Source organism: Lapidilactobacillus dextrinicus DSM 20335 (genome assembly GCF_001436095.1).
GTDB lineage: Bacteria > Bacillota > Bacilli > Lactobacillales > Lactobacillaceae > Lapidilactobacillus > Lapidilactobacillus dextrinicus.
In genome coordinates this window covers 1-99,505 of the sequence record NZ_AYYK01000002.1, presented here as the reverse complement: position 1 = coordinate 99,505, position 99,505 = coordinate 1, and the positions used below count along the sequence as shown (strand labels likewise).

At 38.0% G+C, this 99,505-nt stretch carries 102 protein-coding genes, 1 tRNA gene and 3 other annotated features; of the genes, 17 read left to right on the top strand and 86 right to left on the bottom strand.

The annotated features are described in order from the left end of the window. Nucleotides 1-78: 78 nt before the first annotated feature. The 10 genes from FC84_RS01910 to FC84_RS01870 all read right to left on the bottom strand — a co-directional run bounded on the left by FC84_RS01910 (nt 79) and on the right by FC84_RS01870 (nt 5,892). Nucleotides 79-1,140, bottom strand: a complete 1,062-nt coding sequence (locus FC84_RS01910) for an FUSC family protein (RefSeq protein ID WP_057754542.1) — start codon at nt 1,138-1,140, stop codon at nt 79-81. Nucleotides 1,141-1,348: 208 nt separating this feature from the next. Then, nucleotides 1,349-1,717, bottom strand: a complete 369-nt coding sequence (gene rplL, locus FC84_RS01905; RefSeq protein WP_057754539.1) for a 50S ribosomal protein L7/L12 — start codon at nt 1,715-1,717, stop codon at nt 1,349-1,351. A 48-nt stretch (nt 1,718-1,765) separates the two neighbouring features. Beyond that, the gene (gene rplJ / locus FC84_RS01900) at nt 1,766-2,269 is read right to left on the bottom strand and encodes a 50S ribosomal protein L10 (protein ID WP_057754536.1); all 504 of its coding nucleotides are present in this window, start codon (nt 2,267-2,269) and stop codon (nt 1,766-1,768) included. 38 nt (nt 2,270-2,307) lie between these two features. Beyond that, nucleotides 2,308-2,428 (bottom strand) — a sequence feature (ribosomal protein L10 leader region). Between the two features lie 47 nt (nt 2,429-2,475). Further along, nucleotides 2,476-3,165, bottom strand: a complete 690-nt coding sequence (rplA, locus tag FC84_RS01895; RefSeq protein WP_057754533.1) for a 50S ribosomal protein L1 — start codon at nt 3,163-3,165, stop codon at nt 2,476-2,478. 96 nt (nt 3,166-3,261) lie between these two features. Beyond that, nucleotides 3,262-3,687 carry a 50S ribosomal protein L11 gene (gene rplK / locus FC84_RS01890; protein WP_057754530.1) on the bottom strand — a complete coding sequence of 142 codons (426 nt, stop codon included), beginning with the start codon at nt 3,685-3,687 and terminating at the stop codon, nt 3,262-3,264. 117 nt (nt 3,688-3,804) lie between these two features. Then, nucleotides 3,805-4,353 carry a transcription termination/antitermination protein NusG gene (nusG, locus tag FC84_RS01885; RefSeq protein ID WP_057754528.1) on the bottom strand — a complete coding sequence of 183 codons (549 nt, stop codon included), beginning with the start codon at nt 4,351-4,353 and terminating at the stop codon, nt 3,805-3,807. Between the two features lie 106 nt (nt 4,354-4,459). After that, nucleotides 4,460-4,645, bottom strand: a complete 186-nt coding sequence (gene secE, locus FC84_RS01880) for a preprotein translocase subunit SecE (protein WP_057754525.1) — start codon at nt 4,643-4,645, stop codon at nt 4,460-4,462. Nucleotides 4,646-4,671: 26 nt separating this feature from the next. Beyond that, nucleotides 4,672-4,821, bottom strand: a complete 150-nt coding sequence (rpmG, locus tag FC84_RS08820; protein ID WP_083479494.1) for a 50S ribosomal protein L33 — start codon at nt 4,819-4,821, stop codon at nt 4,672-4,674. Nucleotides 4,822-4,898: 77 nt separating this feature from the next. Beyond that, nucleotides 4,899-5,177: a GIY-YIG nuclease family protein gene (locus FC84_RS01875; RefSeq protein WP_057754523.1), complete on the bottom strand. Its 279-nt coding sequence runs from the start codon at nt 5,175-5,177 to the stop codon at nt 4,899-4,901. Beyond that, nucleotides 5,158-5,892, bottom strand: coding sequence for a tRNA1(Val) (adenine(37)-N6)-methyltransferase (locus FC84_RS01870; RefSeq protein WP_057754520.1), 735 nt, complete (start codon nt 5,890-5,892; stop codon nt 5,158-5,160). Before FC84_RS01870 ends, FC84_RS01875 begins: the two co-directional genes overlap by 20 nt. 111 nt (nt 5,893-6,003) lie before the next feature. On the opposite strand from FC84_RS01870, the gene FC84_RS01865 reads away from it, so the two are divergent. Then, complete coding sequence (locus FC84_RS01865) at nt 6,004-6,660, top strand: lysophospholipid acyltransferase family protein (RefSeq protein WP_057754517.1); 657 nt, start codon at nt 6,004-6,006, stop codon at nt 6,658-6,660. A 151-nt stretch (nt 6,661-6,811) separates the two neighbouring features. Here the strand turns inward: FC84_RS01865 and FC84_RS01860 are convergent, their stop codons facing one another. Together FC84_RS01860 and FC84_RS01855 are read right to left on the bottom strand one after the other, a co-directional pair. After that, entirely contained in the window at nt 6,812-7,045 is a 234-nt protein-coding gene (locus FC84_RS01860; RefSeq protein WP_057754555.1) for a YneF family protein, read from the bottom strand. Nucleotides 7,046-7,193: 148 nt separating this feature from the next. After that, nucleotides 7,194-7,442: a DUF896 domain-containing protein gene (locus FC84_RS01855; protein ID WP_057754514.1), complete on the bottom strand. Its 249-nt coding sequence runs from the start codon at nt 7,440-7,442 to the stop codon at nt 7,194-7,196. A 113-nt stretch (nt 7,443-7,555) separates the two neighbouring features. On the opposite strand from FC84_RS01855, the gene lexA reads away from it, so the two are divergent. Further along, nucleotides 7,556-8,176, top strand: coding sequence for a transcriptional repressor LexA (lexA, locus tag FC84_RS01850; protein WP_057754512.1), 621 nt, complete (start codon nt 7,556-7,558; stop codon nt 8,174-8,176). Between the two features lie 67 nt (nt 8,177-8,243). Here lexA and FC84_RS01845 read toward each other — a convergent pair whose 3' ends face one another. The 18 genes from FC84_RS01845 to FC84_RS01760 all read right to left on the bottom strand — a co-directional run bounded on the left by FC84_RS01845 (nt 8,244) and on the right by FC84_RS01760 (nt 27,581). Further along, on the bottom strand, nt 8,244-9,269 hold the full coding sequence (locus FC84_RS01845; protein ID WP_057754509.1) for a M48 family metallopeptidase: 1,026 nt from the start codon (nt 9,267-9,269) through the stop codon (nt 8,244-8,246). Between the two features lie 44 nt (nt 9,270-9,313). Beyond that, nucleotides 9,314-9,910 carry a LemA family protein gene (locus FC84_RS01840; protein ID WP_057754508.1) on the bottom strand — a complete coding sequence of 199 codons (597 nt, stop codon included), beginning with the start codon at nt 9,908-9,910 and terminating at the stop codon, nt 9,314-9,316. A gap of 121 nt (nt 9,911-10,031) precedes the next feature. Then, nucleotides 10,032-10,955, bottom strand: a complete 924-nt coding sequence (locus tag FC84_RS01835) for an alpha/beta hydrolase (RefSeq protein WP_404804621.1) — start codon at nt 10,953-10,955, stop codon at nt 10,032-10,034. 184 nt (nt 10,956-11,139) lie between these two features. Continuing rightward, nucleotides 11,140-11,487, bottom strand: coding sequence for a 50S ribosomal protein L19 (gene rplS, locus FC84_RS01830; RefSeq protein WP_057754502.1), 348 nt, complete (start codon nt 11,485-11,487; stop codon nt 11,140-11,142). Between the two features lie 96 nt (nt 11,488-11,583). After that, nucleotides 11,584-12,333, bottom strand: coding sequence for a tRNA (guanosine(37)-N1)-methyltransferase TrmD (trmD, locus tag FC84_RS01825; protein ID WP_057754499.1), 750 nt, complete (start codon nt 12,331-12,333; stop codon nt 11,584-11,586). Further along, entirely contained in the window at nt 12,334-12,849 is a 516-nt protein-coding gene (rimM, locus tag FC84_RS01820; protein WP_057754497.1) for a ribosome maturation factor RimM, read from the bottom strand. It lies immediately after the preceding gene. A 74-nt stretch (nt 12,850-12,923) separates the two neighbouring features. Then, nucleotides 12,924-13,172 carry a KH domain-containing protein gene (locus FC84_RS01815; RefSeq protein WP_057754494.1) on the bottom strand — a complete coding sequence of 83 codons (249 nt, stop codon included), beginning with the start codon at nt 13,170-13,172 and terminating at the stop codon, nt 12,924-12,926. Nucleotides 13,173-13,179: 7 nt separating this feature from the next. Next, on the bottom strand, nt 13,180-13,455 hold the full coding sequence (gene rpsP / locus FC84_RS01810; protein WP_057754492.1) for a 30S ribosomal protein S16: 276 nt from the start codon (nt 13,453-13,455) through the stop codon (nt 13,180-13,182). A gap of 499 nt (nt 13,456-13,954) precedes the next feature. Next, nucleotides 13,955-15,391 carry a signal recognition particle protein gene (gene ffh, locus FC84_RS01805; protein ID WP_057754488.1) on the bottom strand — a complete coding sequence of 479 codons (1,437 nt, stop codon included), beginning with the start codon at nt 15,389-15,391 and terminating at the stop codon, nt 13,955-13,957. A 13-nt stretch (nt 15,392-15,404) separates the two neighbouring features. Then, a complete protein-coding gene (locus FC84_RS01800) occupies nt 15,405-15,749 on the bottom strand; it encodes a putative DNA-binding protein (protein ID WP_057754486.1) in 345 nt (114 codons plus the stop codon). Between the two features lie 21 nt (nt 15,750-15,770). Further along, the gene (gene ftsY / locus FC84_RS01795) at nt 15,771-17,363 is read right to left on the bottom strand and encodes a signal recognition particle-docking protein FtsY (protein ID WP_057754481.1); all 1,593 of its coding nucleotides are present in this window, start codon (nt 17,361-17,363) and stop codon (nt 15,771-15,773) included. 19 nt (nt 17,364-17,382) lie between these two features. Continuing rightward, nucleotides 17,383-20,958, bottom strand: a complete 3,576-nt coding sequence (smc, locus tag FC84_RS01790; RefSeq protein WP_057754478.1) for a chromosome segregation protein SMC — start codon at nt 20,956-20,958, stop codon at nt 17,383-17,385. A gap of 18 nt (nt 20,959-20,976) precedes the next feature. After that, a complete protein-coding gene (gene rnc, locus FC84_RS01785; protein ID WP_057754475.1) occupies nt 20,977-21,696 on the bottom strand; it encodes a ribonuclease III in 720 nt (239 codons plus the stop codon). A gap of 314 nt (nt 21,697-22,010) precedes the next feature. Next, nucleotides 22,011-22,256 carry an acyl carrier protein gene (gene acpP, locus FC84_RS01780; RefSeq protein WP_057754472.1) on the bottom strand — a complete coding sequence of 82 codons (246 nt, stop codon included), beginning with the start codon at nt 22,254-22,256 and terminating at the stop codon, nt 22,011-22,013. 74 nt (nt 22,257-22,330) lie between these two features. Beyond that, nucleotides 22,331-23,332, bottom strand: a complete 1,002-nt coding sequence (gene plsX, locus FC84_RS01775) for a phosphate acyltransferase PlsX (RefSeq protein ID WP_057754468.1) — start codon at nt 23,330-23,332, stop codon at nt 22,331-22,333. 30 nt (nt 23,333-23,362) lie between these two features. Further along, a complete protein-coding gene (gene recG / locus FC84_RS01770; RefSeq protein WP_057754465.1) occupies nt 23,363-25,399 on the bottom strand; it encodes an ATP-dependent DNA helicase RecG in 2,037 nt (678 codons plus the stop codon). Between the two features lie 105 nt (nt 25,400-25,504). Beyond that, a complete protein-coding gene (locus FC84_RS01765; protein ID WP_057754462.1) occupies nt 25,505-27,172 on the bottom strand; it encodes a DAK2 domain-containing protein in 1,668 nt (555 codons plus the stop codon). Between the two features lie 40 nt (nt 27,173-27,212). Continuing rightward, complete coding sequence (locus FC84_RS01760; RefSeq protein WP_057754459.1) at nt 27,213-27,581, bottom strand: Asp23/Gls24 family envelope stress response protein; 369 nt, start codon at nt 27,579-27,581, stop codon at nt 27,213-27,215. 211 nt (nt 27,582-27,792) lie between these two features. On the opposite strand from FC84_RS01760, the gene rpmB reads away from it, so the two are divergent. Next, nucleotides 27,793-27,978 carry a 50S ribosomal protein L28 gene (rpmB, locus tag FC84_RS01755; protein WP_057754453.1) on the top strand — a complete coding sequence of 62 codons (186 nt, stop codon included), beginning with the start codon at nt 27,793-27,795 and terminating at the stop codon, nt 27,976-27,978. A 138-nt stretch (nt 27,979-28,116) separates the two neighbouring features. Here the strand turns inward: rpmB and FC84_RS01750 are convergent, their stop codons facing one another. From FC84_RS01750 to gmk, 10 genes are all read right to left on the bottom strand, one after another. Then, complete coding sequence (locus FC84_RS01750) at nt 28,117-28,773, bottom strand: thiamine diphosphokinase (RefSeq protein WP_057754447.1); 657 nt, start codon at nt 28,771-28,773, stop codon at nt 28,117-28,119. Nucleotides 28,774-28,805: 32 nt separating this feature from the next. Beyond that, entirely contained in the window at nt 28,806-29,678 is an 873-nt protein-coding gene (rsgA, locus tag FC84_RS01745; RefSeq protein WP_057754444.1) for a ribosome small subunit-dependent GTPase A, read from the bottom strand. An 8-nt stretch (nt 29,679-29,686) separates the two neighbouring features. After that, a complete protein-coding gene (gene pknB, locus FC84_RS01740; RefSeq protein ID WP_057754441.1) occupies nt 29,687-31,921 on the bottom strand; it encodes a Stk1 family PASTA domain-containing Ser/Thr kinase in 2,235 nt (744 codons plus the stop codon). Then, nucleotides 31,918-32,676 (bottom strand): Stp1/IreP family PP2C-type Ser/Thr phosphatase, encoded by a 759-nt coding sequence (locus tag FC84_RS01735; RefSeq protein ID WP_057754438.1) that lies wholly within the window; start codon nt 32,674-32,676, stop codon nt 31,918-31,920. The genes pknB and FC84_RS01735 overlap by 4 nt, the downstream gene beginning before the upstream one ends. A 13-nt stretch (nt 32,677-32,689) precedes the next feature. Next, a complete protein-coding gene (gene rsmB / locus FC84_RS01730; RefSeq protein WP_151425849.1) occupies nt 32,690-34,033 on the bottom strand; it encodes a 16S rRNA (cytosine(967)-C(5))-methyltransferase RsmB in 1,344 nt (447 codons plus the stop codon). Then, complete coding sequence (gene fmt, locus FC84_RS01725) at nt 34,023-34,979, bottom strand: methionyl-tRNA formyltransferase (RefSeq protein WP_057754436.1); 957 nt, start codon at nt 34,977-34,979, stop codon at nt 34,023-34,025. The genes rsmB and fmt overlap by 11 nt, the downstream gene beginning before the upstream one ends. Before the next feature lie 73 nt (nt 34,980-35,052). Beyond that, complete coding sequence (gene priA, locus FC84_RS01720) at nt 35,053-37,464, bottom strand: primosomal protein N' (protein ID WP_057754433.1); 2,412 nt, start codon at nt 37,462-37,464, stop codon at nt 35,053-35,055. A 23-nt stretch (nt 37,465-37,487) separates the two neighbouring features. After that, nucleotides 37,488-38,693 carry a bifunctional phosphopantothenoylcysteine decarboxylase/phosphopantothenate--cysteine ligase CoaBC gene (gene coaBC, locus FC84_RS01715; protein ID WP_057754430.1) on the bottom strand — a complete coding sequence of 402 codons (1,206 nt, stop codon included), beginning with the start codon at nt 38,691-38,693 and terminating at the stop codon, nt 37,488-37,490. Nucleotides 38,694-38,756: 63 nt separating this feature from the next. Further along, nucleotides 38,757-39,065 carry a DNA-directed RNA polymerase subunit omega gene (gene rpoZ, locus FC84_RS01710; RefSeq protein ID WP_057754428.1) on the bottom strand — a complete coding sequence of 103 codons (309 nt, stop codon included), beginning with the start codon at nt 39,063-39,065 and terminating at the stop codon, nt 38,757-38,759. 1 nt (nt 39,066) lies between these two features. After that, complete coding sequence (gmk, locus tag FC84_RS01705) at nt 39,067-39,681, bottom strand: guanylate kinase (protein ID WP_057754426.1); 615 nt, start codon at nt 39,679-39,681, stop codon at nt 39,067-39,069. A 219-nt stretch (nt 39,682-39,900) separates the two neighbouring features. On the opposite strand from gmk, the gene FC84_RS01700 reads away from it, so the two are divergent. Then, nucleotides 39,901-40,230: a hypothetical protein gene (locus tag FC84_RS01700; protein ID WP_057754422.1), complete on the top strand. Its 330-nt coding sequence runs from the start codon at nt 39,901-39,903 to the stop codon at nt 40,228-40,230. A 150-nt stretch (nt 40,231-40,380) separates the two neighbouring features. Here FC84_RS01700 and recN read toward each other — a convergent pair whose 3' ends face one another. From recN to FC84_RS01625, 15 genes are all read right to left on the bottom strand, one after another. Further along, nucleotides 40,381-42,069 carry a DNA repair protein RecN gene (gene recN / locus FC84_RS01695; protein ID WP_057754417.1) on the bottom strand — a complete coding sequence of 563 codons (1,689 nt, stop codon included), beginning with the start codon at nt 42,067-42,069 and terminating at the stop codon, nt 40,381-40,383. 17 nt (nt 42,070-42,086) lie between these two features. Then, nucleotides 42,087-42,545 (bottom strand): arginine repressor, encoded by a 459-nt coding sequence (locus FC84_RS01690; RefSeq protein WP_057754415.1) that lies wholly within the window; start codon nt 42,543-42,545, stop codon nt 42,087-42,089. A gap of 17 nt (nt 42,546-42,562) precedes the next feature. After that, a complete protein-coding gene (locus tag FC84_RS01685; RefSeq protein ID WP_057754412.1) occupies nt 42,563-43,384 on the bottom strand; it encodes a TlyA family RNA methyltransferase in 822 nt (273 codons plus the stop codon). Continuing rightward, on the bottom strand, nt 43,381-44,292 hold the full coding sequence (locus tag FC84_RS01680; protein ID WP_057754409.1) for a polyprenyl synthetase family protein: 912 nt from the start codon (nt 44,290-44,292) through the stop codon (nt 43,381-43,383). The genes FC84_RS01685 and FC84_RS01680 overlap by 4 nt, the downstream gene beginning before the upstream one ends. Before the next feature lie 8 nt (nt 44,293-44,300). Next, complete coding sequence (locus FC84_RS01675) at nt 44,301-44,540, bottom strand: exodeoxyribonuclease VII small subunit (RefSeq protein ID WP_057754407.1); 240 nt, start codon at nt 44,538-44,540, stop codon at nt 44,301-44,303. A 2-nt stretch (nt 44,541-44,542) separates the two neighbouring features. Then, the gene (gene xseA / locus FC84_RS01670) at nt 44,543-45,886 is read right to left on the bottom strand and encodes an exodeoxyribonuclease VII large subunit (RefSeq protein WP_057754403.1); all 1,344 of its coding nucleotides are present in this window, start codon (nt 45,884-45,886) and stop codon (nt 44,543-44,545) included. A 5-nt stretch (nt 45,887-45,891) separates the two neighbouring features. Next, complete coding sequence (locus FC84_RS01665; protein WP_057754401.1) at nt 45,892-46,734, bottom strand: bifunctional 5,10-methylenetetrahydrofolate dehydrogenase/5,10-methenyltetrahydrofolate cyclohydrolase; 843 nt, start codon at nt 46,732-46,734, stop codon at nt 45,892-45,894. 113 nt (nt 46,735-46,847) lie between these two features. Beyond that, nucleotides 46,848-47,297, bottom strand: a complete 450-nt coding sequence (nusB, locus tag FC84_RS01660; protein ID WP_057754398.1) for a transcription antitermination factor NusB — start codon at nt 47,295-47,297, stop codon at nt 46,848-46,850. Between the two features lie 3 nt (nt 47,298-47,300). Next, on the bottom strand, nt 47,301-47,753 hold the full coding sequence (locus tag FC84_RS01655) for an Asp23/Gls24 family envelope stress response protein (protein WP_057754395.1): 453 nt from the start codon (nt 47,751-47,753) through the stop codon (nt 47,301-47,303). 11 nt (nt 47,754-47,764) lie between these two features. Beyond that, nucleotides 47,765-48,328: an elongation factor P gene (gene efp / locus FC84_RS01650; RefSeq protein WP_057754393.1), complete on the bottom strand. Its 564-nt coding sequence runs from the start codon at nt 48,326-48,328 to the stop codon at nt 47,765-47,767. Between the two features lie 189 nt (nt 48,329-48,517). Next, a complete protein-coding gene (locus FC84_RS01645) occupies nt 48,518-49,585 on the bottom strand; it encodes a M24 family metallopeptidase (RefSeq protein ID WP_057754389.1) in 1,068 nt (355 codons plus the stop codon). A 68-nt stretch (nt 49,586-49,653) separates the two neighbouring features. Continuing rightward, nucleotides 49,654-49,944: a 50S ribosomal protein L27 gene (gene rpmA / locus FC84_RS01640; RefSeq protein ID WP_057754386.1), complete on the bottom strand. Its 291-nt coding sequence runs from the start codon at nt 49,942-49,944 to the stop codon at nt 49,654-49,656. 23 nt (nt 49,945-49,967) lie between these two features. Further along, a complete protein-coding gene (rplU, locus tag FC84_RS01635) occupies nt 49,968-50,279 on the bottom strand; it encodes a 50S ribosomal protein L21 (RefSeq protein WP_057754383.1) in 312 nt (103 codons plus the stop codon). Nucleotides 50,280-50,292: 13 nt separating this feature from the next. Continuing rightward, nucleotides 50,293-50,364: a sequence feature (ribosomal protein L21 leader region), on the bottom strand. Between the two features lie 127 nt (nt 50,365-50,491). After that, complete coding sequence (locus tag FC84_RS01630; protein ID WP_057754381.1) at nt 50,492-51,229, bottom strand: DUF554 domain-containing protein; 738 nt, start codon at nt 51,227-51,229, stop codon at nt 50,492-50,494. Nucleotides 51,230-51,448: 219 nt separating this feature from the next. Beyond that, nucleotides 51,449-51,522 (bottom strand) — tRNA-Arg (locus FC84_RS01625). 63 nt (nt 51,523-51,585) lie between these two features. Here FC84_RS01625 and FC84_RS01620 point away from each other — a divergent pair. After that, nucleotides 51,586-54,000, top strand: coding sequence for a Xaa-Pro dipeptidyl-peptidase (locus FC84_RS01620; protein ID WP_057754378.1), 2,415 nt, complete (start codon nt 51,586-51,588; stop codon nt 53,998-54,000). Between the two features lie 181 nt (nt 54,001-54,181). On the opposite strand, the gene glnA is transcribed toward FC84_RS01620, so the two are convergent. The 3 genes from glnA to miaA all read right to left on the bottom strand — a co-directional run bounded on the left by glnA (nt 54,182) and on the right by miaA (nt 56,935). Beyond that, nucleotides 54,182-55,519 carry a type I glutamate--ammonia ligase gene (gene glnA, locus FC84_RS01615; protein ID WP_057754375.1) on the bottom strand — a complete coding sequence of 446 codons (1,338 nt, stop codon included), beginning with the start codon at nt 55,517-55,519 and terminating at the stop codon, nt 54,182-54,184. A gap of 12 nt (nt 55,520-55,531) precedes the next feature. Further along, the gene (locus FC84_RS01610; protein WP_057754372.1) at nt 55,532-55,897 is read right to left on the bottom strand and encodes a MerR family transcriptional regulator; all 366 of its coding nucleotides are present in this window, start codon (nt 55,895-55,897) and stop codon (nt 55,532-55,534) included. A gap of 108 nt (nt 55,898-56,005) precedes the next feature. After that, nucleotides 56,006-56,935 (bottom strand): tRNA (adenosine(37)-N6)-dimethylallyltransferase MiaA, encoded by a 930-nt coding sequence (gene miaA / locus FC84_RS01605; protein ID WP_057754368.1) that lies wholly within the window; start codon nt 56,933-56,935, stop codon nt 56,006-56,008. 152 nt (nt 56,936-57,087) lie between these two features. On the opposite strand from miaA, the gene FC84_RS01600 reads away from it, so the two are divergent. Next, nucleotides 57,088-57,267, top strand: coding sequence for a DUF3042 family protein (locus FC84_RS01600; RefSeq protein WP_057754365.1), 180 nt, complete (start codon nt 57,088-57,090; stop codon nt 57,265-57,267). A gap of 93 nt (nt 57,268-57,360) precedes the next feature. On the opposite strand, the gene FC84_RS01595 is transcribed toward FC84_RS01600, so the two are convergent. The 7 genes from FC84_RS01595 to FC84_RS01565 form a co-directional block, all read right to left on the bottom strand. Next, complete coding sequence (locus FC84_RS01595) at nt 57,361-57,792, bottom strand: rhodanese-like domain-containing protein (protein ID WP_057754362.1); 432 nt, start codon at nt 57,790-57,792, stop codon at nt 57,361-57,363. A 12-nt stretch (nt 57,793-57,804) separates the two neighbouring features. Next, nucleotides 57,805-58,776: an ROK family glucokinase gene (locus FC84_RS01590; protein WP_057754359.1), complete on the bottom strand. Its 972-nt coding sequence runs from the start codon at nt 58,774-58,776 to the stop codon at nt 57,805-57,807. 5 nt (nt 58,777-58,781) lie between these two features. Continuing rightward, nucleotides 58,782-59,024 (bottom strand): YqgQ family protein, encoded by a 243-nt coding sequence (locus FC84_RS01585; RefSeq protein WP_057754354.1) that lies wholly within the window; start codon nt 59,022-59,024, stop codon nt 58,782-58,784. 2 nt (nt 59,025-59,026) lie between these two features. Next, nucleotides 59,027-59,707 (bottom strand): rhomboid family intramembrane serine protease, encoded by a 681-nt coding sequence (locus FC84_RS01580; RefSeq protein WP_225733055.1) that lies wholly within the window; start codon nt 59,705-59,707, stop codon nt 59,027-59,029. A gap of 8 nt (nt 59,708-59,715) precedes the next feature. Continuing rightward, a complete protein-coding gene (locus FC84_RS01575) occupies nt 59,716-60,270 on the bottom strand; it encodes a 5-formyltetrahydrofolate cyclo-ligase (RefSeq protein WP_057754351.1) in 555 nt (184 codons plus the stop codon). Between the two features lie 97 nt (nt 60,271-60,367). Continuing rightward, nucleotides 60,368-60,517 (bottom strand): 50S ribosomal protein L33, encoded by a 150-nt coding sequence (gene rpmG, locus FC84_RS01570; protein ID WP_057754348.1) that lies wholly within the window; start codon nt 60,515-60,517, stop codon nt 60,368-60,370. A gap of 122 nt (nt 60,518-60,639) precedes the next feature. Then, complete coding sequence (locus FC84_RS01565; RefSeq protein WP_057754345.1) at nt 60,640-62,742, bottom strand: peptidoglycan D,D-transpeptidase FtsI family protein; 2,103 nt, start codon at nt 62,740-62,742, stop codon at nt 60,640-60,642. 110 nt (nt 62,743-62,852) lie between these two features. Here FC84_RS01565 and FC84_RS01560 point away from each other — a divergent pair, with 110 nt between their 5' ends. Next, nucleotides 62,853-65,531: a YfhO family protein gene (locus FC84_RS01560; RefSeq protein ID WP_057754341.1), complete on the top strand. Its 2,679-nt coding sequence runs from the start codon at nt 62,853-62,855 to the stop codon at nt 65,529-65,531. Between the two features lie 204 nt (nt 65,532-65,735). On the opposite strand, the gene FC84_RS01555 is transcribed toward FC84_RS01560, so the two are convergent. The 11 genes from FC84_RS01555 to FC84_RS01505 form a co-directional block, all read right to left on the bottom strand. Further along, entirely contained in the window at nt 65,736-66,368 is a 633-nt protein-coding gene (locus FC84_RS01555; RefSeq protein WP_057754338.1) for a response regulator transcription factor, read from the bottom strand. Then, on the bottom strand, nt 66,361-67,434 hold the full coding sequence (locus FC84_RS01550; RefSeq protein WP_057754335.1) for a sensor histidine kinase: 1,074 nt from the start codon (nt 67,432-67,434) through the stop codon (nt 66,361-66,363). Before FC84_RS01550 ends, FC84_RS01555 begins: the two co-directional genes overlap by 8 nt. After that, complete coding sequence (liaF, locus tag FC84_RS01545; protein WP_057754333.1) at nt 67,431-68,174, bottom strand: cell wall-active antibiotics response protein LiaF; 744 nt, start codon at nt 68,172-68,174, stop codon at nt 67,431-67,433. The genes FC84_RS01550 and liaF overlap by 4 nt, the downstream gene beginning before the upstream one ends. 167 nt (nt 68,175-68,341) lie before the next feature. Next, nucleotides 68,342-68,815, bottom strand: a complete 474-nt coding sequence (greA, locus tag FC84_RS01540) for a transcription elongation factor GreA (RefSeq protein ID WP_057754330.1) — start codon at nt 68,813-68,815, stop codon at nt 68,342-68,344. Between the two features lie 133 nt (nt 68,816-68,948). Next, nucleotides 68,949-69,575, bottom strand: coding sequence for a uridine kinase (udk, locus tag FC84_RS01535; RefSeq protein ID WP_057754327.1), 627 nt, complete (start codon nt 69,573-69,575; stop codon nt 68,949-68,951). A 159-nt stretch (nt 69,576-69,734) separates the two neighbouring features. Next, nucleotides 69,735-70,886: an endolytic transglycosylase MltG gene (mltG, locus tag FC84_RS01530; RefSeq protein WP_057754324.1), complete on the bottom strand. Its 1,152-nt coding sequence runs from the start codon at nt 70,884-70,886 to the stop codon at nt 69,735-69,737. A gap of 128 nt (nt 70,887-71,014) precedes the next feature. After that, a complete protein-coding gene (pheT, locus tag FC84_RS01525; RefSeq protein ID WP_057754321.1) occupies nt 71,015-73,429 on the bottom strand; it encodes a phenylalanine--tRNA ligase subunit beta in 2,415 nt (804 codons plus the stop codon). Between the two features lie 2 nt (nt 73,430-73,431). Continuing rightward, the gene (gene pheS / locus FC84_RS01520; protein ID WP_057754318.1) at nt 73,432-74,481 is read right to left on the bottom strand and encodes a phenylalanine--tRNA ligase subunit alpha; all 1,050 of its coding nucleotides are present in this window, start codon (nt 74,479-74,481) and stop codon (nt 73,432-73,434) included. Nucleotides 74,482-74,538: 57 nt separating this feature from the next. Next, nucleotides 74,539-74,759: a binding site (T-box leader), on the bottom strand. Between the two features lie 60 nt (nt 74,760-74,819). Further along, nucleotides 74,820-75,176 carry a winged helix-turn-helix transcriptional regulator gene (locus FC84_RS01515; RefSeq protein ID WP_057754315.1) on the bottom strand — a complete coding sequence of 119 codons (357 nt, stop codon included), beginning with the start codon at nt 75,174-75,176 and terminating at the stop codon, nt 74,820-74,822. 31 nt (nt 75,177-75,207) lie between these two features. Beyond that, nucleotides 75,208-75,708, bottom strand: coding sequence for an HD domain-containing protein (locus tag FC84_RS01510; RefSeq protein ID WP_057754312.1), 501 nt, complete (start codon nt 75,706-75,708; stop codon nt 75,208-75,210). Between the two features lie 93 nt (nt 75,709-75,801). Beyond that, nucleotides 75,802-76,596 carry a TrmH family RNA methyltransferase gene (locus FC84_RS01505; RefSeq protein ID WP_057754309.1) on the bottom strand — a complete coding sequence of 265 codons (795 nt, stop codon included), beginning with the start codon at nt 76,594-76,596 and terminating at the stop codon, nt 75,802-75,804. Nucleotides 76,597-76,750: 154 nt separating this feature from the next. Between FC84_RS01505 and FC84_RS01500 the strand changes: the two genes are divergently transcribed. Together FC84_RS01500 and yidC are read left to right on the top strand one after the other, a co-directional pair. Next, nucleotides 76,751-77,026, top strand: coding sequence for an acylphosphatase (locus FC84_RS01500; protein ID WP_057754306.1), 276 nt, complete (start codon nt 76,751-76,753; stop codon nt 77,024-77,026). A 119-nt stretch (nt 77,027-77,145) separates the two neighbouring features. Beyond that, nucleotides 77,146-78,096, top strand: coding sequence for a membrane protein insertase YidC (gene yidC / locus FC84_RS01495; protein ID WP_057754303.1), 951 nt, complete (start codon nt 77,146-77,148; stop codon nt 78,094-78,096). Between the two features lie 62 nt (nt 78,097-78,158). Here the strand turns inward: yidC and FC84_RS01490 are convergent, their stop codons facing one another. From FC84_RS01490 to FC84_RS01480, 3 genes are all read right to left on the bottom strand, one after another. Continuing rightward, nucleotides 78,159-79,676 (bottom strand): HAMP domain-containing sensor histidine kinase, encoded by a 1,518-nt coding sequence (locus FC84_RS01490; RefSeq protein ID WP_057754300.1) that lies wholly within the window; start codon nt 79,674-79,676, stop codon nt 78,159-78,161. 9 nt (nt 79,677-79,685) lie between these two features. Further along, nucleotides 79,686-80,390 (bottom strand): response regulator transcription factor, encoded by a 705-nt coding sequence (locus FC84_RS01485; RefSeq protein WP_057754297.1) that lies wholly within the window; start codon nt 80,388-80,390, stop codon nt 79,686-79,688. Between the two features lie 170 nt (nt 80,391-80,560). After that, entirely contained in the window at nt 80,561-81,034 is a 474-nt protein-coding gene (locus FC84_RS01480) for a flavodoxin (RefSeq protein ID WP_057754294.1), read from the bottom strand. Between the two features lie 215 nt (nt 81,035-81,249). Here FC84_RS01480 and FC84_RS01475 point away from each other — a divergent pair, with 215 nt between their 5' ends. Further along, nucleotides 81,250-82,179, top strand: a complete 930-nt coding sequence (locus FC84_RS01475; protein ID WP_057754291.1) for an FAD:protein FMN transferase — start codon at nt 81,250-81,252, stop codon at nt 82,177-82,179. A 48-nt stretch (nt 82,180-82,227) separates the two neighbouring features. On the opposite strand, the gene FC84_RS01470 is transcribed toward FC84_RS01475, so the two are convergent. Next, the gene (locus FC84_RS01470; RefSeq protein ID WP_057754545.1) at nt 82,228-83,646 is read right to left on the bottom strand and encodes an APC family permease; all 1,419 of its coding nucleotides are present in this window, start codon (nt 83,644-83,646) and stop codon (nt 82,228-82,230) included. 415 nt (nt 83,647-84,061) lie between these two features. On the opposite strand from FC84_RS01470, the gene FC84_RS01465 reads away from it, so the two are divergent. Continuing rightward, a complete protein-coding gene (locus FC84_RS01465; protein ID WP_057754288.1) occupies nt 84,062-86,149 on the top strand; it encodes an Orn/Lys/Arg family decarboxylase in 2,088 nt (695 codons plus the stop codon). Nucleotides 86,150-86,196: 47 nt separating this feature from the next. On the opposite strand, the gene FC84_RS01460 is transcribed toward FC84_RS01465, so the two are convergent. From FC84_RS01460 to FC84_RS01450, 3 genes are all read right to left on the bottom strand, one after another. Then, on the bottom strand, nt 86,197-87,717 hold the full coding sequence (locus tag FC84_RS01460) for a YfcC family protein (protein ID WP_057754283.1): 1,521 nt from the start codon (nt 87,715-87,717) through the stop codon (nt 86,197-86,199). Nucleotides 87,718-87,909: 192 nt separating this feature from the next. Then, nucleotides 87,910-89,169, bottom strand: coding sequence for a methionine gamma-lyase family protein (locus tag FC84_RS01455; protein ID WP_057754280.1), 1,260 nt, complete (start codon nt 89,167-89,169; stop codon nt 87,910-87,912). A gap of 129 nt (nt 89,170-89,298) precedes the next feature. Next, entirely contained in the window at nt 89,299-89,880 is a 582-nt protein-coding gene (locus tag FC84_RS01450; RefSeq protein ID WP_057754277.1) for a hypothetical protein, read from the bottom strand. A 197-nt stretch (nt 89,881-90,077) separates the two neighbouring features. Here FC84_RS01450 and FC84_RS01445 point away from each other — a divergent pair, with 197 nt between their 5' ends. Next, entirely contained in the window at nt 90,078-91,343 is a 1,266-nt protein-coding gene (locus tag FC84_RS01445) for an MBL fold metallo-hydrolase (protein ID WP_057754274.1), read from the top strand. Nucleotides 91,344-91,409: 66 nt separating this feature from the next. On the opposite strand, the gene FC84_RS01440 is transcribed toward FC84_RS01445, so the two are convergent. The 3 genes from FC84_RS01440 to rfbB all read right to left on the bottom strand — a co-directional run bounded on the left by FC84_RS01440 (nt 91,410) and on the right by rfbB (nt 94,983). After that, entirely contained in the window at nt 91,410-92,909 is a 1,500-nt protein-coding gene (locus FC84_RS01440) for a glycosyltransferase family 39 protein (RefSeq protein WP_057754271.1), read from the bottom strand. Between the two features lie 13 nt (nt 92,910-92,922). Next, nucleotides 92,923-93,873 carry a glycosyltransferase family 2 protein gene (locus FC84_RS01435; protein ID WP_057754268.1) on the bottom strand — a complete coding sequence of 317 codons (951 nt, stop codon included), beginning with the start codon at nt 93,871-93,873 and terminating at the stop codon, nt 92,923-92,925. Between the two features lie 78 nt (nt 93,874-93,951). Further along, on the bottom strand, nt 93,952-94,983 hold the full coding sequence (gene rfbB / locus FC84_RS01430; RefSeq protein WP_057754265.1) for a dTDP-glucose 4,6-dehydratase: 1,032 nt from the start codon (nt 94,981-94,983) through the stop codon (nt 93,952-93,954). A gap of 131 nt (nt 94,984-95,114) precedes the next feature. On the opposite strand from rfbB, the gene FC84_RS01425 reads away from it, so the two are divergent. From FC84_RS01425 to FC84_RS09175, 5 genes are all read left to right on the top strand, one after another. Beyond that, entirely contained in the window at nt 95,115-96,050 is a 936-nt protein-coding gene (locus FC84_RS01425; protein WP_057754263.1) for an NAD-dependent epimerase/dehydratase family protein, read from the top strand. Between the two features lie 11 nt (nt 96,051-96,061). Continuing rightward, nucleotides 96,062-96,490 (top strand): GtrA family protein, encoded by a 429-nt coding sequence (locus FC84_RS01420; protein ID WP_057754261.1) that lies wholly within the window; start codon nt 96,062-96,064, stop codon nt 96,488-96,490. 4 nt (nt 96,491-96,494) lie between these two features. Then, nucleotides 96,495-98,027, top strand: a complete 1,533-nt coding sequence (locus FC84_RS01415) for a glycosyltransferase family 39 protein (protein WP_057754258.1) — start codon at nt 96,495-96,497, stop codon at nt 98,025-98,027. Between the two features lie 666 nt (nt 98,028-98,693). Further along, nucleotides 98,694-98,816 (top strand): hypothetical protein, encoded by a 123-nt coding sequence (locus FC84_RS09115; protein WP_263970759.1) that lies wholly within the window; start codon nt 98,694-98,696, stop codon nt 98,814-98,816. Between the two features lie 441 nt (nt 98,817-99,257). Next, nucleotides 99,258-99,371, top strand: a complete 114-nt coding sequence (locus FC84_RS09175; RefSeq protein WP_083479495.1) for an IS3 family transposase — start codon at nt 99,258-99,260, stop codon at nt 99,369-99,371. Nucleotides 99,372-99,505 lie beyond the last annotated feature (134 nt).

Below are 99,505 nucleotides of genomic sequence, written 5' to 3'. Positions count from 1 at the left end.
CTAATGTAGAAAGCTGCTTTTATTTATATGTTTCAAAAAATAGTTGCAGTTCCTTAATTAAAGACTCGCTTTTACTTTTTAAGATGCTTCTGTTTTAGAATTATTTTGAAAATAATGATGGATCAATTGAAATAACAGTGCAATTACTAAGCCACAAATTAGACCAATCAGATTATTACTAATTCGTAAGATTCCTGCTGGAACAACACCTAGTAGCAAATAAGCCGCAGATAATGCGCCAAAACAATTTAGAACACTGGCCCAAAAATAACTGCCAGTTAAGCCTAAACCTAAGCCAGCAATTGGTCCTAGTAAAAATATCAACTTACTTGGTAAAAAGTGTAAACAAAAAATAAAAATAGTGGAACCAATCACGACTCCCAAAATTCGAGTTAACCCACGATTAACGACTTGGTGTTCTTGAGGGAGCAAAATTGACATACACGCATACCCCATCCACATTACCCGAGGAACCCGCATTATTTGGCCAAGTGTTAAGGCAATCGTAATCCCAATTGCTAAACGTAACTGCCACCGATAAGTACGTTGCTTAAGCGAATAATTTTTCAAAATGTGATGAAATCGAATCGATTGGTTGGCTTGGTGATGTTTATGAATAAGTACCAACATACAAAAGACGGCTGCTAAACAAATCGCAAGTGTCCGGTTAATTAGCTCAACACCTGTGGTCACGCTATTGCTAGTGATTAAAATATAGCTAAACGCATAAACGCCACCGTTACCAAATTCCGGATACGTCGTCGTTAGCAGAAGAATCACAAACAAGCTGCTAAAGTTGACGACAAAGTATAACCAAATGGGCAAAGTCGTCAAAATAAAGCTATTAATTAAAAAAATACTAAAAACTGTCAACAGCGCTAGGACACTATCGATAATATGATAACCATAGTTGATAAACTTCAGACTCAAAAGGATACAAAAGCTGCCAACACCGACATAGCTATTTGATTGCCCAAATAAAGAACTAAAAAGTGAAATATAAATAATCGCAAATAACAGAATTAAAAAACTCCGTAACACTAAAGCAACAACTAATCTATGTTTTGCTTGGCCAGTTGCTTGGCGAATCATTTGTCGTAACTGAGTCGGATTATATTGCATTTGTTGATAAATTGTCATTTCATCATCCTTACGCTAAGAATTGCGTCGAGCAGTATATCAAACAACTATTTGTTCTGTCAAATTGTAGTACAAAAATGTACCACAATCGGTACCGTCTTTTGAACTGATCTAAACCAGCTCTAGCCGATTTGATAAACAAAAAGCCCCACCCAATCACATCTTACTGTGACTGAGTGGGGCTTAATTAATTCAACTAGCTATCTTATTATTTGTAAGATACAGTTGCGCCAACTTCTTCAAGTTTAGCTTTGATTTGGTCAGCCTCTTCAGGAGTTACGCCTTCTTTAACGATTGAAGGTGCTTTGTCAACTACGCCTTTAGCGTCTTTCAAGCCTAAGCCAGTGATTTCACGGACAGCCTTGATAACCTTAACTTTTTCTTGGCCAACATCAGTTAATTCAACGTTAACTTCTGTAGGAGCAGCATCAGCAGCAGCGCCAGCAGCACCAGCAGCAGCTACAGGAGCAGCAGCTGAAACGCCAAATTCTTCTTCAATTGCTTTAACTAAATCGTTTAATTCTAGGATTGTTGCATCTTTTAATTGATCAACAATTGCTTGTGTATCTAAAGCCATGTTATTTTCCTCCAAATAGAAAATTTAATTTTTTTGTTTGTTTATGCATTATGCAGCTGGTTCATCTTTAGAATCAGCAACAGCCTTAACAGCGTATGCGACGTTGCGAACAGGTGCTTGTAATACAGAAAGTAACATTGATAACAAACCTTCGCGACTTGGCAATGAAGCCAATTCGTTGATTGTTGCAAGATCTGCAACTTTGCCTTCAATGATACCACCCTTGATTTCCAAGGCATCGATGTCTTTTGCATACTTAGCCATAATACGGGCAGGTGCAACAACATCTTCATATGAAAATGCAATTGCAGTAGGACCAGTGAAAGTCTCGTCTAAGCCTTCATAGCCAGCTTTATCAGCAGCACGACGAAGATAAGTGTTCTTGATGACCTTCATCTCAACACCAGCTTCACGTAAGTCCTTACGTAATGCGGTTGCTTGTTCAACGTTTAAACCTAAGTAGTCAACGACGACTGCTGATTTAGCACGGTTGAATTTGTCAACGATTTCTTCAACGGCTTCTGCCTTCTTTGCAATAATTGCTTCGCTCATTTAATTTCACCTCCAGATACTAAATGTATTTTCTCACCATTACCAAATAAAAACCTCTGTGTCCAAAGACACAGAGGTTAACTTGACAGTTATCATCTGGCCTCGGCAGGATATTGAGACTTACGTCACCTGAGTCTTAGGTAGAAAATATTCTTAAATTAAGATAGCACTTAAAATTGATTGTGTCAAATTGACACGACAATTAATTAAAGTGTATTAGTATCAACAGGTAAACCAGGGCCAAATGTTGAAGTCAATGTAACACTCTTCATGTAGTTACCTTTAGCAGCTGCAGGACGAGCACGTAAAATAACTTCGTTAAATGCCTTGAAGTTTTCCAATAATTTAGCATCGTCAAAACTGATCTTGCCGATAGGTGCGTGGATTAAACCAGCTTTATCAACACGATAAGTTACTTGACCAGCTTTAACATCGTTAACAGCCTTTGTAACGTCCATCGTTACAGTACCTGTCTTAGGGTTAGGCATTAAGCCTTTAGGACCTAAGACACGACCTAAACGACCAACTTTAGCCATCATTGGTGGTGTTGCAACAGCAACATCAAAGTCCAACCAGCCATCTTGGATGCGTTGTACTAAGTCGTCTGAACCAACAACATCAGCGCCTGCTTCTTCGGCTGCTTTAGCTTGTGGGCCTTCAGCAAACACGATCACGCGTTGAGTTTTACCAGTACCGTTTGGTAAAACAACGGCACCACGGATTTGTTGGTCAGCTTGTTTAGGATCAACAGAAAGATTGTAAGCAACTTCAACAGTTGCATCAAACTTAGCATAGTCGATCTTCTTTAACAATGCGACTGCTTCATCAGCAGCGTATGTTTTATTCTTTTCAACTTGCTTTAATGCTTCAGTATATTTCTTGCCATGCTTTGACATTAATTTTCCTCCTTGCAAATGTGGTCAAATGGACGATATGATTTGTCCTCCCACTTGATTGAACAACTTTCGCTGTCTATCCGACTGTCAAGTAGCTTAGTCGACTACTTCAAAGCCCATGCTTCTTGCAGTACCTTCAACCATGCGCATTGCTGCTTCTACATCAGCGGCGTTTAGGTCTTGCATTTTGGTCTCAGCGATCTGACGAACTTGATCTTTAGTTACCTTAGCAACCTTCTTAGTGTTAGGTTCGCCTGAACCATGTTCTACACCGGCAGCCTTCTTCAAAAGAATTGCAGCTGGTGGTGTCTTTGTAATGAAGTCAAATGAACGATCTTCATATACAGTGATAACAACAGGAATAATCATACCTGCTTGATCAGCAGTCCGCGCATTAAAGTCTTTTGTAAAGCCCATAATATTAATACCGGCTTGACCTAATGCTGGACCTACTGGAGGAGCAGGTGTTGCTTTTCCTGCAGGGATTTGTAACTTAACAACGTTTGCTACTTTTTTTGCCACGAGACAAAACCTCCTTAGTCCGTGTTGTGGTTATGATGGAGATGTTAATTTCTCCTCCCACATGTATCAAAACATACTTGAATAATATAGCATACCTTGCCACAAACGGCAACTGCTTTATGCTAATTTATCAACTTGGTCAAAATCAAGTTCAGTACTTGTTTCACGGCCAAACATATCAATGTTAACTTTTAACTTCAATTTTTCTGGGTCAACTTCAGTAATCTTACCAGTCAAATTAGCAAAAGCACCTTCAACAATCTTAACAGTCTCACCGGCCTCAAAGTCAACATCACTATGACGTTTGCTCATACCTAAGCTGTGTAAGATTTGTTCAACTTCACTGTCTAATAAAGGTGCTGGTTTACTACCTGCACCGTGACTGCCGACAAAACCCGTTACGCCAGGTGTATTACGTACGATAAACCATGCTTGGTCAGTCATGACCATTTCAACTAACACATAGCCAGGGAAAGTTTTTTGCATTTCAGTTTTTTCTTTACCGTTTTTAATTTCGTGTTCTTCTTGTTCAGGCACAATCACACGGAAGATGTTATTTTCCATTCCCATTGATGTTGACCGTGATTCAAGGTTAGCTTTAACTTTATTTTCGTAACCAGAATATGTATGTAAAACATACCAGCTCTTTTTGATCGATTCGACCATGATAATCATCCTTTTTCCCAAAATAAAAAAACTTCGCACACAACGAAGTTTTTCCTCAATAGTTCTATTCTAACAGACTCTAAGAAATAATCAATCAATTAACGTCTTACTTGAGAATAAAACGTGTAATCACTTGATTCAAAGCGAAATCAGATAGCGCGAAGAATAAGGCAAACAAGATTGACGTTGAAACTACAATCCAACTATCATGCCGTGTTTGTTTCATTGTTGGCCATTCAACCAACTTCATTTCATGTCCAACACTACCGAAAAATTTAAAAAGTCGTTTCATGTTTGCTACTCCTCACTCAATCTAGATTAACGTGTTTCTTTATGCAAAGTATGTTTGCCACAATGTTTACAAAACTTGCGGACTTCAAGACGTTCGGTGCGTTGTGTGTTCTCTGCGATCATATAATTACGAGAACCACAGACTGTACATGCTAACGCTACTTTTTTTCCAGACATAACTTACCACCTTAATTAATATCAATATTGTATTATAAATGCCTTAATAAAGCAACTGCCGTCTGTCATCTCAAGCCTTAAACATCCACCTGATGAGCCTGCAAATAAGCTATTTTTGCTGCACGCGTTTTTTGTTTAAACTTTGCTTCAAAACTTAGAGCACTTGATTTATCGGTAAACTCTTGCTGGTAAATTAACTTAACCGGGCGACGGGTCTTCGTGTACTTGGCGCCTTTACCAGCATTGTGGGTAGCAACTCTTTTAGCAACGTTATTGGATGAACCTGTGTAAAGCGTGCCGTCTGCACATAACACCACATAGCAATAATACATTTCTTTAACTTCTTTCCGTTCCATAAAGAATTTTTTGAACTTCGGGGCGATATTGATTATCCGCTGTGTACACCGTTAATGGTGGTAAAATTCGCACACCATTAGGACGGCCATCTTTAATAGCATCGATCAAAACCATGTTGGCTTCACGGTCAGCTTTCGGATAAACAAAGCGCAATTGTTTCAAGGCAAAACGATTTTGCTGTAAGGCCACAATAATCTCGTCTAAGCGTTCTGGACGGTGGACCATATACAGATGCCCATTAGTCTTTAATAAACGGCTACTGGTGTTTAGAACTTGATTTAAAGTCGTTTTTAACTCATGACGAGCAATGGCATAATGAGGATTCGGATTTTTAACACTATCTGGCCGATCAGCAAAATATGGTGGGTTACAGGTCACCACGTCGGCAAAATCGGCGCCAATTTTTTGTGGTGCTTCTTTCAAATCTAGATTGTGAACGATAACTTGATCAGTCAACTGATTTAAGGCTACTGATCGTTGTGCCATATCCGCCAGTTTTGCTTGGATCTCAACTAAGTCAATCTGTTGTTGCGTATAGCGACTCAAAAATAGCCCCACTGCCCCATTGCCCGCACATAAATCAACTAATCGAGTCTTCTTAGTCACATGAGCAAAATCGGCTAGTAACACAGCATCTAATGAAAATGAAAAGACGGTATCACTTTGAATAATCTTTACGCCACCATTAAATAATTGATCCACTCGCTCGCTCATTTGCTCATCCCTTTGTTTGCTTTTAAAATAACGATAATAAATATTATTATACCAAATGAAATTTTTTTGATATAATCTTTTCGTTACGGATAATGAAAATAAGGTGAAAAAATGTTTTATAAAATCATTCGACCAATCGCGCGCTTTATCGTTTGGTTATTAAACGGGCGCACTAAAATTATCGATAAAGATAAGCTACCTGAAGGTTCCTATGTCTTAGTTGCCCCCCATCGTACTTGGTGGGAACCAATTATCTTTGCTCTAGCAGCTAGCCCGAAGGAATTCTCCTTCATGGCCAAAAAGGAACTGTTCAAAAATCCAATTCTTGGTTGGATTTTACGCCATGCGCATGCATTTCCAGTTGATCGCTTCAATCCTGGCCCTTCTGCCATTAAAACACCAGTCAGAACACTTAAAGAAGGTCAACTCTCCTTAATTATGTTTCCTTCTGGCACACGTTATTCTGCAGAGTTAAAAGGTGGCGCTGCTTTAATTGCTAAGTTGGCTAAAGTGCCTTTATTACCAGCTGTTTACCAAGGACCAACCACCTTTAAGGGTTTCTTGAAACATCAGAACGTCACAATTGGCTTTGGCGATCCCATTATGGTCGATCGAAGGCTTAAGCTCGATGAAGCTGGTGCTGACCAAGTTAACCAACAAATGGAAGCCGCTTGGCAAGCGATCGATCAAAAGATTGACCCTAATTTCAAGTATCAACCTGATCAAAAGAAACTGGACCAAGAAAAATCCGAAAACAAATTTAAATAATAGTTTAATAAATTAATTAAAAGGCCACTTAGAAAGATAAATCTTTCTAAGTGGCCTTTTAATTTGAATAACCGCTCACCTAATTAGTCAGTTACTACCAAACAATAAAAAAATACAGGCAAAAGCTCGCCTGTATAAAAACGTGTGTTCATTATTTTTTGCTGCTTTTAGCTTGTTGAGCCTTCATTGCAGTCATCATTTGATGCAACTTCTTCTCAGATGGTTTTTGCCCCATTTGGACCATCATTGTCCGCATCATATCTTCATTTACAGGTGGATTATCTTGTAGATATTTCTTCATATAAGCACGAGCGCCAAAGAATCCAGCGACTGCGCCACCAATAACACCAAGAATAATTAAGAATACAGCTAAGCCTACACTCATCATTACGACACAAACTCCTTAAAATAAATTCTGCTACTATTTTACCCATGAAACCGTTAAATATGCAAGCTAATCCGTTAATAATATGCAAATTGTCTCGTTTATCTTATTCAAAACAGCCCACTCACGACATGTGTTAACAACACGATTAGTCGTCGTCACGCAAACCTTTTTCTTTTTGAATTCGGCGAACTTTTTTAGGGGTAACTTCTTTACCCTCTTTGTCAAAAACTCGTAAGTTTTCGACTTGCGTACGGAAACCAGCCTTGAATTCCTTAAGATAAGCCTTACGTAAGTCAGCACGTTCAGCTTCCTCTTTTTCTGTTAATTCACCATTTTTTGCTTTAGCAGCAAGTTCGTTAATCCGTGCAATTAATTTTGGATCGATCTCTGACATTGTAACAACTCCTATAATTTTATTTGATTGATAAAATCGTTAAATACGAACATAAGTTTGATTTTTACTAATACTTATGATAAATTAATATTAACATATAATTGAGGTGTCATATGACTAAAACAGTTAGTTCTAAACAATTAGAAGTGCTCCAATATATTTATGATACAGTATCTGATCGCGGCTATCCACCTACGGTTCGGGAAATCGGTGCGGCGGTTAATTTGTCGTCCACTTCTACTGTTCATGGTCATTTATCTCGGCTTGAAAAAAAAGGACTTTTGGAGCGTGATCCTACTAAACCACGCGCAATTGAGGTGACGGCCGAGGGTTTAGAAGAATTAGGCATTAAGAAACAAGCTATTCCGGTTTTAGGTGTGGTAACTGCCGGTGAACCTATTTTAGCAGTTGAGGAAGCGACAGACTACTTCCCACTACCCCCTGAATTAAATGTTGATGATAACAACCTATTCATGCTGACTATTCGTGGTGAAAGTATGATTAATGCAGGTATTTTAAATGGAGATCAAGTGATTGTTCGACAACAACGTGATGCCAAAAATGGTGATATCGTCATTGCCATGACCGATCAAGATGAAGCAACTTGTAAACGATTCTTTAAAGAAGATGGTCACATTCGTTTACAACCTGAAAACGATACTATGGCACCAATTATTTTGCCTGATGTTACAATTTTAGGAAAAGTGGTTAGCTTATACCGTTCTCATATTTAATTAACACCTACAATCATCTAAAAAATCCTGAAGCAATTGGTTTTAACCAAATTGTTTCAGGATCTTTTTAGTTTAAATCGTATTCATCAGTACCGCCTTGTTCGCCGAGCACTAATTCTAAATTCTTGATGCGTTCATCTAGTGGTGGATGATCATCCATCATTCTTGCCCACCAAGAACGTTTCCCTTCTTTGCCAAAAAGCGGTTCAACTAACATAAGTTGTGACGTATTTGGCGATAAGACCTTTGCATTAGGTACTGGTCCTTCTAACTTTTTAAAAGCCTTAATTAAACCCATCGGATTACCAGTCAACTCAGCACCAGAAACATCAGCCAGTGCTTCACGTTTTCTGGAAACAAACTTTTCCAACAAATAACTTAAGGGAATACCTAAGACAATAATTAAGCCGCCAATTGCCATCATTGCAATCCCAATTAATTGCGTATAATTAGAATCTCGATCGCTATCACTACTACGCCGACCGCCAAAAGCATACATCATGCTTTGACCAACGCGCAATAAACCGTAGCCCAAAATTGTAATGAAACCAACTAAGGCAATCGATAAGGTACTGATTCGAATATCATAATTCTTAATATGGCTCATTTCATGGCCAATAACACCTTCTAATTCTTCCCGGTCCATCAGGTCGATTAGCCCTTGCGTTACCGCAACACTTGCCTTCTCTGGGCTCATGCCAGTGGCAAAAGCATTAGGTGAAGGATCAGGGACAATATAAACTTTAGGCATTGGTAACCCAGCTGCTAAACTCATTTCAGTTACAATGTTATAGACCTTTTTGTAATCTGGATTAGCTATATCTTCACCAATTTCTGCGCCTTTATTCATACGCAAAATATTTTGCCCATTTTGCCAATATTGAATTGCAATATAAAGCCCCAAAATCACTTCTAAAATTCCCAACCACAACAACGGCTGATAAGGATTATTAGAATCTTGAAAATTACCAAAAACCAATACTAAGATGACAAAAATAACATTAATCATCCCAAAAAAGGCAATAATTGCCCAAATCGAACGTTTTTTATTAGCTTGGACCTGTGCCTCAAGTGTATCTAAATGATTATGCATTGAACTAACTCACCTTCTGTCGTTTAGTATTTCTAAATCCCTTACTAAAACTTAACTTCGGGTGCTGTTTTTGTTGCTTCTTCAACTGGTAATTGTTCTTTCTTAGTAAAGTGGAACATGCCAGCAAAAATATTAGTTGGGAAAACTTCAACCTTATTGTTGTAATCACGAATCGTACGATTATAGTTAGTCCGTGAAGCAGCAACGCGATTTTCTGTACTGGTTAATTCTTCTTGAAGTTGACTGAAATTTTGTGAAGCTTTTAAATCAGGATAACTTTCAGAAACAGCAAATAAGTGACCCAAAACAGAACTAGCTTGAGCATCAGCTTGAGCACGAGCAGCAATGGTTTGATTCTCATCCCCCATGACACTAGCTTGCTTTTCCAAGTCAGCTAATGGATTAGCTTGGCCGTTAGCCACACCGCGAGCGGCGATGGCATCCATTAAAGTATCATGTTCATGCTTAGCATAACCTTTAACAGTATTAACCAAGTTAGGAATTAAATCAGCACGACGCTTTAATTGAACCCCGATCTGACTTTCAGCTTCTTCAGTTAAGTTACGCGCTTTAACTAAGCCATTGTATAGACCGGCAATTAATAGAACTAAGACTACGATAATAATAAGTGCAATAATCATTCTAAATTCCCTCTTTCTCTTAAGATAACTCTCATTTTACCATGTTATGACTGAATACACCTTATAAAAGCCGAATTGTTTAATCGTTTGCTTAAAAAATTTCTTATCATTAGCGTCGATTTTATAAGTCAACTGACTTCAAAAATTCAGTAACCGTTTGATAATAACCACTTTTATCAGTTGTAATGGCTTTGGCGTGAGCAGCACCCTTAACTAAAAAGAGTCGGTCTTTTGCATTATTGCCACGATGAGCGGCATATAATTGTTTCACCATTGCGGTAGGTACAAAGTCATCTTTGGTGCCATGAATGAATAATGTTGGTAAATGTGATTTCTTTAATGCTTGCAGCGCATCGGCTTGACCAAGAAAATAACCGGCCCGAGCTTTTGTTACTAGACTAGTCACAGGAATTGCAGCGACAGTTGGCACTTTAGGAAACATTTGATGTTGTTGGTAAGTTAACTCGGCCTTAGCCGTTGTGTAACCACAATCTTCAATAACCGCTTTAACTTGTTGCGGTAATTGCTCGCCAGAAGTCATCATGACAGTTGCCGCCCCCATACTGACGCCAAATAAAACAATTTCTGAATCGGCACCATTTTTCTGAAGCACTTGTTTAATCCAAAGTTGATAATCTTTTCTTTCTGGCCAACCATAGCCAACATAATTACCTTCACTTTGTCCATGACCACGAGCATCAGGTAAAAGGACGTTGTAACCTAATTTATAGAACAAACTAGCATATAAGCCCATATCTTGACGGCTACCCATATAGCCATGAGCGATAATAACTGTTTTCTTAGCATGATTATTAATATAATCAGCCTTCAACGCCAAATGATCTGTTGATTCTTGTGACCAAGTTTCTTTGTGGACTTTATTTTTAAACCAATTTAAATCTGAATAATTTGGATCTCTTGCTTTTAATGATTCAGCTTTAGCGATGAAAGATTTCGGACTATTACTAACTGCATAGTCATAGAAATAATTCCCCACTACTAATTCAATCGCTAACCCTGCAGCTACAACAATTCCTAATGTCACTAATAGTTTCTTCATTGCTTGGTTCCCCCCAATTAATCCTACCTGTTTTCACTGAACGGTAGTTGTTTAAATTGTAATTTAAAGCTATTCAAGTCACAACTACTTTGTCCTCAAAATTATTTTGAGCAAACAAAAAAGCATTGAACTTAATAAAGTCCAATACTTTTTTGCGTAACAAGTGATATTAACGTTGGCGTTCTTTGATACGAGCTGCCTTACCACGTAATGCACGTAAGTAGTACAACTTAGCACGACGAACACGACCGTGACGAGTTACTTCAAGTTTAGCAACACGTGGTGAGTGTAATGGGAATGTACGTTCCACACCAACACCATTACTGATCTTACGAACAGTATAAGTTTGGCTAATGCCAACACCACGGCGTTTGATAACAACACCTTCAAAAATCTGGATACGTTCGCGAGTACCTTCGACGATACGGGCATGAACTTTGACTGTGTCACCAGCACGGAAATCTGGAAGATCTGTGCGTAATTGTGACTTAGTAATTTCTGAAATCAATGGATTCATTTGTTTTCTCCCTTTCACAGATATTCATATGTTCCCTTATGTAAAACACAGCGGAATACCGTTGTTATGTGGTCACTACCACGAGTTCTTATTCTATCACAAGTCAGTAAAGTCTGACAAGTCATCACGTGCTTTCAATTGACGAACCAAGCGATTAATTTCAGGATCGTCAATCTCGGCTAATAAATCGGGCCGCTTTTGTAATGTTTTCCAAACGGCTGCTTTTAAACGCCACTGCGCAATTAATTGATGATTACCATTGGTTAACACTTCCGGTACCTTTTCACCATGATAATCAGCGGGACGCGTATACTGCGGATATTCTAATAAACCTTGTGCAAAAGAATCAGTCGCTGCTGATTCTTGACTGCCTAAAACACCTGGTATTTGACGAGCAATGGCATCAATCATGACCATTGCTGGTAATTCGCCACCTGTTAAGACATAATCACCTAAAGAAATCTGATCAGTCGCCATTGAGTAAACCCGCTGGTCAAAACCTTCATAATGACCACAAATAAAAGTTAGATGTTGACTTTGAGCCAATTCAACTGCATATTGATGATCAAATTTGCGGCCGGCTGGATCAAGAATAATAACGCGATCAGCTTGACCGTGTTCTGCATTAACATGAGCTAAAGCATCTGCAATTGGCTGAACTTGCAATAACATGCCGGCACCGCCACCATAAGGCGTGTCATCGACACTATGGTGTTTATTTTTAGTGAAGTCACGGAAATTGGTGACATCAATTTTAAGCAAGTCTTTTTCTTGGGCTTTGCCAATTAACGAATAATCCAACGCAGTAAACATTTCTGGAAATAAACTTAAAATATCAATCTGCATTTAATCATCCAATCCTTCGGGTACTTCGACATAAGCTTTTTTGGCAGGAACATCAATTTTTAAGACGACTGATTTTAAAAATGGCAATAATAAATCTTTTTGCCCTGGACGACCAATTATCCATACATCATTGGCACCAGGTGCTAAGATTTCTTTGACCTTGCCAATTTCCTGGCCACTATCTTGATCAATAATCGTCATGCCAACAATATCATGGTAGTAATACTCACCATCATCTAGATCATGCTGATCTTCTTCACTAACATATAATTTTTGTTTCAAAAATGGTTCTACTAAATTAATATCCTGATAATCAACGAATGACAGCAAATACATTCCCTTGTGTTGACGAACAGAACTAATTGTCAAAGGTAACCATTGTTGATTTTGCTTTAAAAAGAGTTGGGTACCCTTTTGAAAACGTTCCTTAGGAAAGTCCGTTGTTGCAAAAACTTTAACTTCACCTTTAAGTGCATGTGTGCTGACAATTGTGCCCACGTCATAATAATTAGCCATGTTCATCCTCACTTATGATTTAAAATAAAAGAAAAGGACCAGGGACAAATATCCCAGATCCTATTCTCCCATACTTATTTATCGACAATATTCAAGCGAATACGTTTACCATTGTCCAATCGAATGCCATAGATCAATGTTCGAATAGCTTGAGCAACACGCCCCTGCTTACCGATAACACGACCAATATCTTTACGATTAAGCGACAGATTATAAGTTGTAAAACGAGCATCCTCAACAGTATCAATCGTCAATTCATCGGGCATTGTAATCAAAGGCGATACGATTGCGCTGATCAATTCACTTACTTCTGCTGATTTCATCGTCTAATTACTTCTTTTCGAAACGTAATTCGTGATATTTCTTCATGATACCTTGTGAAGAAAGCAAGTTACGAACGGTGTCGGATGGTTGAGCACCTTTTTGTAACCAGTCTAAGATAACTTCTTCGTTTAATTTTAATTGTTCTGGGTTGCTGATTGGGTTGTAGTAACCAACTTCTTCGATGAAGCGGCCATCACGTGGTGAACGTGAGTCAGCAACAACGAGACGATAGAAAGGTTTACGTTTTGAGCCCATACGGCGCATACGGATTTTAACAGCCATGAATAAATTTCCTCCTAAAAATAACTAACATAAATAATATACCAGCATCATTGTTCAATGTAAAGACTTTTTTCTTTACAGGTGAAATAAAATGAATCTTGGGAATTTAACGTTTTTTCTTCGTGCCTTTGGGAAATACGCCGGTGGAACGCTGCGAGTTTGCTTTGAGTCAAATAAAAACCATTTGTCTCAAGCACAAACTTTCTTGTAAATGGTAAACCATTAACAAGAATTCCGCGGCTGACCGCGATTTCCCTTCGGCACTGACGAATGAGATTCAGAACAACTTAACAACAGTTTTTTACTTCTAAAAATTGGAAGTGATTTAATCACACCCTTGTCAGTGCTGGAGCAAAGTTGCCTTCAGTGGTGAAATTACTGTTAGCAATTTATTGCTTACAGTAAGACCTGTCTTAAAGACAATCTCCGATTGGCTTCAAGCAGCGTCCACCACGTTCCATGCGCAACCTTTGCGGAAACACGAAGGAACAAGCACAAATTAAGACTTAAAACGTTTAGCGTTTTTGAGACGTTTCTTCTTGTTCTTCTTTTGTTTACGCACCATAGAATTCATTGCCATCTTACCCATGCGGCCTTGAATACCACTACCAAACATGTTTTCCATGCCGTTGAAGTTGCCTTTAGACATCTTATTCATCATATCGCGAGATTGTTTGAATTGCTTAATCATACGGTTGACTTCTTGGACGCTACGACCAGAACCAGCCGCAATGCGCCGCCGCCGGCTTGGATTTAATAAATCTGGATCTTCACGTTCTTTAGGTGTCATTGAATAAACAATCGCTTTGATATGATCAATATCTTTAGGATCCATCTTAACGTTCTTCAAAGCGGGATTATTAGCCATCCCGGGGATCATCTTCATAATATCTTCAATTGGTCCCATGTTTTGAATTTGATCCATTTGCTCGACAAAATCGTTAAAATCAAAACTATTTTCTTTGATTTTACGCGCCATGTCTTCGGCTTGTTTCTCATCATAATCTTGTTGAGCTTTCTCAATCAAGGTCATCATGTCGCCCATGCCTAAAATCCGGTCGGCCATTCGATCTGGATAGAAGACATCAATTGCATCAAGCTTTTCACCTTGACCGACAAACTTAATTGGCTTACCTGTAACTGAACGGATTGATAGAGCCGCACCACCACGAGTGTCACCATCTAACTTCGTTAAAACAACGCCGGTAATATCTAAGCGTTCGTTAAAACCTTCGGCAACTTGAGTCGCAACTTGACCAGTCATGGCATCAACCACTAAGAGAATTTCATTTGGTTGGGCCAGTTCTTTAATGTTCGATAACTCTTGCATTAATTGTTCGTCAATTTCCAAACGACCGGCGGTATCAATGATGACATAATCATTCTTTTTAGCCGCTGCTTCTGCTAAACCTTGGCGCACAATGTCAACCGGGTCATGGTCGGTACCCATTTCAAAGACCGGCACACCGACTTGTTGACCAACAGTAACTAACTGATCAACGGCAGCAGGACGATAAATATCGGCAGCAATCATTAATGGTCGAGCTTTTTCGTCTTGGATTAATCGCTTAGCTAATTTACCAGCAGTCGTCGTTTTACCTGCACCTTGTAAACCAACCATCATGATAATCGTTGGAATGTGTTCAGATTTATTTAGTGGAACAGCTGCATCGCCCATGACATTAACCAATTCATCATGAACGATCTTGACGATTTGTTGAGCTGGAGTCAAGCTATCTAAAACTTCACTACCTACTGCTTTTTCGCGAACTGTCTTAACGAACTTCTTTACAACATCGAAATTAACGTCGGCTTCTAATAACGCCAGACGAATTTCGCGCATTGCATCGCGAACGTCGCTTTCAGTGACCTTTCCTTTTTTTCTTAAGCCATTAAATGCATTTTGGAGACGCTCTGTTAAACCTTCAAATGCCATCAGTTTACCTTCCTTACTGTGAATCAATCATTTTTTCGAATTTCTTAATCAATTGCTGCAATTCTGAATCTTCAGGATATTTTTGCGCTGCTAACTCACTTAATTGATTGACTAAAGTCAGTTCTTCTTGAAAATGAGCGATTAGCTGCAACTTCTCTTCATACTGAACCAGAATCTTTTCAGTTCGCTTAATATTATCATATACTGCTTGGCGACTCACCTCAAATTGTTCCGCAATCTCACCTAATGAATAATCTTCACCATAATAAAGATCTAAATAGGTGGCCTGCTTCTTCGTCAACAATTCGCCATAAAATTCATACAGCATATTGATTCGTTCATTGAGTTCAAACGACATTTTAGTCACCTCAACTTCAATTTAGTCTTCGATTAAATCTTTGAACAAACCGTAGACATATTTTTCAGCTTCAAAAATTTGTAAATCTTGCGCTTTTTCGCCTAAACCAACTAATTTAACTGGCAAATGTAATTCGTTTCGAATGGCAATAATAATACCGCCTTTAGAACTACCATCAAGTTTCGTCAAAATCAAACCTGTTACATCCGTAGTTTTACTGAATTGTTTAGCTTGATTCAAAGCATTTTGACCAGTTGAAGCATCTAACACTAATAGAACTTCTTGAGGTGCATCTGGTAATTCACGGACAATAATACGTTTAATTTTAGCTAACTCATTCATTAAGTTGACATTGTTTTGTAACCGACCAGCTGTATCAACCAGTAAAATATCGTATTGCTCTGCTTTAGCTTTTTTAACTGCATCAAAAACTACTGAAGCAGGGTCAGTGCCTGGCTTTGATGTCACCACGTCAACTTGCGCGCGTCGTGCCCACTCAGCTAATTGTTCAATGGCACCAGCTCTAAAAGTATCTCCAGCTGCCAATAACACTTTTTTGCCTTCATTATGATATTTAGTAGCTAACTTACCAATAGTTGTGGTTTTACCCGCGCCATTAACACCAACGAATAAGAAAATTGTTGGTTCATTAGGATTAGTGGTGAAATGTAAACTATTGTCTTCATTTTCACCAGCTTCACCATAAATATCGACCATCTTTTCGACAATCACTTGACCAATTTGTTTCTTTGTTTTGGCATTTTGTAACTTAACTTCATCACGTAATTGATTGCTAATTTCCATTGCCGTTTCAAAACCAACATCGGCTTCGATTAACATTTCTTCTAAATCTTCGAAGAAATCTTCATCAACTGATCGGAAGTTAGCCAAGAACTTGTTCAAACGTGCCGCAAAACCATGACGACTTTTTGCTAGGCCTTGATCATATTCTGTAATTGAATCTTGTGGTGTTTCCGGTGCTGCGGTTACATCTTCTTCATCAGTCGTATCTTCTGCAATTGAAGTTTCACTTGGAGTAACAGCGTCTGCTGGTGCTTCAAGTGTTTGCTCAGATTCATCGGATTTAGCTTCAGGTTCAATCTCAACAGATTCCTCAACTGGTTCAGCTGCAGCAGGTTTAGTATCTGTCGTTGGTTGAACGGTTGCTTCAGCCTCTTGCGTTGTTGTTTCTTCAGCTGATACTGTTTCAGTATTTGCTTCTAAATCGGACTGTGAATCAGTCGCTGCTGATTGTGAAGTTAGTGGTGATTGCTCCGCTTCTTCTGGTTGTTCATTTTCTTTTTCATCAGAATCTGCTGATGGAGCTTCTTCGGCTTGAGGTTCAACAGCTGATTCGACTGTCTCGTTTGTTTCTGTGGATGGCTCTACTACGTCTGGTTCAGCTGCAGCAGGTTCAGCCAGTGTTGTTTCTGCTGTACTTTCAGCAGCTGACTCAGTCGCTGCTTCGTTTGTATCTGTTTCTGGAGTAGCAGCCGATTCAGTTGTTTGTTCCTCTCCCTGAGGTTCTTCAGCGTTTTGTGTCGCTTGTTCTTTTGTCTCTTCTTCTTTTGGTTTAACCCCAAAAGCTTTCTTTACTCGATCAAAAAATCCCATTGACCTACCTCCTATATACTTAATCAGTCACCGTAAACTTATCTTGATCAACATCAGTTAATGAAACGCTAATGATCTTGGAGACGCCAGATTCTTGCATGGTGACCCCGTAGAGGCGATCAACTTGCATCATCGTTCCTTTACGGTGCGTAATGACGATAAACTGTGTATGTGCTTCATAATTCCGTAAATAATTCGCATAACGATCAACGTTAGCATCATCTAATGAAGCTTCAACCTCATCAAGAATACTAAATGGCGCTGGCTTAACTTTCAAAATAGCGAATAATAAAGTTATCGCGGTTAAAGCTCGTTCCCCACCAGATAAAAGACTTAAGTTTTGCAACTTTTTACCAGGTGGTTGAGCGTTAATCTCAATTCCTGTGGTCAACATCTGTTCAGGATTAGTTAATTCCAACTTAGCTTGGCCACCACCAAACATTTTAGGGAAAATTGCTGTAAAGGCAGAATTAACCGCATTAAATGTCTCTGAAAAACGTTGAGCCACTTCTTGGTCCATATCAGCCATTGTCTTAAGTAATTCTTGACGTGCCGTAATCAAATCATTTTGCTGCTTAGATAAGAACTGATAACGTTCATTAACTTCGTCAAATTCCGCAATGGCATCAAGATTAACATGACCAATATCTCGCAAAGCCAGCCGTACTAAATGCAAATCAGTATGCAATTCATCTAACGTGCGATGATCTTCTGGCAAATTCTGATAAGCTGCTTCAAAGCTAAGCTGATAATCTTCACTTAATGTCGTTAATCGTGAATTCATTTCTGATTTCAAACTATTCAACGCCACGGCAACGGCCTCTTGTTCTTTGGCTGTTTGTTTTTGTAACTCATATTGCCGTTGTGTCTGCGGTTCTAATTCAGCAATAGCAGCGACAACTGTTTGACGTTGTGTCTTTAAGCTCTCCAGTTGTTGCTGTAATTTTGCCAGTGAGCTGGTTAAGGTCGTTAATTGTTGTTGCACTGCCTCGACGTCAATTTGCGTCTTTTGCTGATCATCATTTAAAGCAACTAATGATTGTTCTAACTTCGTCTGTTCAAGTTTTAGCTTGCGGACAACTTGTTGTTGATCACGATATTGCGTAGTTTGACTTGTCAAAGAATTTTGAGCCACTGCCAATTTCGTTTTAAGATCATTAATTTGACCAGCTAAAACTTCCTTTTGCGCGGTGAAATTCTGTAATCGCGCTTGGGTAGCATCAATATCTGCTTTGATTGTGGAAATTTTAGTCGCTAAACCAGCTTTTTGATCAATCTTGGCTGTGACTTGTTGCTGCATTTCTTTTTGCTCAGATTCAATTCGAGCAGCCGTTAATTCAGCGACCTTAGTTTGGCGTTCTAATCGCGTTAATTCTTGCTGTTCTTGATTAAACGTTTGAGTCAAACCAGCATTTTGTTGCGTCATTTCTGCTAGTGCTGCCGCTTGTTTAACACGCTGACCACTAAGTGTTGCGGACTGTGTTTTAGCTGTTTTAATTTCGGCTTGTAAGTCATTTAAAAGTGTCTGCTGTTGTTTAAGTTGACTTTGTAAGTTGCTTAGTTCTTGCTGGCGATTCAGTAAACTACTACGCTGTTGCTTAGTTTTACCACCTGTCATAGCACCACCAGGCGTTAAAATATCGCCATCAAGTGTGACAATCCGAGTTTGGTAGTGAATTGCTTTAGCTAATTGAGTGGCCTCAGGTAAATGTTCAACGACCAAAATATTACCTAATAAATGTTCAACCACATTTTTAAGCTTGGTATCATACTTAATGAGCGCTGAAGCTACGCCGACAAACCCAGTTGCTTGTTGAGCCGTTTGTAAAACACAGCTATCCACATGATAAGCCCGAATTGTCGTTAACGGTAGAAACGTGGCGCGTCCTAATCGTTGTTGCTTCAAAAAATCAATTGCCTTTTCTGCACTAGCGGTATCTTCACAGACAACTTGTTGCAACTGCGAACCTAAAACTTGTTCAATAGCAAATTGTAATTGAGTTGGCACGTGCAAAAGATCAGCCACTGCGCCGATCAACCCATCAATTTTATTCTTAGGACTTAAAACCGCCCGAACACCTTGATAAAAACCACTGTGATCTTCAGTAACTTCTTTTAAACTCTGGTAACGGGCTTTTAATTGTTGAAATTGCTCAAGCTTTTGGTACCAAGCTTGTTGTTTGGTCGTTACTTGTTCTTGAACTGCGTGTAATTGCTGATCTAATTCTGTTAAAACCGTTTGTTGCGATGTTTCAGCTGCTTTGGCTGCTGTCATTTCAGCATTGGCCTGAACCACTAACTTTTGTTTAGCCTGAACTTTAGCTTGAACAGCAGTTAAATCTGCTTGCGCCCGTTCAAGTTGCTGGGCTAATTTTTTTAAATTATCTTCAGCAAAAACAATTTCGTTACGGTTAGTTGTTTGTGCTTGTAATTGCTCAATATAATCTGCCCGTAAATCGTTAATGCGCTTAGCTAAATCTTCTTCGTCTTCACCTTGCGATGCTTGCAGCTGATTTAATTGATCGAGCAATTCATTTTCTTGTTCGGTTGCTTGATCCAGCGCAATCTTTCGAGCAGCCAGTTTTTCTTGCTCAGCTGCCAGTGCGGTTTGATGCTCTGCTAATTGTTTTTCAATGCTTTGACTATTAAGTTGGTGATAATTTTCCCGTTCTTTGGAAAGTGAAATTTGACCATTCAACGTTTCTTGTTGCCGCGTTTGCGTCATCAATTCAGCTTGCGTCATTTCAGCTTCTTGATTAAGTGCTTCTGATTGATCTCGTTTTTGCGTTAATTGTTCACTGACTTGATTGGTTTGCTCATCAATTTTAGCCGAGATTGCTGTTAGTTCGGCTTGTCGTTTCAGCTTAACTTGTTGTTGCTCTTCTAAATCGGCTAACTCTAATGCTAAAATCTGCTGATTTAAACCATCAAACTTGGCCTTTTGTTGCTGATAATCTTTAGCTAAACTAGCTTGCTTGCGTAATGGTTCAACTCGACCAGCTAATTCTGAAACGATATCGGCAATCCGATTTAAATTTTCATTGGTGGTGGCAAGCTCATTTTCAGCTTGCTTTTTTTGTTGTTTATATTTAAAAACACCAGCCGCTTCTTCAATAATTGTGCGCCGATCTTCTGGTTTACTATTAAAAACCTGTTCAACTCGACCCTGAGAAATAATGGCAAAAGCCTCTTTGCCTAAACCAGAATCCACAAAAAGATCGGTGATGTCACGTAAACGACAATGATGATGATTAAAGAGAAACTCGCTACTACCATCACGATACAATCGTCTCGTAATTTCAACAGCTTTTTGCTCTGTTTTTAAGGTTTGATCAGAATTATCAAACGTTAAAGTTACTTCGGCTCGATTTAACGCTGATCTTAGTGCACTACCGGCAAAAATAATATCGGGCATGTGAGCACCACGCAGACTTTTAGCCGACTGTTCCCCCATGACCCACCGAATTGCTTCGGTAATATTACTTTTACCACTACCGTTGGGACCAACAATACCTGTGATTCCACTTGTAAATTCAATTGTTGTTTTATCTGCAAAGGACTTAAATCCATTAATTGTTAGTGACTTTAACGGCATGTGATTCCCTACTCATCATTAATTTGATTGTTTATTTCGATCTTCTTGTTGTAATTGATTTAAAGCAGTTTGAGCAGCATTTTTCTCAGCCGCTTTTTTATTTTTACCGATTCCGGTTGCTAATGGTTGATCATCAACTCGCAATTCAACAACAAAATCGCGTTCATGATCGATATCTTTAGTATCAACGACGAGATATTCAATCTTACGTTCACCATTACGTTGTAAATATTCTTGCAACCGAGTTTTATGATCCGTGTCATAAGAATATTCACCTGCATCAATCTTAGGAAAGAGGGCCTGTTTCAAAAAGGCCACCACTGCTGGCATACCCTGATCCAAATAAAGCGCACCATTAAATGCTTCGAACACGTCTTCTAATAAACCAGCTCGATTACGGGCGCCCATCTTTTCTTCACCAACGCCTAAGCGAATATAAGGCTGGAATCCTGAATCAATTGACAATTGGCAAAAACTAGACGACTTAACAATTGAAGCACGCATTCTGGTTAACTTACCTTCAGGTAAATGCTTATAGTTGGCAAATAAGTAATCTGAAACTGCTAATTCCAAAACCGCGTCACCTAAAAATTCCAGACGTTCATAATTACCATAACCTAACTCTCGATTCTCATTAGCAAACGATGCGTGGGTAAAGGCAGAATCTAATAACGATAAATCATGAAACTCAACACCATATTTAGAACGTAAATCACTGACAAATTCAGCAGCTACCATTAAAGCTCATCTCCATATTAATTAAACTTTTTATTATGACGAAAGATAGAGATGGATGGCTAAAAAAATAAAGTCGTCTCATAACCACGCTTTATTTTCTTAGGCATCAATTTCAATATCTTAAAATACGTACACAAAATACATTATACGCTAATTCACAACTAATCAAAACGAAAAATATAATTGCCCCTTGAACTAGCAAAAGCGTAAAGAAGTGTTAAATAACAGTTTTAGTTTCCCTTGTCTCCAATGAATAAATAAAGGTACAAAAAAAGTCGGAGCAACTTGGCCCCAACTTAATTAATTGTTTTTGATTAGGCTGCCTGATGTGCCATGACATAATCAACGGCATCGCCAACAGTGACGATTTTTTCAGCATCTTCATCTGGAATTTCGTCATCAAATGTATCTTCTAATTCCAAAACAAATTCAACTAAATCAATTGAATCTGCAGATAAATCATCTTTAATTTTTGTTTGTTTAGTAATTGCCTCTTTTTCAACATCAAAACGGTCTGCAATTAAACCCGTAATCTTATCAAAAGCTTCTGCTTCAGTCATTTAAAAAATCCTCCTCATTCAACATACAACGTGATTAATATTATCGCATCAATTTAAATATTCAGCAATTAAATTTACTTAATTGGATTTTCTTTCAAATAATCGATCACTTGATGAATGGTCTTTTTAGCAAGCATTTCTCGAATTTGACCGATAGTTGAAATAATAGCATCCTCATGCGAACCACCATGCGTTTTAATGACTGGCGCTTTAACACCTAGTAAAACAGCACCACCATTGCCTGATGTACTGAAACGATTCTTAATGTCGCCTAGTGCGGGTTTAATCATTGCTGCACCCAGCTTGACGCCGAGGCCATTGTTTAATAGTGCTTGTTTAATCTGTTTCAGTAACAAGCTAGACATACCCTCTGTTGCCTTAAGCACAGCATTACCAGTAAAACCATCGGAAACAATCACATCGGCTTGGTCTAATAACAAACTATTGGCTTCGATGTTGCCAACGAAATTAATGGCTTCATTAGCTTCTAAGCGTTGATAAACTTCTTTATGCAATGGGTCTCCCTTATCAAACTCAGTCCCATTATTAAGCAAAGCTACGCGAGGATTAGTAATGTTACGAATATCTCGAGCATAAATAGTCCCCATAATGGCCCATTGTTCTAAATAACTGGCCTTACTTTCAGCGTTAGCACCAGCATCTAACAAATTAACAACGTGACCGGGATTAACCGTTGGTAAGGTTGGCATTAAAGCTGGACGCTCGATTCCTTTAATACGACCAATCACAAAGATACCAGTTGCTAATAAAGCTCCAGTATTTCCTAATGAGAATAAAGCTTCTGCTTCACCATTTTTAACTGCTTGAGCAGCCATCACCATTGATGAGTCTTTCTTCTGGCGAACAGCCTTTACTGGTTCATCTTCATTTAAAATCACACTGTCAGATTGAATTAATTCAATCCGTGTCTCGTCTGTGATCAATGGTTTAACTTTTGCCAAGTCACCAAACAGCATGAATTCTAGGTCAGGCCATTGATCACGAGCAGCTTGAACACCTTTAACAACAACTTCTGGCGCGTGATCGCCGCCCATTGCATCTACAGCAATTTTCATTTAATCATTCCTTTAATCGTGCAAATTTTATTAATCAAACGTTTCTGTTGCCTGTAACTGGCGTAAATAATTTTTTAAACCTTGATTTTGTTCCTGTACTAATTGTGGATCTGCCAAGAATAATTCCCGTGCAACCTGGTGGGCCGCAACTAAAATATTATTGTCACTGACAGGATCGCCCATTTGAAAATCAGGCAATCCAGACTGCTTATCACCAAAAATATCACCTTGACCACGTAATTTCAAGTCTGCTTCTGCTAACTTAAAGCCATCATTGGTCTCCGTCATAATTTCCATTCGCTTAACAGCAACTTCGTTTTGCGGATCAGCGATTAAGAAGCAATAAGCCTGACGATCGCCTCGGCCTACCCGACCTCTTAATTGATGTAATGTGGCTAACCCAAAACGATCAGCATTATAGATAATCATAATATTAGCATTGGGCACATCCACGCCGACTTCCACCACAGTTGTTGCAACTAAAACTTGAATGTCATTACGATTAAAAGCCGCCATTTTCTCAGCCTTTTCTTCAGCTGTCATTTGCCCATGCAATAAAGCAACTTGATATTTGGGAGCAAAGTAATCAGCCAATTGTTCGGCTAAATCTTCAGCGTTTTTTAAGTTTACTGAGTCAGACTCGCTAATTAAAGGAGCAATTACAAAGGCTTGGTCGCCATGATCCATTTGGTTGCGAGTAATGGCTAAAGCTTGACTAGCTTGATTAATTTTCAACCAGCTGGTTTCAATGGGCCGGCGGCCAGCAGGCAACTCATCAATCGTGGAGATATCCATTTCTCCGTAGGTGGTAATCGCCAAAGTCCGTGGAATTGGCGTAGCCGTCATCGCCAAGATGTCTGGATTCAAGCCTTTTTCACGCAAAGCGCGACGTTGATTAACGCCAAAGCGGTGTTGCTCATCAATCACAATAAAACCCAATTTATGAAACGTGATTGCATCTTGAATCAGAGCATGAGTCCCAATAATAATGTTAGCGCGGCCAGTTTCAATTGCCATTAAAGCATTTTGACGTGGCTTACTCTTCATCGAGCCAGTTAATAAAGTCACACTAACTTTCATTGGTGCAAATAATTTAACCAGCTTTTGATAATGTTGTTCTGCCAGAATTTCAGTGGGCACCATTAGTGCGGCTTGATAACCAGCAGTGACGGCGGCAAACATGGCAATAGCAGCAACAATGGTTTTACCAGAACCAACATCACCTTGCAATAAACGATTCATATGGCGGGTTGATTTTAAATCTGCACAAATTTCATTGACGACCCGCTTTTGAGCAGTCGTTAAGGCAAACGGCAAAGTGGCAATAAATTCTTTTAAGGCTGGTAAGTCATAACTTAATTGCAAACCATCCTCAGCTTCAGAATTGTTAACTCGTAATTGTTGAATTTTAGCCTCAAATAAGAAAAATTCTCGAAAAATTGCTGTTCGTCTAGCAGCATTTGATTCAGTCAAGGTTTTGGGAAAATGCATTTGTTGGACTAAATCGTGATCAGTTAACAGCCGGAAATGCTGTCGAATGTCATCAGGTAAGACATTACCTAATAGCGCACCGTAATTTTTAAAGGCCGTTTGAATTAATTCGACTAATTTCTTTTGGCGGACTTGTTTATTAACCGAATAAATAGGGTCCAGTGCATTATCCGTGCTTTGACTAATAATCTTCATCCCAACAACACTTTTACGCTGTTCGTTCCATTTACCATAAATAGCCACTTCTTCTTCAAGCTTGAACTTATCTTTTAACCAAGCCTGGTTGAAGAACGTCACAATCACAACAACACCATCAATCAATAAGCGCACGCTTAGTCGGTTTTTGTGTGGACCAAAAAAACTAACAACGGCATTACTCACAACTTTACCTTTAAAAACTGCTTTTTCTTGATCAGCTAATTCAGCTAAAGGACGTGTCTGCAAATCCTCATAACGAAAAGGAAAGTAAAATAATAAATCATTCACGGTATTAATATCTAAAGTTGCTAGAGCTGCGACTGTTTTAGGGCCAACACCACTTAAAACGGCAACAGAATCTGTTAATGCCCTTGCCATGAATTCACCTCCTGACTAATTAAACTTAATTACATTAATGATAAAAGGACTGAGGCAAAGCGAAAAGTACACCGCTTTTGCCTCAGCCCTAATGATCATTAATAATTATTCAACAGCGATTAAATAAGGGTAAACAGGTTGATCGCCTTGATGAATTTCAACTTCGACTTCATCATCAATTGCTGTAATCGCATCAGCAATGGCTTGTGCTTCATCTTCACTACCAGTTTGACCAACTAGAATAGTGACAATTTCACTTTCTGCATCCAGCATCTTAGTCGCCATCATAATGACTGCTTGTAAACGATCAGCATCATCAACTAAAATCTTGCCATCGACAATCCCCATATAATGACCTTCATGAATTTCTAAGCCATCAATTTCAGTATCACGAATTGCTTGAGTGACTGAACCACTCTTAACCATTGTTAAGGCTTCCGTCATTTCAGCAACATTATCTTCAATACTTGCATCAGGATTAAATGACAATAAAGCAGTCATACCTTGAGAAATGGTCTTACTTGGTACAATACCAACTTCTTGTTCAACCACTTCTTGTGCCTGTTTAGCGGCTAATAAGATATTGCCATTATTAGGTAAAACAATCACTTTTTTCGCATTGGTTGTTTTAATAGCGTTGACAATGTCGGCAGTACTTGGATTCATGGTTTGACCACCGCTTAACACATAAGTAACGCCTAAGCTGCGAAACAAGTCAGCAATTCCTTCGCCAGAACCAATCGCCACAACGCCCCATTCTTGAGGACCTTTAACAGCTTGTGGTTCATCGTTTTCGATAATTGTTTCATGTTGAATCCGCATATTATCAATTTTAATTTTGGCTAATGTACCGAACTTGCGACCATAAGCAAATACTTGACCTGGATGTTCTGTATGAACATGGACTTTAACCACTTCATCATCAGCAACAACCAATAATGAATCACCAATCTCGTTTAAATAATTGCGGAAAACTTGATAATCAAATTTTTCAGTTGGTTGATCACCTTGGCCTAATTCCACCATGATTTCAGTACAATAACCATGCTTAATATCTGCAGTTGAGAGTTGGCTTTGAACAGATTGATGATGACTAGCATTAACCATCTCGTCCATTTCTTGCTCATCTGGCACATAAACATCCTTCTCAGACGTTTCACCTGTCAGCCCTTCCAAGAACCCTTCATAAATAAAAACTAAGCCTTGGCCACCAGAATCGACAACACCGACCTCTTTTAAAACAGGTAATAAATCCGGGGTACTTGCTAATGCTTTTTTAGATGCTTCAACTAAAGCTTGAACAACTTCAATGATGTCGTCACTTTCATTAGCTTTAAGTAAAGCGGCCTTAGCTGCTTCACGAGCAACGGTTAGAATCGTACCTTCAACAGGCTTCATGACAGCTTGATAAGCTGTCTTAACGCCGTCTGTAAAGGCTGTTGCTAAATCATTAGCATCAAGACTGGCCTTATTTTCGGTGCTTTTAGCAAAACCACGGAATAATTGGGAAGTGATAACACCAGAGTTACCACGAGCGCCCATTAATAAACCTTTAGCAAATTTTTTAGTTAATTCACCAACATGATCACTATTCGACTCATTAACAGCCTTCGCACCAGATTTAACCGTTAAATTCATGTTTGTACCGGTGTCACCATCTGGAACAGGGAAAACATTTAATTGATTAACGAATTCAGCGTTGCGGCCCAAACGATGAGCGGCAACTCTGATCATATCTTGAAATTGCTTACCTTGAATTTCTTTTAACTCCACGATTACTTATTCCTCCTGAGGACAATCTAGCTTAGTGCGTTTAGTCTAAATCACCAACGACTTTAACGCCTTGCACAAAAACATTAACTGAGTTTGCTGCCATCCCCAGCATTGTATCCAAATTATATTTCACTTTATCTTGAACATTACGACAAACCTCTGAGATTTTAGTGCCGTAAGCAATGATAATGTAAACATCAACAGCAACATCGCTGTCTTCTTGACGGACAACAACGCCACGAGAATAATGCTCACGTTTCAAAATTTCGTTTAAATTATCGCGAATTTGATTCTTGCTAGCCATGCCAACAATTCCGTAAATATCAGTTGCGGCTCCGCCAACAACTGTTGCGATGACATTATTTGCAATATCAATCTCGCCATATTTTGATTTAATTTTAACTGCCATAAGTGGCCTCCTAATTAGAAATCACTAACAAACAATATACACCTGAATGTATTTTAACATAGCAAAAAGACTTTTGAAAATAGAAGTTGGTTGATATAGCTAAACAAGCTTTTAACTGTCCTTAGTTAAGTTTTACTTGTAAAACCTTGCTATCTATGATAAATTAAGTCAGTGAGTTTTTTTAGAAAACATAACCAAAGGAGGTTCACACATGGCTAAAGATATTATTACAGGACGTCATACAAGTTTTGGCAATAAGCGTTCACACGCGCTTAACTCATCACGCCGTACTTGGAAGCCAAACCTTCAAAAGGTTCGTATTTTAGTTGACGGCAAGCCTAAGCGCGTTTGGGTTTCAGCTCGCGCTCTTAAATCAGGTAAAGTTACTCGCGTCTAATAAAAATAGAACAACTTTGAACAAAAAAACCGCTGACAATGATGTCGGTGGTTTTTTTTGATACTCAATTAAAAAACACTAACTCCGAATTTGGAGTTAGTGTTTTTTAGTTTAATACTCATAAGCTAATGTTAATTATTAATCGTGACTTAAAATAACTGCCACAATGCCAGCTGTAAAATTAAAACGTGCTGGTTGATCTTTTAAAAATTCATTACTTGACCAAGATACAGGATTATCCGCAGAAAAATCCGTCAATTCATACTTTACTTGGCGCAAAGTTAAATTTTTGACCGGTGTTAAGTTAGCAAAAGCTAAATACTGATAACCGGCTTGATAAGGAAGTTGATAATTACCTGATGGATAAAAAGTAATTTGATTAAAGCAATCAATTATCGTGACTTGTTGTAGCCAATCTTGAAAGCGTGGATCGGTCATCATAAACAAATTAACCAATTCATGATCAATTCGCCCACCAGTAGCACCAAAAATATTAACTTGAGTTGCTTTTAAATCGGCAAATGCCGTTAATGCCGCCATTTGTGAATCAGTAAAATCCTTTTCAGCTTGCGCGTAACGAATATCTTTAATCTGTTTTTCAATTTGCTGCCGCTCTGCTGCCACTAATGAATCATAATCTCCCACAGCAATGACCGGTATAATATCTTGATCTAATAAATAAACTGTCCCATGATCCACACCGATCCAAGTCTCATGACGATGTTGATTGATATCGTCATGAGGTATTAATGATGTTGGTCCACCAAGCATAATATTTACAACTTTTTCACTCAAAAAATCGTCCCTCAATATCTAAAAAATTCTAATTAAGACTTCCGATAAGTTGGCCGTAAATTACCCAATTCATCATGAAGTTGTACATAGTCAGCATAACGAAATTTTGCAATTGTACCCGTCTCAACTGCTGCCTTAACTGCACAATCAGGTTCACGTAAATGTTGACACCCACGAAAGCGACATTGTCCAGAAACATCCAAAAATTCGATAAAATAATGACCCAGATCTTCTGAATTAATTTGACTAAGATCAAGCGATGAAAAACCTGGCGTATCTGCAATCGCACCACCTACACCAATTGGATATAAAGTGACAGTCCGTGTCGTATGACGACCACGATTTAAGCTTTGCGAAATTTCTGCCGTGGCCAATTTAAGCTCTGGTAATAAATAATTTAATAAAGTGGACTTGCCAGCACCAGATTGGCCCATCACCATTAGCGTTTTACCAGCGGCTGCCTCTTTTATCCCTGAAAAGTCAGCAGTACCGTGACTATAAACCCGATAGCCTATTTCACCATATTGCTGCAATAGTGGCATTAATTGGGCTAACTGCTGCTCAGATAATAAATCTATTTTACTGACATAAATCAGTGCTTCCATGTTATTAGCAGCTAAATAAACCAAATAGCGATCTAATAGATTGGTTGAAAAATCCGGTTGAACAGCACTCATCACCACAATTGCAAGATCTAGATTAGCCATTGGTGGACGAACTAATACGTTTTGCCGTGGTTTGATAGCAAGAATATAGCCATCTTCAAATTCTACATGATCACCAACAACTGGTTTAATCTTCTGCTTACGAAAGTTTCCGCGAGCTCGCGTCCGCTCAACTTTCCCTTCAGCAGTTAGCACATCATAAAAGCCACTAATTGATTTAATAATTTTACCTGTCTGCATTTTTCACCCTAGTCTGCTGTGACGTCTTGATTAAGAATCTCTTCGCCATCACGCAAAATCTTGATTTTCGCCTTCTGATCAGCTTTCACCTTAAAATTAACGGTAATTTTCGTGTCGCTTGTAATCGACATCGTCTTATAAAGACTGCTGATATTATTGTCAGCATCACCAACATAAATCTCAATCTTATTTGCTTCTGGTGCTGATGAACTACTAGAACTTGATGAATCTGAACTCTCTTCACTGCTACTTGAAGAAGTTGTACTTGATTCTTCATAAGGAATTTCAATTTCCTTTGAAAAACTTGTTTCCTTATTCGGATCTTTACCTTGGGAAATCGTGACTGTTAAAGTTGAACCCGGCCGGACTTTGCTACCAGCAGCGGGACTTTGTTTCATAACTAGTCCCTTTTCAATATCGTCAGAATAATCTTTATCAATTGAAAGAATGAGATCTTTCGACTGAGCATAATCCTTCGCACTAGCTTCGGTGTATTTCTTAACTAAATCGACTAACGTAACATCCGCCTTACCTGAACTAACAGTCAAGGTAATCGTTGTTTCAGAAGGAACTACTTTATCATCTGCTTTAAGGTCTTGGCTAATGACGTTGCCACTTGGCACTGTATCAGAACTAGCATTTTGACGCTGAACGCTAAAGCCCTTGGCAGTAAGCTTTGCATAAGCTGTCTCATAGGTCTCACCAGTATAGTCGCCAACACTTATTTTAGGTAGTCCGCTACTAATAGTTAATGTGATTAATTTATTTTTAGGCACAACTTTTTTATTGGCTTTAATACTTTGTTTAATAATGTTACCAGCCGTTATGGTTTTAGATGACTTTTCCTTACGCTTAACGATAAATCCTTGTTTAGCTAAGGTAGCAGCCACCGTTTCATAACTCTGATCATGATAATTAGCAATTCGATAAGTTTTAGCGCCACGGCTTAAGACTAAGTCAACCTTAGTTCCATTTTTAACGGAACTTTTCTTAGTAGGCAAGCTCCGTACGACTAATCCTTTATCAACTTTATCGTTTGTTTCGTAGTCAATTTTACCTAGTTGTAAATCATTTTTAGTTAATACTGCCGTTGCTTCAGCCTTAGTCATACCAGCAGTATCAGGAATGTTGACATCACGATTAGACACCATTAAGGCTACAAAAGCCCCAACTAGCAAGACTAATGCTGCTATAATGCCGGCAATCAACGGCCACCGTCGTTTACGCGCACGCTTTGGTGTTTTAGCTGGACGTAAAACCTGATGTGGTTTGGACTTTTTAGCTGTTCTTTGAGCTACATGATTAGTCTCGACTGGTTTTGTCGCTTTATGGTTATCAACAAACGTTCCCGGCATTACTTTAGTAGCGCCTAAAACATCAGGATTGACCTTGCTCATAAATTTAGCTTCGTCAGCACGATTAGCATCTAGTGAAGTCTTTAAATCCGCTGCCATGGCTGCAGCAGATTGATAACGCTGCTTAGGATCCTTAGCTGTTGCTTTAAGAACAACGTTTTCCATTGCCTGAGGTATTTGTGCATCTGTGGCGCGTACTGACGGCATATCTTCATGGAAATGTTTTAATGCAATTGAAACAGCAGAATCGCCAGCAAATGGTACTTTACCAGTTAATAATTCAAATAAAATAATACCCAAAGCATAAATATCTGATCGCGGTGTTGGTAGACTACCCCGCGCTTGCTCTGGGGAAATGTAATGCACTGATCCTAATAATGAATTTGTTTGCGTAACTGACTTATCACTTAGTGCAACCGCAATCCCAAAGTCAGCAATTTTAGCTTGGCCATCTTTAGTCAGCAAGATATTTTGCGGTTTTAGATCACGATGAATTATCCCTTTGCTGTGTGCCAATTGCACAGCTGACAAAATTTGCATCATAATGGCAACAACTTTTGTCAACGGAAACGGATAATGTTGTTCAATATAGGACTTCAAATTACTGCCATCAATATATTCCATGACAATATATTGCACGCCATTATCTTCTCCTACATCATAAACACTCACGATATTAGGATGAGACAGTTCACAGGTTGCCTTGGCCTCGCGTTGAAATCTTCGAATAGTTGCCTGGTCATGTTGTAAATCTAAACGTAAAACTTTAACTGCAACACGTCGATGTAGGATTGTATCTTCTGCCAAGTAGACATTAGCCATCCCGCCTTCGCCAAGGGTATCAAGGATTTCGTAGCGACCAGAAACTAAGTAGCCGCGATCCATCATTGACGATTTACCTCCACATCAGCTGTTGCCGGCTGAACAAGTAAAACACTAATATTGTCTAACCCACCGTTAACATTAGCCTGAACGATTAGCCGTTGAGCCTTTTCATCCAGCGAAATATCTTCAGTAGTTAAGATTTTTTCGATTTCTTCATCAGAAACCATATTTGTTAGACCATCTGTACATAATAAAAACAGATCATCTTGTTGCCAAGTATCATTAGTTGAATCTGGTTGGACATCCTTAGAAATACCTAATGTCCGTGTAATCACATTTTTTTGAGGATGATTTTTAGCTTGTTCAGGGCTAATCTTGCCGTACTTGACCAATTCATTCACCAAAGAATGATCTTCAGTAATCTGTATTAACTTACCATCGCGCAACAAATAACCACGACTATCACCAATATTGGTGATTAAATAATGATTGTTAATCATCATAATCGCTACAAAAGTCGTGCCCATCCCAGTTAAGTCAGAAAACTTACTAGAAACATTGATTAAGCGTGAATTCTCACTTGTCAATTCAGTTAGTAACCAATCACGTAAATCAGGAATTGTGGCAAAATCTGTTTCTAAAAAATCATGACCAATTTGTGAAACAACCATCTCAGAAGCAACATCGCCACCAAGATGACCACCCATACCGTCAGCCACAATGCCAAATAATACGTCAGCTTTGTTTTTAAAAACTGAGACGTAATCTTGATTATTTTCTCGTCGTTTACCAATATCTGTTAAATATGCAATATTCATCTTATTCACCAACTTAGTTTATTCGTTTTAAACAAGCTATGAAAAAGCCATCCGTCTGATAATCATCTAACAATAGCTGAAACATTTCTTGATCGCCAGCCCAATTAATATCTTGAGCTGCTTTAACTTTGGTTAAGGTAAAATTCGTGTGATTATTTAAGAAGTTTTGAACCACTTCCTGGTTTTCAGCAGCTAAGATAGTGCAAGTACTATAAACCATCAAGCCACCAACTTTTAACTTAGCCGCTGCGGCTGCTAAAATATCACCCTGGATTTCAGGTAAGCGGGCAATATCTTGTTCCTGTTTAGCATAACGAATCTCGGGTTTGCGGCGCATGAGTCCTAAACCTGAACAAGGCGCATCAACTAAAATCCGATCAAACGTTTCATCTGCAAAAGTTTGATCAACTTTACGTGCATCTAAAGGCAATGTCGTTAGTCGATCGTCAACCCCTAAACGCTGTGCGTTATCTTCTACCAACTTCAATTTACGTTGGTGAATATCTAACGCCGTAATTGAGCCACCTTGTTCAGGGTCCAAATATGTGGCAATATGTGTTGTTTTACCACCAGGTGCTGAGCAAGCATCTAAGACTTGATGCTGAGGTTCAACTTGTAGACTAGGCGCCACCAACATAGAACTTTCATCTTGAATGGTTAATTCACCATTTTTAAAAGCAGTGGTTTGGGCAAAATTGCCGCCAGCAGCTGTTAGCCCCACTGGACTTACTTCACTCGGTTTAATATCTGTGAAAGTCGTGGCTAATTCGGCAAGCATTTCATCACGGTTTGTTTTTAACGTATTAACGCGTGCAGAAGCGCGGGGCGGCTGGTTAACAACCGCTAACATGTTTTTACAACGTTCAAATCCGTATTGTTCAACTAACCGTTGCGTTAACCACAATGGCACGCTACTGGTAATACTTAAACGTTCAACATCATTGGTAATTTGCTGATAATCTTGTTCCCCAGCGCGTTGAACATGGCGTAAAACAGCATTAACCAATTTAACATAGCGACCATGATCACGCGTTTTGGCAATTTCATTAGCTTCATTTAAAATGGCATGTGCTGGAACCTTGTCCAAGAAAAACAATTGGTATAACGACATCCGCAATAATATTTGTACCCAAATTGGTAAATTATCAGGTGTCTTAACAAAGGCCCGCCAATTATAATCTAAACGTAACTGCCACTGAATAGTACCATAAACTAAACGCGTCACTAAATGTTTATCAACATCAGATAGGCGCTCATGTTGTAAGAGATGATTCAAGCTTAAATTGGCATAGCGTTGTTGCTGTTCAATGCTTTCTAATAAATTAACGGCAAGATAACGTGGGGTTTTATTCTGCATCTTGAACCACCGTTTGGCCAGCAGATAATGTCTGTCCGGCGCCATTCATAAAAGCACTAATTGGCATTTTTTTCTTACCTGCGGGTTGTAATTCAGTAACCGCCCAAACTGAACCAGAACCGGCAGCCAGCCAGAGATGTTTCTTATCGGCTTTAACCACACTACCTGGATCAAGACTCGTTGATAAATCAACCGCATAGCTTGACCAAATTTTAATCCGTTCCCCATTTAACTTCAAATAAGCCACTGGATCAGGATCCAAGGCGCGTACTTTATTGGTCAACTGTTGTGCCGTTAAATACAAATCAAGTTGCTCTTCTTCAGGCGCAATATTAGGTGCAATGGTTACCTTTTCTTCATCTTGCGGAACTTTAATAATGGTGCCGTTAATAATCTTAGGTAACGTCTCTAATAGTAAATCACGACCAGCAAGACTTAACTTGGAAAATACATCAGCACTTGTATCAGTTGGTAAGATCGGTACTTTAACTTGACTAAACATATCGCCAGCATCCATTTTGGCAACCATTTCCATAATCGTAACACCAGTCTCAGTGTCGCCATTCATAATAGCACGTTGAATTGGCGCACCGCCGCGATATTGTGGTAACAGCGAGCCATGAACATTGACTGGCATAATCTTAGCAGCCGCTAATAATTTCTTCGGTAAGAATTGACCATAAGCTGCCGTTACAATTAAATCCGGTGCGAGATCAATTAACGTTTGCAGTTCATCACTCTTCGTTAATTTTTCTGGCTGATAAACTGGTAAATTTAAGCTTTGTGCAGCAGCTTTGACTGGTGATGGTGTCAGTATCTTCTTGCGGCCAATTGGTTTATCTGGCTGTGTTACGACTGCGAGAATTTCATAATCTGAACTGTTTGCCAATGCTTCTAAAATCGGCACTGAAAAGTCCGGTGTACCCATAAAAATAATTGATGTCATGCTGAACTCCTTAATCCTTCGTTGTTGTACTAATATCTTTCTTAATTTGCCCGGTTTTCATAAAAATCATACTTTACATAAATTGCATTGGTTCACGATCAACCCGCAATTGAAAACCTCGATTGGTCTTACTTTGCATCTTCATTATAAGGGTCTGCAAGGCTTTCAGCAATCTTGGTTCGGATTTATACTTAATAATTAACTGATAATAGTACTGATTATTAATTCTGGTAATCATCCGTGCTGTTGGTCCCAAAACAACGGCTGCTTCAGATAATTGGGGCTGTAACCAATTTTGAATTTGGTAAATCTTCTGAACGGCTTGATCTTCTTGGCGATGATTAACACTAATTAAAATCGTGTAATAGTACGGTGGATAGCCGCCCTGATGACGAATGCCCATCTCTTTTTGATAAAAGGCTTCATAATTCTGAGCCGAGGCTAATTGAATCGCATAATTTTCAGGATTATACGTTTGAATGAACACTTCACCTTGCTTATCTGCTCGCCCCGCTCGGCCACTCACTTGTGTTAGTAACTGGAACGTTCTCTCACTAGCTCTAAAATCAGGTAAACTCAGCGATGTATCAGCATTAATTACACCAACCAGTGTCACATCAGGAAAATCTAATCCTTTGGCGACCATTTGTGTCCCCAATAAAATATCAGCCTGATGCGCGCCAAATTGTTTAATAATGCGCTCATGACCACCTTTGCGTGCAGTCGTGTCAACGTCCATTCGTAAAATACGTGCAGTTGGTAATAATTCTTGAATTTCTTGCTCGACTTTTTGCGTTCCAGAGCCATAACTGCGAATATTCTGACTATGACATTGTGGACATGCACTTGGGATCGCTTCTTGATGACCACAATAATGACACTTCAATGAATTAGTATCGCGATGTAAGGTTAAGGAAATATCACAATTGGGACACTTAATCACATGACCGCAGTCACGACATAGAACAAAATTAGCATAACCTCGCCGGTTGAGTAATAGAACACTTTGTTCATGGCGTTCAAGGCGTAAATTAAGTTGATCAACCAACTGTTTAGATAAATCTGATTTACCAGCAATCTTATCGGCCTGGCGCATATCAATGACGTTGACTTGTGGCATTTGAATTGTATTAGGACGCTTCGTCAACCGTAGTAATTGATAGCGTCCCTTTTGAGCACGAGCACGCGATTCTAATGAGGGCGTGGCACTACCAAGAATAACTGGGCAATGGTAGGTTTCTGCACGTTTTAGCAGCACATCACGAGCGTGGTAGCGCGGCATATCTTCTTGTTTATAACTGCTTTCATGTTCCTCATCCAAAATCATAATACCAATCTTTTTTAATGGTGCAAAAGCCGCCGAACGTGCGCCGACAACAACCTGTGCTTCACCGCGTTCAATTCGCCGCCACTCATCATAGCGTTCCCCTACCGAAAGACCACTATGCAAAACCGCGACTTGTCCCGGAAAACGGCCTTGAACTCTTTCAACCATTTGCGGTGTTAACGAAATTTCCGGCACTAACATTAAAGCAGTTTGACCAGCAGCTAAGGCATGCTGCATCGCATCTAGATAAACTTCAGTCTTGCCACTACCTGTGACACCTTCCAGTAAAAAGGTTGTATGCTCTGCTTGATCCATGCTTTTAATGATAGTTGTGAAGGCTGCCTGTTGTTCCGAGGTTAACTTTTTCGGTGTTGTTGCGGTAACTTCGGTGAGCGGTTGCCGGTAGACCTCTTTTTCTTCAGCGGCTAGCCAACCTTTTTTAACGGCCTGGCTTAAAGTCGCTGCCTTTAACCCGGGAACTTTTACCAACCAAGTGGCTGAGTTACCAACAAATGGTGCTTGCGCAATTAAAAAATCTAGTAACAATAATTGCTGTTTAGCATTAGCCCGTACTGATTGTCGTAATCCTTGATATTGATCGGACGTTAAACTAGTCTTAAACACTTTTTCTTGTTTAATTTTTGTTTTTTGAGAAATCTGATAATCAATTGTTAATTGTCCTTTTTGTTCCAAACGTTTAATTTCAGCCAGCAGATCTGCTGCAATGTTGTCTGGAATTAGACCACTATCTTCCCGATCTAATAACGCTTGAAGCGGGTCATTTGCTGCTAATGGCGCCAGTAAATGAAAACGACGCTGATAATTAGCACGCAATGCACTAGGCAACATGGTTTGCAAACAACTAATTAAAAAAGAGAAAGTATCTTGAGCCAGCCATTTTGCTAAAGCCAACATTTCTTGATTTAAAACCGGGTCCAAATCTAAAATTCGCGCCACCGGCTTAAGTTGACCAGCAAAATCTGATTTATCAACGACACGCCAAATAAATCCCTGTCGTAAATGCCCAGAACGTCCGAAAGGGACCAAGACACGTACACCAGGAACTGCCAAGGCGGTTAAATTTTCAGGAACTTCATAATCAAAGGGACGATTTGTTTGCTGAGCAGGAATATCAATGATTACCTGTGCAACTGCCATATGAACCCTCCAAATAAATTAAACTACAATCGTTCACTAATTGCGGTCATAATGACCATTGCCATTTGTTCTTTAGACATCAAAGCGATTGGTTGAACTGTACCATCTTTAAAAATCATCTTACCAGCGTTTTGATCTGAGTCAAAACCACCTTCAGGTTGACCAACTTGATTAGCAATAATCAAGTCAAGGTGTTTATGTTGCAACTTCTTTTGAGCATTTACTTCTAAATCTTGTGTTTCCGCTGCAAAACCAGCCAAAAACTGGCCTTGCTTCTTCTTGCCTAAGGTTGCCAGAATATCAGGATTTTTGACAAGTGTCAATTTCAGCTCATCTTCCCCAGCAACTTTTTTAATTTTCTGTTGTGCGGGTGTGGCGATCCGAAAATCAGCAGGTGCTGCGGCCATGACAACCGCATCAGCTTGTTGGTAACGCGCTTCAATTGCAGCTTGCAACTGTTCAGTTGTAGCAACTGGCACAACTTTTAAGCCTTTAGGGGCTAATTTAGGCTTCGTTGTAATTAACGTTACTTCTGCACCCAACAGGCGCGCCGCTTTAGCCAATGCGTAACCCATTTTGCCAGAAGAACGATTGCTAATGAAGCGAACAGGATCAATTGGCTCTTGTGTACCACCGGCTGTTACAATGAATCGTTTGCCCTTTAAAACTTGAGAATGCGCGTGGCGATAATAGGCTGTATAAACGGTCTCAATAATTGTTTCCGGTTCAGGTAAACGCCCTTTACCACTATAACCTTCAGCTAAAGGCCCCGTTTCTGGAGCAAAAATCGTTAAGCCACCTTCATTGAGATGTTGTAAGTTACGCTGTGTTGCGACTTGATTGTACATTACATCATTCATCGCTGGGAAAATATAAACCGGCTTGTTGCTTGCTAAAACTAACGTTGACGCAAGGTTGTCAGCAAAGCCATTGGCTAATTTAGCAATCATATTAGCTGTTGCTGGTGCCACAACGACAAAATCGGCCCACAGCGGCAGTTCTAAATGTGTTAAAGCTGCCGTGTTTTCTGAAACATATTGATCATCATAAACAACATCTTGACTAACGGTTGCTAGCGTCTTAACCGTCACAAAATTTTTAGCGTTTTCTGTAACAACCACTTTAACCTGCGCACCTTGTTTCACAAAAAGTCGCACGAGTTGAGGCATTTTATAAGCTGCTATTCCACCTGTAATCACTAATAAAACATGTTTCCCCGTAAACACCATCAATCACCTCAATGTAAAAATAGCCTTCAGAAACTCAAAATGAGTTGAGAAGGCCCAAAAAATTTAATTTTCGTCAGGATGATCTGAATCAAGATTACGAGAACGATCTTCACGTTCTGCATTCTCGAGTTGTTCTTCTTGATCGATTGCTTCTGCATCTGCTTCTTTTAAGTCAGAGTTAGGATCAATCACAACTTTACCAGCTGCAATTTCTTCTAAAGCCATGCCGACCGTTTTTGATGATTTATAATCGTCAATCATTTCAAACTCGCCAGCTTCTAACTGATGAGCCCGTTTAGCAGCTAAAATAGCTAATGAATAACGTGAATCAACTTTGTCTAATAATTTATCAATTGATGGATATGAAATCATCTTAGTTATCTCCTAACATCTTTTGGTATGTGCTTAAAACACGAGCAACACGTAAATGTTCACTGGCAATGATTTGTTCGATTCGATTAACGGCTGAATCAACTTGATCATTAACCACAACATAATCATAGTTGGTCATTAAATTAATTTCTTGACGTGCTTGGAGCATACGCTTCTTAATGGTTGCTGTATCATCAGTACCACGTTTAACAATACGATCTTGTAACTCATGTAAATCAGGTGGTGCTAAAAAGATAAATACGCCATCGCTGACCTTACTACGAACTTGCATCGCACCGTTAACTTCAATTTCAAGCAAAACATCTTGTCCGCTCTCTAATGTCTGATTAACATACTTTAATGGCGTGCCATAATAATTATCGACATATTGCGCATACTCTAGCATACCACCATTAGCGATTTCTTCTTCAAATTCTGCTTTGGAAACAAAATAATAATCAACACCATCAACTTCACCAGGACGTGGCTTACGTGTTGTCATCGAAATTGAGTACTTAAATTGTTGTCCATATTTATTAACCATCGCTTGGCGCACAGTCCCCTTACCAACACCTGATGGTCCAGATAAAACGATTAACATTCCCTTGTCCGACATTAAAAAGCTCCTAAAATAAAAACTTGATAGTAATATTGTGCCCTTTTTACGCACATTTTTCAAGTCCCAGGCCAACTGAACCTTGATCTGACGCGCTAAAAATATTTTTATAAATTTAAAGCAACAACTATTTTGAAAAAATTATCTAAATTTCTGCTTGCATTTTGAACAAATGTTCGTATAATAAATATTGCAAACAAACGTTCGGAGGAAGACAAAATGACAACGATCAAACAACTTACAAAAGAATTGACAAAACAATTTAAACTATTTTTTGATTTAGACCCGGTTGATGATCAAGACCTGTCATCTGCCGAACAAGAGGTCTTTGAGCAAGCTGCTTTAGAGAGAGAAATCGAACAGCTAAGTGCTTCTAACCAAATTGTTTCACTACAAATTAAAAATCCAAATAACCAAGACCAACCGATTCAATTTATGGTCGGACGTTTTAAATCAGCGTCTGCACATCATGCGATCTTTTTTGAATTAGTTGATCGTAATCTCATCCAGATTGTTTATACCAACCAAATTATTAAAATTGCGGCTTAACCAGCGCATAATTTAATAATCGCCGTTTCAAAAATTTTAACAATGTTTACCAGTGAAAAAGCGTCAAAACAATGGTTTTGTCCAAGTTAAGTTACCCCTCTTTCTTAACTTAGATATTCCTTGTTTTGGCGCTTTTTTATCTCTATTAATTTACCGATTAGCTTTGGTCTCGTCGGCCTGTCGTAATAATTCTGCCGCATGCTCTTCAGCTAATTTAGTTACTTCTTTACCGGCAATCATTTTAGCAATGACCAATACCCGTTGCTCACCGGTTACTTTTTGTAACGTAGTGGTAGTGCGACCATTGAGTACTTTCTTTTCAATTAAATACTGATGGTCACTCATTGCAGCAACTTGTGGTAAATGAGTGATACAGAGAACTTGTGAATGGCTGGCAATTACACTAATCTTATCAGCAATGGCCTGTGCCACTCGGCCACTAACACCAGTATCCACCTCATCAAAAATAATACTAGTCACGCCTTCACCTTGGGCAACAATTGTTTTAATTGCTAACATAATTCGTGATAACTCACCACCGGAAGCAATTTTAACTAGTGGTTTTAATGATTCACCAGGATTAGTTTGCAAATAAAAAGCAACCTGATCTTGGCCAGACTGAAGCATTTGTTCTGATTTAGCAAATTGAACTTTAAAAACGGCCTTGTCCATATATAATGAACGCAATTGCTGATGAATATTTTTTTCTAACCTTAAAGCTGTTTTTTCACGAGCAGCTGTTAATTGTTGCGCTTGCTGCATCAATTGTTGCTGAACATTTTGGAAATCTGCTTCAATTTGACCAGATTCATCTGTTAATTGCTGCATTTCGTGATATTCAGCTTTAATTTTTTGGTAGTAATCATGAACATCAGTTAATGTTGGGCCATACTTACGTTTCAAGTTGTTTAATAATTCCAAGCGCTGTTCAATTTCATTCAAGCGCCCTTCGTCAAACTCTAAGCTATCAAGTTGATCTTGAACATTAGAAATCACATCTTGCAAAGTGTAGTAGGCTGAATTTAAATTCTCAGAAATATCATGAAAATCTTGACTGTAACTGGCAATATCGCCCAGTTGAGCCATAGCAATACCGCTTAAATCTAGGGCATTACTTTCATCAACACTTAAAACAGCTAAGGTTTGCTGCAAAGCTTGATTAATCTTTTGAAAGTTGCTAAGTCGATCTTGTTCTTGCTCTAAATCTTCATCTTCATGTTTTAAAATCTTGGCTGAACTAATTTCATCAATCTGAAACTGTAACATATCTAACCGTTGTGCATAGGCTTGCTCATTGGCATTTTTATCAGCAATTTGTTTTTGCAAATGACGATATTGTTGATAGGTAACTTGATAGTCAGTCAATAATGGTGTGATAGCAGTGCGGCCATACTGATCTAGAATATTCAAATGCTGTTCAGCACGCATTAGTTCTTGATGTTCATTTTGACCATGAATATCGACTAATTGTTCGCCAACTTTACGCAAAATTGCAGTTGTGACAATTTTGTTGTTCACACGACAAACATTACGTCCATTATGACTAAGTTCGCGCTCTAACAGAATATTTTGACCATCTAACTCAATGTCATTTTCTGTTAATGTTGCCATTAATTGCGGATTATTCTCAACTACAAATAAACCTTGCACATCCGTCTTCTTGGCACCTGTACGAATAAAATCACTCGAACCTCGCCCACCAACTAACAAACCAAGAGCATCAATAATAATTGATTTGCCGGCACCGGTTTCCCCAGATAAAACCGTCATACCCTGTTCAAAGTTAACTTCTAAATGTTCAATGATTGCAAAATCTTGAATGACTAAATTTACCAGCATTCCGTTCACCTCTGCAATTAATTAAGCAATGCTGCTAAGCGTTCACTGACAATATCGCTATTATTAACATCATCTTTTTTTAAGACTAATAGCGCACTGTCATCGGTTCCTAAAACAGTAAAAATTTCTGACCAATGGCGTTGTTTAATCGCATTAGCAACTACAATGCCACTACCAGGTGCAGTTTCAATGCTAATTAAATTATCTTGACGATAGAATTGGGCATTAACATTTTTAAGTAATTCCGCTAATGTTGCGTCACTACGATCAATTTGTTCAACTTGTGGTAATTGATAAAAGGAACCATCAGCTTGGGCAACCTTAATTAAATGCAACTCACTAATATCCCGAGAAACAGTTGCTTGGGTGATTGGATATCCTTTTTTGGCTAAATATGTAACGAGATCGGATTGGCTCGCAATTTTATTTTCTTGCACTGCCGCTTTTATCAAATCATGCCGCAATTGCTTGTCCATTATCAAAACCCCTTCGTTTATTTCGTCAATAAAACTTGCCACGCCTGATCAACTGTTGCTTTAATATCAATTTCTGGATTTTGCGTGACTTCATCTTGGCCCACTAATTTTAAATACGTGAGGAATTCAATATTTCCCGAACCACCTGTAATTGGTGAAAAATCTAATCCCAAAACTTGGAATCCTTGAGACTGTGCGAAGTCCAAAATCTCTGTTAAGACTTGTTCGTGGACTCTACGATCACGAACAATACCATGTTTGCCAACAGCTTCACGCCCGGCTTCAAATTGCGGTTTAATCAGCGCAACTAAACAGCCATTCGTTTTTAAAATCTTAGTTAATGGCGGCATAATTAATTTTAAAGAAATAAAAGAAACGTCCGTTACAGCAAAATCAGGTAATCCTAATTCAAAATCTTCTGGCTTGCTATAACGAAAATTAACACGTTCCATTACCGTTACCCGCGGATCTTCGCGTAACTTCCAAGCTAACTGATTGTAACCGACATCTAAGGCATAAACCATCTTCGCGCCATTTTGCAAAACAACATCCGTAAAGCCACCAGTTGATGCCCCAATATCTAAAACAATCTGATCCGTTACAGCAATTTTAAAGACATCAAGTGCCTTAGCAAGTTTAAAACCACCACGAGAAACGTAGGGATTAACTTGGCCCTTGACTCTTAAAACTGTTTCTGGATCAATTTTTTCACCAGGTTTATCAAGCCGTTCGTCATTTTTACCAACGACTTGGCCTGCCATTACGGCACGTTTTGCCTGTTCTCTGGAACTGAATAAGCCTTGTTGTACCAGTAAAATATCAACGCGTTCTTTTTTCACTGTCCACTGTCCTTATCAAAATAACTTAAAAAACTCAACAATAATTGATGATCAAAACTTGGCATCACATTGGTCAAGCTGGCTTTAGCAGCATTAATTTCAGCTTGCAAATGTTGTTTAGCTTCAGTAATCCCTAATAGTTCCGGATACGTATTCTTCCCAGCTGCTACATCTTTGTGAACACCCTTGCCTAATTCTGCTTTGGTTCCTAAATAATCAAGTAAATCATCATAAATTTGAAAAGCAACGCCAAAATGTTGACCAAATCCAATTAAGGCCTTAGTTTGATCAACACTCAATTTTAAGCGAATGGCAGCTAATTGTAATGGTGCTGTTAGCAAAGCACCAGTTTTTAGCGCATCTAATTTGGCCACCGCTGCTAAATCTGTTAACTTTTTACCGGTTGCTTCAATATCAATAGCTTGACCGGCAACCATGCCACTAGGACCTGCTGCTTGGGCTAAAACTGTCACCATTTGAGCAACGTCAGTGGTTGTTAACGCTAGTTCAGATTTGCTGCCTAATTCGCCAAGCCACTGAAAAGCTAAAGTTAATAAACCATCACCAGCTAAAATCGCTAAAGCTTCACTAAATTGCTTATGATTGGTTAATTGACCCCGTCGATAATCATCGTTATCCATCGCTGGTAAATCATCATGGATCAACGAATAAGTATGAATTAATTCAACTGCACCGGCTGCTTGCAAGTCACTAGACTTGATGTCAGTAAAAGAAGCAACAGTTGCTAAATATAATAAGGGCCGTAATCGTTTACCACCAGCCATTAATGAATAGAGCATGCTTTGCCGCAATGATGCTTGTGAAACATCGGCAGTAACTTTCTGTTCTAAAAAAGCATTGAGTTGCGGCTGCCATTGTTGACTAAAAGTTGCTAATTGCTCGTTCACTCAACCACCTACTCTTCAGTTGAAGCAGCTTGTTCATCAAGGAGAGACTCCTGTCCTTGTTCATTAACCACTTTAGTTAATGTATCTTCTGCTTCAGTTAACGTTTTTTCTAACGAGCGTGACAATTTGATGCCCTCTTGAAACTTAGTTAAGGCTGTTTCCAAAGGGACATTACCTTGTTCCAGTTCATTCACAATTTCTGTTAGTGCTGCTAACTGTGTTTCAAATGATTGCTTTTCTTCAGCCATTTTCACTGCTCCTTTTTCAAGACTTGGGCTTTAATTTGCCCATCTTGTAGATGTAATGTGAAGGTTTGTTCTGGTGTAAAATCTGCAACTTTGACTAGTGGTTTGTCCTGCTCATCACTTGCATAAGTATACCCACGTGCTAGCGTCTTTAATGGACTCAATTGATCTAGATTGGCAACAGCATGTTGAATTGTGACTTGCCGTTCTTTGAGATCGACCTGAAATGCGCGGATCAACCGACGCTGCAAATTTTGAACTTGTAGTTGATTATTCTGCACTTGATTCAACGGGGATAAGCGTAATAATCGTTGCTCCAAACGCTGAAAATCTTGTTGCTGCTGAACAACATATTGTTGGGTAACATTTTGGAATCTCTGCTCAAGCAAGTCTAATTGTTGACTATATCCTTGATATAAACGCTCTGGATATTGAAATAGAAAACTTGCTTGTTGTGTTTGCAAACGTTGTTGCCAGATCTTTAATGAACCGCGAAAACCATTTAGAACACGCAAACGTAATTGCTTAATCTCTAACAAGACTTCACTCAATTTAGGTGTTGCTAGCTCAGCTGCCGCTGTTGGCGTCGCTGCACGCACATCTGCCACCAAGTCAGCAATTGTCGTGTCCGTTTCATGACCGACTGAAGAAATAATCGGAATAGGGCTAGCCGCCATGGTCCTTGCAACAATTTCTTCATTAAATGGCCATAAGTCTTCAATTGAACCACCACCACGACCAATAATAATCGTGTCAAAATCAGCATATTGATAAATTTGTTCTAGCCGTTGCACTAGTGATGCTGCGGCAGCCTGTCCTTGAACAACCGCTGGGAAAAGCACTAACTGTACTTTAGGATCCCGACGCTGAGTAGTCGTGATAATATCGCGGATAACCGCACCTGAGGGACTGGTTACGACAGCAATTTTACGCGGATATTTAACTAACGGGCGATTATTCTGAGCAAATAACCCTTCTGCTGCTAACTTTTTCTTTAGTTGTTCATAAGCTTGATAAAGCGCACCAACGCCTAGTGGTTCCATTCGATCAACATAGATTTGATAACTGCCAGAAGGCTCATACAAACTAATTCGGCCCACTACTTGAACTTTCATACCTTCTTCAGGAGTGAACTTAATCTTCTGAAAAGCAGACTTGAACATAATGGCGTTAATCTTGGCATGATCGTCTTTAAGCGAGAAATATTGATGACTATTAGGGCGCAACCGAAAATTAGACAATTCTCCTGTTAGATAAATCTTTTGTAAATAAGGATCAAAATCAAATTTACGTTTCAAATAAGTTGTTAGCTGAGTAACAGTTAAAAATTCGGTATCTGTGCTGGACAAAAAGTTCACCTTTTTTCTGCTAGATCTGTGGTTTGACTTAATAATGCCGCAATCGTCATTGGACCAACACCACCAGGTACTGGTGTAATGAAACCGGCTTTTTGGCTAACTGTTGCGTATTCAACATCACCCACTAAATGACCGTCGATTCGATTGGTTCCTACATCAATAACAACTGCGCCTGGTTTAATAAAGTCAGCCGTAACAAAATTGGCTTGGCCAATCGCCGCAACAACAATATCGGCTTGGCGTGCTAACTCTAGTGTGTTTTTAGTATGAGAATGGGCAATGGTCACAGTTGCATCAGCCGCCAAAAACAAACCAGCCAAGGGCCGGCCGACAATTAAACTACGGCCAATAATTAAGACATTTTTGCCTTCAACTTGAATATGATAGTCAGCCAATAAACGCATAATACCAGCAGCCGTTGCTGGTACTAACTCTGGTTGACCACCCCATAGCTTGCCCAGATTCATGGGATGAAAGCCGTCGACATCTTTTTTAGGATCAACAGCTAACAAAACTGCCTCTTCATTGATTTGTTCAGGTAATGGCAATTGAACTAAAATGCCATCCACTTCTGGATCATGATTAAGTTCGGCAACAATGGCTAACACTTCTTCTTGCGTGGCAGTTGTAGGTAAAGTTTTATTAATGGACTTAATTCCCACCTGTTTAGCCATTTTAATTTTATTACGCACATAAATTTGGCTGGCAGGATCTTCCCCTACCAAGACCACTGCTAATGTAGGAACAATTTGACGTTCTGTGGCTAATTGTGCCACTCGTGTTTTTGTTTCTGCACGCCATGCCTTTGCACTGGCCTTGCCGTCTAAAATTGTTGTCATTATCATTACCTCTTACTTTTGCGTCCTAAAATTACGATTAAAAAAACTGCCCCATTAAGTACTGCAAACCTGAACAGATCTGCACGAACCAAACAGTGGCAGTTATGAATTATTTATTGATGATCTGAATCAGCTTTGATGAATTTGGCTAAAACACCGTTAATAAACTTAGCAGATGAATCGTCACTAAACTCTTTTGCTAATTGAATGGCTTCATTAATCGCCACTGCCTGAGGAACTTTGGCATTTTCAATTTCAAAAAGGCCTAACCGTAAAATCAAAAGGTCAGTTTTAGAAAGACGTTTTAACGTCCAACCGCCCTTTAGCTTAGGGGTTAGTGATTGATCGAGTTCTGCTTGTTTATCTACAACGCCTTTAACAAGTTGTTGTAAATAAACTTGATTAGGATCGGTTAAATTAAGTTGCACCAATTGATCATCTTTTTTATTTTGCGTGGTTGTCAAAACTTCGCTGATTGCAGCATCGGGAGTTAAATCCGTGCTACTTTCTAACATAAACAGTGTTTGAAAAGCCGCACTTCTTGCCTGATGGCGATCTAACATGCGCTATTCACCTGCTGCTTCATTTTCATTTTTTTGTTCTGTAATGGCATCGGCGAAGAAAGCATCAGTATCGATTTTTTCTTCTTTTTCAGGGATAATACCATCAACATGGATATTAACTTCATTCAAATCAAGATCTGTCATGTAATAAAGTTGTTCTTTGAGTACTTGTTGCATCTCAAGTGCGACTTTAGGAACAGACACGCCATAATTTAAATAAACATAAACATCAGCGTTGATTTGATTACCATCGACTGATAATTCAACACCACGTCCATGGTCTTGACGACCTAACAGAGTGTTAATGCTGTTGGTTAAATTACCGCGCATTTCAAAAACACCTTCAACTTGTTTAGCCGCAATCCCTAAAATAACCTCTAAAACTTCCGGAGCAATTTGAATAGCGCCGGCTTGATTATCACTTTTTGTTAACAAAATATTTTGTTCTTCAGCCATATGACAATCTCCTAGTTCTTTGCTCTTGAGATATAAGTACCGTCTTGTGTATTAATTGTTAAAACATCACCAGCATTGATAAAGAATGGCACTTGGACCACTAAACCAGTTTCCATTGTTGCTGGTTTGCTACCACCGGAAGATGTATCGCCACGAATGCCTGCCTCTGTTTCAGAAACAGTTAAATCAACAGTATTAGGCATATCAACACCTAACGTTTCAGATTCATACATTTGCACACCAACAACCATGTTTTCCTTCAGATACTTCAACTCGTCTTGAATTGTTTCACCAGGTAATTCAAGTTGTTCGTAAGTATTCGTATCCATGAAGACATAATTTGTACCATCTGCATACAAATATTGCATTTGTTTGCTATCAATTTGGGCTTTTTCAACTTTTTCAGTTGCCCGAAATGTCTTTTCTTGAACAGCGCCCGTACGTAAATTCTTTAATTTACTACGGACAAAAGCACTACCCTTACCAGGTTTAACATGTTGAAATTCGACAACACGCCATAAATCACCATCGACTTGGATCGTCAAGCCGTTTTTGAAGTTGTTTACTGAAATCATATTTATGCCTCACTTATTTTCATTATGTCTACTATATCAAGCCAATGTATTGGAATGCAAGTAGCGCTAAGTAGATCATTTCTAATGAACCGATATCAACTGACCATTAACACCGCACCATAATATTCAACTACATCTAATTATAACAGATTTATCAGTGAAAAATCACCGAGAAAGTAAATCCAAAAACTACAAAATAATTAATTCATCTTTAGGTGCTTGCGTTAATACCTCACAACCCGTTGAAGTAATCAACAAGTCATCCTCAATACGTACGCCACCTAAGCCAGCCAAATAAATTCCCGGCTCATCGGTTACCACGTTACCAGCTACTAAACCTTGTGCTTTATAGTGTCCCCAAGCACCAGGACCTTCGTGAATACCTAACCCAATCCCATGGCCAGTCCCGTGGCCAAAATCATAACCATATTTTTGAACATAAGCATGCGCCAAATCATTAATTTGACCACCAGTAACTCCTGGTTTACTAGCCGCAATCACGGCTTGATTAGCCTCTAATACGATCTGATAAATTTTCTTTGCTTCAACGCCTGGATCACCAACAGCAATTGTCCGAGTCAAATCAGATGTATAACCTTGATAATAACAACCAAAATCAAATGTCACTAAATCTCCTGTTTGAATCACTTTGTTACTAGCACTGCCATGTGGTAAGGCAGAACGATAACCAGAAGCGACAATTGTTGTAAACGAAGAACCTGTTGCGCCGTGTTGCCGCATGAAATATTCCATTTCCGTGGCAATATTAGCTTCTGTCATACCAGCTTGAACATAGCCTAATAAGTATTCAAAGGTTGCATCTGTGATTTGAATAGCTTTTTTGATAAGTTCAATCTCTTGCTGATCTTTAACCTCACGTTGTTGTTCAACTAACCCCGTTGCTGGCACTAACTTAATTGAGCCGAAAACAGTTTGTAACTGTTGAAAATCAGCATAACTTAAATCATTGGCTTCAAAACTAATATCGGTCAACTGAGCTGGAAATGCCAATTCTTGTGCCCTTTGATAAATCCCCTGTTGTTGTTCGACAATTTCAAACGCTGTCACTTCTGCTGCGGCTTGAACCGTATACCGCGAATCCGTGATTAAATAAGCTTGAGTTGCTGTAATCAACAACGCACTTTCATCGCCTGTAAAGCCGCTTAAGTAAGTCACGTTCTTCTCATTGGTAATTAAAATAGCTGGAATACGCTGGTACATCAGCATCTCGCGAAAACGATCTAGTCTAGTTGTCATCAATTTTATCCCCATCAGAATGTACAAAAAAAGTGATGCACAGGGCATCACTTCCTTATTAACATGAATTACGCTTCTTGAGCGACTGGCATAACAGATACTTGTTTGCGATCTTTACCAAGACGTTCGAATTTAACGACGCCGTCAGTTAAAGCAAATAATGTATCGTCGCCACCACGACCAACATTGACACCTGGATGAATCTTAGTGCCGCGTTGACGGTAAAGAATTGAACCAGCAGTAACAGTTTGGCCATCGGCACGCTTAGCACCTAAACGACGACCAGCAGAGTTACGGCCGTTCGCACTGGAACCGCCACCTTTATGGTGAGAGAAGAATTGTAAATTATGCATTTCCATTGCGATGCACCTCCGTTAGCTAATTAAGCATTGATAGCGTCAATGACAACCTTAGTATATGGTTGACGATGACCCTTCTTTTGATGTTGATGTTTCTTAGGCTTGTACTTGTAAGTAACAACTTTCTTTTCGCGACCTTGTTTTTCAACAGTACCTACTACAGTAGCACCGTCAACTGTTGGTGCGCCAACAGTCGTTGTTCCTTCACCACCGATTAAAATAACTTCATCAAAAGTTACCTTTTCGCCAGCTTCTACATCAAGCTTTTCTACATAAACAGCTTCGCCAGCTTCAACTTTATATTGTTTACCACCAGTTTTAATAATTGCGTACATCTACGTGCACCTCCTATTGTCTTAGACTCGCCAAAAGAGGTAGCAAATTGCTTTAGAACCTCTGATTGTGCGGTTGCAGCTGTGGAGTTCACAAATACAACTCCATCATTCTACCAAAAAATCCCACGAATCGCAACAGATTAGCGGGATTAATTCAGATAAACTTATCTAAATACATATTAAGCTCAACAACTAGAAATAACAGTTTCCAACTATAATAGTGGCCCAATCCAATTAATCCAGATCCAGCCTAAAGGTAGTGCCACAATCATCGCCGGTATCATATCAGCCGTCGGGAACATCATTAACTTCACCATTCTAAAGCCAGTTGCCAACATTAAAACACCACCAACAGCTTTAAAATCTAAAATCATTGTTGGCGTTGTTAACGGAAAAATAAAGCCAGCAAACAAAAATAATAATGCAAAAATAATGAATTGCGGAACGGCAATCAATGAAACAACATAGCCTAAGTTAGCAGCAAAAATCGCAGCTGTAAAGAAGTCAAGAATTGATTTAGAAATTAAAATAGACGTATCGCCGTTCATCCCTTCAGTCAGCGCACCATAAATTCCTGTACCACTGGCACAAAAAAGAACGATCACCGTTACCAAAGTTGCATCAAACTCAGCTGTTTCCATACCGGAATCTAATGAATTTAATTTAGGAAATACCTTCATAATTAATTGTTGCATCCATTTTGCAGCGTGATTAATTTTATCACCCAAATGAAAAGCTAGACCTAATCCAGTCCCAATAATAACAGCAAAAATAACAGCTGACATATTTTTCATTGGTGCAATTGAAAAGATCCCCATCGTCATTGAACAAGCACCAAAAACCATGTTTAAACCATCTTTGAAATTCTTAGACATGTGTTTCCCACCTAAGGCGCCAAAGATACCACCTAATAAAACTGATAATGCATTAATTGTTACACCAACTGGCATAAAAAAACCTCCCTGTATCTTTCAATCATTCAATGATTGAACGCAACTACCAGTTTAACAAGGAGATTTAAGGCAAACTATTCAACTTATCTTTTGCTTTATGCCTAAATGGAATGTCATAATAGAATAGTGCTACCAACTTCTAAAAATTAAGGCAGATAAAATAAAAAAGCCTATTAAATTAGGCTTTTTTTCACTATAATGACATTATAGTCTCTATGGAGCAGGAGAGATTCGAACTCTCGACCTACGGTTTAGAAGACCGTTGCTCTATCCTGCTGAGCTACTGCTCCAGGCAACCTAATTATTATAGTCAAAAGACTTCAGGATTGTCAATCAAACTAGGAGGAAATCCAATGAAATATAATCAATTTGCTTATTCGTTACCAACCCCTCAACAACAAATCTTAGAATTACAACGCATTAAGATGTATCCCGTTGATGTCGCTCAATATTCATTTGATAAACTCACCCGACGAATTTTTCGGCAATTCTTTCCTGACTATCGCTCTCAAGCTGCACTAGAAACACAATTGCGTAATTTGCTGGTTGACGAACAACAAAATTTATTTACTTATTTAGCTAATATTGGCGATCGTTTTGAACAACATGCTTTTTATAACGTTGCCCTACAATTACTAGGTTTTTACACACCTAGTGAATTCTCATTAGACGATCCTATTGCTACCATGAAGCAACTTGGCTTACCTTTTGTTGATAAGCTTTATTTTAATACCGAATCATTAACTAGTGCTGTTTATCAATTATTGAACACACCTAGCAAAAACGGTCTTACTTTCATCGATAATTTAGCAGCACGCGGCTATTACACAATTAATCTTAGTGCTAACGAACAACAGCGCCCTCTTTTCTTCAATGGTAAAGCCCAAGCTACTTTCTCTGCTGACCAATTAATTCGCGAAGTCGTCTATGTCGAATCCGATTTAGATACTGATCATGACGGGCAACGCGACTTACTTGAAGCAACTATTATTCGTCCAAAACCAGCTAATGATTTTATCAAATTACCAGCATTATATACGGCTAATCCTTATTTTAAAGGCACAACTGATACACCAATGAATGAAGTTAACGTTAAACTCGCCGTTAAGCCAACCGGTGATGCTCGTGAAAACCAAGATAATTTTGATGACTTTCCTACCTTTGACACGACTAATCCTTCAGCAGCTCTAACAAACCCTTTTGCCAATCATTCTAGTGTCGCTGAACCAAGCTTAATTGGAACCGTTACCTTAAATGATTACTTCTTACATCGCGGTTTTGCTTCTGTTTATGCAGCCGGTATTGGCACACGTGGTTCTGATGGTATTCGCACTTGTGGATCACCAGAAGAAACGGCCTCAACAATTGCGATTATTGAATGGTTACACGGCGATCGTCGGGCCTTTACCGATCGTTCTCGCCTCGACGAAATCGCTGCTATTTGGTGCAGTGGCCACGTTGCCATGACCGGTAAATCTTATTTAGGTACGTTGGCTATTGCCGCGGCTACAACTGGTGTTACCGGATTAGATACAGTTATTTCTGAAGCTGCCATTTCAAGCTGGTACGATTATTATCGTGAACATGGCCTAGTTGTCGCTCCCCAAACCTTCCAAGGTGAAGACGCGGATGTTTTAACCAATGAATGTTTTAGTCGTCAAAAAGATGCTGGTGACTATGCCAAAGTTAAATTATTCTACCAAGAAAAATTAGCTCAAATGAAGCACGATCAAGATCGCGAAACCGGCAGCTACAATCATTTCTGGGATGAACGTAACTATCGCAATAATATTGATTTAGTCAAGTGCCCTATCGTTAGCGTCCACGGATTAAATGATTGGAACGTTAAACCTAAAAATGTTTATAAATTAAACGAAGCCTTAAAGGCACAAGGTATTGCCCACAAAGTCATTTTGCATCAAGGTCAGCACATTTACATTAATAATTTCCCAAGCTTAGATTTTTACGATCTGATTAATATGTGGTTAGCCAATAAACTTTGCGGCCTCGAAAATCACGCAGATGCTATTTTCCCAGATTACTTGATTCAAAGTAACTTAGACGAAAGCGATTGGCAAACACCAACAAATTGGACCGGTACAAAGCAAAAAGAACTTTCTTTTGCAAAAGATTTTGATAATAGCGCTAATCATAAAACTGAATTTATTGACGATGGTGTTAAAGCTTTCCATGAAAGTGGTTTAAGTGATTTGGCCTGGGAAGAAGCTTTCATCAATCAAGATGAACGTTTTGCTAAAAATCAACTAGTCTTTAAAACACCAACGGCTAATGAGGAACGTTTAATTACTGGCCGACCAGTTGTACAGCTCACTGTCAAAAGCAGCGCTAACCGCGGTCTTATTAGTGCTATGTTAGTCGATTATGGCGAAGCTCATCGTTTGACCGTTCGTCCGCAAAATCTTGAACTACAAGCACGCCAGCTGGGTTATCATGGTCCGCTGGAAACAACCATGGCCTTTAAACCAGATACCAAGATGACTTCTGCTAAATTAATTGCTAAAGGACATCTCAATTTACAAAATCGTAACAATGCCTATGAAGGTCAGCCCGTTGAACCTAATCAAGAATATACGCTTGACCTTAATTTACAGCCAACCTACTACCATTTACCAGCAGGTCATCAATTAGGCGTCATTCTTTATGCAACAGATATGGGGATGACGATTCGTGATCAAAACGAATTAACGTATAGCTTTGACCTTGAAAATTCCCTCTTAAAACTTAATTTAGGTAAAACGGAACGTTAAATTTTATCACTAAAAAATAAGACTGTGACATAAGTCCAGCCTTATTTTTTTGAATGTGTTTTAAAAATCGGTTCATTTCGTTTCAAATAAAAAAGACTAAATCCAAGTTTGGATTTAGTCTTTTTAGTTTAATGCTCATAACCTAAACGAATTTATCATACGCTCATTTTATTAATTGCGATTAAAGAGAGAGATACTGCTCACGTTCCCAATCAGAAACTGTTTGACGATATGATTCCCATTCCATGCGTTTGGAATCCATGAAGCTTTGGTATAAATGTGGACCTAAAGATGCTTTGATCACATCATCTTTAGCTAAAGTCTTCAAGGCATTGTGCAAAGTAGATGGTAAATCACTAATGTGAGCTTCATGACGTTCTTCTGAAGTCATCCCATAGATGTTGCGGTCAACTGGTTCCGGTGCTTCTAATTCATTTTTAAGGCCATCTAAGCCAGCAGCTAAAATTGAACCAATTGCCAAATATGGATTAGCACTTGGATCAACACTACGTAATTCCAAACGTGTTGATAAACCACGTGCTTGTGGAACGCGAATAAGTGGTGAACGATTATGACCAGACCAAGCAACATAAACTGGTGCCTCAAAACCTGGTACTAGACGTTTATATGAGTTAACAGTCGGATTATTAATGGCCGTTAAAGCCCGTGCATGTGTCATCAAGCCAGCTAAGAAATGTTTAGCGGTTGGTGATAATTTATCATCAGTTTTTTCATCATAAAAAGCATTCCCATTAGCAGTTCCTAACGACATGTTAATATGCATCCCTGAGCCAGCAATTGCTTCAAGTGGCTTAGGCATAAAAGTAGCGTGCAAACCATGCTTGCGAGCAACAGAACGAACAACTAATTTGAAAGTCTGAATATTATCAGCCGCTTCAACAGCATCCGAATATTTAAAATCGATTTCGTGCTGGCCTGGTGCAACTTCATGATGACTAGCTTCTACTTCAAAGCCCATCTTTTCTAGCTCTAAGACAATATCACGCCGGCAATTTTCGCCTAAATCAAGTGGCGCAAAATCAAAATAACTACCATCATCATTTAAATCAAGCGTTGGCTTGTTATTAGCATCTAATTTAAATAAGAAAAATTCTGGTTCTGGTCCAATATCAAATTCGGTAAAACCAGCGGCCTCCATTTCAGAAATAATCCGGCGTAAGTTATTACGGGGATCACCCATAAATGGTTCGCCATCAGTCGTAAAGACATCACAAATTAAGCGAGCAACCTTACCATGTTCTGATCCCCATGGGAAAATTAAGAAAGTTGATAAATCAGGAATCAATATCATGTCGCTTTCTTCAATACGGACAAAACCGTCAATTGAAGAACCATCAAACATTACTTTATGATTTAGTACCTTGTCAATCTGATCAACAGGGACTTCAACGTTTTTCAACATACCATTAATGTCAGTAAACATTAATCGTAAGAATTGGACGTTTTCTTCTTCAACGATTTTTTTAATTTCAGTTGCTGTGTATGCTTTCTTTGTCATAACTTACTCCTTTTAGTTTTGACCTTTAAATGTTGACGGATAGTTGGCTGAATTACGATTGAAAGGACTGGCCAATAAAATTTCGTCTTGCAATGTATGCCGTAATTGGCTATCAGAATGCACGACCGTCCCTTTAGAACGCGCAAGTAACTGCCGCACTTGTTCTAAATTATGTTCGGTGTTCATCAACGCTTTAATTTCCATTAATTGTTGCAAATCATCAAGCGAGAATAAGCGCTGTTTACTTTGACTACGAGCAACTTTAATCAAGTCATTTGCTTCATAGTAACGAATTTGTCGTGCTGTTAGCCCGGTCAGCTTAATAGCTGTACCAATTGGCAAAATTGCTAAATCCGAACGTAATTTTTCTTGTACCAAAGCCCTTCTCTCCTAACGTTATTTATCATACCAACTTCAAAAAGAAGATGCAACTAATGATGTCAGCTTTCCTAACATCAGTTAAATTATTTTTGCTTAATCCCCATCTTAACCTAACCAAGTCGTTATTAACTGTTCAACTTCTTGGCGAGCATTCTGATTGTTAAACAGGTCAAACCAGTTAACAGAAACTGGCAATTGATTACGAAAATAAGTTAATTGGCGTTTCGCATAGTGTCTTGAGTCCAACTGAATCTGTGTTTTAGTCGTGGATAAATCTGCTTGTTGATTAAAATAAGGCCAAAATTCTCGATAACCAATTCCTTTTGCGGCTTGTGCTGTTTGTTCCACTTGCTCAAACAGCCATTTAGCCTCATCAATTAAACCTTCAGCCAGCATTTGTTCAACGCGCTGATTAATTCTTTGATAGAGCAAAGTCCGTTCAGTATTAAGACCAATTACAAGCGCGTCAAAAGGTTGTTCATGCTGAGTTTGAATTGAGAACAAACTGCCAGTACGTTTAATCACTTCTAGTGCGCGAATGACGCGGCGCGTATTACTCACTGGAATTTTAGCAGCGGCAGCTGGATCTTGTTGGTGCAACTGCTGCCACAATTTTTCGGGACCAATTTCAGCTAGCAGTTGCTCTAAGTCGTGACGCAAGCGATTCTGCTCATCAGCTGTCTCAACGCCACCTAAGTCAAGATTTTCCAGCAAGCTACGTAAATAAAAGCCAGTACCGCCAACAATAATTGGCAAATGTTGGCGTGCAGTAATTTCGGCAATTTTTTGAGTGGCAAGTTGTTTAAATGTAAAAGCCGAATATACTTGGTCAACATCACAAATATCAATTAAATGATGTGGCGCAACCGCTTGTTCAGCCGCAGTCGCTTTAGCTGTTCCAATATCTAGATGTCGATAAACTTGCATAGAGTCACCGGAAATAATTTCACCGTTGAACTTTCGCGCAATTTCTAAGCTTAAAGCAGTTTTACCAACGGCTGTTGGCCCGACAATTGCGAGTACTTTTGGTTTCATTTGAGCTCCAATCTTTTCAATACTATAAAAAAGCTACTGTAATTTTTGTGAATTTAGACTAAGGTCTGATTTTCATCAATCTAGTTGGTTCTTAATTGCTAATTCCGTTCGAATAGGCGATAATATTAGTGACAACAAAGGAGGTCATCAATATGGCAAAACATTTTGCAAAAGGTTTTTTAATTGGTAGTTTAACAACACTTGGCGCAGTTGCAGGTTCATTATTTGCTTTTAAGAAAACCGTTATTGAACCACAAGAAGAGTTTGATAACAAAGTTGAAGAAAATCGCCGTCGTGCTAATCGTAAAAGTCACGCAGCACACCAAGGCTAATTTAAACACATACTATACTAAAAAACGAATGATGAGGTTATCCTCAATCATTCGTTTTTTATTTTATCAAATAACTCGCTGATTCGTTATGAGTTAATCATTATATTTATTAGCTGTCTTTTTGACTTTGCCTTCCCACGTGGAATAGCCGCCCTTAAGCCATTTAATATTTTGGAAACCGACTTTTTTCAATCGTAAAGCGACACGAATAGAAATATTTTCGCCAGTTTCATATAAATAAACAGGTAAATCCTTACGTAATTCATTTTCCCATGACTTAACTTGAACGGATTCCATATTGCGAGCGCCTAAAATATGACCAGCATCGTAATCTTTTTTATTACGCAAGTCAATTAATTGGGCCTTACGCATATCCTGTTCGAATTCTTGAGCATTAATTGCGCCACCTAATTGGCGACCACGAATTTTGTAATAAGCCCAGTTGCCAGCCATCCATAACAAAATAGCGATCAGGACAAGATTAATCATTAACCAACCGTTAACTTTAATTGCTAATAAAACCATCTACTAACACCCTTAATCTTTGTTATTTTCTAATACCAATGATGCTGCACCGATAACGCCAGCTTCATTACCCAATGTTGCTAAACGAAGCTTCGTATTTTCGCGTACGTTAGGGAAGACATTTGCTTCAAATGTTTTCCGAGTTTTATCTAACAAGAAATCACCAGCGGCACTAACACCACCACCGATAACGATAAAGGCTGGGTTCAAAGTATTACCAATGTTTGCCAAAGCTAAACCTAAATAGTTGCTAACGCGATCAACAACAGCTGTTGCTAATTGGTCGCCTTCTTTAGCTAAGTCAAAGACAATTTTTGAAGAAATTTCTTCGCCATCATCAAGCATTACTTTTAATTTGGCATCGCCAGCATATTCTTCAGCCATATCGCGAGCAACGCGAACAACACCAGTTGCTGATGCGACTGTCTCTAGGCAGCCATGCTTGCCACAAGTACATAGATAACCATTAGGATCGATCGTAACATGACCAATTTCACCGGCAGAACCAGAAACACCATGCAATAAACGACCATCAGCAATGATACCGCCACCGATACCAGTACCTAAGGTAACAAAAGTAACATCATCTTGATTATCGCCAGCACCTTCCCAGCGTTCGCCTAAAGCAGCAACGTTGGCATCATTGTCGATATAAAATGGAATATGAGTCCCAGCTTCGATATCGCGCTTAGGATAAACCAATTGTTTCCAGTTAAGGTTAAAGGCGCCAATAACTGTCCCATTATGACGATCAACACTACCTGGTGTACCCATACCGATACCAGCAAATTGTTCTGGTTTCATATCGTATAAAGCTAAGTGGTGGTTAATTGATTCGATGATATCAGGAATGATGTGGCTACCCTCATCAAGAATATTAGTTTGTTGACTCCAGCGTTGTTGGATCTCGCCTTCCATTGTCAAAATTGCAAATTTAATCGAAGTGCCACCTAAATCGACACCGATGATTTTTTGGTCTTCCATTGTCGTTACTGTTCCTCCTTCAAATTTTGAGAGCGCTTTTGTTCTAATTCGTGCTCATGTCTTAGTACTAGTTTGGCATGGGTATAAGTTAAATCATCAATCAGACCAGCATCGTGAATTTTTTTAAGCTCAACGCCAGTCATCTCAATATCCCACAATCGATTACCCATATAAACATAACTACCAAAACGTTTTAATAATTGTTGAACATCATAATAATGACGGAATTTTGGTTCATTATTTAACATTATTAGCGTACCATTCCTAACCAATATAAGAAAGCACAAATTGCCAAAAAGGCGATTGAGGCACTAGCTTGCCAAGCAACACCTTTTCGAAATTTTTGACCTGGTAGTGCAAAGGCGCTAATTAATAAAAAGCCGCCAATTAAACCACCAATATGGCCCCAAATATCAATACCACTAGCCATGAGATCAAAGACTAAGTTGAAAATAGCTAGCATTAAAAATTGGCGTCCAGTTTGACGAAGATAATAACTATCATCAAAGATCACACCTAATGCAATATAAACACCAAACAAGCCAAATAAAGCCGTACTAGCACCGGCGGAAACGGCAGCACCACCAAGGGCAAAACTCATTAAATTGCCACTTAAACCGCTTAACAAATAAATCAAAGCAAAGCGCCAGTGACCAATCATTTGTTCAACGGCGCCGCCAATATAGTACAAAGTAAAGCCATTAACAAAAATATGCATAAAGCCAATATGGACAAATATTGGCGTAATTAACCGCCACCATTGACCAATTTGTACCAAGGGATCATATTTCGCGCCCCAATTAACTAGTACTTGCGGTGACTGGCTACCACCGGTTAGTGTCTCACCTAAAAAAATCAGCACGGTAATACCTAAAATCAGAATAGTTACCCAGTTAGACTGACGCCAACGTCTGATAAAATTAGAATTCAATATTTCACCTATGCTTTCTCAACAATAACGTGATCGATTAAACGATCATAAATGAAAGTCTCCCAATTCAATTCGTCACAAATCATAAAGGGAAAAGCCAACGAAATTGTCGTTGCTGGATAAGTGGATAAGAAACGGTCATAATAACCGCCCCCAAAACCAATGCGCCAGTGAGGATACGTTGTAAAAAGTAGCCCTGGAACAATGATTAAATCTAAGTAATTCTCAATCTTATCTTCAGCATAAACAGGTTCCATAACACCGAAATCAGATTTCTCCAACTGATCATGCTGATCATAACGAATAAAATTCATTTTATGAGTAGCTGGTTCTGTTCGCGGCAAATAAACCTCTTTACCTAATTCAAGGGCCTTTTCAATAATAGGCAAAGTATTAATCTCAAAGGGGCTTGAATAAGTAAGACCAATTGTCTCAGCTGCTTCAAAAGCAGGATCTTCCCACAATTGTTGATACAGATCTTGCTCCCAAGCTAACTTAGTTTTAGCATCAACTTGCTTTAATTTTGTGATTTGTTCTTGACGAATTGCCTTTTTTGACATCATATGATTAACCTTTTTCCGGTCAATAAAGAAAGAATGACTGGTTCACATAATGTGAATCAGCCATTCAAAGAGCCTTAATGACCCACGATTTATCTAATTATTTCGTTTCACGATGCAACGTAACTTTACGTTCACGAGGGCAATACTTTTTTAATTCTAAGCGATCAGGATTGTTACGCTTATTTTTATTTGATAAGTAAGTCCGTTCATGACATTCTGTGCATTCCATGGTAATGTTTACACGCATATGTGACCCTCCATTCTCAATGAACTCCGTGGTATTCACGACTTTTCCAGTATAGCAGAAAAATTTATAGAATGCTATAAATTTTTCACGAAACCAAGCTTAGAAAGAACAATTTATTAGACTTAATTCGTGCCTTCCATCTTGAAATAATCTTGGAACATTGTTTTAGCTAAAGCTAAAGAATAAGTAGACTTAGAATCACTTGTAAAGTTAGGCATTACAACAGCGACCACAACTTTAGGATCATTGGCTGGTGCATAACCGATAAATGAGTGGGTAATGGTTGCCGGTGGATTCGTATTATCAGGATTATTTTGATCATAATAGAATGATTGAGCAGTACCTGTCTTAGCTGCAACTTTTTGCGCCATACCTCTTAACGCACTAGCCGTCATAAATGGATCATTACCATTTACAGCATCATACATACCTTGTTTGACAACTTTTAATTGTGCATTAGTGAAGTCAACCCGATTTAAGATCTCTGGTGTATGTTGATAAATAACCGCACCCTTTTCGCCAGACTTGGTTGTCTTTTGAATTGAATCCACAATATAAGGTTGCATCCGATAACCGCCATTAGCAACAGTAGAAGCGTACTGAGCGACTTGAATTAGTGTATAGGCATCGTAGTTACCGTAACTTTCGTCAAGGGCACTACCATATTTAATGGCGTTATATTCATTTGTTGTTGAACCTAAATAGCCATCAATTTCGCCAGGCAAATCAATCCCAGTTTTATACCCTAGACCAAAACGTTGATATTGATCACGTAATTTTTCAAAGATATTATCATTCATTTTAATATATTTGTTTGGTGTATATTTAGCATTGCTCTCAAGCATTGCTAAATGCATCATATACGTGTTTGAAGAAATCGCCAAGGCACGCTGAGCTGTCATTGTTTTAAAAGTGCCAGCAGGATACCAAGACTTCTTAATTGGTGATGCTGGTAAGTAAATCGCATCATCAGGAAGTGTATTATCATCTGGTGTAATTACGCCATCCATGAAGGCACCTAAAACAGTGGCTGGTTTAACAATCGAACCCATAACGAAAGTTCGATTAATATTCCCCAAAGCATCATCGGTTACCTTGTTAGTTTCCGGATCATTCCGAATACCAGCCATTGCTTTAATGGCACCAGTTTTAGGATCCATTGCAATTGCATAAGCACCATCGGAATAACCGGTATAACCAGCTTCCTTAGCAGCAGCAAATTGACTCTTAAGTGCATTTTCAACTGCGGTTTGATATTTGGAATCAATGGTAAGATTAAGATTGCCGCCCTTACTACCGGCGTATTGTGTCACTTCACTTAGGACTTGATTATCGTTATTAACGGTCACTTGGGTTTGTGACTTCGTACCGCGTAAAATAGATTCGTATTCTTTTTCCAAATAACTGTTACCCACGCGATCATTACGTGAATAACCCGTCTTTAGCATTGAAGTCAGTGAATCTGCAGGTAATCCCTGCTTCTCAGTTGTGACCGTTCCTAAAATACTGGTCAAAATACTACCGCTTGGATAATTACGAGTCCAATTAGTACCGACACCAACCCCTGGCAATTCTGATAAATGCTCACCCACTTGAGCAATTTCATCTTCAGTCACGCCATCATCTTTTAGATAAACGGTTGATAATTGAAAAGCACCGGACATTTTTTTATATAATGTTGCAACTTCTTTTTGTTCAGTTGTCAGGGTTAAGTCGCGATGTTTAGCAACATATTGACTGACATTTTTATAAACTTTGCTGGCTGATAAATCATTACCTTCACTGTCATACTTCTGTGATTTTGGCAATTTTGCGACAACTTTTTTATAATAGTTATTATCAGCTAAGAAATAATCAACGATATCTTGTTGCTGCAAAATTGTACTAGGGACAGTTAAATATTTAGTTAATTTTTCAGCAGTCGCTAGCATTTCATTGCTTTTAACATTGATACTTTTAGTATAAGTAATGGCGTTCTCAGAAGAATTTCCAACTAATGTACGACCTTGAGCATCATAAACCATTCCTCGAGGAACATTACCTGTTACCACTGTTTTATCTGTCTGCTCAATTTGTGATTCAAACTTGTTACCATAAACAATTTGCAAGTAACCTAGTTGAGCAACTAGAATAGCCAATAATAGAAAGGCGATAAAGAATAATAAATTCAGGCGAAATCTTAATGGTGATTTCTGCGTTTTTGTTTTTTGACGTCGACGGATCATAGACGCGCAAGCTCCTTTCTAATTACTAGCTCATTCTAACAAAAAATACCTTGCCTGACAAAAATAGCTGGCATATTTCAACAAATTTTATTAATTCAAAGGAGTCACCCATGCCCAAATTTTTGAAACGCAATCTAACACAAACAACTTTGATTTATTTTTTAAGCTGGTTAATTCCAGCTGCAACTGTCTTAATCTATTTTATCGTTCAAAAGAATTTTCCAATCGGAAATCATACGATTTTAACAACGGATCTTGGTCAACAATATATCGATTTTTATAGTTATTATCGCCGGGTTCTCTTAGGCCATCCTGATCAATTGCTTTATTCTTTTAGCAGTAGCTTAGGGTCTTCAACAATTGGCACTTGGAGTTACTATTTATTAAGTCCCTTTAATTTAATTCTTTTACTAACTCCTGGCAAATGGCTGCCTTTTGGGGTTTGGTTAATGACCATTATCAAAATTGGCCTTTGCGGTTTAACCATGTACAGTTACTTACGGCATCGCGCTAAACCTGTTGGCGAAACTTTTGCATTAGGTTTAGCTGTTGCCTATGCGCTTTGTGGTTATAATACCGCTTATCAATTAAATGTAATGTGGCTAGATGGGGTCTACTTATTACCATTATTACTTGGCGCGATTGAATTAATTTTTAACCAACAAAAATGGTGGCCTTACTTCATTGTTCTAGCATTAGGCCTACTTACCAACTTCTATATCGGTTATATGCTGTGTCTCTTTAGCATCTTATATTTTATTTATTTGCTGTCTAGCCAAGCAACAAAAAAAACACCGCTGCTTAAAACCGTTACGAGTTTTGGCATTGGCTCAATTCTTGCCGGCGCTATTAATGCCGCGATTTTGTTACCCACCTTTCTTGAATTACGTTCGACTAAAGCTACTTATAATGCAGTAAAAATAAGTTGGCATTGGGAATATAATCCCTTACAACTATTAGGTAAGCTAACTTTAGGCAGTTATTCCTTTGATCAAATGTCTTCAGGTCAAGCTAATATTTTTACGGGCAGTATTATTTTGATTCTAGCGCTCATCTTTTTCTTTGTACCAACAATTAAATTCCGTCAAAAGATTAGCGCCCTCTTGCTAACAGCTTTCTTAGTTTGTTCCTTTTGTTTAGAACCGTTAGATCTTTTATGGCATGGCGGCCAATTCCCCGTTTGGTATCCGTCACGATTTAGTTTTATTTTCAGTGCTTGGTTAATTGTCTTAGCAAGCGAGGTCTTAACGCGTCATTTCAAACTCAAGACTTGGCAATTAAGTATTGTGGCAACATTATTAGTCGGCTGGTTAGCTTATTTATTACTCAATCAAAAACAATTCGCCTATTTTAAGACCAGCTATTTGGCAGGTAGTATCGCGCTAGTTTTATTTAGCTTTTTCTTAATCATGTGTTACTATGCTAGCCAACCTAAACGCTGGTTAACAAACTTGCTATTACTAACAATGGTTGGTGAAGCAATTCTTAATTATCAAACATCGCTGCGACAAATCAGCTATACCAAACAATCGGAGTATTGGAATTACACAGGAATCGTCAACAACGTTGTTAAGGATCTTTCTAATCAACAAACGACTGGCAGTCGCTTAGAAAAAACATTCAACCGAACCAATGACGATGCCATGCAATTTGGCTATGCTGGTGGTGGCCACTTTAATTCAATGCAAAATCCGATTGTGGGTCATTTCTATGATTATATTGGACAAGCTGCTGGTGATAACTTTGTTAATTACAAGTTTGGCACGCAAATCACTGACAGTCTATTGGGATTCAAAACTTGGTTAGATCGCCCGATTGCAAATGATCTCTTCAATCAAATTCCTGATTATGCCGCGGGTCTATCGATTACTTCTTGGCGGCCAGATGTACAAAATTATCCAGTTCTCAAACGGGATGGGGCAATTTATGTTCGTCAAAATAAAAACGCCCTTAATACGGTTTTCGCTGCTAATGACAAAATACTTTCAACAAAAATGACGGCTGGACAACCAATTCTTAATCAAGAGCGATTATTAGCTGACATGTTAGGACAAAACAACTATGCCCCACTTTATACAGTTGCTAGTATCGATCATATTACCTTGAATAATGTTAAGCGAAACGCGGAAATAGCTGATGCAACTTACACTAAAATTAATTCATCATTACCAGGTACAGTGACTTTTGGCTTTACACCAACAACTAACAATTCATACTACCTTAGTTTAGGGACGGCTGTTGATTCAGATGCTGTTGATATTACTGTTAATGGTGAGAATGTGCCGATTGACGAAAACTTCCGAGATACAATTCTGTTGAATGTTGCCCGTCGTGATATCGGCAAGAAAATTGATATTACTATTAACCTCAAAAAGCCAAGTGTTTGGCTACAAGCTCTTAACCTGTACCAACTGGATCAAAACGTGGTTAACACTGATTTTCAAATGTTGAAAAAGAATAATGCTCAAATTATCCAAATGTCTGGTAATCAACTAACTGGTACTGTTAATATCAAGAAAGATCAACTATTAATGACAACCATTCCTTATAATAAAGGTTGGCACGTCTATCTTGATGGTCAAGCCGTTAAAACCACTAAGGCTGTTAAAACTTTCTTAGCTGCTAAAGTTAAGCCAGGTAAACACCAAATTAAATTGGTCTTCATACCAGAAGGTTGGCGTACTGGTTGGTTAATTACCGGAATCACTTGGTTGTTTTTAATGATTGGTGGTGCCTTGACTTACTGGCGGCGTAAAAAACTAGCAGCTAAAGCTGGCACGATCAAGTAAAATGTTAAAACAGGTCTGGGATAGAAGTATATCTTAAAAATTTGAATTTACTATTGGCGAATATTTGCTACTAAACATATGCCAAACATCAGTCAATCCTGCTTAAATTAAAAAATCGCTAAATCCACATTCGGATTTAGCGATTTTTTCAATTTGATGCTCATTGCCTAAACAACTTTTGTCCCACTCTTTTTGATTTGCTTATTATTCAGCTAAGTGATGCTGGAAGGCATAAATTGCAGCTTGTGTACGATCTTCAACTTGTAATTTAGCCAAAATATTCGAGACATGAGTTTTAACGGTCTTTAAAGTAATGAATAACTCATCGGCAATTTCTTTATTACTTTTACCTTTAGCAATTAACATTAAAACTTCCCGTTCACGGGCTGTTAGATCTTCATATAATTGCGGTTGATTCTTTTGTGACATTCGATTCATCATCTTAGTCGTCACTTCTGGTTCTAGCACTGATTCACCATTAGCCGTTGCGCGAATCGCTTTCGCAATTTCGGCAGCCGTTGACGTTTTTAATATGTAACTAGCAGCTCCTGCTTCAATCGCAGGATAAACTTTTTCATCGTCAATAAAGCTTGTTAAAATAATAATCTTAGCTTCTGGCCATTGCCGCAATATTTCTTTGGTAGCAGCAATACCATCCATTTCTGGCATCACAACATCCATTAAAATGGCATCTGGACGTAATGCCAATGCCTTTTCAACAGCTTCTTGACCGTTTTCAGCTTCACCAACAACTTCCATATCACTTTGGACACCTAGATAAGATGAAATACCTAGGCGAACCATTTCATGATCATCAACAATTAGAACTTTAATCATGCTCTTCCTCCGACACTATTGGCACGCGAATTTCTACGCTAGTACCTTGATTTTTAAAACTAATCGTTTTAACCGTGCCGCCAACTGATTCAGTACGTTCCTGAATATTTGTTAAACCGTAACTTCCAGCCTTTTCTTGTTGGGCCATGTCAAAACCAACGCCATTATCGACAACACGTAAAACAACCGTTTGATTGACTTGCTTTAAGTATACCTGCATTTGGTCAGCATTGGCATGTCGTAACGTATTTGAAAGCAATTCTTGAACAATTCTAAATAAATTATCCTCAACACCGGACTGTAACTTAACGTCATCCATATCCCAGGTGATTTTAATCTTAATTTTAGTTTGTAATTCTTTCAGTAATTGAATAATACCTTCTTTTAATGAGCGTCCTTCCAAATTCGTCGGCCGTAAATGTAACAATAAGGCCCGCATTTCCGATTGAGCCTGATTAATAACATTTTCAATCTTCGTGATGATTTGCTGATAGTTATCAGCAATATCATTTTGCTGTGCTGATTCACTTAGCGCGGATAACATCATCATCGCTGCAAATAATTGTTGGGAAACAGAATCATGCAATTCCCGGGCCAGACGATGACGCTCACCAACCAAGATCTGCTCACGAGTTTCGCCTTCAAAGCGTAATGGTTGATTAGAATAAACCTGTAATTCTTGCTGTAAACTAACTACTTTTTCATTTAATTGTTGAAATCGTTTATCAATTAATGAATCTTGCCAACCATATTCCATTGGTGCTTTTGTCTTTGCTTGCAGTTCCACATAATTACCTTGAATAATGCTATTTACTTGGCTTAATTGACGTTGTTCATAACGACGAAAGAACCAATTAACCAAGATAACAATGAGCAAACTAAAGATAGCTGCACCAATAATTAAGTAAATAATCAATGGCATATTAAAAAACTCTTGTAAGAGTGTATAACGTAATAATTGCCAATCTGAATTAAGATAAGCAGCACTAAGAATCGGAATGCCTGCAAAAACTAGTGTTCCTAAAGTAATTAATGAAAATAGCCACGCACTACGGAAGCGACTCATACAAAGACCACCTCCAAATCACCAGCTAACTGACTTGTCACAATTCTAATGCGTCGTTGACTATTTTGATAATCTGGCGTTTTTATTTGTAAGGATTGGTTTTTTAATTGATGGCGTTGATCTGCAAAGGTCACTTCACCCATAAAAGTAGAATGTTCTAAATAAATCCCGGTGCCAAAGGGTACCAAAATTCTTGTATTACCCAGCCCTTTTTGTAAAATGACAATATTTTCTCGATCGGCTGGTAGTAAGGTATTCCCTAAGTCAATGATTGTATCGCCAGCCAATTCCTTTAAATTAATATCATGCCATTGATAAATCTGATTGCCTAAATTCTGATCGCCAAACCATTTATTCGTCGAAATTGACCAATCTTCTTGCTTCTTAGCTTGATCATCTGGATTAATCTGTGGCGCAAAATATTTCTTTTTACGCCAGAAGAAATGGCCCGATTCACCAAAAATTTCTGGCATAAAAATACCAACAAATAATAATAGCAAGAACATTAACCACCAAAAAGCTTGATTAGAGGCTAACCCTAAAACAATCAAAAAAACGGCGAGAAAGGTTAAAAATGTGCTATTACGTTTATTTTTTTGGCGGCGCTTATTAATTAATAGACAAATCAAAATACCCGAAATTAAGAAAATTAACGCAGAAGGCGTACTGAAAATTTGCCATCCTAACAAAATCAGACTAGCTGCAATGACGATGCCCAAAAATGGCAGCATTTTACGCATATAAACATCCTCGTCCTTAATAATTTTAATTTAATTATAACAATAATTGATCAAGATACCATCTGTCTAGAGACTGACATCGCTACTAATCATCTTCTCGTTGATATTTTAACTTAACCATAAAAAAAGTTTGATGCCATCATGCATCAAACTTTTTAAGAGCAACTTTATTTAACCGCTGTAATGGTTACTTCAAAAGAACCACCTGGTGTTTCAATGCTAACTTTGTCGCCTTTTTTCTTACCGAGCAATGCTTTAGCAATTGGTGAATCATTACTAATTTTACCAGCAGCAGGATCAGATTCAGCAGAACCAACAATAGTATAAGTTTCAGGATCATCTTCACCATCTTCAAGGAATGTTACATCCTTACCAATTGAAACTTCATCTGGGTCAATCTTGCTAGAATCGATAACTTGTGCATAATGCAACATTTCTTCGATTTGGCTAATCCGTGTTTCAACTTGGCTTTGTTCATCTTTTGCAGATTCATATTCAGAATTTTCAGATAAATCACCAAAGCCACGTGCGATTTTAATTCTTTCAATAACTTGTTGTCTTTTAACTGTTTTTAATTCATTAAGTTCGTTTTCTAACTTCTCTTTACCCTCAGCAGTCATAGGGAAAACTTTATCTGCCATTTCATACACCTCAAAAAATTCGAATCTTAAATTCGATTTACTATTTAAAATAATATCATAGGGTCAAGTTCACTTTTTGTCAATCCTCTAGACAATGTCAATCTGACTTTAATTATCATTCAACAACGTGATTTTAACCTTCATGTTTTAAAACGGAGCGAACTTTGGTAACCAATAAATCAATGGCCACGCTATTTTCGCCACCTTCAGGAATAATCACATCAGCATAACGTTTAGTAGGTTCAATGAATTGATGATACATTGGCTTAACGGTCTTTAAATATTGAGCAAACACATTCTCCACACTGCGTCCTCGCTCGTGAATATCTCGCTCAACTCGCCGTAACAAACGAATATCGTCATCTGTATCAACATAGACCTTAATATCCATTAAATCGCGCAAGCGTTCATCATCTAGAATCAAAATACCTTCGATAATAACAACATCTTTTGGTTCTTGATGACGCGTTTCTGCAGAAGGATTACGCAATTTATAATCATAAATTGGCACATCAACAGCTTGACGATCAGATAGCTTTTGCAAATCAGCTAATAAGCGATCAGTATCAAAAGATAACGGATGATCAAAGTTAATTTGACGTCGTTTTTCAATTGGTAAATCTGAATGTTTATAATAAGCGTCTTGTTGAATCATGGCTACAGAATGTCCTGCAACACTTTCATAAATACGTTGACTGACAGTTGTTTTACCACTACCAGAACCACCTGTAACGCCAATAATTATTGGTTTTTGCACCATAATGCCCCTTTTTTATAAAAAATATAGAAATCCTAGTTATTTATCAACTAAAGGCCTAAAGTTAGATGACTTAACTAAACCGTCCTGCTTGATCAAAGAGCGATCTAAACAGAACGGTTAGCTTAAGCATCAAACGTCATTGATTTTCGTTTGACTTTTTTATTGGCCAATACTTGAATTTGTTGTCAAATGCTCTTCATAGGTATGTGAGTAATAAACTTTACCTGTCTTCAAATTAGCAACGAAGTACAAGTAATTTTGATCACGTTCACTTGGATCAAGTACTGCTCTGATTGATTGTAAACTTGGTGAGTTGAATGGACCAGGTCCATATCCACTATGCACATACAAATTATATGGTGAATCAACGGATGTATCTTTATTAGTCAAACTTTCCTTATGCGTATTTAATGCGTACATAACAGAAATATCTGACTGAATTGGCATGTTAATGTCCAAACGGTTAAAGAAGACACCGGCAATCTTTTTACGGTCAGTTTCCTTAACACCTTCACGTTCAACTAATGAAGATAAGGTCATGACTTGTTGCACCGTTAAGTTCTTTTGAGCAATAGTATCATAATATGGTGCCATTTGTTCATTAGTTGCTTTAACCATTTGCGTTACCAACTGTTTCAGGGTTTCTTTTTCATAAACACTATAAGTTAATGGGAAAAGATAACCTTCTAAGTGATAACGAACACCTGATGAGGCCATGCTTGACTTCAATAATTTAGGATACTTCTTAGCTAGAGATTCTAAGAAATCTTGATCCTTCATTAAATCTAGGAATTCTTTTTTAGACCAGTTGGTATTCTTAGCAACCGCTGAAGCAATATCTTCAACCATTACCCCTTCTTTAACCAACACTTTAGCAATAACCTTTCGTGTTGAATGACCCTTTTGTAGTTGGGTAATGATCTGATCCAAGGTCATTGAGGGACTGAAGTAATATTTACCAGCCTGGAAATCACTGTAGTTGTGGGCCTTAACATAATAACTAAAAACAGCAGCGCTCTTGATGATTTTTTTATTTTGTAATTCCGTAGCAATATCTTTGTTACTAGAACCAATCGGAATCTTAACGGTTACCTTTTCAGTATTGTTGACGTCCAATGGTTTTAATGATGATTTAACATAATGGTAAGTTAGTAAACCAATCACAACTAATAACGCTGTAATAATACCAACAATCCAATAAACCAAATGATGGACAGTTCGTGTTTCTGCAGCTAATCTTGCTTTTTTCTTGTTAATCTCTGAAGCCTTGCGATGCGCTTGATTATCTTGTCGTGAAGCCAATCTAGCCATCCTCCCTTAAAACTATCTTGTGCCATTATACCAAAAAAGGTGCTAACGCACCCTTTTTTTTGAAATATTTAAGAAAGTCGCACAAATATTATCGGTATTCTTAGCAAATCTCAAGTTTAAAACAGCAATTAACGAATTTGTGCAGCAAAGTCATCTTGAAGTTTTGTTGCTACCTTCGTCATAGCAATTGTCACTTGATCGTCAGTTAAGGTTGCATCTGGATTTTGGAAATGAAGCCGATAAGCTAATGATTGTTTATGAACACCAATATTTTCACCAGTAAAGACATCAAATATTTGAACATTGGTCAAATATTTACCTGCAGCTAACTTAATAGCCTCAACAACAGCCGCGTTAGTTACCTTTTGGTCAACAATTAAGGCTAGATCGCGCTCAATAGCTGGATATTTTGGTGCTGCTTGCGAAACTAACATTGGCAACTCTTGATTTAAGATCACATCTAAATCTAATTGCATGACATAAGTTTCTGGCAAATCTAATTCATGCTGGAATGTTGGATGTAACTCACCAACAAAGCCTAAGACTTGTTCGCCCAACATTATTTTAGCAGTGCGGCCAGGATGTAATTCTGCAATGGCATCATCGGCTTGATAAGTTACCAATTCAGCAATTCCTAAGTTTCTGAATAAGTCAGTTAAGACACCCTTAGCATAATAAAAGTCAACAGCTTGAGCCTTGCCTAACCAACTATCTTCATTAACTGTACCTGTCCATAAAGCGGCCAAGGTTGGCGTTTCTTTTGGCTCTTCACCATCATTAATTTGTTGGAAAACATTACCCTGCTCGAAGATTTGAACGTTGGTTTGCTTACGAGCTAAATTATATTTTAAATCATTTAATAAGCCGCTAACTAAATTTTGACGTAAGTAAGCATGATCTTGTGTCATTGGCCAAGCCAATTTAATATCAGTAGATGGCTGATAAGTAAACCGGCCGGCTTCACTTTCATTAACCAATGCATAACTAACAACTTCGTCTAAACCATTAGCAAGTAATAATTTTTTAACTTTACGAATCAAAGTTTGTTTTTTATTAAAATGGCCAATTGTTTGCGTGCCCACAGGCAATGTGCTAGGTAACTTATCATAACCATAAAGGCGGGCAATTTCTTCAACCAAATCGGCTTCAATGGCAATATCCCAACGACGAATTGGTACTGTTACCAACAATTTGTCAGCTTGCCCTTGATGAGTAAATCCTAGATCAGTCATAATAGCAGCCATTTGTTCAGCACTAATAGCTGTGCCCAAAACATGATTAACATGCTTAGGATCAACTAGAATTTCTTTAGCAGCGGGGACAACTTGATGGCCAACTAAAACACCTTGGCTAGATTGACCATTTGCTAAATCAGTCATTAACTGAGCTGCACGTTGCAGTGCTTCTTCAGTGGCACTTTCGTCAATTCCTTTTTCAAAACGGGTTGTGGCTTCTGTGTGCAAATTATGACGTTGCGCTGTTTTACGCACGCTAGTACGATCAAATACAGCAGATTCAATCACAATATTTTTAGTTTGCGTGGTAATTTCACTATCGAGGCCACCCATAGTCCCGGCTAAGGCAACTGGTTTCTGACCATCAGTAATGACGATATCTTCTGCCACTAATTCACGTTCTTCACCATCAAGTGTGGTCAATTTCTCTTGATCACGAGCCTGACGAACTAGAATTTCATGACTCGTTAACTTGTCGTAGTCAAAAGCATGTAATGGTTGACCGTATTCCAACATAACATAGTTAGTAATATCAACGACATTATTAATTGGCCGAACACCATTATTCCATAAGCGAATTTGCAACCACAGTGGACTTGGTTGAATTTGAACATCTTGGACCACTTTTAATAAATATTGTGGCACTTTGTCTTGATTTTCAACGGTTACCTTTAATAAATCACTGGTCTTAGTATTACTTTCATTCACTTCAACTGTTGGGAATTGTGGATGTTGATGTAACATGGCACCAACTTCCCAAGCAGCACCGTGCATACCTAACGTATCAGCACGATTAGGTGTAATATCAAAATCGATCAAGCGATCATCCATTCCCAAATACTTGAAGACTAATTCGCCAACTGGTTTTGGTTCTGGGAAAACATAAATGCCATCTTGAAATTCTTTAGGTACGACACTGTCGCTAAAGCCAATTTCCTGTAAAGCACAAATCATGCCTTCAGAGGCCTCACCACGCATTTTACCGCGTTTGATTTTAACATTGTCAGCGATCCGTGAACCTGGTAAGGCCACGATTACATATTGATCAGCTGCTACATTAGGTGCGCCACAAACAATCTGCACAGGTTCTTCTGTACCAATATCAACTTGGCACAATGTTAAGTGATCAGAATCTGGATGTGGTTTAGTACTCAAAACATGACCGACGACGATTTTTTTCAAACCGGCGTCTGGGGCAATAACACTAGCGACTTCAATTCCGGTTAAAGAAACTTGATCAGCAAGTTCTTGAGGATCGATCTGCTTAGTATCAACGAATTGATTGAGCCATTGGTAAGAGATTTTCATAATTATTTAGCCTCCTGTTGGAATTGATGTAAGAAGCGTAAGTCATTTTGGTAGAACTGACGAATATCATTAATGCCGTATTTCAACATTGCAAAACGATCTGGTCCTAAGCCAAAGGCAAAACCGCCATAGACATCGGGATCAACACCGACGTTTTTAAGAACATTAGGGTGAACCATTCCGGCCCCTAATACTTCAATCCAACCAGTATATTTGCAGACTTTACAACCTGAACCACCACAAGCAAAGCAAGAAATATCAACTTCGATGGAAGGTTCCGTGAATGGGAAGTAACTTGGGCGTAACCGAATCTTACGTTCTTCACCAAAAACATGCTTAGCTAAAACTTCTAAAGTACCCTTTAAGTCAGCCATTGTCACATGTTTGTCAATAACTAAACCTTCAATTTGAGTAAATTGATGAGAGTGCGTTGCATCATCATTATCACGACGATAAACTCGGCCGGGACTAATCATTTTTAGAGGACCCTTGCTAAAATCGTGCTTTTCCAAAGTCCGAGCCTGGTTAGGCGATGTTTGCGTCCGCATTAAAAGCTCGTTAGTAATATAAAATGTGTCTTGCATATCTCGAGCAGGATGGTTCTTAGGGATATTCATCATTTCAAAGTTGTAGTGATCTGTTTCTACTTCTGGACCATCAATCACTTGATAACCTAAACCAACAAATAACTCCTCAATATCATCAATCATTTGATTCAAGATATGAGGTGTACCGGTTTTAACAGGTTGGCCTGGCAACGTCACATCAATTGTTTCGTGTTGCAAACGATGTTGTAAAGCAACCTTGTTTAATTCTGTTAAACGTGTTTCAATCGCTTGAGCAATATCTTGCTTGATCTCATTTGCAAAAGCGCCAACTTTAGGACGCTCATCTGGCGTCAAATCTTTCATTCCTCTTAAAACTTCAGTGATTGGTCCCTTTTTGCCAAGTAATTTAACCCGAATTTCATTAAGCTGTTTTTGGGAATCAGTTTCGTTAATATCTTGAACACCCTTCTGGCGTAACTGTTCCAGCTGGTCTTTTAATGACATGTCATTTCCTCCTCTAAAATCATTGATCATTTTTGCGTACAAAAAAGCCCCGTCCAACAAAGGGACGAGGCATCGCGGTACCACCCTAATTTTGCTTATCATAATGCTAAGCAACACTTAAAGTCATAACGCGACTAACGTAATTTCTTAATTAACAACTGTTGTTCAGAAACTAACTCAGAAAAGAATTCATTCACCTTCACAATAACGATTTCTCAGCTGTTAATCGTTTCTCTGTTTTGTTTCAGTAAACTACTAGCTTTCTTCAATGTACACTTTTCAATTGCATTCATCTTACAATGGTAAAAATTGATAGTCAAGCCTAATTCGCTAATTAACTAAGCCACAGGCTCCCATTGATCGGCCCAATCATGAACAGCATCCATAACTGGCATTAACGCACGGCCTTTATCCGTTAAAGAATAAACCACTTGATGGCCTTCTCTAGTTGAGACACGCACAATAATTCCTTCGCCTTCAAGTTCTTTTAATCGTTCGACTAAGACGCGATCAGAACATTTTGTAACTGATTTAGCTAGATCTTTAAAACGAAGCTGATCATTTTCGCAAAGCACACTAATAATCAAACCGTTCCATTTTTTACCTAGTAATTCAAATGTTTTTTCAAAACGTGGACAAATTTGACAGGGTTCATCAACAGCCACGCTGGTTGCAAATTCATGAGTTTCAACCATGGTGATTCCTCCAAACTAATTCAACAAACAACTAAATAATTGATTTAAACTTAGCCAAGCGTTGCCCAACTTTGCCCCGCCATGGCACACCAACTTCTTTAACCGCAACATAATCATCAACTAAAGATACAATCCAGCTCTCGCGATACTTAGGCAATGCCAAAGTCGCACCAAACATGTGCTTGATGATAATATCTTTTTCTTTAGTTGATAAGTCAGTTAACCGTTCAGCGTTCCGTAAAGCAATGCGGGGATGAATATAGGCATGCGTTCCCGAATTAAACTTAGTCGTCCGCCAATCATAATAAAACAAATCATGTAATAAGCCTGCTCGAGCTGTTGCTCGATAATCTAAATGATGCTTCTTTGCCAATAAGTAACTGTAATAAGAAACCCGCAAACTATGTTGCAAGCGATCTGTATAATGGTGTTGCGTAAACTCCGCTAGCTTTTGTACTTGCGGCGTTGTTAACAAATCATCAACCAAAGCCATATATTCTTCATCTTGTAGCCAAGGTGTTTCTTCCGTCATCGACACTACTCCTTGAGTTATAATCCACATCAACTTAACTAATTGCTATTGTAGCAACTTTTACATCAAAAGGGAATTAAATTGGCTTACCTTTTATAAGTCGACTTGCATTTGTAATTGATACATCAAAACTGCCGCAGCAATGGCGACATTTAGTGATTCTGCCTGACCAAAAATTGGTAAATACAAATTATCATCGGCAAGCGCTGCTAACTCAGTCGATAAACCATGAGCCTCATTGCCCATCATTAAGACGTATCGTTGATTAGCTAACGCAATCTGACGAATATCTGTGGCTGAACTATCCACTAAAGTGCCAAAAATTTGGTAATCTTGCTGGCGTTGTATTTCTAAGAATGCCTTTAAATCATGAACTTGCGCCACTATTAAATGAAATTGACTGCCCTGCATGGAACGGACCACTTTGCTATTAAAGGGATCAATTGCACCAGCTGAAAAAATCACACCGGAAAAACCAGCAGCGTCCGCTGTTCGAACCATTGTACCAGCATTGCCCGGATCTTGAACCTGATCCAAAACTAACCAAGGTTTACTTTCGTGATTCAGCAATGTTGTTTCTGAGAATTCAGGCAACTTAGCCACAGCAAAAATACCATCGGTGTGGACAGTATCACTTAAAACTTCGGCAACCCGATCGTTAATTTCTAACACAATCCAAGAATGATCGCGAAGATAAGGGCGCAATACTGCAAGATGGTCACTAACTGTTAAGATTATTTCGACTTCTTGAGGTCGATTGATGAGCGCCTCTTTAATCACGTGCCAACCTTCTAGTAAGTACTTACCTGCTTGTTGGCGATATTTCTTTTGTTTTAGTTTATTAATCTTTTTAATTTGTTCGTTTTTAACTGATTCGATTTTCTGCATCATTTTTTCCTCACTCGCCTTCTATCATAACAGAAATATATTTTGACAGACACTTCTGTTGAGCTAAAAATAAATAATTGTTAAGATAAATGTGCAAGTTATTCGTGATTTTTTTAATTTTTAAACAATTCATTTTAAATTGAGGTGTATTTTTATGCGTCGTGGTGTTGCACTTACGGTTAGCGGGCGTGTTCAAGGCGTCGGTTTTCGCTGGATGACCAAAATGGTCGCTGATCAATTAAAAATTGCTGGCTTTGTAACGAATCTTGATAATGGCGATGTTTATATTGAAGCTAGTGGTGAAGAACCAGCGTTACAAGAATTTATTGGTGCTGTCAAAGCCTCACCTTCACCAAGTGGTCATGTTGACCACGTTAGTGAACAAGCAATCGATCCTCAACCGGCTCTCAGTAAATTTAAAATTCAATAATTCGTTTTCAAATCTCTTTCCAATTTTCTAATTATTCCTCTAAGATCATGGATTAGACTGGAAATTTACCCTATTTTTCGGTATAGTGTTTTCTTAGAAGTTAAGGAAGGGATTTTTTAATGAAAAGAAAGCAAAAAGGCATTGTCCTAACTGGCATGTTTGCAGGCCTATTACTGCTACTTAGCGGCTGTGCTAACCAATATCAAAATTTAAAGCCACCAACTGGATTTTTCTATGGCTCGATTTATAAATACTTAGCAATTCCAATGCAGAAGTTAATCATTGGTTTAGGTGATGCCTTAGGTGGCAAAGACGGCTATGGCTGGAGTGTTGTCATCATCACCTTAGTCGTTCGTTTAATCTTGTTACCAATCATGTTGAATCAGGTTAAGAAATCAACCCGTCAAACTGAAAAAATGAACGCCTTGCGCCCACAAATTGATTTAATTCAAAAACATCGCGCCGGCGCAAGTCAAGAAGAAGCACAACGTCTCAGTCAATTAACTATGGAGGTTTATTCCAAAAACAACATGAGTATGACCGGTGGAATGGGCTGCTTACCACTGTTAATTCAATTACCAGTTTTTGCTGCCTTATATCAAGCCGTTCAATACTCACCAATTATTGCAAAACAAACATTCCTCGGTTTCTCATTAGGTAAGCCAAGTATTGTTTTAGCTATTATTGCGACACTCTTTTATGTTGCTCAGTCAATGTTATCTCTCATTGGTATTCCAGAAGCACAGCGTAAACAAATGATGTCAATGCTTATTATTGGCCCAGGTATGACGTTGTTTATCAGTTTATTCGCACCAGCAGCCTTAGCACTTTATTTCTTAGCTGGTGGGATTATGATTTTAGTCCAACAAATCATCACCACATTTGTTGTTCAACCTAAAATCAAAGCAGCTGTTGATCGCGAGTTAAAAGAAAATCCAATTGTCACAGTCGTCGATGAAAATTCCTTTGCTAAAGCCGAAACAGCTGAAGACCAAGCTGAAACGACGGAAGTTAATCAATTACACCAAGATCTTCGTGCTCGTAATGCTGGCAAACAGCAACGCAAATAATAATTAAAAAAATGCAAACTAAAAGCCAACCACATTAATGTGGTTGGCTTTTTTAATATTGTTTAATCCTCTTCATGATCAGTTGATTCTGGAATACTCTCAGAAATAGTAGGAAGTGTCACCTTAAACATAGAGCCTGACCCTTCAACACTATCAACCGTTAATTGGCCACCATAGGCTTTAACTAAACGATAAGCAATTGATAGACCTAACCCATTACCGCCTCGTTCCCGCGAGCGAGCTTTATCAACGCGATAGAAGCGATCAAAAATTCGCTGTTGACTTTCCGGTGAGATTCCCATTCCAAAATCTTGCACAACAATATGAATTTCTTGAGGTGTCGTATCGGCACTTAGATGAACTTCTTTACGTTTCGTTGAGTATTTAACTGCATTATCCAACAAAATAATTAAGATCTGTTCCAAATGATTACGGGTCATTCGCACGGAAACATCAGCATTCATTTCAATATCAGATAGGATCGAGAAGTCTTGATGCAACATTTGAATGCTATCTACAACTCCCATAATAACTTCGCGAACATCTGTTATCTCTTGGACATTCTTCGATTCAACTTGCTCCGCACGCGTTAATTGCAGCATTTCTTCAATTAAGCTGTTCATTCGTTCTGCTTCTTGACTAGCTGCTTTTAACGACTCATCTAAAACTTCAGGATCATCTTTCCCCCAACGATTTAGCAAATTCAAATGACCTTCAATCACCGCCACTGGCGTCCGTAATTCATGCGAAACATCACCAACAAATTGCTTTTGTTGTTCAATGTAGCGTTGAACTTGATCCAACATTTGATTAAACTGATCAGCTAGGTCATTAATCTCATCATTGCCGGAAAAATTGGGTATTCGTGCGGCTGATTCTGGTGAACGGTCAATTTCTTTAATGGTATCTGAAATAACATTAACGCGCTTTGACAAACGATAAGCAATCACATAACCAATTAACGCACTAAATAATACTGCCACAACACCTAAAACAAATATTTGTAATCGTAACATCTGTGTTGAGCGCTGTACATTATCCATATAATTCACGATAAAAACATAACCAATCAACTGTCGATTTGTTTCTGCGTAAATCGGTCGAGTTGCAACAATCAGACGCTTGCCATTTTGACGAATGATTTGTAATTTAGCATGATTGTCTGACTTAAAAGTCACTTTTTTGGTTTGTTGTGATGAAAAAATCTGTTGCTCATCACGATCATAAATCTGCACCGCCATGTCAGAGCGCGATAACTGACTGACAATTGTATCTTGAAAAGCACTCGTCAATGGATTTTGATCCTTGTTTTGGTAAAACTCAGGCATCATTAGCGGCATAACATCACCGCTTTTTAAATTATTCGTGAAGCCACTTAAACGTTGAACAATTAAATCCCGTGTTTGTTTGGTTGTTTGTTTCTCTTGATTAACTAAATTGTTGTAAAATGACGCATACATAATCCCTGCAAAAATAATAAACGTCAAAAAAATGGTCAGACCAACAGCCACTGACCATTTAACCCGCAACGTAAGACGAACAGGTTTCTTTTTAGATTTTGCTTCTTTCTCTTTAACCAAAAGATTCACCTACGAATGCATGACGTAACCAGTACCGCGGACCGTTTGAATATAACTGCGGCGGTTTGGCCGATCAATTTTATTCCGTAAATAACGAATATAAACATCGACAACGTTAGTGGCGACTTGTTCGTTATAGCCCCAGACGTTCCGCAATAATTCATCCCGCGAAACAACTGTATTAGCATTTTCAACCAAGATTAATAAAAGTGAGGCTTCACGTTTCGATAGTTGAATAATCTCGTTACCACGAATAACTGTCCGCGTTTGTGGCTCAATAATTAAATCACGAAAAACAAGTTGCTTTTGTTCAGCTTGTTTAGCTTGACCGCCAAGTTCTGAACGCCGAATTAGAGCACGTAGACGAGCCAATAATTCCTCAATAGCAAATGGTTTAACTAAATAATCATCAGCACCATCATCCAAACCAGCAACACGATCCAAAACAGAATCTTTTGCCGTAACCATAATAATTGGCGTCGTTTTTTCTTTACGAATTCGCCGACAAACTTCAAAGCCGTTTAAGTCTGGCAACATTAAATCTAGTAAAATAACGTCCCACTCTTGGCTTAGAGCTAGTTCAAGGCCGGAGCGACCATTTCCTTCAACGCTAGTTTCGTAACCTTCATGTGATAATTCAAGATCAAGAAAACGAGCTAAGTTCTTTTCGTCTTCAATGATCAATATTCTTTTACGCGCGTCTAATTTAGACAACCCCTAACATCTAAAAAGTAAAATGAGATATTTTTTAAAGTTTACACAACAAACTAAGTCCGATAATTCTCATATTCTTCTAATATATTCGAAGCCACATTAAAAGTCAACTTTAGTCCTTAGTCTAAAGCGCTACCTCAATACTTATACCTATTGAACAATTGGTAAGTCTAGTCGGTCCAACTTGCTAACCCTGTTTGAATTTCTTGTTCATTATTGGCCAAAAAACCACCTAAAATTTCAACGGCTGTATTTTCTGTCCATTTTTTAAGAACTTGAAGACTATTATCTATCGTGCTGGAATAACTAGTTGCAAAGACAATCACACGCTTATTAACTAAGCCTTTTTCTTTTAAAAATCGTGCAACTAACATTGGTGGTTGATCCCACCAGATGGGAAAGCCAAGATAGATTGTCTGATAGGCATTAAGATTCATTGGTAAAGGTGCCAAATCTGGCAATATTTGCTCATCAATTTCTTTTTTACCAACCGTTGCCAAATCTTCATAGGCTTCTGGATATGGTGTTGCTGGTTGAATGGCAAGTACTTCGGCTTGAGTTTGACGGCTAATTTTTTCAGCCGCTGATTTTGTATTACCAGAAGCTGAAAAGTACACAATTAATGATTCACTGACATCTGACATCTGCAAACTTCCCTCTTTTTATTTATTTCTCTATAGTTTAACGCTTTAACCCTGTTCTAATGCAAGTAAAAATTAAGTCAGTCTCAAAAAAAGATAAATCCTTAATCATTCAAACTGTTATTTTCCAGTTATAACGTCAAGCGCGTTGACGCTATTCTTGATTTCAGTTATTCTGAAGTTAACTGCTGAATTTTATCGTTAAAGGGGGTTAGCTCTTGTCACAAGCTAAACGGCAATTTTATTTTTTAGATAAAGTACTTAATATCATGATCGAAACAATGAATGCTGAACTCGTTTTAGACGAACTAGCAGCGCGGCTCAAAATTTATGAACAACGCTTCAGTCAAACAGCAACTTCACAACTGGGGACTCTCAATCATCAATCAGGTGCAAAAGCCATTACTGTTGATCGGCAACTCTATGAATTAATTAAACTCGGTAAGTACCATAGTCTCAAACAAGCAAGTAATTTAAACATCGCCATAGCACCTTTGACGCAACTCTGGCGTATCGGCCAGCCAGATGCACGGATTCCAAGTGCTGAAGAAATTCAAGCAACCCTACCGCTCACTAATCCTGAACAAATCGTTCTTGATGATAATCAATCTGCTGTTTTTCTTACGCAACCTGGTATGGTTCTTGATTTAAGTTCCTTAGTTAAAGGCTATGTAACGGATTTGTTAGTTAGCTACTTAAATAGTATCAATGTTCATGCAGCACTAATTGATTTTGACGGTAACATTACGGTGCTTGGTCCATCTCGTCAAGTTGATCAACAATGGCGCGTTCCCGTTAGTCCAGCTATGGCTACCAATCAAGGTAAACGAGCTATGGTTAGCACAACCAACCGCTCCTTTATCACGCGTCAAATCTACAAACGCGCGCTGGTTAAACAACAGCGGGCCTACTCTTATTTCCTTGATCCACAAACTGGTCGCTCAATTGAAACTGACCTGACCAGTTTAACAATCATCTCACCACAAGCTATTGATGGTGAGATTTGGTCATTACGTTTGTTAAATCAATCAATTGATCATATTCTAGCAATCGTTAATCAACAACCTAGCCTTGAAGCTGTATTAATTGACGATGAAGATGACATTATTTATTCAGACGGTCTAACTGAGCTAATTAATTGGCAATAATAACTTCAAAAAAGACGTTAAGAACAAAATTGTTCTTAACGTCTTTTTTTAATTCAATGAATGATGCTGATGTTTTAATTCAAGCCGTGCCAATACTGGCATGACAAAACCTAACCCGAACAAAACTAGTACAGAAACAATGTTCATTAATAATTGATGCATAAACGCTGGTGTTCCCCAAGCCGCTTCTTGCGGCATGAAGCCCATCGTTGCACAGACAAAAGTAAATAAGAAGCACCAAGCGCCCACAAATAAGGCCAATTTTTGATTCTTAATGAAGACATATGATGACTGAAATTTATCTTGTTGTAGTCGCAAACTAACAAAGGCGAAGAAAACCCAGCAAGTTTTATAAGGTGAAACAATTCCGTTTAAATTTAAAAGCCAATTAAAAACAGAATTAATGTTAGGTAACGTACTGCTCATTAACAATAAGAATAGGCACAAAGAAGCCGTGAAGATGTAGCTATGGATAGGCCGACCTTGTTTATTCTTTTGTAGTAACCATTTCGGCATAAACTGAATTGCCGTATCAGCAGATAACACACGGCTTGAAGCGTCTATTAAGACTGCAAGTTGAGCCAGCATGAAAACCAACTGCGTGCCAGCAAACATATACATAAACAATTTACCAACGCCCCATTGCTCACCTAACATTTTGAAGGCGTAGAAGGAACCGTTCATTTTTAAATCGGCAGGCAAATGGTTGGCATTAAAGAAGACACTTAAGGCTAACGAACCAAAGATGACTAAGAAGCCAGTCATTAAAGCCAACATCCACATTGTTTTAGGGAATTCTTTTTTAGGATTACGCAATTGGCCAATATAAGTTGCACCTAGTTCTGCACCAGAAGTAGCAAAAATTAATAACCCCGTTGTTGAGAAATAATGAGTTGAAAAGTGTGGCTTAAAGGCGGCTAAATTAAACGGTTGGGTGGCAATTGGAAAACCCTTAGCCACCCCTGCAGCAGCCATGAAAACAAATAAAACACCCATTAAGAACATTGCCGCACCACCAATTAGTGACATTACTTCTAATGATCGTGTAAATAAATTTTCTAAAATAATAAAAATCAAAATAACCACAAAGGTTAAAATACCAAACCAAGTATTAGACATGTGTCGATCTAATGAATTGTCACCTAAGATTAACCACGAAAAAGCCACAATTACTGAATTGGAAACATCAATTAAATAAGGTAACGTACTGGACCAATACATCCAACTGGTCCAATACCCTAGTGTATCGCCAGAAGTATGACGAACCCAAGTGGCTAGTCCACCACCATCATGCGTAAAAGTCGTACCAATTTGTGCAGAGATTAAGGCATAAGGCACAATGTAAGCCAACAATAAAAAAATCCACGAGAAAACAACCGACAAGCCTTGATTTTGAAAAGGATACAAAATGTTTTCAAAGCCAATAACCGTCACAAAAACTAACAAACCTAAAACCGGCCAAGCCATATATTTAGGCTTTTCTTCTAAACTATCCAAAAATAAAACCCCCAAGTAAAAATTAAAAATATAAAAAATCAACGATTGCTATAAACATCTTTCAACTAAAAGCCTAAGAACCATGATTGACTAATCAAAAAATATGCCACAAGACTGCTCTTTGAACTTTACAGTACTGGTTTATAGCGTGTTTAAATTTTATTTTGATTTACCGGGAGCTTTATTACGATACACGTGCAGACCGCACCTTTCTATCTTGAAATTGAATTGCCAATCCTAATATTTTTCTGAAAACACAAAAAATGATCAGCATGTCTTTGCATGACAACCATTTTATCTTATACTGGGAAAGATGTATACAAAAATCACAAATTTGTCATCATAGCCTTATGAATTTGTGATGGTTTTGAAAGGGATGGTTCTTGTGTTATTGCAACTTGGCACAACACAAACATTAAAAAAACAACTGAACTTGTCTGAAGCAACTGTTATTGACCAACGACCAATTGCTGCTTATCACGCTTTACTTGTTCAAGCAACAGATCAAGAAATTCTTGAAAAAATTAAAGCTAGTCACTTACCAGTGCCAACTTTTATTATTGACGTTTCAGACTCCCCCGAACCTCCCTGGTATGGTGTTACTTTACAAAATCAACAACTAACTCCAAATACAATTAAGCAAATCAATGTAGCTGCTAAAAATTATGAAGCAGCGCAAATTCCCCCGTTTCTACGGGATTTATTAGATTACAGTGAACGCAATCCTATTAGTTTTGCAACACCAGGGCATCATGCTGGCGAATACGATGACTTGGCACCTGCTGGTTATCTATTTAAGCAGTCTTATGGTCAAACGTTCTTTAGTAGTGATACCAGCGATGTCTTAACAGAATTAGGCGACATGTTAACACACGGCGGAACGCCTCTAACTGCCGAACAAGCTGCCGCTAAGATTTGGCATGCAGATAAAACTTATTTTGTGACGAACGGGACCACTGGTAGTAATAACATCTGTGCTTCAGCAATTCTAAGCCCTGGTGACTTAGTCTTATTTGATCGAAATAATCATAAGTCACTTTATAATGGTGCGTTGGTTATGAACGGTGCTATTCCAATTTACTTAGATACACTACGTAATGATTTAGGTTTAATTGGTCCGGTTAGCCTACAAGACGTCAATGAGGACAATCTGCGGCAATGGATTGCTAAAGTTGCGCCAGAAAAAGCTAACGAGCCACATCCATTCCGCCTTGCCGTAATGGAACTAGAAACTTTTGACGGCTTAGTGCCAAACGTTAAAACCTTACTAGATAAATTTGGTCATTTAACAGACTACATGTTGTTTGACGCTGCTTGGGGTGGTTATGAGCCATTCAGTCCGTTAACCAAGGATATGGATCCACTACAATTACCATTAACAGCAGAGGATCCTGGTATCTTAGTCACTCAATCTGTTCATAAACAACAGTCCGGCTTTGGTCAAACTTCCCAGATTCATAAAAAAGACAGTCATATCAAAGGTCAAGCCCGTTATGTCTCTCACGCTCAATTTAATCATGCCTATTTAAAACACGTTACCACCAGTTACTCCTATCCAGTTTATGCCTCACTAGTTGTTAACGTTGCTTTAAATCAAGGGAAATTTGGTGAACATATCTGGCAAGATGCCTTAGCTGCTTCCATTCGTTTTCGAAAACAGGTGCAAGGTCTTAAACTATTTAAGACCTTTAATTCGCCAGAACTCTTACAACATGATTTGACAGAAATCACGACTAATCCCCAATTATGGCAATTAGATCCTGGTGAGTCATGGCACTCTTTTCCTGATTTACAAGATCAACAAGCTTATTTAGACCCCTTTAAAGTCACCGTTACCCTACCTCGTACTAAAGAACTAGGGATTTGTGGTTGGGTTGTTGACCGATATTTACTCGATCATGGTATCGTCCCAGAAAAAGCCGATCCAAATTCAATGCTCTTTCTTGTCACTCCTGGTTCAAATGATCAAGACTGGCAAGCCTTATTTAAGGTCTTACAAGAATTTGAAGCCGACTATTTTGCTAATAAACAAGTCAGTGAGGTTTTGCCAAAATTAATTGCTGAAACCGGCTCGCGTTATTTAGGCATGACGCTACCAGAACTCTGCCAGCAATTATCTGACTTTTTCATTGAACAGAATTTAGTGATCAATCAACGCGCCCTCTTCACTGGTTCACGTATGCGTAAAACCGATTTAACGCCCGCTCAAGCCGATTTAAACTTTGTTAAGGGCAATTATGAGTCAATCCCATTAACCGCCTGCCTAGGCCGCATAGCCGTCGAAGGCGCATTGCCTTATCCTCCCGGAATTTTCGTGGTTGTTCCTGGTGAAGCTTGGCACCAAACCGCAATTGACTACTTTGAAACCCTCTTTACAGCAATTCAACAATTTCCAGGCTTTACGCCAGAAATTCAAGGTGTTCATACTGCAGCAGATGGCTCACCGGTCGTCAATGTTGTTAAAAATAAATAAATAATACAAAAATCCCGTGAGAAATATTTCCCACGGGATTTTTACTTTTAAATTAGAACGCTGGCAACTAACATAATCAAAATCAAGCCAACCACCATCGCTAATAATTTCCAAACAAATTTAATCCATTTATCAAAACCAATGCCGACCATTGATAATGAAACTAAAATTAAACCAGTTGGTGCAACTAAGCCGATTAAACCTTGACCCCAGTTATAAGCGTTAATCACAATTGAACGATCAATGCCAACAACATCAGCTAAAGGTGCCATGATTGGCATAGACAATACAGCTAAGCCTGATGAAGATTGGATGAATAAGCCCAAAATACAGTAGACAAAGAACAACACGATAATGAAGAGTACGTTGTTCATACCACTAATCAAGACACTAAAGAAGTTCATGATGGTATCACTAACAAAGCTTGTTTCCATAACAATCCCAACCGAACGGGCAATACCAACAGTTAGTGCAACCCCAATTAAGTCTGCCGCACCTGAAACAAAACTATCCACAAAGACTTTTTCTTTTAAGCCTGAAATAAGTGCTAAGACATAAACCACACCTAAGAAGACTACTGAAATTTCTGTAAAGTACCAGCCTAATTGTTGCACACCATAAATCATGATTAAGAAACCACAGGCAAAGGCTAATAACGTAATCTTTTGACGACGCGTAAATTCACTATTGTTGTTGTTTTTAACTTTAAATTGATCCAATTGTTTCTGATCAATTGCATTATAAACCAAAGATGATTCAGGATCTTTACGAACTTTTTCAGCGTAACGAATAGTGTAAAACATCGACAATCCAACTGCTAAAACCCACATCAATAAACGAATTGGTAAACCATCAGTAAAACTAATACCAGCCGCGTTAGAGGCAATAACAGTTGAAAACGGATTGATGGTAGAACTCATTGTCCCAATCGCGGTTCCTAAATAGATCGTCGCCACCGCCGTCAGCGCATCATACCCAGCCATTAAGAAGATAGGGACTAAGATTGGATAGAACGCTAATGTCTCTTCCGCTAAACCGAACGTTGTCCCACCTAAGGCAATCAAAGCCATAATGATGACAATCAACCATTGTTGCTTACCATTTAATTTTTTAGATAGACGTAACATTCCGGCATTCATGGCACCAGTTTGATTGACGATACCAATCACGCCACCTAGAATCAGAATGAAGACCATGATGTCAACACTATCGGTAATACCATTAACTTGCGCAGTTAAGAATTGATTGATGGTGCCAAAAACACCGCGTTTAGGTTTCTTAATTCGTTCATACGAATTAGGAATAGCGACAGGCTTGTATAAAGTTCCGTCTTTGAACTTTTTAACATCAATTTTAATCTTGTACTTATTTAAGACAGCTTGTGTAGCAGGTTCTGTCGTTTTCTTATCTTTAGCATCTGTCACAACAAACTCGTTTTTGCCCGAATCATAACTTAACGTACTATATTTACCAGATGGTATGAAAAAAGTTAGCGCTTGGACGAGTAATAAAACTATAATAATGACCGTATACGCGGTCGGAAACTGAAATTTCTTCTTCTCTTTCATCGTTTCTTCTCCTCAAATTTATTTAATAATTGCTTAATACCTCACAATAAGATTACCATAGAAAACCTTAACAGAAAATACCAAAAAGCCCTATCAGCATTAGATAACGCTCATTTTTAATTTGCTATTAAAAAAGAACGAAACCAATCTGGCCTCGGTCTTTGTCCAAATCATTTTAATTTAAGGTATTCATTACTTTTGATCGTAAAAAGTATATTGAGCTGCTTGAATAATCCCTAATTTAACATGAGCGTAGGTTAAGCCACCTTGCATGTAAATTGTATATGGTGGGCGAATTGGACCATCACCAGAAAACTCAACCGTTGAACCAGCAACAAACGTCCCACCAGCCATAATAACTTGATCTTCATAGCCAGCCATTTGTTCAGGAATTGGTTGAACAAATGAATCAACAGGTGAAGCCATTTGAATGGCTTGAGCAAAGTGCACCATATCTTTTTCGTTGCCAAAGTTTACTTTTTGAATCAAGTCAGTTCGTGGGGCATCCCATTTAGGTGAAACATCAAGTCCCATTTCTTCTAATAATGCTGCTTCAAAAATAGCACCCTTAATTGCATTTCCTGTTGTTTGTGGTGAAATAAAGAACCCTTGGTACATATCCATTAATTGACCGTATGTCGCACCTTCTTCGCCACCAATACCAGGAACAGTCACGCGATAGCTAACGCGCTCGATTAAATCTTTCTTACCAACGATATAACCACCAGTTTTCGCAAAACCGCCACCAGCATTTTTAAATAAAGAACCAGCCATTAAATCAACGCCAACATCAAGTGGCTCTTTAGTTTCGGAGAATTCACCATAAGCATTATCTGCAAAAATCCAAACATCAGGATTGATTTTACGTACTTCTTCAACCATGACCTTGATTTGGTCAACTGTAAAGGAATCGCGAGTAGCATAACCGCAAGAACGTTGAATGGCCACAACTTTAGTTTTGTCAGTCATTTTTGCTTTCACACCGGCAAAATCAACTGAATCGTCTGCTAATAAATCGACATAGTCAACGCCGATACCATATTCCTTAGGACTACCGATACCATTACCTGCTAATCCCAATACTTCTTGTAAAGTATCATAAGGTTCACCCGTGATATACAAAATATCATCGCCGGGACGAACCAAGCCTAACAAAGCCGTACCGATTGCATGCGTTCCTGAAACAAATTGTGGACGAACTAAAGCATCTTCGCCACCAAGAACATCTGCATAAATTTCTTCTAGTTTATCGCGACCTTCATCATTGTGACCATAACCTGTTGAGCCATATAAATCACTTTCGGCAACATTATGAGCTTGGAATGATTTCAAAACACGATCTTGATTTTCTAAAATTTGCTCATCGATTTCAGCTAAACGCGGTGCAATCTTTTGATCAGCTTTAGCAACTGCTGCTAATAAATCTGGTTGAATATTATCTTTCCAACTCATGCGTAATTCTCCTTTAACTATGACGACATTTATTTAATAAGATTTTAAAACTTCACTAATTAGTATACTCAACTTTAAGACTAACGACAAATTAACGTTGAATGCGCCATTATTTAGATGACTTAGATTTTATAAAGTTTGTTCATAAGCAGCAATCGACTTATCAAGATAATCAAACACTTGCTTTTCAGTTAAAACTTTTAATGGTTGCTGTTGATCTTTAAAGTCAGCCACCAGATCCTGGACAAGTGCCGGCAAAAATCGCGGCTCAATTTCTTGAATAGGATAATCTAGTTGATAGGTAAAGGTTGGCGGTGTTAGTTGGAAATGATCGCGTAAAATCGCGTTAAAACTATGAAAATCCTGATAATGTTGATCGACGTATTGATCACGTTCAATTGATCCGAACGGCCATTGACGCGCTTGCTGATTAATAGGCCCTTGTAACCAAACTTCATCAGCAATTAAATGACAATAATAACCTTGGACAAACTCATCATTCCAGTAACGTTGGTACTGTTGGGCAAAACGTTGCAACTTAATATCGCCAAAGCCATGTTCATCTCGTTCAATAAAATGTGAGACATCTTTAGGAACAGCCATGTTTTTTTGAACATCAGGCGCAATAGCACCTAGTAAAAACGAATCAGAGAAATGGTAACGTTTGGCAAGTGTTCTGCCAATAACATAATGCATCATTCGTGAACCCATTATATTACTCCTTTCTTCCTTAATTTAATCGACGGTGGATAAAAAATCATAATCTTTTCTTTATTGTGCTATTTTTTTAGCATCATCGCAAATCTCAAATATTAGTTTTAAAAGAGTTTAATGATTAAAACTAACAAAAGTTGTGAGTGTTCTCATTTTGCGTTACACTAACCTACTACTCTGAAAGGAGATTTTTTATGACAACCTTACGCTTTTTAAATGGATTAACCACAATTGGTGGCAATATCGTCGAATTTGCTCAAGGCGATTCACGTGTCATCATGGATTTTGGCGTTGCTTCAGACTTTGAAGATGAAACTGTTGAACAAGCCATGGCGGATCATGACTTACCGCACCTTCCAGAACTATTTTTACCCGACCAACCTTCAAAATATCAACACCAGGCTATTTTTATCTCCCATCTCCACATCGATCACATGGGTGCATTACAATATCTTCAAAATCATGACATTCCGATTTACTTATCAAACGATGCCAAAAAGTTATATGATGTTTTAATCACTACTGGTCAGGAAACACCGGTGACAAACTTACACGGCTTGGCTGACGATGAGACCGTGACAATTGGTTCACTCAACGTAACCGCTATGCTTAGCGATCACGACACTGTTGGACCAATGGCATTTTTAATTGACGATGGTCATCATCAATTCTTACATTCTGGTGATGTTCGGCTTAATGGACCACATCAAGATCGCGTTGTCCGCTGGTCTGACCGTGTGACTAAAAAGTTACTCGTTTATTTAACTGAAGCAACAACGTACAGCTTTACAACTGAACAACCACAAGTTATTGCAACTAGTCAGTCTGAACCAACCTATCGTGAACAAGACTTAGTACCATTATTGCAACAATACATTACCAAGACAGACGATGTTTTAATTATTAATCCATATGAACGAAATGTGGAACGCTTAATTAACTTCAATCAAGCTGCTCTCAATGCTGGTCGTCCAATTGTTTGGGAAGCAAACTTTGCTAATACTATTCGCGCTTTTGCACCCGATGCTGAAATTTACCAACTAGTCGATGAAAAAAATGATAGCACTAACGACTATCAATGGCATTGGCAAGATTTAGTAACTGAATTAAAAAAACATCCGCGCCATTTTATTTTGCATAATTCTTGGTCACAGCACCAACGTCTTGATCAGTTTAGTCACGGCACTTATCTCCATGCTAATGGTGAACCTTTAGGCGATTATGATGCTAACTTTGCAAAATTACAAACACAGCTCAAACAAGCGCAAATTAAATTTATCCCAATGGGCGCTAGCGGTCATGCCACTAAACAAGAAATTTTTGACCTTGCTAAAAAGGTTAGTGCTCGTTATACTGTTGCCTGGCATAGTTTCAAGCCAGAAATATTAGCCGATCAATTAATAACAACTAATACTGAAGCCTGGTTGCCTGAGCTAGATCTTTATTATGAATTTGATTGATCAAAATAATTACAAGAAAACCATACTCAATTCTTTTATGAAAGAATCGAGTATGGTTTTTATTAATCAATACTTTTTTGTAATTAACTTATATTTATTAAAAATAGTGTTCCAACCAGTCGAACTTAAAAGAATAATAATAGGCAAGTACTGAATTAAATATCTTGATCTTCCACCTTCAAAAATAAGTAAATATAAAAAGATGCCAATAATAGTTAACTTTAAAATCAGTATTTTTGTAGAATTATTGTTCTTAGGAACACATAACATTCCAAATAGAATTACTACCCAAATAATTTGCATATAAAAACGTATATTATTTGAAAGAGCGCCTTGTTGATAATAAAGTGATCGCAAAAGATTAGTAACTCGTTCAGAATTATTATCAGGATATTTCTGAGGAGTGCCATCTCTGCCCCATCCAAAATCTCCCCGATCGGTATTATTAAAATGTTTTATAATTAAAAATTTTACGTACCCAGATATCCTATATTCTTTTAACTGTTCTTTAATTTGATGAAGATTATACTTGTTTCTATCCTTAGGAGTTTTAAGCACCTCATTCATTTGTGTTTCTTTGGAGTTATATCCACCAGTTCCTCTCATTCCCATAGATATGAACAAGCTTACAGGCTTTGACTGGTTTTGATCATAATTAATGACATTTTGTTTTTGTACAAATAAATTAAAACTAAAGATCATTATTAGTACAGAAAAAAAAGTAATCGCAATATTTCGAATTTTATTTTTTATTTCGTAGTTCTTATTTATTATCAATTTTAAAAAATAAATAATAAAAAATGAAACCACATAAATTATGGATGAAGGCTTTATTAAATAAGAAATACCAATAAAAATTCCTAAAAACAAAAGATTTGGAAGAGAAAAACTTTTGTTTAGAACAATTTTTGAATAGAAAAAGAAAACTATGGATGTTAATAAAACCATCAATGTATCAGAATACGGAACTTGTATCCACGGGGACAACACAAACCAAAAAATATAAAGATACACGGAAATATAAGCAATTCTTTTATTAAAAAGATTATCAGCTGCTTTATACAAAAAGAATATTGATAAATCAATGAAAAATATATTCAATAGTTGAAAATAGATCCAACTAGACGCTTGAATATCAACTAGCTTTACCGCTTTTGCATATCCATAAAGTAAAAAAAATAAAAATTGATTATTCGGATTAAGTGACAGATATCTACTTATTGCACCCCTATTAAATAAATTATTAATTATGCCTCCAACGTCCCATCCAATCGGAGTGGATATCTTCGATAAAATATAAAACTGTAAAATTGGAATTACTAAAATAATGATGAATGTAATAATTTTAATATTGCGTAAAAAAAGTCTAATTAATTTTGTTAATAATGCTCTACTTCTATCAAAAGAAAAAATTAGACAGAAACAGATCAGTGCCAAAATTAACTTACTTGATATCAAGTTAATATTGAAATTTGTAGCACGCAATGCGCCAAACATTGTAACAATAATTAAAACAATGTAAAAATTATTAATTTGCTGAAAAAGAAAATGGGATATTTTTTTCATGCATTTCCCTTCCTTAATCATTTTTATTTTTATCTTGTTGATCTGTTTCACGCACAATATAGATTGGTCGCTTCTTTGTTTCCGTAAAAATTTTGCCGATATATTTCCCGATGATACCCAGACAAAGCAACTGAATACCACCGATAAATAAAAAGATGCAAACTAAGGAAGGCCAACCACTGGTCGGATCGCCATAAGCAATTGTTCTAAAAATAATAATCAGCATTGCAATAACTGAGCCGATACAGGATAAGGCGCCAACAAACGAAGCAATATTTAAAGGCGCATCAGAAAAGTTAACAATGCCATCAATTGAATAAGAAAACAACTTCCAAAAGCTCCAACTCGTCGTGCCCGCAACACGTTCACGGTTTTCGTATTCTAAATATACGGTATTAAAACCAACCCAAGTAAATAAACCCTTAGAAAAGCGATTCACTTCTTTTAATTCTAAAATAGCGTCCAACATTTGCCGGGTCATTAATCTAAAATCACGTGCACCATCAACCATTTCCGTTTGACCAATTCGATTAATAATTCGGTAGAACATTTTGGCAAAAAAACTTCTAATTTTAGGTTCCCCGGTTCGTGTAACGCGACGGGTGCCGACACAATCAATTTGCGGATCTTGAATTTTCGCATACATTTCAATCAATAATTCTGGCGGATCCTGTAAATCCACATCCATCATCGTAATATAGTCACCATGGGTATGACTCAATCCTGCGTAAAGTGCGGCTTCCTTACCAAAATTACGTGAAAATGAAAGATAATGAACGTTTGAGCGATCATGCGCCAATTTGCGCAATTCAACAAGCGTCTGATCACAAGACCCATCATCAACAAAGACATATTCAAAATCTAACGGTAACTTATTTCTAACTTGCTCCATTGCAGCATAAAATAAAGGAATCGATTCCTGCTCATTGAAACAAGGAACAACCACTGATAATAATTCACTCATATAATTCCACCTAAAAAATCAATAACTTCTTTAATAATTACAGTATACAATAATTATTAGGTATATGTGCGCAAATTATTAAAGCTTACTATTCCTAGCATACTTAGCTTCAACTTCAGCCTTTTCAGCCTGCCACCAATCTTGATGATTCGTGTACCAGTCGATGGTATGTTGTAAACCTTCACTAAAATCAGTGAATTCTGGTTGCCAACCCAATTCTTCACGAAGTTTAGTTGAATCAATCGCATAACGCAAGTCATGACCAGGACGATCTTTTACGATATCATAAGCATCTTTCGGTTGACCCATGGCTTCAAGAATCATTTTCAAAACCGTGATGTTATCTTTTTCACCATCGGCGCCAATTAAATAAGTCTCACCAATCTTACCTTCAGTTAAAATTAACCAAACGGCCCGAGAATGATCGTTAGTATGAATCCAATCACGGACATTCTTACCACTACCATATAGCTTAGGCCGAATACCCGATAAAATATTCGTCACCTGGCGAGGAATAAACTTCTCAATATGTTGGTAAGGGCCATAATTATTGGAGCAGTTAGAGATGGTAGCTCGTAATCCAAAAGTCCGCACCCAAGCACGGACTAACATATCCGCACTGGCCTTAGATGATGAGTAAGGGCTACTTGGTTTATAGGGTGAGTCTGGTGTAAATTTCTCACCCACACCTTCGCCATGACCTGGCAAATCTTCACGTAAAGGTAAATCACCATAAACTTCATCAGTCGAAACTTGATGATAACGAACATCATATTTACGACAAGCTTGTAGCAATGTATAAGTACCCACAATGTTAGTCTGAATAAATGGTGCCGGATCAAGAATTGAATTATCATTATGACTTTCGGCAGCGTAGTGAACAACAGCGTCAGCCTGACTAACCAGTTGATCAACTAATTCAGCGTCGCAAACGTCACCCACGACTAATTTAACGCGATCTTCAGGAAGACCAGCTAGATTAGCTTTATTCCCAGCATAAGTCAACTTATCTAACACGGTGACATGGACTTCAGGATGTTCATTAACTACATAATGAATAAAGTTACTGCCGATGAAGCCGGCACCACCGGTAACAATAATATTTTTCATAATCGTCCTTTTCAAATAATAAAACACTTCAAATATAAAGATACTCTTCATTATAAGACATTACCTTGCTTACAAACGAATCCAACTGTATAATTAGGCTATATTAAATTCATTTTGAAAGTGTGAAGAATATGACAAAAGCGTTGGTAACCGGCGGTGCCGGTTTTATTGGCTCTAACTTAATTGAGGAACTAATCAAAACAATGGATGAAATCATCGTTGTAGATGATTTATCAATGGGTCTTAAAAGTAACCTTCCTGACTCAGATAAAATTACATTTTATCAAGAAAGTATCACCAACTATGATTTTATGAAAGAATTACTTGTCTCTAAAAAGCCTGATTACATCTACTTACTAGCTGCTGTAGCTAGTGTTGCTGATTCCGTAGCCCGTCCTTTAGAAACACATGAAATTAATCAGAATGCTAATTTATTTATTTTAGAGACAATTCGTACCAATAATTTACCTGTTAAAAAGATTTTATTTGCTTCTTCTGCGGCTGTTTATGGCGATGATCCTGAATTACCAAAACAAGAAAGCTCACAGATTAAGCCATTAACACCTTATGCAATCGATAAATTTGCAACAGAACGTTTCGTTGTTGATTATGGTCAATTATATGGTCTTAACACCGTCTGTGTCCGTTTCTTCAACGTGTATGGTCCAAAACAAAATCCTAAATCACCATACTCGGGTGTCCTTTCAATTATTAGCGATGCTATTAGCCAAAACAAAACTTTCACGTTATTCGGTGATGGTTCACAAACTCGTGATTTCGTCTTTGTTGGTGATGTGATTCAAGCCCTATTATTACTAATGCGTACACCTGAGGCTATGCATGATGTTTACAATGTAGCCACTGGTAAAACTACCAGCTTAAAAGATGTCATTAAAGCCTACGAAAATATTGCCGGTAAAAAGTTGAACGTTGAATATAAAGACGCTCGTGATGGCGATATTAAAGATTCTGCTGCTGATATGACTAAGCTTTCTAATCTTGGTTACAAACCGCAATATGATATTCAAAGCGGCTTGAATGTTTATTGGCAATCATTGGCTAAGTAAGAGGTCAGCTTTTGAAAATCTATCAAAACTTTAAAAAATTTCTTGAACAACGTGGTTGGTGGAAAATTTTCACCTACCTTTTTTTTGGTGGTTTAACCACAGTCGTTAACATTATCGTATTTGCTATTTGCCATGGTATCTTTTCTTGGAATTGGCAAATTTCTAATAGTCTTGCTTGGTTACTGTCCGTTTTATTTGCTTTTGTAACCAATAAACTGTGGGTCTTTCATTCTAAAACTGCTACTTGGTGTGCGCTCACCTGGGAATTTAACAAATTTATCATCGCCCGTGTTGCTTCATATGTCATTGACATGGGCTGTATGTATCTATTCATTAATTTGTTGAGTACTAATGATCTTGTCGCTAAAGTTATTACCCAAGTCGTGGTTGTCGTAATTAATTATTTCTTGAGTAAAATAATTATATTTAGAGGAAATTAATAATATGAAAATACGAAATCTTTTAAAATGGTTTTTCGCTTCAATACTCATAGCAACTAATTACATCTTTATTATTTTTAGTTTTAGATCAAACCCACTTTCTAATATTTTAAATGGACACGATTCATCAATGTTTATGTATTTCGGGAAAGGAATGAACCACGGACTTATTCCTTACAACGACATGTTTGATCATAAGGGCATCGTTTTATTTTGGATTCAACAATTTGCAAATTTTATTGGCCAAGGTAATGACTCTCTTGGCATTTGGATTGTGGAATCAATCTTTTATGCATTAACACTTTTATTTCTTTTTAAAACTGCTTATTTGCTATCAAAAAATCCGATAATATCTAGTCTTTCTATATTGTTGTTAACTGGTCCTGAACTAGTTGCTTTAGATAGTGGTAATTATTCAGAAGAGTTTGCTCTAACTTTTATTTCATTAGCACTATATCTATTTACAAAATTAATTCTTCGAAATAAAAACAATGTAATTGATCTCATCTTAATTGGAATTACGGGTGGATTAACGTTTTTTATACGCTCAAATATGATTGCATTGTGGATAGTTTTCTGTCTCTATCTATTAATTAAGGGACTTATCGATAAAAACTATAAAAATTTAATCAGACAAATTATATACATTTTTCTTGGCGGATTAGTTGTATGTCTTTTTGTCGTATTATATTCCATATTAGTTGGTAACTTGAGTGAAATGATATATCAAACCTGGACGTTGAATATCACATACTCTCAAGCTTCAACACCATTTGAAGAATGGCAGACTACAAAATCATTTTTTAACTTTATGTCAAATTCTGGTATTTGGACGTTCCTGACATTATTTATTCTATATTTATTAATAAGGTTTAACAGAATAAATAATCGTAGATTTAAAGAGTATTATATTTGTTTATTAATATATCTGATTATTAATTTTATAACTGTTATTTTATCGGGCAGATACTATACTCATTATTTTATAACGATGTTTCCGCCGATAATAGTAGCCGTTTGTATCTTAATAAATGGAATTAGTACACTAATAAGCAAGAAACATATAAAGATATTAGCATATTTGACAATTTTACTTCTCCCTTATAATTATGCATACCAGGCTATACAACAACACACTTTTCATGTCATTACTGCAACTCCAAATCAATATTTTAATTCTTTAGATGTTGAACAAGCAGCATATATAAAGTCACATACTAAAGAGAGTGATAGGATATATGTACATTGTCTTCAAGCTAATATATATTTATTATCTAATCGTTTTTCATTTTCACGCTTTTTTGTTCTTCCCTCCCTAGACTATCGTGATTATCCAAATTTACGACAAGAATTTACCAATGACCTTGCTCAAAAACCACCAAAATATATCGTAATTCGTAAAATGACATTTGAACAAGATAATCCTAACAATTTTAAAATTGATAAATCATTAATTAATTTTACTAAAAAGAACTATATCGTAGTTCCTAAATTTAAAAACTCTGAAAATATTTTGCTTAAGTACAATGGCTATTAGTTAATTTGAATCTAAAAAAGGGGTAAAATTAATTTTTTGAAGTGAACCCCTGATGTTGGACCAATTCCAATATCAGGGGTTTTCTTATGTCTAAATTTTCTAAAAATTTTAAAGTTCGTGTAGTCAAAGATTATCTGATATCTTTGCTTAGTTACACATTAATTACCAGAAAATACAGCATTAAAAGCAAAGTAACAGTCATGAAATAGGTTAAACGCCATGAAACCTTTAGCCCAAAAGTCCTGGATATTAGACGTCCACAAAAGGTTTACGCTGGCACTTTCAAGCTAGATGTTCTAAACTGGTTAAAATTAAACAAGACCTCGCTTTATGAAACAGCCCTACATTTCAATCTTTCTAAACCTTCGACTATTTGATCTTGGCAACGAAAATGGCATCTAAAGGGCCGGAGAACCCTGTTTCAAACTAAAGGATGACCGACGATCATAACAGCTAAAAAAAGAAGAAAGATTCCAAAAAATCCGAATTAGAAAGTCTAGAAAAAGAAAATGAACTCTTAAAAATAGGGAATGATTATTTAAAAAAATTGTGAGCCCTAGTTTAACCACAACTAGACAAAGGATACAAATCGTCACGGAATTGAGGTAGAAATATCCTCTCGTAAAATTGAAAGTCGTTAAACTGGCCAAGAGCACCTATTTTTATATGATTAAGGTCACTTTAAAGATGATTGATGAAGATGCCATTCTTAAACTTAAAGCCCAACGGAATGGCTCAAGTGCTGGATATCGTCAGATTACTGATCAGTTACATGAACTTATTTTTTAAGTTAATCACAAAAATTTTGCGTTTAATACGTGAATTAAGTCTTCTTTCAAACACTTATAATAAGAGAGCACATAAGTACAACTCATACCAAGTATTGTTGGTACCCTGACAAAGAATCGATTAAATCGCCGTTTTAATACAGATCTTTCCTACCAGAAACTTACGACTGATATCACAGAAGTTTGTTGGGGAAACAAATCAACTGTATAATTCACCACAAACGTTCCTACATCGGGAATTAAATAAATTCCGAAAAATCCCGAACAACTATTCATTCAGAGCAAAGATTTCAATATCAAAATCCACATTGGATTCGTATTTTAAAGCAAAACAAGCTTTTCAAAGCAAGTTCCGTAGGAAAAAGTATTTAGATAATGCGGCCATGAAAAGTTTTTTCCATATTTTAAAGACCGAGATTTATAACCAAAAAAGCCCAATACCCTGGAAGAATTAACTTCCGAGATATCGAGCTGGATACACTATTATAATCACACAAGATGCAAAAGAAAACTGAGTGATAAGAGCTCGATAAATTACCGAACGCTTACCACCTAGAAAGTTGCTTAAAGCCTCATCCAATATTTAGGATTCCCTTAATTACATCTTTTTTAGATTCAAACTGATTATTAACGAATACCGCGCTTATCCATCCAATATGTCTTGCCATTAGTTAATCTCAATTTAACCCA

What these genes read in the sequence shown, in the direction of transcription:
- FC84_RS01910 (WP_057754542.1), bottom strand. Translation starts at nt 1,140, where the DNA reads ATGACAATTTATCAACAAATGCAATATAATCCGACTCAGTTACGACAA.
- rplL (WP_057754539.1), bottom strand. Translation starts at nt 1,717, where the DNA reads ATGGCTTTAGATACACAAGCAATTGTTGATCAATTAAAAGATGCAACA.
- rplJ (WP_057754536.1), bottom strand. Translation starts at nt 2,269, where the DNA reads ATGAGCGAAGCAATTATTGCAAAGAAGGCAGAAGCCGTTGAAGAAATC.
- rplA (WP_057754533.1), bottom strand. Translation starts at nt 3,165, where the DNA reads ATGTCAAAGCATGGCAAGAAATATACTGAAGCATTAAAGCAAGTTGAA.
- nusG (WP_057754528.1), bottom strand. Translation starts at nt 4,353, where the DNA reads ATGGTCGAATCGATCAAAAAGAGCTGGTATGTTTTACATACATATTCT.
- secE (WP_057754525.1), bottom strand. Translation starts at nt 4,645, where the DNA reads ATGAAACGACTTTTTAAATTTTTCGGTAGTGTTGGACATGAAATGAAG.
- rpmG (WP_083479494.1), bottom strand. Translation starts at nt 4,821, where the DNA reads ATGTCTGGAAAAAAAGTAGCGTTAGCATGTACAGTCTGTGGTTCTCGT.
- FC84_RS01875 (WP_057754523.1), bottom strand. Translation starts at nt 5,177, where the DNA reads ATGGAACGGAAAGAAGTTAAAGAAATGTATTATTGCTATGTGGTGTTA.
- FC84_RS01870 (WP_057754520.1), bottom strand. Translation starts at nt 5,892, where the DNA reads ATGAGCGAGCGAGTGGATCAATTATTTAATGGTGGCGTAAAGATTATT.
- FC84_RS01865 (WP_057754517.1), top strand. Translation starts at nt 6,004, where the DNA reads ATGTTTTATAAAATCATTCGACCAATCGCGCGCTTTATCGTTTGGTTA.
- FC84_RS01860 (WP_057754555.1), bottom strand. Translation starts at nt 7,045, where the DNA reads ATGAGTGTAGGCTTAGCTGTATTCTTAATTATTCTTGGTGTTATTGGT.
- FC84_RS01855 (WP_057754514.1), bottom strand. Translation starts at nt 7,442, where the DNA reads ATGTCAGAGATCGATCCAAAATTAATTGCACGGATTAACGAACTTGCT.
- lexA (WP_057754512.1), top strand. Translation starts at nt 7,556, where the DNA reads ATGACTAAAACAGTTAGTTCTAAACAATTAGAAGTGCTCCAATATATT.
- FC84_RS01845 (WP_057754509.1), bottom strand. Translation starts at nt 9,269, where the DNA reads ATGCATAATCATTTAGATACACTTGAGGCACAGGTCCAAGCTAATAAA.
- FC84_RS01840 (WP_057754508.1), bottom strand. Translation starts at nt 9,910, where the DNA reads ATGATTATTGCACTTATTATTATCGTAGTCTTAGTTCTATTAATTGCC.
- rplS (WP_057754502.1), bottom strand. Translation starts at nt 11,487, where the DNA reads ATGAATCCATTGATTTCAGAAATTACTAAGTCACAATTACGCACAGAT.
- trmD (WP_057754499.1), bottom strand. Translation starts at nt 12,333, where the DNA reads ATGCAGATTGATATTTTAAGTTTATTTCCAGAAATGTTTACTGCGTTG.
- rimM (WP_057754497.1), bottom strand. Translation starts at nt 12,849, where the DNA reads ATGGCTAATTATTATGACGTGGGCACAATTGTCAGCACACATGCACTT.
- FC84_RS01815 (WP_057754494.1), bottom strand. Translation starts at nt 13,172, where the DNA reads ATGAAATCAGCAGAAGTAAGTGAATTGATCAGCGCAATCGTATCGCCT.
- rpsP (WP_057754492.1), bottom strand. Translation starts at nt 13,455, where the DNA reads ATGGCTGTTAAAATCCGTATGCGCCGTATGGGCTCAAAACGTAAACCT.
- ffh (WP_057754488.1), bottom strand. Translation starts at nt 15,391, where the DNA reads ATGGCATTTGAAGGTTTAACAGAGCGTCTCCAAAATGCATTTAATGGC.
- FC84_RS01800 (WP_057754486.1), bottom strand. Translation starts at nt 15,749, where the DNA reads ATGTCGTTTGAACTCAATGAACGAATCAATATGCTGTATGAATTTTAT.
- ftsY (WP_057754481.1), bottom strand. Translation starts at nt 17,363, where the DNA reads ATGGGATTTTTTGATCGAGTAAAGAAAGCTTTTGGGGTTAAACCAAAA.
- smc (WP_057754478.1), bottom strand. Translation starts at nt 20,958, where the DNA reads ATGCCGTTAAAGTCACTAACAATTAATGGATTTAAGTCCTTTGCAGAT.
- rnc (WP_057754475.1), bottom strand. Translation starts at nt 21,696, where the DNA reads ATGGTAGCTGCTGAATTTGTCAGTGATTTACGTTCTAAATATGGTGTT.
- acpP (WP_057754472.1), bottom strand. Translation starts at nt 22,256, where the DNA reads ATGACTGAAGCAGAAGCTTTTGATAAGATTACGGGTTTAATTGCAGAC.
- plsX (WP_057754468.1), bottom strand. Translation starts at nt 23,332, where the DNA reads ATGAAAATTGCTGTAGATGCAATGGGCGGCGATCACGCGCCAGAAGTT.
- recG (WP_057754465.1), bottom strand. Translation starts at nt 25,399, where the DNA reads ATGGCAAGGGCATTAACAGATTCTGTTGCCGTTTTAAGTGGTGTTGGC.
- FC84_RS01760 (WP_057754459.1), bottom strand. Translation starts at nt 27,581, where the DNA reads ATGGCAGTTAAAATTAAATCAAAATATGGCGAGATTGATATTGCAAAT.
- rpmB (WP_057754453.1), top strand. Translation starts at nt 27,793, where the DNA reads ATGGCTAAAGATATTATTACAGGACGTCATACAAGTTTTGGCAATAAG.
- rsgA (WP_057754444.1), bottom strand. Translation starts at nt 29,678, where the DNA reads ATGCAGACAGGTAAAATTATTAAATCAATTAGTGGCTTTTATGATGTG.
- pknB (WP_057754441.1), bottom strand. Translation starts at nt 31,921, where the DNA reads ATGATGGATCGCGGCTACTTAGTTTCTGGTCGCTACGAAATCCTTGAT.
- FC84_RS01735 (WP_057754438.1), bottom strand. Translation starts at nt 32,676, where the DNA reads ATGAATATTGCATATTTAACAGATATTGGTAAACGACGAGAAAATAAT.
- rsmB (WP_151425849.1), bottom strand. Translation starts at nt 34,033, where the DNA reads ATGCAGAATAAAACCCCACGTTATCTTGCCGTTAATTTATTAGAAAGC.
- fmt (WP_057754436.1), bottom strand. Translation starts at nt 34,979, where the DNA reads ATGACATCAATTATTTTTATGGGTACACCGGACTTTTCAGTGCCGATT.
- priA (WP_057754433.1), bottom strand. Translation starts at nt 37,464, where the DNA reads ATGGCAGTTGCACAGGTAATCATTGATATTCCTGCTCAGCAAACAAAT.
- coaBC (WP_057754430.1), bottom strand. Translation starts at nt 38,693, where the DNA reads ATGGTGTTTACGGGGAAACATGTTTTATTAGTGATTACAGGTGGAATA.
- rpoZ (WP_057754428.1), bottom strand. Translation starts at nt 39,065, where the DNA reads ATGATTTCATATCCATCAATTGATAAATTATTAGACAAAGTTGATTCA.
- gmk (WP_057754426.1), bottom strand. Translation starts at nt 39,681, where the DNA reads ATGTCGGACAAGGGAATGTTAATCGTTTTATCTGGACCATCAGGTGTT.
- FC84_RS01700 (WP_057754422.1), top strand. Translation starts at nt 39,901, where the DNA reads ATGACAACGATCAAACAACTTACAAAAGAATTGACAAAACAATTTAAA.
- recN (WP_057754417.1), bottom strand. Translation starts at nt 42,069, where the DNA reads ATGCTGGTAAATTTAGTCATTCAAGATTTTGCAATCATTGAACATTTA.
- FC84_RS01690 (WP_057754415.1), bottom strand. Translation starts at nt 42,545, where the DNA reads ATGGACAAGCAATTGCGGCATGATTTGATAAAAGCGGCAGTGCAAGAA.
- FC84_RS01675 (WP_057754407.1), bottom strand. Translation starts at nt 44,540, where the DNA reads ATGGCTGAAGAAAAGCAATCATTTGAAACACAGTTAGCAGCACTAACA.
- FC84_RS01665 (WP_057754401.1), bottom strand. Translation starts at nt 46,734, where the DNA reads ATGACAACAATTTTAGACGGCAAGGCCAGTGCAAAGGCATGGCGTGCA.
- nusB (WP_057754398.1), bottom strand. Translation starts at nt 47,297, where the DNA reads ATGTTAGATCGCCATCAGGCAAGAAGTGCGGCTTTTCAAACACTGTTT.
- FC84_RS01655 (WP_057754395.1), bottom strand. Translation starts at nt 47,753, where the DNA reads ATGGCTGAAGAACAAAATATTTTGTTAACAAAAAGTGATAATCAAGCC.
- efp (WP_057754393.1), bottom strand. Translation starts at nt 48,328, where the DNA reads ATGATTTCAGTAAACAACTTCAAAAACGGCTTGACGATCCAAGTCGAT.
- FC84_RS01645 (WP_057754389.1), bottom strand. Translation starts at nt 49,585, where the DNA reads ATGACAACTAGACTAGATCGTTTTCGCGAGATGCTGATGTACCAGCGT.
- rpmA (WP_057754386.1), bottom strand. Translation starts at nt 49,944, where the DNA reads ATGGAAATGCATAATTTACAATTCTTCTCTCACCATAAAGGTGGCGGT.
- rplU (WP_057754383.1), bottom strand. Translation starts at nt 50,279, where the DNA reads ATGTACGCAATTATTAAAACTGGTGGTAAACAATATAAAGTTGAAGCT.
- FC84_RS01630 (WP_057754381.1), bottom strand. Translation starts at nt 51,229, where the DNA reads ATGCCAGTTGGTGTAACAATTAATGCATTATCAGTTTTATTAGGTGGT.
- FC84_RS01620 (WP_057754378.1), top strand. Translation starts at nt 51,586, where the DNA reads ATGAAATATAATCAATTTGCTTATTCGTTACCAACCCCTCAACAACAA.
- glnA (WP_057754375.1), bottom strand. Translation starts at nt 55,519, where the DNA reads ATGACAAAGAAAGCATACACAGCAACTGAAATTAAAAAAATCGTTGAA.
- miaA (WP_057754368.1), bottom strand. Translation starts at nt 56,935, where the DNA reads ATGAAACCAAAAGTACTCGCAATTGTCGGGCCAACAGCCGTTGGTAAA.
- FC84_RS01600 (WP_057754365.1), top strand. Translation starts at nt 57,088, where the DNA reads ATGGCAAAACATTTTGCAAAAGGTTTTTTAATTGGTAGTTTAACAACA.
- FC84_RS01595 (WP_057754362.1), bottom strand. Translation starts at nt 57,792, where the DNA reads ATGGTTTTATTAGCAATTAAAGTTAACGGTTGGTTAATGATTAATCTT.
- FC84_RS01590 (WP_057754359.1), bottom strand. Translation starts at nt 58,776, where the DNA reads ATGGAAGACCAAAAAATCATCGGTGTCGATTTAGGTGGCACTTCGATT.
- FC84_RS01585 (WP_057754354.1), bottom strand. Translation starts at nt 59,024, where the DNA reads ATGTTAAATAATGAACCAAAATTCCGTCATTATTATGATGTTCAACAA.
- FC84_RS01575 (WP_057754351.1), bottom strand. Translation starts at nt 60,270, where the DNA reads ATGATGTCAAAAAAGGCAATTCGTCAAGAACAAATCACAAAATTAAAG.
- rpmG (WP_057754348.1), bottom strand. Translation starts at nt 60,517, where the DNA reads ATGCGTGTAAACATTACCATGGAATGCACAGAATGTCATGAACGGACT.
- FC84_RS01565 (WP_057754345.1), bottom strand. Translation starts at nt 62,742, where the DNA reads ATGATCCGTCGACGTCAAAAAACAAAAACGCAGAAATCACCATTAAGA.
- FC84_RS01560 (WP_057754341.1), top strand. Translation starts at nt 62,853, where the DNA reads ATGCCCAAATTTTTGAAACGCAATCTAACACAAACAACTTTGATTTAT.
- FC84_RS01555 (WP_057754338.1), bottom strand. Translation starts at nt 66,368, where the DNA reads ATGATTAAAGTTCTAATTGTTGATGATCATGAAATGGTTCGCCTAGGT.
- FC84_RS01550 (WP_057754335.1), bottom strand. Translation starts at nt 67,434, where the DNA reads ATGAGTCGCTTCCGTAGTGCGTGGCTATTTTCATTAATTACTTTAGGA.
- liaF (WP_057754333.1), bottom strand. Translation starts at nt 68,174, where the DNA reads ATGCGTAAAATGCTGCCATTTTTGGGCATCGTCATTGCAGCTAGTCTG.
- greA (WP_057754330.1), bottom strand. Translation starts at nt 68,815, where the DNA reads ATGGCAGATAAAGTTTTCCCTATGACTGCTGAGGGTAAAGAGAAGTTA.
- udk (WP_057754327.1), bottom strand. Translation starts at nt 69,575, where the DNA reads ATGGTGCAAAAACCAATAATTATTGGCGTTACAGGTGGTTCTGGTAGT.
- mltG (WP_057754324.1), bottom strand. Translation starts at nt 70,886, where the DNA reads ATGGCTAGATTGGCTTCACGACAAGATAATCAAGCGCATCGCAAGGCT.
- pheT (WP_057754321.1), bottom strand. Translation starts at nt 73,429, where the DNA reads ATGAAAATCTCTTACCAATGGCTCAATCAATTCGTTGATACTAAGCAG.
- pheS (WP_057754318.1), bottom strand. Translation starts at nt 74,481, where the DNA reads ATGTCATTAAAAGACCAGCTGGAACAGTTACGCCAGAAGGGTGTTCAA.
- FC84_RS01515 (WP_057754315.1), bottom strand. Translation starts at nt 75,176, where the DNA reads ATGGTTGAAACTCATGAATTTGCAACCAGCGTGGCTGTTGATGAACCC.
- FC84_RS01510 (WP_057754312.1), bottom strand. Translation starts at nt 75,708, where the DNA reads ATGACGGAAGAAACACCTTGGCTACAAGATGAAGAATATATGGCTTTG.
- FC84_RS01505 (WP_057754309.1), bottom strand. Translation starts at nt 76,596, where the DNA reads ATGCAGAAAATCGAATCAGTTAAAAACGAACAAATTAAAAAGATTAAT.
- FC84_RS01500 (WP_057754306.1), top strand. Translation starts at nt 76,751, where the DNA reads ATGCGTCGTGGTGTTGCACTTACGGTTAGCGGGCGTGTTCAAGGCGTC.
- yidC (WP_057754303.1), top strand. Translation starts at nt 77,146, where the DNA reads ATGAAAAGAAAGCAAAAAGGCATTGTCCTAACTGGCATGTTTGCAGGC.
- FC84_RS01480 (WP_057754294.1), bottom strand. Translation starts at nt 81,034, where the DNA reads ATGTCAGATGTCAGTGAATCATTAATTGTGTACTTTTCAGCTTCTGGT.
- FC84_RS01470 (WP_057754545.1), bottom strand. Translation starts at nt 83,646, where the DNA reads ATGGCTTGGCCGGTTTTAGGTTTGTTAGTTTTTGTGACGGTTATTGGC.
- FC84_RS01460 (WP_057754283.1), bottom strand. Translation starts at nt 87,717, where the DNA reads ATGAAAGAGAAGAAGAAATTTCAGTTTCCGACCGCGTATACGGTCATT.
- FC84_RS01455 (WP_057754280.1), bottom strand. Translation starts at nt 89,169, where the DNA reads ATGAGTTGGAAAGATAATATTCAACCAGATTTATTAGCAGCAGTTGCT.
- FC84_RS01450 (WP_057754277.1), bottom strand. Translation starts at nt 89,880, where the DNA reads ATGGGTTCACGAATGATGCATTATGTTATTGGCAGAACACTTGCCAAA.
- FC84_RS01445 (WP_057754274.1), top strand. Translation starts at nt 90,078, where the DNA reads ATGACAACCTTACGCTTTTTAAATGGATTAACCACAATTGGTGGCAAT.
- FC84_RS01440 (WP_057754271.1), bottom strand. Translation starts at nt 92,909, where the DNA reads ATGAAAAAAATATCCCATTTTCTTTTTCAGCAAATTAATAATTTTTAC.
- FC84_RS01435 (WP_057754268.1), bottom strand. Translation starts at nt 93,873, where the DNA reads ATGAGTGAATTATTATCAGTGGTTGTTCCTTGTTTCAATGAGCAGGAA.
- rfbB (WP_057754265.1), bottom strand. Translation starts at nt 94,983, where the DNA reads ATGAAAAATATTATTGTTACCGGTGGTGCCGGCTTCATCGGCAGTAAC.
- FC84_RS01425 (WP_057754263.1), top strand. Translation starts at nt 95,115, where the DNA reads ATGACAAAAGCGTTGGTAACCGGCGGTGCCGGTTTTATTGGCTCTAAC.
- FC84_RS01415 (WP_057754258.1), top strand. Translation starts at nt 96,495, where the DNA reads ATGAAAATACGAAATCTTTTAAAATGGTTTTTCGCTTCAATACTCATA.
- FC84_RS09115 (WP_263970759.1), top strand. Translation starts at nt 98,694, where the DNA reads ATGATTAAGGTCACTTTAAAGATGATTGATGAAGATGCCATTCTTAAA.